Genomic DNA, 114,500 nt, shown 5'->3' with positions numbered 1-114,500 from the left:
TCCGAGGTAGTTGTTTTGATTTCCCGCCGCCTGTTCCTGCTCGGCCTTTCGGCCACTGCCCTTTCGGCCTGTTCCACCACCCGCCAGCCTGTGGTGCAGGAGCCGGTGATCGATCCCTATTACCAGCGCATGTATGGCCCCGTCATGGGCGAGCCCTATATGGTGGCCGCCATGGATCTGCGCCGCGTCGACCCCAAATGGTGGCGTCAGGAAGTGCCCTATTACACCTCTGAGCGACCCGGCACGCTGGTGGTGGATACCCCGGCGCATTACCTCTACCTCGTGATGGAAAACAACCGCGCCCTGCGCTACGGCATCGGTGTGGGCAAGGACGAGGCCCTGGTGTTCCGCGGCGAGGCCACGATTGGCCGCAAGGCGCAATGGCCGCGCTGGACGCCGACCAAATCGATGATTGCCCGTGAACCCGACCGCTACGGGCCCTATGCCAATGGCATGGAGCCCGGCCCGGAAAACCCGCTGGGGCCGCGTGCGCTTTATCTGTACAAGAATGGCCGCGACACCTTGTTCCGTATCCACGGCACCACCGAGCCCTATACCATCGGCACCAATGTCTCCTCGGGCTGCATCCGGCTGATGAACCAGGACATTATCGATCTCTACGCGCGTGTGCCGGTCGGCGCCCGCGTGACCGTGATCAATGCGCCAGCCGGCGCTGGCCCGGTCGCCACGCCGGGTTTCATCCCCGTGGTGTGACCGACCCCAGTTTCAGGAATTGCCGGCGGCGGACCCCCACCGTAGTCACCCGCTTCCGGCAACACCAAGGCCCGCTCTCCAGTAATGGAGGCGGGCCTTTTGCTTGCCGCAAAGACGGCTAGGCTGAGTTTGACATCGGGCGTGGGGGAAAGCGTGTTCGTTCTGCTCAACGGGTCCTTCGGGATCGGCAAGACCACGACGGCCAAGGCGCTGGTACGGGCACTCCAGGGTGCTGCGATCTCTGATCCGGAGGATGTCGGCTATGTGCTGCGCCGCCTACCGGCCTGGATGCTTGGCCTGCGCCAGCAGCCGGACGACTATCAGGATTTGGCCCTGTGGCGGCGGCTGATGGTCTATCAGGCGCGATTGGTTCATTTGCGCGCCAGAACCGTCATCGTGCCGATGACCTTCACCAATCTCGACTATCTCGATGGCTTTGCAAGCGCGCTGGGTCAGACGGCGCCGGTCAAGCGTATCTGCCTGGTGGCGCCGTTGGAGGTGATCCACGCCCGGCTCGAGCATCGCGCCAGTGCCGAGGGCAGAGCGGGCCTGACCGCGTTCGAACGGCGGCGCTCGGCTGAGTGCAGTTCAGCCCATGCCGACCCGGCCTTTGGCGCGAGGGCGGATGCAACAGGGTCGCGGAAGCAGATCATTGCCGACGTTCTGGCACTTATCGGTCGATAGAGGGTGCATCATCGACGGCCTGGCCAGCGCAACAAAAAGGGCGCGGATTGCTCCGCGCCCCTGTCAATTTCCCGACTGACGAAAAGTCTACAGCGTGCGCTGGACGGTCTCGACGCGGAAGCATTCGATGACGTCGCCCTGGCGGATGTCTTCGTAGTTCTCGAAGGCCATGCCGCATTCCTGGCCGGTCTGGACCTCCTTGACCTCATCCTTGAAGCGCTTGAGCGTCTTGAGCTTGCCTTCGTGGATGACCACGTCGTCGCGCAGCAGACGCACACCGGCGCCACGCTCGACGATGCCTTCGGTGACCTGACAGCCGGCGACCTTGCCCACCTTGGTGATCTGGAAGACCTCCAGGATCTTGGCATAGCCGATGAAGGTTTCGCGGCGTTCGGGCGAAAGCAGACCGCTCATCGCGCTCTTCACGTCATCCACCAGGTCGTAGATGATGTTGTAATAGCGGATTTCGATGCCTTCACGGGTCGCCAGTTCCTGGGCCTGCTTATTGGCACGCACGTTGAACGCAATAATGACCGCCTTGGAGGCCGTGGCCAAGGTCACGTCGGATTCGGTGATGCCGCCCACGCCCTGATGCAGGATCTGCGCCGACACTTCATCGGTGCCCAGCTTGTCCAGGCTTGCCACGATGGCTTCGACCGAGCCCTGCACGTCACCCTTGATGATGAGCGGGAACTTGGCGATGCCCGAGGCCTTGAGCTGGTTCATCATCTGCTCGAGGCTGGTAGCGCCGCCGCCAGCGGTCTTTTCGCGAATGGCACGCTGGCGATATTCGGTGACCTCGCGGGCACGGGCTTCGCTCTCGACCACCGAGAAGCGGTCGCCGGCGCTGGGCACCCCGTTGAAGCCGAGCACTTCCACCGGCACGGAGGGGCCAGCTTCCTTGACCTGCTCGCCCTTGTCGTTGATCAGCGCGCGGACACGGGCCATTTCTGTGCCGGCCACAACAATGTCGCCAACCTTGAGCATGCCGCGCTGGATCAGCACGGTGGCCACGGCGCCACGGCCGCGATCGAGCTTGGCTTCAATGACCAGACCTTCGGCGCGGCCATCATGAGGCGCCTTGAGCTCCAGCACTTCGGCCTGCAGCAGGATGGTTTCGAGCAGCTTGTCGAGACCCTCGCCGGATTTGGCCGAGACTTCCACGTCCAGCACATCGCCGCCCATGGATTCAACGAACACTTCGTGCTGCAGCAGTTCGGTGCGGACCCGCTGCGGATTGGCTTCGGGCTTGTCCATCTTGTTGATGGCCACGATGATCGGAACCCCGGCCGCCTTGGCGTGCTTGATGGATTCAATGGTCTGGGGCATGACGCCGTCATCGGCGGCCACCACCAGAACCGCAATATCGGTCGCCTGGGCACCGCGGGCACGCATGGCGGTGAACGCCTCGTGGCCCGGGGTGTCGAGGAAAGTGACCTTGTTGCCGTTCTTGTCGACCTGATAGGCGCCGATATGCTGGGTGATGCCACCGGCCTCGCCCGAAACCACATTGGCTTCGCGGATGGCGTCGAGCAGGCTGGTCTTGCCGTGGTCGACGTGACCCATGATGGTGACGACCGGAGCACGGTTGGCCAGGTCCTCGGCCTTGTCGTCGGAGGGCAGGTCGAACAGACCTTCCTCGACGTCGGCCTCGGACACGCGCTTGACGGTGTGGCCCAGTTCGGTGGCGATCAACTCGGCGGTATCAGCGTCGATCACATCGGTGATCTTGGCCATTTCACCCTGCTGCATCAGCATCTTGATGACAGTGACGGAGCGTTCGGCCATGCGGTTGGCGAGTTCGCCAACGGTGATGGCCTCGGGGATGATGACCTCGCGGCTGAGCTTGGGCGCATCCTGCTGGTTGCGGCCCATCTTCTTGTCGCGGCGCCGACGCATGGCGGCCAGCGAAGGACCGCGATCCCGATCACTCTCGGTGGTGGCGCTGGCAACCGTCAGGCGGCCACGCGAAGAATTGTCACCTGCCCCCCGGCGCGACGGACGCTCGGGCTGGGCGCGCGAAGCGCGGCGGGCATTCTCGATTTCGGCCTGGGTGGTGGGACGCTGCTGGGGCGCACCGGTGCGGGTGCGGCGGCCATCCGCCTCGCTGGGCGGCGCCGGGGGCACATTGCCGATGGGCGCCATGCCGGCACCAGCCGGACGCGCCCCACCTGGGCGGGCCGCGCCAGTCCCTGCGGGGCGGCGTTCACCTGCCGGACGGGCACCACGTTCACCGTCAGCCGGCCGGCCGGCCGGGCGTTCGGTGCGCTGCGGACGCGGCGGCTGGCCGGGACGGCCGGCCACGGTACGGACCGTGGAGGGGCCAGGATTGCGCTGGCTGGCCGGCACGAATTCCTCGCGCGGCTGCTCGGGCTCCGGACGCGTCGAGGCGGCGGCCTCTTCGGCGCGGCGCGCCTCTTCGGCCTGGCGGCGCTCTTCTTCGGCGCGCGCGGCTTCCTCACGAATCTGCCGGCGGCGATTGTCCTCTTCAATGCGGCGCGCTTCTTCGGCAGCGAAACGCTCCTTGTCCTCGGCCTGACGGGCACCGGCCATGGCCAGCGCCTGGCGGCGGGCTTCGGCCTCGGCCGCGCTCAGGCCAAGAGGGGCGCGATTCTGCTGCTGCATCGGCCGGCCCTGGGGGCGACCGCCCTGGCCGCCGGGCGCACCGGATCGGCCGCCGCCGCCCATGCCAGGCTGCCCGCCGGGCTTGGGCACCACGCGGGTGCGTTTTTCCACGACCACGGTCGAGCGCGAAGGCCCACGCGACGTCCCGCCGGGGCGATTGCCCAGCCCGGCGCCGCCCTTGAGGGTCAGAGTCTTCTTGGCGCCAGTGTCGTCGGAACGCTTGTCGTCGTTATCAGCCATACTACCTATCGTCTTTCGTCCTGTTCCGCGGGCAAAAGCACACCGGACGACGCGATGCGGTCGGTGTGTTCTTCCAGCGTTGGGGCGATGTAGCGGGCCAGTCTATTGGCCTTGTCCACCGCCGATTGGGCTGCCGCCCCTCTTGTGAGGGCAGCATGTATCACATTTTCGAGCCCAAGTGCCAAACCCATTTGCGCACTTGAGAGCGATTCGAAATGCGGCACGTCCGGACCGGTCAGTCCGGCCTCGCGCTTCGCATGGTTGAGGGCCCTGAGGGTCCCCAGCATCTTGTTGCGGCCATCCTCGGCGGCGTCGCTGGCGGTCAGCAGCGCAATGGCCTCGCCCGATTGCAGGACGCCCTTGACCTTGGTTGCTCCCGTGACGAACTGGCCGGCCTTGCGGGCCATGCCCAGAGCCGAAAGCAAACGCTGTTCGAGCCGCAGCCGGGTCAGATCGGCCAGATCGTCGGCCACGCTGACCTGCGCCTTGAGGCTGCGTGAGAAGGCCTTTTTTCTGACGGCTTCGGCCACTGCCGCATGCGACAGCGTGATCCACACACCACGACCTTCGGCGCGCGCCTCGACATCGGGCACGATCTCCCCGTCGGGGCTGAGAACAAAACGCACCAGCGCCTCGACCGGCATTTCTGCCCGGGTCAAGGCACAGGTTCTAACCATTTCTGCGCTCCGGGCCAAGGCCGGGTGCTCCCAAAGGGGCGGTCGTCAGACCGCCGCCTCCTCGGAATAGCCTTCGCCGTCACCTTCGACAGCGAGGTCTTCTTCAGTGATCCAGCCGGCCTTGACGCGGGCCTGCATGATCATGTCCTCGGCTTCCTCCCGCGATACGGGGAAGTCCTTGAAGGTGCCTTCAAAGCGCTTGGTTTCACCATCCTTGCGTTCGGTCCAGCCGATCAGGTCGTCGGCGGCACAGCCGGCGAAGTCCTCGATCGTCTTGATCTCTTCCTGACCCAAGGCCACCAGCATGGCAGCATTGAGACCGGCGATCTCGTAAAGTTCGTCCTCGACACCCAGCGCCTTGCGCTCGGCATCGAATTTCGCCTCGATCTCGGCCAGATATTCGGCGGCGCGGTTCTGGATCTCGGAGGCGGTTTCCTCGTCAAACCCCTCAATCGAGGCGATTTCCTCGGGTTCGATATAGGCCAGTTCCTCAACGGAGGAGAAGCCTTCGGAAGCCAGAAGTTGGGCAACCATCTCGTCAACGTCAAGGGCCTGCATGAACAGGGTCGAGCGTTCGGTAAATTCCTTCTGGCGCCGTTCGCTTTCTTCCTGCTCGGTCAGGATGTCGATATCCCAGCCGATGAGCTGGGAGGCCAGGCGCACATTCTGGCCGCGCCGGCCGATGGCCAGCGAGAGCTGTTCGTCAGGCACCACAACTTCGATGCGCTCGGCCTGCTCGTCCAGCACCACCTTGGCCACTTCAGCCGGCTGCAGCGCGGACACCACCAGATCGGCAATCGAATCGGTCCAGGGGATGATGTCGATCTTTTCGCCCTGCAGTTCGGCGACAACCGCCTGCACGCGGGAGCCGCGCATACCCACGCAAGCGCCGACCGGATCAATCGAGCTGTCATTGGAGGTCACGGCAATCTTGGCGCGCGAACCCGGGTCACGGGCAATCGAGCGGATGGTGATGACACCATCATAGATTTCCGGCACTTCCTGCATGAACAGCTTGGCCATGAACTGGGGATGGGTGCGCGAGAGGAAAATCTGCGGGCCGCGCTGTTCGCGGCGGACGTCGTAAATATAGGCGCGCACGCGGTCGCCATAGCGGAACATTTCGCGCGGGATCAATTCGTCGCGACGGATGATGGCTTCGCCGCGCCCAAGGTCGACGATCACATTGCCGTATTCGACGCGCTTGACCGAGCCATTGACCACTTCGCCGACGCGATTGGTATATTCCTCGAACATCCGGTCGCGCTCGGCGTCGCGCACTTTCTGCACGATGACCTGCTTGGCCGACTGGGCGGCGATACGCCCGAATTCCATGGGCGGGAGCGGTTCGGTGAGGAAATCGCCAACCTTGGCGGTCGGATTTTTCACCTGGGCGAATTTGAGCGTGACCTGGCGGGACGGCTCCTCGACCTCATCGACGATTTCGAGCAGGCGCCACATGCGGGTCTCGCCCGAGCGCGGATTGATCTCGACCTTGATTTCGGTCTCGGCGCCATAGCGGCCCTTGGCGGCCTTTTCCATGGCATCCTGCATCGCCTCGATCACCACCATGCGGTCGATGGATTTTTCGCGGGCAACCGCATCGGCAATCTGCAACAGCTCAAGGCGATTCGCGCTAACGGCCATTTCAGTTCTTCTCCTCAGAGACTTCTTCAGTGTCGGCGTACTCGACCGTCTCGGTCTCGTCGTCGTCGATAGGGTGCAGCTCCTGGTCGGCGCGGGCCATATCCATGAGCTTGTCTGTCATCACCAGCTTGGCTTCGGCAATGGTCGAGAATGCCAGCTTGTGGTTGGGGTCGGTGCCCCCTGGCGCATCGGGCAGAATGATGGTGACGCCATCATCATCGACCGGGCCGATTTCCCCGCGGAAGCGCTTGCGGCCATTGATCATGTCCATGAGTTCGACCTTGGCTTCGTGGCCGATGAAGCGCTCATAATCGCGCTTACGCACCAGCGGCCGGTCGATCCCGGGCGAGGACACTTCGAGGTGATATTCGCGGTCGATCGGGTCTTCCACGTCCAGCACCGGCGAGAGGTCCCTGGAGAGCGCCTCGCAGTCATTGATGTTGAAGCGCCCGTTCTCGTCCTCGGCCATGATCTGCAGCGTGCAGCCGTTTTCCGGGGTGATCTTCACCCGGACCAGTGCAAAGCCCAGATCATTGGCGACCGGCTCGACAATGCGGGAGACACGGGCTTCCAGGCCCGTTTCCTTGATGTAGCGCTTTTCGGTCAGATCGAAAGCCAATTGGGTATCAGTCCAGTCTGGGTGGCCGTGCATGCAAGGGCACACCGCCCGCAGATAAACAAAAAGAGCGGGGGCCGGTCAGGGCACCCACCCTCGAACAGAGAGCAATGATGTTGGCTCTCCTATAGACCTCAAGAAGCCGAAAGGCAAGGCGCCGGGCGCATTACTTCTCCCAGGTGACATTGCCGACATCGGCGCCGGCTTCGTCGAGCAGGCCGCGCAGATCCTTGACCATGGGATCCGGCCCGCAGAGGTAGAAATTCTGGTTGAGGTGCGGGACATGGCTTTTGAGGAAGCCGGCATCGATCCGCTCCTGCATAAGGGACGATTTGGGATCGTCGGTCAGCGTCCAGAGCACTTCAAGCCCCTCCATGGCCTCGAACTCTTCGCGCAGGATGATGTCCTGTTCGGTGCGGTAAGACGCGATCAGGCGGTTGCCGGCGAGCTTTCCTGTGGCATTCAGGTGCCGCAGGATGGCGATGAAGGGGGTGACGCCAGCACCGCCAGCAATGAATGTGCCTGGCCCCTTATATTGAATGGTGCCCCAGACATCGCGCAGGATCAGATGGTCGCCCGCTCCCAATGACCAGAGTTCATTGGTCACTCCGGTATGGTCGAAATAGCTCTTGATGGTCAATTCAAGCGTGTCCGCGTCGGGCAGGCTGGTGAAGGTGAACGGACGCTTCCTGTCACGCCAATCATCGCGGTCAATGCTGACCTCGGTCGCCTGGCCAGGCGTGAAACCATAGCCTTTGGGCCGTTCGAGACGATAGTGCCGGACATTGTGGGTAACGGGGATGGCATCGAGGATGCGGACGCTGGTTTCCATTTCCGGGGTCTCCTTTACCTTCACAATTGCCGGGCGCGTCAGAGGTTGCATCAGCGGGTATCAGGGCGGGAACCCGGTTTCCCCCTGGATACCGGGTTTCCCTCAAAGCCCTTGATTTCCCTTGCTAAACCGTCGGATGGCGGGCGGCAAATTCAAGTGCAAAAAACCTGCAATCGGCTGCTTGTGGGGGCCGGGCCGGGTGCGCATTTCCTGTTCGTTCACAACAGAAAGGAACATCCTGTCATGATCAAGAACAGTGTAATTGCCCTGGTTACCGCCGCCGCCCTTGCCGGCATCGCCGCCCCCGCCATGGCCGGCACCTCGTTGACCGATACCTCGGACAACGACTTCGATGCAGCCTATGTGCTGACCCAGGTGCAGGACAAGGGCATCAATGCCAGCACCGTCGAGGAATGGGGCGACTATATCGTCGCCTCGGTAACCGATGCAAACGGCAAGCAGACCCTGGTCTATCTGACCCCGGTCACCCTCGATGTGGTCAATCTCTAATTGATCGCAAAGCCCGGCGCCGCCAATCTCTGGCGGCGCCCGTAGGCCTTGGCCCTCAAAGAGGTGCGCGGTCATCGGCGGCGTCAAACAGGCGCCGCGCCCGTTCCACCGCATCACGATTGCGCTGGGCAAACCGCTTGAAATCATCGGCCAGGTGCAGCAATTCGCGCCCGAGATCGGTGAGATCATATTCCACCCGCGGCGGAATGGTCGCATAGGCCTTGCGGGTGATGAAGCCGTCCCGCTCGAGTTCGCGCAGGGTGACGCTGAGCGATTTTTGCGGCACGCCGCCCATATTGCGGCGCAACTCATTGAACCGCTTCGTTCCCTCACGCAGTTGCACGATCACCACAAGGGTCCACTTGCCCGGCCGCACGACCAATAGGTCCGCATCGGCAGTAGCGGGATCTTGGGGATCGGACATGGTTCAACTCCGTGACGCTTGCGCACCCGATATGGGTTGTGACGCGCCAAGGTCCAGAGCCGGCAGGCCATAAAGCCGATCAGGGTTGCCGACCGGTTACACCGCCTGGCGCGGAAAACTGAAATAGAACGAGAGCATGCGCCCCTCGCGCCTGGCTTTTCTCTCGTAGCGCGTCGGCTGCCAGCCGGGATAGGGCGTGTGCCAGCTTCCCGGGGCCTGGGGGGCAAAGATGAACGAAGGCTGGCGCAGGATATGGGCCAGGGTCCAATCGGCATAGTCCTCGATATCGGTGGCGAAATTGAACACACCGCCAGGGCGGATCACCCGCGCCAGTTGATCGAGCGTGGTGGGCGAAACAAAGCGGCGCTTGTGGTGCCGGGTCTTGGGCCAGGGATCGGGATAGAGCAGATAGACCTCGTCGACCGAGGCCTCGGGCAGGGTCATCAGCAGCTTGAGCGCGTCGTCGGTATAGAGGCGCACATTTTCGAGGTCATTGGCTTCGATGGCCTGCACCATCTTGCCGATGCCGCCGGTGAAGACCTCGCAGCCGATAAAGCCGGTGCCGGGCTGCTCGGCGGCCTTGCGGGCCAGATGCTCGCCGCCGCCATAGCCGATCTCGATGACGATCCGATCCGCTTCCGGGAACAGGGCCCGCGGATCGAGCTGTTCGGCCAGCGCGATTTCAAAGCGGGGCAATATCTCGGCGACCTGCGCCTTCTGGCCGCCGTGCAGTTTCTTGCCTGAGCGGCGGCCAAAAAAGGCGCGCGGTTCGCCGGAGCGGGTCTTGGGCAGTTCGTGTTCGGTCAACGTAATGTAACAATCTGTTGGCCCGCCTCGATCGCCTTGACGATTGCGGGGAGTCGATCTTCGATGGTTGCCGCGATTGCGGCTCGCCTCATATTGCCCAGCCGCACCCAAACCAGCGGTACCTTGAGAGCACCTGTTCGGACCAGTTGCGCAAAATCCGCGTCGCGGCTGACCACAACGGCACCTGTTTCATTCGCAATTCGGGAAATTGTTGTGTCCGCAGCGTAGCGTGGCATCAGCGATTCCATATGCACACATTCATACCCGGCCGAAATGAACACGCCGACCAGTTTCCCCGGAAGATTGGCGTCGAGGAGAAACTTCATTATTCGGCGGCGACGCCCTTGTGGTCGAGGTGGTCGGCCGCATAGCGAAGCACGGCAGCGAAATCTTCCCGTTCGAGATAGGGGAAATCTTCGAGCAATTCATCAATCGTGTCGCCGGCCGCAAGGGCGCCAAGGATGTCCTGAACCGTTATGCGCGTCCCCAACAAGCGAGGCCGCCCACCGACAATACCCGGGGTCGAGACAATCTTTGGCTCGCGTGGTTCTTCCGACATGTCAGGCTCCAATCCTTGCCGGATTGTACCGCGACCATCTGTGGAGGTAAATCGGCCCGGCGCAGAGCCGGGCCATTTGCTCCTTACGCCACTGCGGCCTTGAGCGCCTTGACCAGGTCGGTCTTCTCCCAGGAGAAGCTGCCGTCTCGGCCGGCCTTGCGGCCGAAATGGCCATAGGCGGCGGTCTTGGCATAGATGGGCTTGTTGAGATCGAGATGGGTGCGGATGCCGCGCGGGGTCAGGTCCATCACCTCGGCCAGCGCCTTTTCCAGCACCGCCTCGTCCACCTTGCCGGTGCCATGCAGGTCGACATAGATCGAGAGCGGCTTGGCCACACCGATGGCATAGGAGAGCTGGATGGTGGCACGATCGGCCAGGCCCGCAGCCACCACGTTCTTGGCGAGATAGCGCGCCGCATAGGCCGCGGACCGATCCACCTTGGTGGGATCCTTGCCCGAGAAGGCACCGCCACCATGGGGGGCAGCGCCGCCATAGGTATCGACAATGATCTTGCGGCCGGTCAGGCCCGCATCGCCATCGGGACCGCCAACAACGAACTTGCCGGTCGGATTGACGTGCCAGACCGTCTCGTCGCTGATCCAGCCTTCGGGCAGGGCGGCGCGGACAATCGGCTCGACGATGTTGCGCACATCCTCGGAGGTCAGGGTCTCGTCCAGGTGCTGGGTCGAAAGCACGATCTGGGTGACGCCGACCGGCTTGCCGTCGCGATACTGCACCGTCACCTGGCTCTTGGCGTCGGGACCAAGCTTGCCGGCAGGACCGTGATTGGCCTTGCGGGCCTCGGTGAGCGAGGACAGGATCTTGTGCGCATAATAGATCGGGGCGGGCAGCAGCTCGGGGGTTTCACGCGCCGCATAGCCGAACATGATGCCCTGGTCGCCGGCGCCAACATCCTTGTTGCCGGCCTCGTCCACGCCGACGGCGATGTCGGCGGACTGGCCATGGAGCAGCACATCGATGCGGCAGGTCTTCCAGTGGAAGCCGGACTGCTCATAGCCAATGGCGCGGATGGCCTTGCGGGCGGCCGACTTGAAGCGGGACGGATTGACCACCGGGGCGCCGGATGCATCGGTAACGATCTGGCCGTCCTTGCCCTTTTTCAGCAGGGTTTGCGGGACGCGCACTTCACCGGCGATAACCACGCGGTTGGTGGTGGCCAGGGTTTCGCAGGCAATGCGGACCTGGGAAGGGTCCATGCCGGCCTTTTTGGCCTCCCTGAACACCAGATCGACGATTTCGTCGGAAATACGGTCGCATACCTTGTCAGGATGCCCCTCGGAAACGGATTCCGAGGTGAAAAGATAGTTGGAACGGGCCACGTTAAACCTCTTTGCAAGTGGCGAGGGCGCACGCGGGAGTGCGCGTGTCCGGCCGTTATGCCGGACACTTTCAGCCTCGTTCTTCGCAGGTCCGGGCCGGGAAAGCAAGAGCCATATAAAGAAAGCTTTATATGGAAGGACTGCTCCGGGCAGCAATTCTTGCCTTGCGACGGGCAAGCCTTCCCAGCGTGATGCCTTTTCTTGGCCACCGCTCTGTGCCAAGGAAGGATTGGTTACAGACAAGCGGATGACAATATGGCCATCAGAGTGCATCGCGGCGATTTGCCCAATCTTTCCAATTATGGCCGCGAAGTTGCGATCGATACCGAGACCATGGGGCTCAACCCGCATCGCGACCGGCTCTGTGTGGTGCAGCTCTCCCCGGGCGATGGCAGCGCCGATGTGGTGCAGATTCCGCAGGATGCGAGCGAAGCGCCGAACCTGGTCAAGCTGTTGTCCGACCCCGGCGTGACCAAGATCTTCCACTATGCGCGGTTCGACGTGGCGGTGCTGCAGAACCGTTTCGGGGTGGTGACCGGGCCGGTCTATTGCACCAAGATCGCCTCCAAGCTGGTGCGCACCTATACCGACCGGCACGGGCTGAAGGATCTGGTGCGTGAATTGTTGAGCGTGGACCTTTCCAAGCAGCAGCAAAGCTCGGACTGGGGCGGGGAGAAGCTGAGCGACGCCCAGCTCGATTATGCAGCCTCGGACGTGCTCTATCTGCACGACCTGAAACGGCATCTGGATCGCATGCTGGCGCGCGAGGGCCGCAGCGAGATCGCCAAATCCTGCTTCGAGTTCCTGCCCACGCGCTGTGCCCTAGATCTGCTGGGGTGGGAAGAAACCGACATTTTTGCCCATAGCTGAGGCCGGGTCGGGAGCCATGCCTGCCGCAACTGCGCCACGCCGGATGTATGATCGCCTGGGGCGGCGCAACCGCATCGTGGCGATCCTGCGCCTGGGCGTGCCGCTGTTGGGCGGCATCGTGCTGGCCGGGCTGCTGGTGCAGATCTATGTTTCGAGTTTTACCGGGCGGTTCAACATCGAGCAGATCAGCGTGACCCCCGATGCCGTGGTCATCGATGCGCCCGAATATGTGGGCACGCTGACCGACGGATCGTCCTATCGGGTCCGGGCGGAAACGGCGCGAGCGCGGGTGGAACAGAGCAATCTGGTGGATCTGAGCAATGCCAGGCTGGTGCTGAACCGGATCGATGGGGTGCAATTGACCATGGAAGCGGCAGTGGCGCAGCTCGATACCGCCGCCCAGTTGACCCTGGTGCCGGGGCAGGCCGATGTTGCCGACAGCACGGGAACCACCGGCACGCTCAACGATTCGGTGTTTGACTGGCAGAACCAGATGCTGACCAGCCGGGGCGCCGTGGCCATCGACTATGCGGATGGCTCGACCATAAGGGCCGATGGCCTGGTCTATGATGCGAGCACCATTATCTGGACGTTCACCGGGTCGACCGTCACCCTGCCCTCGACGCCCGGCGAGGCCGATTCCGGAGCCAGTGGAGAATGAAGGCCATGAAGCAGGCCCGCCTGATTGCCCTGACCACATTACTGCTGGCGTCGCCGGCGCTGGCGCTGGCGCAGAACCGTGTCGAAATCACCGCCGACCAGACGGTGATGAATGACAGCGCGCGCGAGGTGACCTTTACCGGCGATGTGATCGTGATCCATCCCAATGTGACGGTCTGGGCGCCCAAGGTGGTGGCCAGTTATGGCGAGGGCGGCACCACCGATATCAAGACCTTCGTAGCCACGGGCGGCAATGTACGGCTCAAGACAGACGAACAAGACGCCACGGGCGAACATGCCGTCTATACGCCGGGCGACCAATTGCTGCGCCTGACCGGCAATGTGGTGGTCAACAATGCCAGCGGCACGGTCAATGCCACCGAACTGGTGGTGAACCTGGCCACCAATGTATCGACCTTTACCAGCGGCGGCGGCGGGCGCGTGACCGGGGTGTTCACCTCGCAATGAGTGCGCCGTCCCGCCCCCGCATCGACCAGACCGGCTGGCTGGTGGCCCATGGCCTGGCCAAGAGCTTTGGCAAGCGCGAAGTGGTGCGCGACGTTTCGCTGGCGGTGCGCCGGGGCGAGGCGGTCGGACTGCTGGGCCCCAATGGGGCGGGCAAGACCACGGTTTTCACCATGATCATGGGGCTGGTCAAACCCAATGCGGGCAAGATCCTGCTCGACGGGCTGGACATTACCCGGCTGCCCCTGTTCCAGCGCGGCCAGCTCGGCATCGGCTATCTGCCCCAGGAACCCTCGATCTTTCGCGGACTGACGGTGACCGGCAATATCATGGCGGTGCTGGAAAACACGGTGCGCGACAAGGCCGAGCGCAAGCGCCGGCTGGAGGCGCTGCTGGACGAGTTCTCCATCACCCATATCGCCAAGTCCAATGCGCTGGCGCTGTCGGGCGGCGAACGGCGGCGCGTGGAGATTGCCCGGGCCCTGGCCGCAGACCCCGGCTTCATGCTGCTCGACGAGCCCTTTGCCGGGGTCGACCCCATTGCGGTGGCCGAAGTCAAAGGGCTGGTGCGGCAATTGACGCAGCGCGGCATTGGCGTGTTGATTACCGACCATGCGGTGCGCGAAACGCTGGGGCTGGTCGACCGGGCCTATCTTATTCACGGTGGCAAGGTGATGATCCAGGGCAAGCCGGAAACCATTTCGGCCGACCCCGAAGCGCGGCGGGTCTATCTGGGCGAGAGTTTCTCGATCTAGCGGCTCACGAAAGCGTCACAGAGCCGGCATCTGGCACGAAACTTGCCGAGATGACAGATTTGAGTCATGGTCCGGGCGGGAAGCAGCCGCAAGCGGCTGGAGAATTTTTGCACGCAAGGGCCCGTAACGCATGGCGCTTTCGCCACGGCTGGAGTTTCGTCAGTCTCAAAGCCTGACCCTGACGCCACAATTGATGCAGTCGATCAGGCTGCTGCAATTGAGCCATCTCGAACTCAATGACTTCATCGATGCCGAACTTTTGCGCAATCCGATCCTGGAGCGCGAAGAGGGCGGGGACGATGCCGAGCCGGCCGAGGCACCCGAAAAGCGCACCGAGATGAGTGCCTATGAGGACACGGTGGCCCAGGGCGACCGCATCAAGGACGCCGACCAGATTGCCGAGGGCTATGACACCTCGGTGGACAATGTGTTTCCCGATGCCGGACAGGACCTGGGCCGGATTGCCGGGCCAGACCGCAATGGCAGCTTCGAAGGCGGCGAGGCGCCTGACCTAGACCAATATGTGGCCAGTCGGCCGCGCCTGTCCGACCATCTCGAGGCCCAGGCGAATATGGTGCTGCGCACCCCGGCCGACCGGCTGATCGCCCAGCATCTGATCGACGGGATCAACGAGGCCGGCTATCTGGTGGTGGAGCTCGATGCCATTGCCGACTTGCTGGGGGCCGAGCTGGCGGATGTGGAAGCGGTGCTTGAGGCGCTGCAGGGCTGCGACCCGGTGGGGGTGTTTGCCCGCGATGTCGCCGAATGCCTCTCGATCCAGTTGCGCGAACGCGACCGGCTCGACCCGATTATGCAAAAGCTGATCGACAACCTGCCGCTGCTGGCCGAACACAACATGGCCGGCCTGCTCAAAGCAGTGGGGTGCGACCGTGAAGACCTGGCCGACATGCTGGCCGAGATCAGGCTGCTTGATCCCAGACCCGGGCTGGCCTTTGACAGCGGGCCGGTCGAAACGGTGGTGCCCGATGTGTTCGTGCGTCCCGGACCCGATGGGGGCTGGCAGATCGAGCTCAACAGCGAGGTGTTGCCGCGCGTGCTGGTCAACCGGGTCTATTATGCCACGGTCTCGAAAAAGACCCGCGATGCGGCCGAAAAGACCTTCCTGGCCGATTGCCTGAGCACAGCCAACTGGCTGACCAAGAGCCTGGACCAGCGGGCGCAGACCATTACCAAGGTGGCAGCGGAAATCGTGCGCCAGCAGGACGGGTTCCTGACCCATGGGGTGGCGCATCTCAAACCCATGACACTCAAGATGGTGGCCGAAACCATCGACATGCATGAATCCACGGTCAGCCGGGTAACCTCCAACAAATATATGGCCACGCCACGGGGCCTCTATGAAATGAAATATTTCTTCACCACGGCGATTGCCTCGGCCGACGGTGGGGGCGACCATTCCGCCGAGGCCGTGCGTCACCGGATCAAACAGCTCATTGATGCCGAGCCAGCCAGCGCCATTCTCTCTGACGATACAATTGCCGAGATGCTGCGCAAGGAACAGGGGATCGACGTGGCGCGCCGCACGGTCGCCAAATATCGCGAGGGGATGAACATTCCCTCCTCGGTGATCCGGCGCCGGCAGAAAAAGGAACTGGCGCGCATCGCCTGACCGGCGCCTCAAATCATTCGAGCGGAACGGTAAGTGGCAGGTTCATGGCTGTCACGCCTTTTGTTGCCATTTGTGCCGGTTGTTGCGCATGGACAGCATGATTGGCCGGGTCTAGCATCCTTGCTGTCGGCACCCCATGTCTGGGAAGTCGGCAGACGCAGGTCCCGTCAAGCCGGGAGCGGCTTTTCGGAACTCTCGTGTCGAGCCAAACGACCGAAAGGAACAAGAGCCATGACCCTACGCGTTTCGGGAAAGAACATGGATGTTGGCGATGCCCTCCGGGGCAAGGCGGAGGAGCATTTCGCCTCTGTCGTCGGAAAGTATTTCGACGGCGGCTATGACGGCCATCTCACCCTCACACCGGACGGTATCGGTTTTCGCGCCGATTGCGTTGTGCACCTGGATTCGGGCGCAACGCTGCAGGCCAGTGCCCAGGCAGGCGACGCCACCAGCGCCTTTGAAGTCATGGCGCTCAATATCGAAAAGCGCCTCAGGCGCTATAACCGCAAGCTCAAGCAGCATCGCCGCGGCAATGGCGCCAATGGCATTGACGGGCTCACCGCGCAATACACCGTGTTCGGCTCGACCGACGAATATGACGAGCTCGACGAGGATTTCGCCCCCGCCGTCATCGCGGAAGCCACCAAGAATTTGCGCGAAATGAGCGTGGAGGAAGCGGTGATGGAGCTCGATTTCTCTGGACAACAGGTCGTGATGTTCCGCCATGCTGGACATGGCGGGCTGAATGTGGTTTACCGCCGCGCAGATGGCAATATTGGCTGGGTCGATCCGGCCCTGAGCGCAAATTGACTGGCGCTCCCAAAGCCCGAACGCTTGGTAGATCCTAAGGCAGATTTATGGAATTGGCCGATATTCTGGCAAAGCACGCCGTGCTGACTTGCACCGGCGTGTCTGACAAGCGCCAGATCTTTGATATTCTTGCACAAAAGGCCGCAGAACTGACTGCTTTCCCTGCCAGCCAGATCCTTTCGACCCTGGTGGGCCGGGAGGAGCTTGGCTCGACGGGCCTGGGCAATGGCATTGCCATTCCCCATGGCAAGATCCAGGGCCTGAAAGGCGTGACCGCGGTTTTTGCGCGGCTCGACCAACCGATCGATTTCGATTCGGTGGATGACGAGCCGGTGGATCTGGTGGTGATGCTGCTGGCCCCGGTCGGCGCCGGTGCGGATCATCTGAAGGCCCTGTCGCGCTTTGCCCGCCTGCTGCGGACCGAAAGCGTCACCGATCAATTGCGCCGCGAAACCGATCCGGCGCAGTTGCATGCGATCCTGACGGCGCCGCTGGAAGACACCTACGCGGCCTGAGCCGGGCGCAGAAAAGACAATAAAACCCCCAACAGCCTGGCTGTGGGGGTTTTGCTTTGTCCGGACGGGTGTTGGTCCGCCGGCTAGTGCAGGGTGGCGACGCCGATATTCTGGTCGCCGAGCCATTCGGCGACGGCTTCTGTGGTGTCAGCCACCATCAGCGGTGTGCCATCGGCTGACATCACCAATTGATATTGGGTCGCACCATCGAACTCGGCGTCCTCGATCAGGCCCGCAAGCAAGAGGCCGGAAACCGGTTTGACATAAGCGACGGCATCCCCGCCCAGCGCAGCGAATTGCGCGCGCGTCAGGTCCTTGAGCGGGTTGGCGGCATCCATGGCCGCTTCGGAATTGCGCTTGTCCATCATTGTGTCGGCCCTTTCTTCTGTTTCCTCAAACTGAGCGAATGTCGATCTGTCGGGCGATCTTGGGCGCCGGTGGGCGCTCAAGCATAATAACGAGCATACCATGCCCCAGAGTTGCATCCTTCACATTCATGCCATCGGCAAGAAGAAAGGTGCGCTGGAACTGGCGGGTCGCGATCCCGCGATGCAGGAAATCACGGCCGGGTTCGTCCTTCTGGCGGCCGCGCACCTGCAACTGGTTGTCCTCCACGCTCACCTCGAGGTCGGATTGAGCAAATCCGGCCACGGCGATGGAGATGTGGAACCTTTCGGCGCCATCCTCGCCCGTGGTGCGTTCGATATTATAGGGAGGATAGCCCTCCGCTGACCGGGCCAGCCGGTCGATACGCTCCTCGAAACTGTCGAAGCCGAGGAGAAAGGGGGCGGAAAACACCGAGATACGCGACATCAAAAGCGTCCTTGAGCATCAAGCAACGTCTGGTGCGCGACCCGTAAACTCTGGCATCGCGAACCTGCCAGAGATATGGGTCAGACGAGCAAAAGGTTCAAGTCATGTCCCAGACCGTCGCCATCATCACGCCGGCCTACAAGGCGCAGTCCACCCTGACCACCACGGTCAGGAGTGTCATCGAGCAAACCCATGCCGACTGGCAACACTGGATCGTGGCCGATGACGGTTTCGATTATGGCGCGTTTCTCGATGAACAGGGGCTGAATGATCCCCGCCAGGTGTTTCTGACGAGCGGCGGGGTGAGCCGAGGCGCATCGGTGACCCGCAATGTAGCGCTTGAGAAGATCGACACCCCGTTTGCCGCTATTCTGGACGCCGATGACCGGCTGAAGCCGGGCAAGCTCGAACAGGCGATGGAAATGCTCGACCGGCATGGCATCGTCACCACGGCGCTTGACGTGATGAGCGAGGATTTCCGGCATTTGCGCCATGTCGGCGCGGGGCCCGACCGGGTGCTGAGCCCCGGCGAGCACAAATGGGTGAGCCTTTCGATGGACGCCATGGTGGTGTGGGACCGGCGGCGCGGCGACGGGCGGTTCGACCCGGAGATGAGCAATATGACCGATCTCGAATTCTTGCTGCAGCTCTATTCGACCACTCCGCAGAGTTATCATCTGGGCACGCCGCTGCATGACTATATCAAGCGCGATGGCTCGATGAGCAATGCCAGGGACGTTACCGCGGGGATGATCGCGTCCAAGCGCGAAATCATCACCCGGCTGGAGGCGGGGCGCTATGGCTTGAGCGAAGCGGATGTTGCCGGACTGGTCGGGTTTCTCAATATCTCGATCCTGGCCGAGGCCACCTATGGTGCGGCCATGGCGGCGCGGCCGGGGCTGCTGTTTGAGGATCACATCGAGCCAATGCTGAGCGCAGCACGGGGCTGACAACCAGGCCGAACAAAGAGCAACCGTGTCGAAGCCGGTAATGCTCCTTCGTCGATGAACGGACAGCAAGGGAGATACGGATGGATACGCAGACCGATATTCTCAGGACCGATGGCATCATCTGGCATACGGCAATCAGCCTTGATGGCTTTGCCGCCGATGCGAATGACAGCCTGATGTTCATGATGGGTGAAGGCGAAGAGGCCGGCCCGCCGCCGGACAATCCACTGGTCGACATGGTCATGGCCAATGTTGGTTGTACGCTGGGCGGGCGGCGTGGCTATGATCTCTGCCAGGGCTGGGACGAGATTCCCAAGGCTTATGGGCTTGACGACATTCCCGAATATGTGGTGACGCGACGACCCTTTCCGGACGATCCGCGCTTCTTCTGGGCCGATGGCCATGACCTGCCGGGCGCCGTGGCCAAGGCGAAGGCAAAGGCCAATGGCAGAATGGTGGTCATACTCGGGCCGACCTTGGGATCAGCCATGCTGCGGGCGGGCCTGGTCGACCAGATCTTCCTGCAGGTTGCTCCGGTGATGGTCGGCGCGGGCGTAAAGATCTTTGCCGACACTGGCGAGCGGCCGGTCGATCTGACGCTCATTCATTCCGGTCGAGTGGGTCAGGGTATCAACCTGGTTTATGAGCCGAAGCGGAAATAGCGCAGAGGCCTTGCCACTCCCGCCTTTTCCCCTTATGAAGCGCCATCTCCGGACCGCCCGGCCAAAAGGCATGCCGTGGCGGTCTTTGAATGCGATGGGCCTCAAATCCATCCAAAATACTCTAAAGGACCAAGCAAAATGCCCAAAATGAAGACCAAGTCCGGCGCCAAGAAGCGGTTCAGCTTCACCGCCACGGGCAAGGTGAAGTCCGGCGTTGCCGGCAAGCGCCACCGCCTGATCAGCCACAACGCAAAGTACATCCGCACCAACCGCGGCACCAAGATCCTGTCCAAGGGCGACGAGGGTCTGGTGAAGTGGTACATGCCGTACAACCGCTAAGCTGGAAGGACACTAGAAAATGGCACGCGTAAAAAGGGGCGTAACCGCCCACGCTCGTCACAAGAAGGTCTTGAAGGCCGCCGAGGGCTATTATGGCCGTCGTAAATCCACGATCCGTATTGCCAAGCAGGCCGTCGAAAAGGCCGGCCAGTACGCCTATCGCGATCGTCGCGTCAAAAAGCGCAACTTCCGGGCTCTCTGGATCCAGCGCATCAACGCCGCTGTGCGCGATCACGGCCTGACCTATGGCCGATTTATCGACGGCCTCAGCAAGGCCGAGATTGCTGTTGACCGCAAGGTGCTGTCCGATCTCGCGATCACCCAGCCCGAAGCGTTCGCAGCCCTGGTCGTCAAGGCCAAGGAAGCGCTGGCATATCTGGAAAGCGTGGACTCCGTGACCCACGCCCGCGTCACCGCTTAAATTCTCCCAGCTCTGCTGAGGCTGAAAATTGCGCCTTGCGCCGCCCGGAAGGGCTGGCGCAGGGCGTTTTGTTTTGGTCTAACCACCACTGATTTTTCATAGACCTCATGGTGGGCCCGTCGAGCCACGAGGTCGCGGGCACCCCGGTTACCGACCTCCCCCTTCGACAGGCTCAGGATGAGGTCTTGCGAGAGTTCAGCATGTCCCTGCAAACACAAATCGAAACCCTGCGCAGCGAATTGTCCAGCGCCATAGCCGGCGCGGACAGTGAGGCAGCGCTCGAGACTGTGCGCGTTTCGGCGCTGGGCAAGAAAGGCAGTGTGTCGGCCCTGCTTGCGACACTGGGATCAATGGCACCCGACGAGCGCAAGACCGCCGGGCCGGCGATCAATGGGCTCAAGGGCGAGATTGCCGGGCTGATTGAAACGCGCAGCGCCGAGCTCAAGGCCGCCGCCCTGGAAGCGCGCCTGGCGGCCGAGACGGTCGATGTCACCCTGCCGCTCAAGCCCGCACCCACCGCGCGCGGCCGGATACATCCGATTTCCCAGACCATTGACGAGATCACCGCGATCTTTTCGGACATGGGTTTTTCCATTGCCGAAGGGCCCGATATCGAGACCGACTATTTCAATTTCACGGCGCTGAACTTCCCCGAAGGCCACCCGGCGCGCGAAATGCACGACACTTTCTTCATGAAGCCGGGGCCCGACGGGGTGAAGAAGGTGCTGCGCACCCACACCTCGCCGGTGCAGATGCGCGTGATGCAGAAAACCAATGAAAAGCCGGCGGCGAGCTATATCACCCCCGCCATGGACCCGCCGATCCGCGTGGTTATGCCCGGCCGCACCTATCGCAACGATAGTGACCAGACGCACACGCCGATGTTCCACCAGGTGGAGGGCCTTGTCATCGACAAGTCGAGCCATATCGGCCAGTTGCGCTGGGTGCTGAAAGAATTCCTGAAGGCCTTTTTCGAAGTGCCCAGTGTCACGCTGCGCTTCCGCCCGAGCTTTTTCCCGTTCACCGAACCCTCGATGGAGGTCGACGTGCAGTGCGACCGCTCGGGGTCCGAGGTGAAGATCGGCGAGGGCAATGACTGGCTCGAAATCCTCGGCTGCGGCATGGTGCACCCGAACGTCATCCGCAATGCCGGGCTCGATCCCGATGTCTATCAGGGCTTCGCCTGGGGCATCGGTATCGACCGCATCGCCATGCTGAAATATGGCATGCCGGACCTGCGGGCGTTCTTCGACGCCGACCAGCGCTGGCTCGAGCATTACGGGTTCCGGCCGCTGGACCTGCCGACGCTGTTCGGGGGGCTTTCGAGCTAAGCACCGATGGCCAACGCCCTCACCACACGAGAGCCGATCCGGTTCAGCTTTGGCGACACGCCGGAGTTGGCTGACGATTTGCTCGCTTTGGTGCTGGCGGGAAAAAAGACCGCGACCTGCGGGGCGTTGCGCGACTATGGCCAGGGCGGCGAGCCCATGCCGGAGGTCGGCCGCCGCGACGTGGTGCTTAATGGCAAAGGCGAAGAGGCCTGCGTCATCGAGACCATCTCCGTCGAGACCAAGCGCTTCGACGATATTGACCCCAGCTTCACCGATCTTGAAGGCGAAGGCCCTTATGCCGAATGGCGGGCGGGGCACGAGGCCTTCTTTGCCCGCAATGGCGGGTTTTCGCCTGACATGCAGGTTGTCTGTGAGACCTTCCGGCTCGTGACCGTGCTGCCGGCGGGGCGCGCAGTCTATCATCGCGTGGCGACGCCGATCTTCATTGTGACCGATATCGAGAGCGACGGGCCGACGCCGCTGCACAATTCCATGCTGAGCTTTGCCTCGGTGGCGGTGACAGCAGATGGCGCGCGCCATGGTGAATTCGAAGCCGTGCTGACCCCGCGCCCGGACCGGAAGCAGAACGAAACCACCATGGCGTGGTGGGCGACCCAGCCCGAAGCCTGGGCGGCGGCGACGTACAATGCCGAGGACCCGGCAATTGTCATGCCGCGCTATGCCGACTGGGTGGAGAGCCTGCCCGGCCCGAAAGTGTTCGTGGCCGCGCCGATGATCTTTGATGGCCTCTGGATGGACCATTATCTGGATGAATATGCCGGCACGCGGGCGCTTTCGGGCCCGTTCAAGGGGCGGCAGATTTTCCGCGGCGGCGGCATCTGCCTTTACACCATGGCCGGCACGCTGCGCGGCGCGCCCTATCTCGACTGGGGCATGAGCAAGCTGCCGGCCGAGTTCTACGGCCATATTCCGCACACCCACAGGGCAATCGATGATGCCCGCGGCTTTGCCAATGTGCTGGTCGAACTCTTGCAACTTTCTTCGGCGCTGCCCCCGATCACCGGCAGCGTCAGCGACTTCCGCTAAGGACCTGAAAAGATGAAATTCACCCTCGACTGGCTCAAGGAACATCTGGACACCGAGGCCTCCGCCGACGAGATCGGCAAGGCGCTGACCATGATCGGTCTCGAGGTGGAGGCGATTGAAAGCCAGGGCAAGGCGCTGGAAGCCTTCGTGACCGCCCATATCGTTTCGGCCGAGCAACACCCAAACGCCGACAAGCTGCGTGTATGTAAAGTTGACGCGGGCACCGGCGAGCTGATCGACGTGGTCTGTGGCGCACCCAATGCCCGCACGGGCCTCAAATCCGTCTTCGCTTTCCCCGGCACCTATATCCCAGGCAAGGACATGACCATCGGCAAGGGCAATATTCGCGGGCAGGTGTCCAACGGCATGCTGTGCTCCAATGCCGAACTGGAACTGAGCGAGGACCATGACGGCATTATCGAACTGCCTGAGGATGCGCCGGTGGGCGTGAAATATGTCGATTATGCCGGCATGGATGGCGTGGTCTTCGACATTTCCATCACCCCCAATCGGGGCGATGCGACCGGCGTTTATGGCGTGGCGCGGGATCTCGCCGCCTTTGGCCTGGGCACGTTGAAAGCCAATGATTTCACACCCATCCCTTCCACAGGCCCGAGCCCGATTGCGCCGCTGCCGCACCAGTTCGATGCGGATGAGCCCAAGGCGATCCGAAAGTTTGCCGGGCGGTACCTGAAGAACATCAAGAACGGCCCTTCGCCCGACTGGCTGCAGCAGCGGTTGCGAGCCGTTGGGTTGCGGCCCATCAACGCGGTGGTCGACATCACCAATCTGGTCTCGCTCGGCTGGGGCCGGCCGCTGCACGCCTATGACGCCGACAAGGTTGAAGGCACGATGGTGCTGCGCAATGCGCGTGGCGAGGCGTTCGACGCGCTCGACAACAAGGTCTATACGCTCGACGAGAGCATGACCGTCATCGCCGACGACAAGGGCCCGCTCTGCCTGGGCGGGATCATGGGCGGGATCCGCTCGGGCGTCACCGAGGAGACCACGAATGTGTTCATGGAATGCGCGAGCTGGGACCCTGATCTGATCGCCCAGTCCGGCCGCAAGACCGGCATAGTCTCAGACGCGCGCTATCGGCTTGAGCGCAGTGTCGATCCGGCGCTGACCGAACCGGGCATGGAGCTGGCGACGCGGCTGGTGCTGGAGCTGTGTGGCGGCGAGCCGATGGAGCCGGCGATATCGGGCGAGGATGTGTTTCCTGATACGCGCGTCGACTTCCCGCTGGCCGAGGTCAACCGCCTGACCGGTCTTGATGTTTCGGCAGACGAGATCGAGGCGATCCTGGGCAGGCTCGGCTTTGCCATGGAGGGCACTGGCCCGGTGCGCAACGTCAAGGTGCCGAGCTGGCGCCCGGACGTGACGCAGAAGGCGGACCTGGTCGAGGAAGTGATGCGCATGGTGGGCGTGGACAATGTGCCGGTCGAACCGCTGCCGCGGCTGACCCATGTCGCGCCACGCATGCTGACCACCATCCAGAACCGCCGTCGTATCGCCCGCAGAGCGCTGGCGGCACGCGGGCTGGACGAGGCGGTGACCTGGAGCTTCATCAGTCACGACGAGGCGGCCCGCTTCGGCGGGGGCACCGAAGACCGGCAATTGGCCAATGCCATTGCCTCGGACATGACCGATATGCGCCCCTCGCTGTTGCCGGGCTTGATCGCCGGGGCGCGCCGCAATGCCAATCGCGGCTTTGCCGATGTGGCGCTGTTCGAGGTCGGGCAGATTTTCCTGTCGGACCAGCCCGAAGGCCAGCACACCTATGCGTCCGGTATTCGCACCGGCACGGCAACGCTGGACGGCGCCGGCCGCCACTGGTCGGGCAAAGCCGAAGCGGTTGGCGTGTGGGATGCCAAGGCGGACCTGGCCGCCGTGCTTGATGCGCTGGGGGTCGATATCGAGAAGGTGCAGGTGCTGCCCGAAGCGGCGGACTGGAGCCATCCGGGGCGCGGCGGGCGCATTGCCCTTGGTCCCAAGGTGACCTTGGGCTGGTTTGGTGAACTGCATCCGGCGCTGAGTGCCGAGCTCGACATAGAGGGCCCCGTGGCGGCGTTCGAGATCGATCTCGATGCCATTCCAGAACCGCGCAAGAAGGCCACCAGGACCAAGCCGGCGCTTGCGCTCAGCCCGTTCCAGCCGGTCTCCAGGGACTTTGCATTCGTGATGGATCGTGGCGTGACTGCTGCCGCCATCCTCAAGGCCGCCCGGGGCGCCGACAAGGCGCTGATCAAGGACGTGGGCATTTTCGACGTCTTCGAGGGCAGCCATGTGGGTGAGGGCAAGAAATCGGTGGCTATCGAGGTGACGCTGCAACCGCGCGAGCGGACGCTGACCGATGAGGAAATCGACAAGGTTTCCTCGGCCGTGGTGGCGGCGGTGACCAAGACGACGGGCGGCGAATTGAGGAAGTAGCTCTTCTCGCCCCTCCCCCTTGCGGGGCGGGAGGCGGCGCCAGGCCGAAGGCCATAGCAACGCTGGGGAGGAGGTTGTCTGGCGCCATGCGCTTGAAGCACCCCCTCCCAGCCTCCCCCGTCAAGGGGGAGGTGCCGGGCCGGTGGCATGACCGGCATTGTGTCCAAATTCGGAGACTCTCTTGTCCCGCACCGACGCCATTCTCGCCCGCTTGAGCAAGCTGCATCCCAGGCTGATCGATCTCAGCCTGGATCGCATGATCCCGCTATTGGAAAAGCTGGGCAATCCGCAGGACCACCTGCCGCCCACGATTCATGTTGCGGGCACCAATGCCAAGGGGTCGACCATTGCCTATCTGCGCGCCTTTCTCGAGGCGGCCGGCAAGACGGTGCATGTCTATAATTCTCCGCATCTGGTGCGGTTCAACGAGCGTATCCGCCTTGCCGGCACGCTGGTGGGCACGCGAAAACTCAATGCGGCGCTCGAAGAGGTCGAGCAGGTCAACAATGGGGATCCGATCACCTTTTTCGAGGTGACGACGGTGACCGCCTTCAAGCTGTTTGCCGACACGCCGGCCGATTTCCTGCTGCTCGAAACGGGCATGGGCGGGACTTATGACACGACCAATGTGGTGCGCCATCCGCTCGGCACGATCATCACGCCGATCGATTATGACCATCAGGGGTTCCTGGGCAATTCGCTGGCTGAAATTGCCTCGAACAAGGCCGGTATCCTCAAGCGCGGATCAAAGGCGGTGATGGGGATCCAGCACGAAGAGGCCCGTGCGGTGCTTGAGCGGGCCGCGCGACGGCTGGGCGTGACGCCGGTCTGGCAGAATGAGGATTTCCACGGCACCGAACAGGATGGGCGGCTGGTCTATTCCGACGAGGACGGGTTGCTCGACCTGCCGCCTCCGGCCCTGCCCGGCCCGCACCAGTTCGACAATGCCGGGCTGGCCATTGCCGCGGCCCGCCAGTTTGGCCTGCCGATTGACGCGGCCGGTTTTGCCGAGGGGCTGCGGCGGGTCACCTGGCCGGCGCGCATGCAACCGATTCGCGCAGGCAAGCTGCGCGACCTGCTGCCGGAAGGCCATGAATTGTGGCTCGATGGCGGGCACAATCCACATGGCGCAGCGGCTCTGGCCCGCACCATTGCCGGCATGCCGGAAAAGCCGCTGGTGCTGATCATGGGGATGATGAACAATCGCGCGCCGGAAGATTTTCTCGAGGTGTTTCGCGACCTGCATCCGGCCCAGGTGCTGACCCTGACCATTCCGGGCGAGGAGAACGCCCACAAGTCCGAAGAGATTGCCGCCCGGGCGCGGGCGCAGCGCTTCCCCGCCAAGGCCATGCGCTCGATCACCAGCGCACTCAAGGCGGCCGCAGGCTTCGAAGGCGCAAGAGTGCTGATTTGTGGCTCGCTTTATCTGGCGGGCGATGTGCTGGCCAAGAACGGCACCATCCCAGACTGAGCGGACATCCCCGCGCTATGGCGTGAGCTGGAAGCGCTCAAAACGGCCCAGCTCTGTGTCGATGGCCGCCTTGGCCTCGGCACCGACATCCTCCAGCCAGGTCCATTGCTGCACCAAGAGGGACTGGTTTGCCCTATCAGTCTTGAGATCGATGGCGGCCACAACGCGGTCATCAACCAGTACCGGCAAGGCAAAATAGCCATATTGCCGCTTGGCCGCCGGCACATAGGCCTCGAAGATATGGTCATAGCCGAACATCAGCTTGAGTCGCTTGCGCTGGATAATCAGCGGATCGAAGGGCGAAAGAACATGCACCCGATTGGCCGGTGGCGGGGCCACCTGTTCCAGCGCCTGGCTGGTGGTCCAGTGCGGGTTCTTTTCGGCGCCTTCGATGCTGACCGGCACAAGCAGGCGCCTGCGCACGCGGCTCTCGATCAGCTCGCGCACCGCCTTTTTGGCCGGGGCGTTGAGGTGGCAGATCGAATCCAGGCTCACAATGCCCTGGCTGCGCAGGGCCCGATCGAGCAGATAGGCGGTGACCTGCCGCTCGGTGGCGGGGCGCGGGGCCTTTTCCCAGCCGAAATGGCGCCCGATCAGATCATAGGTCTTGAGCATGCCCTGGCGTTCGGCAATGGCGACGAGGCCCTGGTAGAACATCAATTGCAGCACGCGCTTGGAGGGCTTGCGGCTGGCCCAGGGATGGGTCTTGTCGACCAGTTCGTCATCATCGATGTCGCGGATCGACAGCGGCCCCTCATTTTTCAGGCGCCGGGTCATGGCGCTGACTTCGGCCCTGGTCACCGAGCCGAACCAGGCGCTGGGGTTATCGCGATAGGCCTTCATGGCGGGTATGAAAAAGGGCAGGTCGGCGGTGGGGACGTAGCTCAGGGCGTGCGTCCAATACTCAAAGACCGACTTTTCTGCCGATTGCTGGCTGGCGAGGTCGCTGCGCTGATAGGCCGGAATGCGGGCATAAAGAATATGATGGTGGCAGCGTTCGATGACATTGATGGTGTCGATCTGCACATAGCCCAGATGTTCGATCGCGGCACGCGTCGCCGCCGGCCCGGCACCGAAGGGTTCGGTTTCATCGAGCCTTTGCGCCCTCATCCAGATGGCGCGGGCCTGGGCGGGGGTGAGGGTAACAGGCTTTTTGGGCACAAGTGATTCCTGATTGGGACGGAAACGATGTCAGATCAGGTCAGCGTGTCAAATGAAGGCAGGAGGGAGGTGTTTGGACGCCCTTGAGCTCTCAGAGTCGCTTCCTGGAGAAGGCCGCCCTGAGGCAGATTTGAGGTATTTTTCGAATGCGAGGGCCCGCTCCCTGTCATTGAAGCCAAGATAAGTCTGAATCTGCCATGGTCCATACTTTGCGGTATGACTAACAAGCCCAGAATTGTGCCGAGCCAGACGCGCGCCAAGGTCATGCGTTGTGCCGACATAATGTCGGCCCGGTTCACTTTGACTGCGCAGGATGTAGACATATTGCATGGTCATCCCCCAAATCAGGAATGACCAAACTCTAGCTCTCTTGGGCGGGCAAGACAGCAGGAAGTTCAGATCGTTTGGAATACGGGTCAGGGACGGGTCCGTCTTCGTCGCCTGCGGCAACTACGACGCGACAGCCTTCGCAGTGTTCAGCAAAAAAAACTTCGTGCAGGCCTCACGGGCCTGCCAAGCCGAAGCTGCATAGCAGCGAAGGCTGGTGGAGCCTAGCGGGATCGAACCGCTGACCTCTTGCATGCCATGCAAGCGCTCTCCCAGCTGAGCTAAGGCCCCATCCGAACAAGCGGCGCGTGGCGCGCCCTTGCGGTAGAATTGGGTTCGTCGGGGCGTTGCCCGTCCGAAGCGAGGCGGAACCTATTGGAACAATCCGCCACATGCAAGTGCCTAAATGACACTTTTTTATCCCGCCGGGGAAAACCCGACCCCGGCGGAAAAAGATAAATTAAATCAACGGTCTTCGTCGTCGCCAACGTCGAAACCGAGGCTGTCGTCTTCGTCCTCGTCTTCTTCGAGGAAGGTGTCTTCATCGTCATCGCCCAGGTCTTCGTCGACCTCGACATCTTCGACATCAGGGATATCGTCGCCGCTTTCCTCGGCGTCGGCCTCTTCAAGGCTGACGATCTCGGGCGCTGCAGTATCCTCGACTTCTTCTTCTTCGATCTGCTCTTCGTCATCCACCTTGCGGGCGGTGACCGGGCTGGGCTTGCCGGGCAGGGTTTCGAAGAAGGACCGCGGATAGCTCTTGCCGGTATAAGGCGAGACGATCGGGTCCTGGTTCAGGTCGTAGAACTTCTTGCCGGTATCGGGGTCGGTCCGCTTGGTACCGCGTTCAGTGGCCATCTCTCATGCCTCGTCGAATAAGGAGAATTGCGGGCGCTTCAGTAGCCGCGAACGCCCATTTCGGTTCGTCCGGTTATGGGCAAAGCCCTGCCCTGTCAAACGCAAAATGCGCGATTGCCGGACTCCCCCGCGCTTCGAGCAGGCTCCGAACAGTGTCCGGACCGCCTCTTGCCCTTCGCCACCGGCACCGTTATCGGCTTGAATCAGCCGATCACTTCTGGGGGACAGGACATGATTATTGCCGTGGATGGACCTGCCGCCTCGGGCAAGGGGACGCTGGCCGCGGGCCTCGCGCGCCACTACGGACTGCCTCATCTGGACACCGGCCTGCTCTATCGCGCGGTGGGCCTGGCGGTGGCCGACAAGGTGGATGGCCCGGCCTTTGAAAGCGCGGCCATTGCGGCGGCACAGGCGCTCGATGCCGGACATCTGGATGATCTGGCGGCGCTGACGGCGGCCGAAGCCGGGGTGCTGGCCTCCAAGGTCGCGGTGATCGCCGGGGTGCGCGCGGCGCTGTTCGACTTCCAGCGCAATTTTGCCACCGGGCCCGATGGCGCCGTGCTGGACGGGCGTGATATCGGAACACGAATCTGCCCCGATGCCGATGTGAAACTGTTCATCCAGGCCGACAGCAAGGCGCGCATGGAGCGCCGCGCCCGGCAATTGGAAGCGCGGGGCGTGGCGGTTGATCGCTATGCCCTGTTCCACCAGATCGAGGAGCGCGACGCGCGCGACATGCTCAATCCGCATGGAGGCTTTTACCAGGCGGACGACGCGCACTTGCTCGATACGACACAACTCGATATAGAAGCCGCACTCCGCGCTGCCATCGCGATTGTCGAGAAGGCCATGGCGCTCAAGGCAGGGGGGCAAAAGCCCTCCTAATTTCCTCCTTGGGCCCGTTCCTTTCGAGCGATCACCCAGGCGCTGGCCCGGATCCATGAAATACCCAATCAACCTGTTCCTTGAAGCGGTGCTCCGTGCGCCGGCTTTGGCATTTGCCGAAGCGGACCCGTCTTCGGGCTCAGGTTTGCAACCCTCAACGACCGGCGCACCGGAGAAAAGATTTGGCACAGCAGACTGTGACGAAAGAAGATTTTGAATCGATGCTGCTCGATTCCTTTGTCGACAACGATGCCGCTGAAGGCACCGTCGTCAAAGGTCGGGTCGTGGCGATCGAAAAGGACCTGGCCATTGTTGACGTTGGTCTGAAGACCGAAGGCCGCGTCCCGCTGAAGGAATTCGGCCAGGCCGGCCGTGACGGCACCATCACCGTGGGTTCGGAAGTCGAGGTCTATGTCGACCGCGTCGAGAACGCCGTCGGCGAAGCCGTGCTGAGCCGCGAAAAGGCCCGCCGCGAAGAGAGCTGGGTCAAGCTCGAAGAGAAGTACAACGCCAATGAGCGCGTTGAAGGCACCATCTTCAACCAGGTCAAGGGTGGCTTCACCGTTGATCTCGAAGGCGCCGTGGCCTTCCTGCCGCGTTCGCAGGTCGACATCCGTCCGATCCGCGACATCGCGCCGCTGATGAACGTGCCGCAGCCCTTCCAGATCCTCAAGATGGACAAGCGCCGCGGCAATATCGTGGTGTCGCGCCGCGCCATTCTCGAAGAATCGCGCGCTGAACAGCGTTCGGAAATCGTCCAGCAGCTCGAAGAGGGCCAGGTGGTCGATGGCGTGGTCAAGAACATCACCGATTACGGTGCGTTCGTGGACCTGGGCGGCATTGACGGCCTGCTGCATGTCACCGACATTGCATGGCGCCGCGTCAACCACCCGTCCGAAGTGCTCACCATCGGCGAGACCATCAAGGTCCAGATCGTGCGCATCAACCACGAGAGCCACCGCATCTCGCTGGGCATGAAGCAGCTTCAGGCCGATCCTTGGGAAGGCATCGAGGCGAAGTATCCGATCCAGGCCAAGTTCACTGGCCGCGTGACCAACATCACCGACTACGGTGCCTTTGTTGAGCTCGAGCCGGGCATTGAAGGCCTGATCCACGTCTCGGAGATGAGCTGGACCAAGAAGAACGTGCACCCCGGCAAGATCGTCTCGACCTCCCAGGAAGTCGAAGTGGTCGTGCTCGAGGTCGATCCGGACAAGCGCCGCATCTCGCTGGGTCTCAAGCAGACCCTGCAGAACCCGTGGGAAGCTTTCGCCGAAAAGAACCCGGTTGGTTCCACCATCGAAGGCGAAGTCAAGAACAAGACCGAATTCGGCCTGTTCATCGGCCTCGAAGGCGATGTGGACGGCATGGTTCACCTCTCGGACCTGGATTGGCAGAAGTCGGGCGAAATCGCGCTTGACGACTACAACCGTGGCGACATGGTGCAGGCCAAGGTGCTCGACGTCGATGTCGACAAGGAACGCATCTCGCTCGGCATCAAGCAGCTTGCTGCTGACGGCCTGGCCGATAGCGGCGCCTCCGATGGCACCGGCCTGCGCAAGAATGCCGTGGTCACCACCGAGGTTATCGAAGTCAACGACGGGGGCATTGAAGTCCGTATCGCTGACAGCGAAGTGACGGCCTTTATCCGCCGCGCCGACCTCAGCCGTGACCGCAACGACCAGCGTCCGGAGCGTTTCTCCAAGGGCGAAAAGGTCGATGCGCGCATCACCCAGTACGACCGCAAGACCGGCCGCATCCAGCTCTCGATCAAGGCGCTCGAAATCGCTGAAGAACGTGAAGCCGTTGCGAACTTCGGTTCCTCGGATTCGGGCGCTTCGCTCGGTGACATCCTGGGCGCAGCCCTCAAGGGCCGCGACGACAAGTAAGCGCTATCGCTTTGCATTAAAGCTTTCGACCCGCGCCAAACGGTGCGGGTCGTTTCGTGTAAAGGGTTTGGACGATGATCCAGTTTCGTGACGTCGCCTGGCGTGCCCTGACGGGCTATGATTTCGCGGCCGTGTTCGAGATCGCCAACCGGGTGCACCCCGGTTTTTTTGAAGCTGAAGCCGTACTGGCGGAGAAGTTCGACCTCTATCGCAATGGCTGCTATCTGCTCGAAGTCTCGGAAAAGCCGGCCGGCTATGTCCTGAGCCACCCCTGGAAACGAGGAGACCTGCCAGCGCTGGACACCTTTCTGGGGGAAATTCCGGCCGATGCCGACAGCTATTACATTCACGACCTGGCGCTGCTGCCGCTGACGCGCGGGCTGGGCGCGGCCAGGCAGATCGTGAATGCACTGACCAAGCATGCCCATGCCATGGGCTTTGAGACTATGAGCCTGGTCGCGGTCAATGGCTCGGTACCGTTCTGGGAAAAGCAGGGTTTCGGGGTCGAAGAGCGCCCGGATCTCAAAGAAAAACTCGCCGCCTATGAAGAGACGGCGCGCTATATGGTCAAGGTGCTGGCCTAAGAGGGCCGCTTGCCATCCTGGCGTTGTCCCGCTACCTGCTAGGCCAGATTGGAGAGCTGCCCGTGTCCGACCAGATGCATCACGATGTTCTTGCTGCCGATCGTTTTCGCCGCTCGCGCGGGCTCTGGCGCCTGCTGGCCCTTTTGGCGGCCGTCATCGCCGTGCTGGCCGTGGCCGGGCGCTTTGCACTGCCGCAATTCGCTGCGGGCGAGCGGATCGCGCGCATTGTCGTCAGCGGCACGATTGCCACCGATGCCTCCCGGTCCCGCGCCATTGACGATTTGATCGAGGACGATGCTGTCCGGGCGGTCATCGTGGCGATCAATTCGCCCGGCGGCACCACGGCGGGTGGCGAAGAGCTCTATGAGGACCTGCGGCGGCTGTCGGCGGCCAAGCCGGTGGTCTCGACCATCGACGAGCTGGGCGCCTCGGCGGCCTATATGACAGCGATCGGTACCGATCGCATTTTTGCCCGGCGGCTGTCCATCGTGGGATCGATTGGCGTGCTCTATCAGCACGTCAATGCCGGAAAATTGCTCGACACCATCGGGGTGGATCTCGACAAGGTGGCCTCGGGGCCCTTGAAAGCCGAACCGGACTTTGACGAACCGCTGAGCGGTGCGCCGCGGGCCTCGATTGCCGAACTGGTCGAGGACAGCTTTGCCTGGTTCGTCGACATTGTCGCCGAACGGCGGGGCTTGAGCCGCGCCGAAACGCTGGCCTTGGCCGATGGACGCATCGTCACCGGGCGGGTCGGGGTCGAGGCCGGGCTGATTGATGCCATTGGCGCGCAGCACGAGGCGCTCGACTGGCTCGAGGCCGAACATGGGATCGATCCGGAGACCCCGATCGTTACGGTCTGGCCGACCGAGCAGAACGAGCTGTCCTGGATCAGCGACCTGCTGGGCAATTCGGCCCGCAGCCTGTTCGGACTTTCGAGCGAAACTCCTGTGATGCTTGACGGTTTGGTCTCGCTTTGGCAGGTTGAATAGACCCCCAGCGAGGGGCAGGGGTGGACACCGGAGCCTTTGATGATCAAGTCTGAACTTGTCGAGAAGCTCGCCGCGGAGAACCCGCATCTGTTTCAGCGTGACATTGAGAACATCGTCAATGCGATCCTCGATGAAATCGGGGATGCGATGGCCCGGGGCGACCGGGTGGAGCTGCGCGGCTTCGGGGCCTTTTCGGTCAAGAACCGGCCGGCCCGGGTGGGACGCAATCCGCGCACTGGCGAACAGGTCGATGTGGGCGAAAAATATGTGCCGCAGTTCAAGGCCGGCAAGGAAATCCGCGAGCGGCTGAACCGCTCCTGATTTTTCCGAAACGGCGCAAGAAAGGATCGGAGCCTGCTGGCTCCAGTGGAAGCCAATAATGGTCAACAAAATTGTCGGCTGGCTCGTCCTGGTCCCCCTTTGCGCCGTACTGATTGCCTTTGCGCTGGCTAATCGCCAGCTTGTGGCGGTCAATCTCAATCCTTTTGCCGCCCCCGCCGATGCGAGCGCAGCCGGCTACGGCATTCCGCTTTTCGTGGTTCTCTATGTCGTTCTGCTGATCGGCGTGCTGCTGGGCGGCACGGCGAGCTGGTTCGCGCAAGGGGCGCATCGCCGCCGCGAACGGCACTGGCGCCGAGAGGCCCAGCATCTGAGCCAGGAGCTCGATGCCATGCGCAAAGGCAGTGGCGAGAGCCGCAAGGGCCCCATGGCCGAAGTCGATGACCTGCTGGAACTGCGATGAAGGACGGCGCAGTGCGGCTTAACCTTTTAGTCCCGTCCCTTTGAGCCACCACCGACTATGGCCGATCCACTGATCGTCAAAATCTGCGGCATCAAGACACATGACCTGCTCGACGCGACTATCGCGGCCGGTGCGGACATGGTGGGCTTCATGCATTTTCCGCGTTCGCCGCGTCACGTTTCCATCGATGAGCTGGGCGGACTGATCTCGGCCGCGCGCGGCCGCATCGAAAGCTGCGTTGTGCTGGTCAATCCGGATAATTCCAGCGTGGCCGAAGTGGCCGCCTTGGGCCCGGACTGGATCCAGCTCCATGGCCCGGAAACGCCGCATCGCGTCGAAGCCATCCGCGCCGAGGCCGGGGTCGAGATCATCAAGGCGCTGCCCATCGGCTCGGCCGAGGATATTGCCCAGGTGGCCGCTTTTGCCGAGGTTGCCGACCGCATATTGCTCGATGCCAAGCCGCCCAAAGGCGCCGATCGGCCCGGTGGGCTGGGCGAAAGCTTTGACTGGCGCCTGCTCGAAGCGCTTGACCCGTCCATCCCCTTCATGCTTTCCGGGGGCCTGACGCCGGAAAATGTGGCTGAGGCGGTGCGCCAGGTCGGGCCGATGGGGATCGATGCCTCGTCTGGTCTGGAGACCGCACCGGGCGTTAAGAACACAAAGCTGATCGAAGCGTTCATCCGCAACGCCAGGGCAGCCGTATAGTACCAGGAAGCCGGGTTGTTCTCGGCACTGGCCGAGAGGATCCAATGGACCGCACCAATTCCCTGCGCAATGGCCCGGACGAGCATGGGCGTTTCGGCATTTACGGCGGACGTTTCGTCGCCGAAACGCTGATGCCGCTGATCCTGGACCTGGAACATGAATACCGGGCCGCCAAGCAGGACCCGGCCTATGCCGCCCAGCTCAAGCACCTTGCGACGCATTATACCGGCCGCCCCAGCCCGCTCTATTTTGCCGAGCGGCTGACCGAACATCTGGGCGGCGCCAAGGTGTGGTTCAAGCGCGAAGAGCTGAACCACACCGGCAGCCACAAGATCAATAATTGCCTGGGGCAGATCCTGCTCGCCAAGCGCATGGGCAAGACACGGGTGATCGCCGAGACGGGAGCCGGCCAGCATGGCGTGGCCACGGCCACGGTCTGCGCCAAGTTCGACCTGCCCTGCACCATCTTCATGGGCGCGACCGATGTTGAGCGGCAAATGCCCAATGTGCTGCGCATGAGGATGCTGGGTGCCGAGGTCCGACCGGTTACCGCCGGTGCCGGCACCTTGAAAGACGCCATGAACGAGGCGCTGCGCGACTGGGTCACCAATGTGGATTCGACATATTACCTGATCGGCACCGCCGCCGGTCCGCACCCCTATCCGGAAATGGTGCGGGACTTCCAGTCGGTGATCGGAACCGAACTCAAGGAACAGTTCCGCGAGGCCGAGGGCAAATTGCCCGATGCGGTGGTGGCCTGCGTGGGTGGTGGCTCCAATGCAATCGGCACGTTCCACGCCTTCCTGGATGACCCGGACGTCGCCCTTTATGGCGCCGAAGCGGGTGGGCATGGCATCGAGACCGAGAATGGCCATGCTGCCTCGATGACCGGCGGCCGCCCTGGCGTACTGCATGGCAATCGTACCTATCTGCTGCAGGATCGCGACGGACAAATCATCGAGGGACACTCGATTTCGGCCGGGCTCGATTATCCGGGTGTTGGTCCCGAGCACTCGTTCCTGCACGACACCAGGCGCGTCATCTATGCGCCAATCACCGACAATGAGGCGCTTGAAGCCTTCCAGCTCTGCACCAGAATGGAAGGCATTATCCCGGCGCTCGAAAGCGCGCATGGTCTGGCCCAGGTGATGAAGCTCGCGCCCTCCATGGACAAGGATCAATCGGTGGTGCTGTGCCTTTCGGGTCGTGGCGACAAGGACGTAGAAAGCGTCGGCAAGTATCTGGGGCTGCTGAAATAATGGACACTCGCATCGACCGGCGCTTTGCCGAACTCAAGGCGCAGAACCGACCGGCCCTGGCCGCCTATGTGATGAGTGGGGACCCGGACCTGGCCACCAGCCAGGCTATCCTGAACGCCCTGCCCGAGGCCGGCGCCGACATCATCGAACTGGGCCTGCCCTTTTCCGACCCGATGGCCGATGGCGTGGCGATCCAGATGGGGGCGCAGCGGGCGTTGCAGGCCGGGCAGACCCTGCCGGGTGTGCTCGGCATGGTCGAGGAATTCCGCCGCAAGGACGACACGACGCCAATCGTTCTGATGGGTTACTACAACCCCATCTATATTTTCGGCGTGGAACGCTTCATCGCCGCCGCCAAGCAGGCGGGCATTGACGGGCTGATCATTGTTGATCTGCCGGCCGAGGAAGATGACGAGCTTTGCATTCCGGCGCTCGAGGCGGGGCTCAATTTCATTCGCCTGACCACCCCGACCACCGATGACAAGCGCCTGCCGACCGTGTTGGCCAATACGTCGGGCTTTGTCTATTACGTCTCGATGACCGGGATTACCGGCGGCGCGATCAAGTCGCGCGGCGCGGTGGGCGAGGCGGTGCAGCGCATCAAGGCACATACCGAACTGCCGGTGATTGTCGGGTTCGGCATCAAGACAGCCGACGACGCCGCCGAAATCGGCAAGCACGCCGACGGCATTGCCGTGGGCACGGTGCTGGTGAATGCCGTGGCCACCTCTCTTGAGGACGGCAAGGCCACCGACAAGACCGTTGGCGCCGTGCGGGACCTGGTGGCCGAGCTGGCCGGCGGGCTGAAGCGGGCCCGGGTCTAGGGGCCACTCGCAAGCAACGGGCCGGACGTCTCCCTGACGGGAATTGCCATCCGGCCCGCTCCTAAACACTGGGCATCTATTGTGCGGTCGTCGTCTCGGCCAGGGGCGCGGCTGTTTCTGCCACCGGGGAGGCTTGAGGCAGGGTCGTCGCATCGACCTCGGCCAACTGCCGGGCGCAAAGGTTCGCGGCGCCATCGATGGGATTTTCGCGGCCTGCGAAGGTGACCCAGCCGCCATCCTCAAGCACGCCACTGCGGCGGAAGCTGCTTTCCTCGGTCAGCGCGACCAGGCTGGCGCGGGCATCGGGCGCGGCAAGATAGCGGCTGAAACAGATATCAGCGGCCAGTTGCGCCACAGCCTGCACGGACGCGGCCTCGGCCCGTTCCTGGGCGGCGCCGCCGGTGACCCAGCCACCCCAGGTGAAACCCACCACCATGGTGGCTACCACACAGGCCGCGCAGGACCAGAACAACACCGCCTTGCTCGCCTGAAAATTGCTGAACTTTTCTGAGATCGACATGCGGCACGTCTCCAATATTTTGCAACGCGTCGGTGATCGCGCGATGAACTGTGTCTAAATGGTGTCACGTCGGCGCATGAAACGCGACCGATTTAATTGTTACAAAATATAAATGCGAATTGGCGGCCGGATTTATTTTTGATTTGTCCAAGTCAGTATTCAGAAAATCTCTGGACATCGCCGCTGGAGCGATGCAGGGCGCGTTCCTTATGATTTCTTTGGCCGCACGATTGCGTGAGAAGCGCCGAGAGAAAATTATGCACAGCCCAACGCATTGGCGGCTGGCAGCTTTGCCTCCCCGTCCCCACCTGATAAGAAATGCCACAATTGACGACTACGTGATCCCACAAATGGATCACCGCGAAAGGCCGCGCCATGAACTGGATCGACAATTTCGTCCGCCCCAAAATCCGCTCCTTCCTCTCGAACAAGCGGGAGACGCCGGAAAATCTTTGGGTAAAAGACCCGGAATCGGGCGAGATGGTGTTTTATCGCGATCTCGAAGCCAATCAGTGGGTGGTGCCCAATTCGGGCTACCACATGAAGATCAAGCCGGCCGACCGGCTGGCAACCTTTCTTGACGAGGGCAAGTACGATCTGGTGCCGGTGGCATCGGTGCCGGTCGATCCGCTGAAATTCCGCGACCAGAAGCGCTATACTGACCGCCTCAAGGAAAACCGGGCCAAGACCGGGCATGAGGACAGCGTGCTGGTAGCCACCGGCAAGCTCTATGAGCGCGCCGTGACCGTGGCCATCCAGGACTTCGACTTCATGGGCGGTTCGCTTGGCATGGCGGCCGGTCAGGGGATCATCACCGGCATTGAGACCGCTGCGCGGCTCAAGACCCCGTTCATCCTGTTCGTGTCCTCTGGCGGCGCCCGCATGCAGGAAGGCATTCTGAGCCTGATGCAGATGGCCCGCACCACCGTGGCCGTGCTGCGCCTGCGCGAGGCCGGGCTGCCGTTCTTCGTGGTGCTGACCAATCCGACCACCGGCGGCGTCACCGCCTCCTACGCCATGATCGGCGATGTGCATATTGCCGAGCCGGGGGCCCTGATCGGCTTTGCTGGCCAGCGGGTAATCGAGCAGACCATTCGCGAAAAGCTGCCCAAGGGCTTCCAGCGCTCGGAATATCTCTATAGCCACGGCATGGTCGACATGGTGGTGCATCGCCACAATCTGCGTTCCACCATCGGGTCGCTGGCGGCGATCCTGACCAATGCGCCGCCCAATGAGGCGATCACGGCGAACAGCCCCAAGGCGCTGACCGACCAGTCCAGCCTGCGCGATGCGGCGGTGGCCGCCGAGGGCGACGACGACCTCGATCCGCCAGCCGCCGCGGCCCACGCCGAATAACGGTCGAGCGCAGTTGCAGGCTGGACAGGTCCCGCCTGCAACTGTTCTATCCGGGGCATGAGTGCTGATGCCCGATTCCCCGATGTGATGCTGCTCGCCGCCGGGCTGGGCACGCGCCTGAAGCCCCTGACCGATACGCTGCCCAAGCCGCTGGTGCCGGTGGGCGGCGTACCGCTGATCGAGCGCATCATGGCCAATGCGCGGGCCGAGGGGGCCAAGCGGTTCGCAGCCAATGCGCATTATCGTGCCGACCAGTTGCTGGCCCATTTCGGCGGGCTGTTGAAGGTCAATTTCGAAGAGGTGCTGCTCGACACCGGAGGCGGGGTCAAGGCGGCACTGCCGATGCTCGCCTCAGACCCGTTTTTCGTGATGAACACTGACGCTTTCTGGCCGGCGGGGAGCGATGCGCCACTGGCGCGGATGCGCGCGCGCCTAGAAGATCCGGCGGACATCGTGCTGCTGTGTGCCCAGCCCGCACGCGCCAGCGGCTTTGCCCGCAGCCATGATTTCTGCCTCGACCCGATGGGCCGGGTCACGCGTGATTATGGCGCGCCGGTGATTTATGCCGGGGTGGCGCTGATGGGCAAATCCCTGTTCGCCGACACGCCCGATGGCCCGTTTTCGCTCAATCTGCTGTTCGAGGCGGCGCTGGAGGACGAGCGGCTCAAGGGCGTGGTGCTCGACGCGCCCTGGTTCCATGTGGGCGATGCCGAGGGGTTGGCGGCCGCGGAACGGGCGCTTATCCGATGAACCTGTTCACCATCGCCCCGCATACGCCCTTCCTGCCCTGTCTGGTTGATGCGGTGATGGATGGGCGGCTGCTGAATGGCTGGGACAAGTCAGGGCCGTTCTGGCTATCGGACGTGACCATCATCCTGCCGACCCGACGGGCGCAGGATGAACTGGCCGAGGCCTTTGCCCGCCACCCCGCATTTGGCGGCCTGCTGCCGGATATGCGCACCTTTGGCGGCGAGGTGAAGGATGAAGAGCCTTTCCTGCCGCCCTTTGACACAGAGAAGGCCCCCAAGCCTGCCAGCGCGCTGCGCAGGCGGCTGGTTCTCTCCGAGCTCGTTGCTGCATGGGCGAAGACTGACGAGGGGCGCGAGGCTTTTTCAACCCCGCCGACCGCCGCGGAAATCTTCTCGATGGCCGAATCGCTGGGGCGGCTGATCGACGACTTGCATATCGAGGAGCGCAACGCGGCCGATATTCGCGCGCTGGGCGATGATTTGGCGCTGGAGCTGGGCAATTACTGGCAGCAGACGCTGAAATTTCTCGACATTGCGCTCAAAGCCTGGCCGGCCATGCTGGCAAGTCAGGACCTGGCAGACCCGGCAGCTCTCCGGCGCAAAAGGCTGGACCGGCAAGCCAGGGCCGCGCCGTTCCTGTTTGCGGACCGACCGGTGATTGCAGCGGGGTCCACCGGCTCGATCCCGGCCACGGCAAGGCTGCTCAAGACCATTGCGGAACTGCCACGTGGCGCGGTAGTGCTACCGGGGCTCGACAAGGCAATGCGCCCGGAAATGCTGGCCGGTTTTGCCGATCCGGACAGCAATCCGCATGGGCATCCGCAATATGGGCTGGCCCAGTTGCTGGTCAGCTTCAGCGCTGATCTTGGGCAGGTGCGAGAATTGTGCGCGGCCGAGCATCCGCGCACCGAGCTGGTCAATCTGGCGCTGGCGCCGACCGCCCAGACCGCCCTTTGGCCTGAGCAGCGTTTCCCGCAGTCCGCGCTGGAGGCTGCGCTTGACGGGGTGTCGATCCTGCGTGCCCGCAATGAAGACGAAGAGGCCAGAGCCATTGCGCTGGCTGCCCGTGATGCCCTCGACAGGGACAAGAGCGTGGGGATCGTGACGCCGGACAGCAATCTGGCGCGGCGCATTGCGGCCGAGCTCAAACGCTTTGATATCGTGGTCGATGATGCGGCAGGGACACCGCTTTATCATGCCTCGGCGGGGCGGCTGGCGCGGCAATTGCTCAATCTGGTGCAGAACAATTGCGCCGCGGTGGATTTGTTGGCGCTGCTGCGCAATCGGGCCACGACGCTCGGGCTGGAGCGCGGCGCCGTGGTGGCGCTGGCGGATGATGTCGATCTGGGGCTGTTGCGCGGGCAGCGCCCCGGGCCGGGCATTGCCGGAATCCGGGCGATGCTGGCGGCGCATCTGGGCGGCAAGCTCAAATACCCGGCCCGCACGCTATCACCACAGCGCGGTGACGACATTGCCGGTCTGCTGGACCGGCTCGAAACGGCACTGGCGCCACTTTTTGCCCTGATGGGCGCGCATGAGCTGCCCGCATCGGCCCTGGCCGAAGCCCTGGGGCAGGCGATGGCAGCGGTTAGCGCGGATGCGCCCCTGCCCGGCCGGTCTGAATTCGAGACCTGGGTTGCCGACATGCAAAGCTTGACCGGCCAAGGGCATCGTTTTGCGCCGCGCGGGCTGGAGGACGTGCTGGCGGCGCTGATGACCGGGATCGAGGTGCGCCAGGCCGGGCTTGAGGAGCGACGCAACGATATCGCGATCTGGGGGCAGCTCGAGGCGCGGCTGATGAGCCCGGATGTGCTGATTCTGGGCGCGCTCAATGAAGACAAATGGCCGGCCACGGCTGATCCCGGCCCCTGGCTGAGCCGCGGCATGCGGCTGGCTGCGGGCCTCGAACCGCCCGAGCGGCAACAGGGCCTGGCCGCGCATGACTTTGCCCAGGCCATGGGCAATGCGCAGGTCGTTCTGGCCTATGCCGAGCGCGTCGGGGCGAGCCCGGCGCTGGCCTCGCGCCTGATCCAGCGGCTCGACGCCTTTATCGGCGAGGGCATGGCGGCGCAGTTGCGGGCCCGTGGCGATGTCTGGACCGGCCAGGCCCGGCGGCTCGACGCCGTATCGCAAGTGGCGCCGGCCCGGCGCCCGGCGCCCAACCCGCCCATTGGCGAAAGGCCGCGCAAGCTATCGGTCACCGAGATCGAGACGCTGATGCGATCGCCCTATGATCTTTATGCCAAGCACGTGTTGCGGCTGAAGCCGCTCGACGCGCTGGGCGAAGACCCCGATGCGCGCGAGCGTGGCACGATCATTCACGCCATTTTCGCCCGCTTCGTCTTCGAGGAGCGCGATCCGGCGGCGCCCGATGCGCTGGCACGGCTGATGGAGATTGCCACCGAGGAGTTTGCCGGGCTCGAAGCCATTGGCGAGCGGCGCGACATCTGGTTGCGGCGCTTTGCGACGGCGGCCGAACAATTTCTCGATTATGAGCGCGGACGCTCGGCGCTGGTGGCCAGGCGGCATGCCGAGATTTCGGGGCGCTGGGAGCTGAAGCTGGCCGAGCCCTTCGCCATTACCGGACAGGCCGATCGCGTCGATCTGCTCAGGGATGGCACGCTGGAAATCCTCGATTTCAAGACCGGTTCGCCCCCCAGCAGCGCCAGCATGAAAGCGTTCGAGGCACCGCAATTGCCGGTCGAGGCGATGATGGCGCTCAATGCGGGCCTGAAGAACATTCCACCCGCCGATACCAGCGCGCTGACCTATATCAAGATCGGGCTGGGGCCCGATGCCTTCAAGCCGAGCGCCTTTGCCACGGCCGAGGGGATGAGCGTGATGGAGGCCGCCGAAGAGGTGTTCGCGCGCGTGCAACGCCATATCGAACACTTCCTGTTTCACCAGACCGCCCTGCCCGCGCGGCTCCTGCCGCTCAAGAGCCAGCGCTTTGCCGGCGCCTATGACCATCTGGCGCGGGTCGATGAATGGACGGCCGTTGACGGGGAGGACGAGGCATGAGCGATCGCGGCGATCTGGTCGTGCCCAGCGATACCAGCGCCAGCCAGGCCTTGGCCGGCAACCCGGATTACTCGATCTGGGTGGAGGCCAATGCCGGGTCTGGCAAGACCTTCGTGCTCACCACCCGCGTGTTGCGCCTGCTACTGGCCGGGGTGACCCCGCAATCGATCCTGTGCCTCACCTATACCAAGGCGGCGGCGGCGGAAATGCGCAAGCGCGTCGGCGCCAGGCTGGCCGCCTGGGCCGTCGCGGATAAAGCGGCATTGCGCGAGGAGCTGACAAAGCTGACCGGGCGGGAACCGACAGCGCGGTTGCTCGAAGATGCCCGGACGCTGTTTGCCAAGGCGCTGGAAACGCCGGGGGGCCTGCGCATCCTGACCATTCACGCCTTTTGCGAGGCAGTGCTGCATCGCTTTCCGATCGAAGCGGGGGTGCCGTTCGATTTTGCCGTGATCGAGGATGATCGCCGGGCGCAGATGCTGCTGGCGGCGCGCGAAAGCGTGCTGGCCGAGGGGCTGCGGGGCGGCGAACATGCGCAGGCGGTGGAGACCCTGTTCACCCTGCTCAGCGACAGCGCCATTACCGAAGCCATCGGGGCGGCGCTGGCAGAAGGGGCCAAGCTCAAGCCGGTGCTGGCGGACCTGGCCGGGGCCAAGGCGCGGTTGCGCAATGTGGTGGGCGTGACGGGCACGGCGTCGGACATTGCCGAAGAGATCGTTGCAGACAGCGCACTGACCAAACCGGTCTGGCAGGAGATCATGTCGAGCTTTGATGCCGACCCGGCGGGACGGCGCTTTATTGACATGGTGGCGCGGCTCGACCCGGACCGGATGAGCGCCCACCAGCTTTGCGGGCTCTTCGTCACCGAGGACAAGGACAAGGTCAAGCAGCCCCGCGCGCGCCTGCTCAATGCGGCCCAGGCGAAGGCCAAGCCGGCCTTGCAGGCCCTGCTGGAAGACGAGCGGGAGCGGGTCTTTGCGCTCGAGAGCCAGTTGTCCGGGGCGCTGCTGGTGGAGCGCAGCGAAGCCGTGCTCGATGTGGTGGCGGCGATTGCGGCGCGCTACGAGACCGAGAAGCGCCGCCATGCGTTGCTCGATTTCGACGATCTGGTGGAAAAGCTGGGGGACCTGTTTTCCAATCAGGCGCTGGGGCCCTGGGTGCAATACAAGCTCGACGCCGGGATCGACCATATTCTGGTCGATGAGAGCCAGGACACCAATGAGCAGCAATGGCGCGTGGTCAATGCGCTGGCCGAGGAGTTCTTCTCCGGCGCCGGGGCGGTGACCCGACCGCGCTCGGTGTTCGCCGTGGGCGACCAGAAGCAGTCGATCTATTCCTTCCAGGGCGCACAGCCGGTGCTGTTCGGACAAACCGGGCGGCAGATGGCCCGCCGGGCCGGTGAGGCAGAAAAGCCATTCCGGCAGGTGCGCCTGCATACCAGTTTCCGCACGCTCAAGGGCATTCTGGAGGCGGTGGACCGGGTCTGTGACCGCGCCGATATTCAGGAAGCCTTGCTTTCGGATGAGAAAATCATTCACCAGCCGGCGCGGAGCCAGCCTGGCGGCCAGGTGGTGTTGTGGCCGCCGGTGCAGGAAGAAAAGGCGGAACGCGACACCAGCGCCTGGCCGCGCGTGGCGGTGGAGGCCGAACAGAGCGCCAACCGACAGGTGGCACTGCGCATTGCCGGAGAAATCCGGGGCTGGATCGAAAAGGGCCGGGTGCTGGGCGAACGGAGCCGCACCATCCGCGCCGATGATGTCCTGATCCTGGTGCAGAAGCGCGGCCCGCTGTTCAAGGAAATCATCCGCGCCCTGCGCAGCGAGGGCCTGCCCACGCCGGGCGCCGACAGGCTGGCGGTGACCGTGCATATTGCGGTGTTCGATTTGCTGGCGCTGATCGATGTGCTGCTCAATCCGGCCGACGATCTGCAACTGGCGGCCCTGCTCCGCTCGCCCCTGTTCGACCTCACCGAAGACGATCTCTATGCCGTCGCCGGGCCGCGCGCGGCGGGCCAGACCTTGTGGTCGGCCCTGTTTGCAGCCGAGGGCGAAGTGGCCCGGCTTGCGGCGGGGCGACTTGGCCGCTGGCGGGCTGCGCTCGACATGGAGCGGCCCTTCGAGTTCCTGGCCGGCGTGCTCTATGCCCAAGGGGGGCTCAAGCGCTTCCATGCCCGGCTGGGCACGGAAGTGGACGATGTGCTCTCCGAACTGCTCGAACTTGCATTGGCCCACGAGCAGGGGCCGCAGCCCTCGCTGCAGGGCTTTGCTGCCGAAATGCGGCGCCGGGCCGTGACCATCAAGCGCGAGCTGGCCGAAAGCGGCGGTGGCGTGCGGGTGATGACGGTGCATGGCGCCAAGGGGCTGGAAGCTCCCATCGTCATTCTGGCCGATGCCACCGGCAAACCCAGCGGCAGCCAGACCGGACAGGCCGTCTATGCCATCGACAAGGCCCCCGGCCCGCTGCTTTTGCATGCAGCCTCGAAAAGCCAGCATGTTCCTCCGACCGCACAACTGCGCCAGGAGATCGACGCCGTGCGTGAGCGGGAATATTGGCGTCTGCTCTATGTGGGCATGACCCGGGCCGAGGACGAACTCTATGTCACCGGGCCGCTGGGGCTGAAGGGCAGCCTGGCAGGCTCATGGTATGACGCCATAGAAATGGGCCTGGGCGAGGCGTTGCAGCCAGTGGTGGACGCAAATGGCGAGACTGTGGCGCAAGTCTTTCCAGCGGTTGCTGCGCCGATCTTCCAACCGGCCTTGCGCAAAGCGATCAGCCCGGCGCCTGAACTGGCGCTGTCCGCCGTGCCGGCACCAACGAAAACCCCCGTCGTGGCGCCGAGCTATGCCGCCATAACAAATGGCGGCACCTCTGTGCTGGCCACCAAGGCCGACGCATTGCGCGACGCAGAGGCGGCCCGCAAGGAAGGCCTGGCGCTGCATGCCCTGTTGCAGCATCTGGGCCGGGTGCCAACCGCCGAGAGGGACAGCGTGGCACCCAGGGCGCTCGAAACCCTGCTGCCTGATATGGCCGAGCATTATCCGCGGATCGTTAGCAAGGCGCTCAGTATTCTGGGCAATGGGGCCTTTGCCAACCTGTTCGGACCGCACAGCCGCGCCGAGCTGCCGTTCCGCGTGGCGGCCCTGCGGGCGGGGCAGGAGATCTGGCTGAGCGGCCGGATCGATCGAGTAGTGGTTGACGACTCAGGGGTGCTGGTGGTGGACTACAAATCCGACGCGTCGGTTCCCAAAGGAGCGGACGGCGTGCCGGGGAACTATCTCACCCAGCTAGGATTGTATGCGTTGGTTGCAGGTCAGCTTTTCCCCGGACGACCGGTGCGTGCGGCAATCCTGTGGACAGAGTTGGAATCATTGATGAAATTGCCGAACGAGCGGCTTGTTGCCGCTTGTGCGGACTTCACCCTGCGGTGATCGGGCTTGTTGCAAGGCTGGACTCTCACCAGCTTTGGGGGCAAACAGACCGCCGCTTCCGGACCGGTGCCCAAGGTGCCCCTCCGGATTGGACATACGAAAGCGCGTCGCAAAGTCCCGGTCTGGGGCCTGCGTGTCAGCCGCCAAAGTACAAAAGGCATGAAAACCATGACCAAAGCCGTTTCCGAAGCCACTTTTGGCCAGGAAGTCCTGAGCTCGACTGAACCGGTCCTTGTCGATTTCTGGGCCGAGTGGTGCGGTCCGTGCCGGGCCATTGCCCCGGTGCTGGACGAGCTTTCCTCCGAGCTCGAAGGCAAGGTGAAGATCGTCAAGCTCAATGTTGACGAAAATCCTGGCATTGCCGCCCAGTACGGCGTGCGTTCGATCCCGACCATGATCCTGTTCAAGGCCGGTGAGGCCGCCGACATGAAAATTGGCGCCGGCACGCCCAAGGCAGGCCTGACCAAATGGCTGGAAGGCCACGCCGCCTGAGACGCGACGTCCAACGCACAAGACAACACCGCTGGAGCGATCCGGCGGTGTTTTTTGTTGGGGCGGTCCGGCCGACCAGAGCGCGCAACACAATCGCGCTGATGCAGCTTGCTCCAATCTGTTCAGGGCCCGCCGCGGCTGCTAAGCCAGTGGGAACGATAATCAGAACAAGTCGGGGAGCCCCAATTGGCAGCCATCGATCTTTCCGCTGCGCCGTTCAACCTAGACGAGGCGGCGACCGCCTGGGTTCACGCCACGCGGGATAGCCTGTCCCCGCGTGACAAGCTGGCGCAGCTTTTCGTGCTGCTGTCGCGCGGCGCACCGGAGGAAGCGCTGGAGGCCATCCGGACTTTCAAGCCCGGCGGCATCACCCGTATCTTCACGCCCGAGCTGGCTGACGAAATCGCGCTGATGCGGCAGATCGACAGCGCCGGCCCGGTGCCGATGACGGTCAGCGCCGATCTCGAGGGCAGCCGGATGAGCCTGCCCTTCGGAACCGAGGTGCCCAATCCGTTGGGGTTGGCGGCGATCGACGATGTGCAGACCACCACCGCCATATCGACATTGATGGCCGAGGAAGCCCATGCCGTGGGGCTCAATTGGAGCTTTACCCCGGTCATCGACATCAACAAGGCGTTCCAGAGCGCCATTGTGGGCACGCGCTCCTATGGCGACGATGTCGAGCGTATCGAGCGCCACGCCCTGGCGCAGATTGCCGCCTTCCAGAAGCATGGTGTCGCTGCCACGGTGAAGCATTGGCCCGGCGAAGGCTTTGACGACCGCGACCAGCATCTGGTGACCACGGTCAATCCGCTGAGCCTTGCCGAATGGGAACAAACCTTCGGGCGGCTCTATCGTGCAGCCATCGAGGCCGGGGTGATGAGCGTGATGTCCGCCCATATCGCCTTTCCAGCCTTTGTGCGCGAACTCGACCCCGATGCCGGCGCCGAGGCCTACCGGCCGGCAACCCAGAGCACAGTGCTCAACCAGACGCTGTTGCGCGAAAGGCTTGGCTTTAATGGCCTGATCGTTTCGGACGCCACGCCCATGGCCGGGTTTGGCGATTGGGGCCCACGCGAAGAGACAATTCCGCAATGCGTGATCGCGGGTTGCGACGTGATCCTGTTCTCAGACGATCCAAATGCGGACCTGATGTATCTGGTCAAGGCGGTGGCCGATGGGCGGTTGAGCCAGGAGCGGGTGGACGAGGCGGTGACGCGCGTGCTGGGGCTCAAGGCGGCGCTGGGCCTGCATAAGGCCGATCGGCCCGAGCCAGCGCTGAACACCGCCGAAATGATCATGGCGCGCTCGACCAGCAAGCAGATTGCCGGCGCGGCGACCGCCAAGGTGCCGACCCTGGTCAAGGATACAGCAAAGCTGTTGCCGCTGACCCCGGCCCGCCACAAGCGCGTGCTGATTTTCTCGACCGGGGCGGTGCAGCCCTTTGCGCCGGTGCCCTTGCCGCTGTCGCTGCCGGACCTGCTGCGGCAGGAGGGATTTGACGTTACCGAGTACAGCGAGGACATGCAGGTCAACCCCAAGGATTTCGACCTGGTGCTCTATCTGCTGGCCGAGGAAACACTGCTCACGCGGCAGCGTATCTTCCTCAACTGGCGGGCCCTGACCGGCAATGTGTTTGGCGCCATGAAGCGCTATTGGCACGATGTGCCCACGCTCATGGTTTCGCTGGGCTTTCCCTATTATCTGCACGATGCGCCGCGCGTGCCCACCTATGTCAACGCCTATGGTTCGAACGAGGACATGCAGGCGGCGGTGGTCGAATGCCTGATGGGCCGCACGCCATTTGCCGGCAAGAACCCGGTCGACCCGTTCTGCGGCAGCGATCAGGGGAAGTACTAGGCCTCGTCACGTAGCGAACGGTTTCCGACGCACCGCCATTCGCACATGGCGCTCATGGCCTTCTTGCCTAAATTCGCTCCACTGGAGCGAATTTGCCTTCGGCCCGGCGCGAAGCTACAAAGCGCGGCGCGTTTTGGGGACACTGATGGCCACCTATACCGATATTGCCCGCCGGGTTTACAACCACACCTTCAAGCTCGACCCGATCGTGCGGAGCCTGCTGGACACCGATTTCTACAAGCTTTTGATGTTGCAGATGGTGTGGGGACTCTACCCCAAGGTCGAGGCGACATTCAGCCTGATCAACCGCACCACTTCGGTGCGGCTGGCCGATGAGATCGACATCGACGAATTGCGCGCGCAACTGGACCATTGCCGCAGCCTGCGCTTTTCGAAAAAGGAGATGATCTGGCTGGCGGGTAACACGTTTTACGGTTCACGCCAGATCTTCCAGCCGGGCTTTCTGCGCTGGCTGGAAAATTTCCAGCTTCCCGAATATCGGCTGGAAAAGCGCGACGGCCAGTTCGTGCTGGAGTTTCCGGGGCTGTGGGTTGAAACCACCATGTGGGAAATTCCGGCTTTGGCGATCATCAATGAATTGCGCGGGCGGGCTGCCATGAAGCGCTATGGGCCGTTCACGCTGGACGTGCTCTATGCCCGCGCCAAGGCCAAGATGTGGGAGAAGGTGGAGCGGCTGCAAAAGCTCCCCGACCTCAAGATTTCCGATTTTGGCACGCGGCGGCGGCACTCCTTCCTCTGGCAGCGCTGGTGCGTCGAGGCGCTCAAGGAAGGGATCGGCGCCAATATGACCGGCACCTCCAATGTGAAGCTGGCCATGGACAATGATCTTGAGGCGCTGGGCACCAATGCCCATGAACTGCCCATGGTGCTGGCGGCGCTGGCCCGGTCGGACGAGGAACTGCGCGAAGCCCCCTATCGGGTGTTGCAGGACTGGAAGAGCTATTATGGCGGCAATCTTCTTATTGTCCTCCCGGATGCTTTCGGAACCGACGCGTTTCTCCGCGATGCTCCGGACTGGGTGGCCGACTGGACTGGCTTCCGGCCCGACAGCGCCCCTGCCATCTCGGGTGGCGAAAAGATCATCGATTTCTGGAAGGCGCGGGGCCGCGATCCGCAAGAGAAGCTGCTGATCTTTTCCGATGGGCTCGATGTCGACATGATCGAGGAAGCCTATCTGCATTTTGATGGCAAGGTGCGCATGAGCTTTGGCTGGGGCACCAACCTGACCAATGATTTCGAGGGCTGCGCGCCCGATCCCAATCCGGGCCTGACGCCAATTTCCATTGTCGCCAAGGTGAGCCAGGCCAATGGACGGCCTGCCGTGAAGCTTTCGGACAATCCGGCAAAGGCGACGGGTGACAGCCAGGAGATTGCACGCTATTTGCGGGTCTTCGGTGATGCGGGCCGAGTCGAACACGCCGTCCGCGTCTAGAACCTGATCCATTTCGATTGAATGGAAATGGATCAGACCCCACGTCCTGGCAATGTCGCGTAATCGAACCGCAACAGTCTGCAACTTTTGCTGATCACGCTCCAGCCGGCCCCCGCCGGTCCACCGCCACCACAAATATAGCTGTCCTTGTGGAGAACTCCATGGGGGACAGCCGCGTTAAGGCTCGATGAACCATCGGCGGCCAGTCTGGCCACTGGGGGCTCTACGGAGCCAGACATGAGTCTTGAATTGATCGATATTGCCCTGGCCGAACGCCAGCCCCACCCAACCCTGGCTGAACGCATGACCGGAAAGGTCCGGGCCGTCTTGACCGAAACGATCGGCGAAAGGGAAATCCGCCACGAAATCATGGTGCCGGTTTGGCTCGATGTGCAGGCAGGCATGAGCGATGAGGACATCGAACTGGGCCTGATGGTCAAGGCGGCCGATATTGTGGGCCGCCTCAAGCAGCATATGGGGGTCGTGCCCGGCTAGCAGCCTAGCGCGGGGTTACTGCCGCTGGCGCTGCATTTCCTCGAGGAACTTGCGCTGGATCTCTGTCTGGCGTTGCGGGTCGCGCGGCGTGACCGGCGCGGGCGCAGCCGGCCGGGTCTGGTGCCAGGCCGGGGTCGTCGCGAGGGCGCGGGCGCGCGCGTTCAATTTCTGGCGCTGCTCTTTGCGCTCATCGTGAAAAAACCAGACAAAGGCCGCCGCGACGACGGCCCAGATGGCCAACAGTTCCCAAACCATGGCTTCCTCCTGCTCGGTGCGGAGATTTCATAGCTAACAGGAGGTTAATCAGGGAAGCGGGAACCGGTGTTAGGCTTAACCGGTAAAATTGCGCCCAATCAGCCCGGCGCCGGCAGATCCCCGCCACGATTGAGCGCCACCAGCATGGCGCGCACCTGGTTTTCGGCCGCCTTGGTGACGGCTTTGCGGTCATCGTCCTGGCTGAGCGACAGGGGTGCGCCAAAGGCCACCGTGACATCCTTGACCGGGCCGGAGAGGATTTCGGCGATGTTCTGCTTGACCGATTTGGACTTGATCCAGGCAATCAGGGACCGCTCATTGCGGCTGACCGGCAGGCCCTGAAGTTTGGTATAGGCAATGGTCAGGGGCTGGATCAGCACATCACTGGCGCCGGCCTCCAGCATAGCGTGCTGGGCCGCCCCGATCAGCGCCGAGCGGAAGGGCAGCACATGGGTGCCGATATCGGACTGACCCTCGGCAAACAGCAGCACGGCATTGCCGCCAGCCATATGCCGGCCCATGGCCCGGGCCGTCCGCCCGGCATCGGAGCGCCTTGTGCGGTCGACATAGATGGTGCGCTGGAGATTGGCCATCATGCCCACAAATGGCCAGTTCCCCACCTCGCGTTTGGCGACGAAAGTGACATCGGCCACCGAGCCGATGGCGATGATATCGGTCCAGGAGATGTGGTTGGAAACCAGCAGGGTCGGACGGCCATGCGAAGGGGCGCCGATGACATTGACCCGAAGGCCGAGAAAGATGCAGCCCAGGCGGTGAAACAGGCGCGGCAGCACGTTCCAGAAGGGCAGCTTGAGCCACAGGATCAGGGCCTGGAGTGGAATGACCACCAGCATGAACGGCACGAAGACAAACAGGAAAAAAACAATCCTGAAGATCATTTGGCAGGCTCGTCCTTTTTTGTCTTGTCGGTGAGCGGAACGGCATAGAGTTCGAGGCGATGGTCGACCAGCTTGTAGCCCAGGCGCTTGGCGATGACCTCCTGAATGGCCTCGATTTCCTCATTGCGGAATTCGATCACCGTGCCCGAGCGGATATCGATGAGATGGTCGTGGTGCTCGTCCGGGATCAGCTCGAAGCGGGCGCGACCGTCCTTGAAGTCGTGCTTGGTGACCAGGCCCGCCTCTTCGAACAGGTTCACAGTACGATAGACCGTGGAGAGCGAAATGCGCGGATCCAGCGCCGAGGCGCGGCGGTAAAGCTCTTCAACATCGGGGTGATCGGAAGCGTCCTCGATGACCCGGGCAATGGTGCGCCGCTGGTCGGTCATGCGCATGCCGCGCGCAACGCAGGCCTCTTCAAGGGTGGGGTCGGTCGGGTTTCTGCTCAAGCCGTTGCTCCCTGCCCTTGGTTCGTGAAGGTTCGGTTACCCAAGATCGCGTGCCATGACAAGCGCGGTGGCTGCACTGCCATCAGGGCGGGGATAATATCCCTTGCGCGTCGAAATGGCTTCAAAGCCCAGCCTCTTGTAGAGCCGGATGGCGGGCACATTCTGCTCATCGACTTCGAGGAACATGCGCCGGGCCGGCGACAGCATGAGATCGGCGAAGGCCGCATCCATCAAGGCCCGCCCGACGCGCTTGCCGCGCCATTTGGGATCCACAGCAATGGTGAGCAGCTCGGCCTCGTCGGCGGCGATCCGGATGAGCGCAAAGCCGGCCATCCTGCGCCGCGCATCACAGGCCACATAGGTGAGACAGGCCCGATCGGCCAGAAAGCTCTCGAACTCGGCGCTCGGCCAGCCGCGATAAAAGCTCAGCGCGTGAATGCGCGCCATGTCCCGCGCATCGCGGGGTTCGGCGGGTTCGATGTGCAGCCCCCCAGGGGCCATCCAGAATTTGAGCATCAGGCCAGCCTCGGAATACGCGCCGCGTCCTGAGGCTTGGCGTCGGCATCGCGCACATAGGTGGCGTGGGGCGGGAAGGCCGTTGGATCGGCCGCAGCGGCAAAGCGGGCCATGGCGGCGATGTCGACAAAAGGGGACTGGATCAGTTCCGCGCCCGCAGGCACGGCGGCCACGGCCTGTTCCATGGGCAGGAGACGCGGTCCATTCAGACTGATGCCGAGGGTTTCAAACAGCTCGAAATACGCCTCGCCGCGCCGCGCATCGAGCAGGACGGCCACCGGGCCAGCACTGGCCGAAAGGGACAGGGCAAGCAGATTGGGAATGCCCAGAACGGGTATCTTGCGCGCGACACCCAGGCCACGCGCGGCCGAAAGACCGATCCTGAGGCCGGTGAAGGAGCCCGGACCGGTGGTGACGGCGATGCGGGCAATGTCCGGGTAACCCAGATCATTTCGTGCCAACAGAGTTTCGAGCCGGCCAAACAGGATTTCGGCATGGCCCTTGGCGATATCGACCAGTTCCACGTCCACCTGCCCGTCGGCGCGCAACAGGGCCAGTTGCAGGCGCGGCGCAGCGGTGTCGATGGCAAGGGTGATCGGCTTGGTCATGATGGCTCCCGCTCCTGATGGTGGAGCGCACTTTTGGGAGTAGCGCCAGAGACGGACCAAGTCCACCACCAAGCGCCCGCTTGACGCCTCGGGTGGCGGCGACCACCTTGCCCCCATGCCTAGTGATTCGCCCCAATTGCACCCATGACCTGGCTGGCCGAAACCACCATGCTCAGCCATGGCTGGCGCCGCTTTGTGTTGCTGGTGCTGGCCGGGGCCATTGCGGGTCTTTCGGTGCCGCCACTCTTTTTTCTGCCGGCGCTGTTCTTGGCCATGCCGATCTGGGTCTGGGCACTGGATGGCGCTGAACGCCTGCGTGGCTGGCGTCGGCTGTTCGGCCCGGCCTTTTCCATCGGCTTTGCCTTTGGCCTGGGCTATTTTCTGGTGGCGTTCCATTGGCTCGGCGCGGCCTTTTTTATTGATGGCGGCTGGGTGCTGGCGGCCATGCCTTTTGCCATCCTGGGACTTGCGGCGCTGATTGCGCTGTTCTGGGGACTGGCCAGCGCGCTGGCGCATTTGAGCTGGAGCCATGGCTGGGTGCGCATCCTGACCCTGGCCGCCTGGCTGACCGCAGCAGAGTTCGCCCGCGGGCATGTGTTCACCGGCTTCCCATTCGACCTTCTGGGCTACAGCCTGACCGGCACGGACGAGATGATGCAACTGGCCTCGGTGGTCGGGGTCTATGGGCTGACCTTTCTGGCGCCGCTGCTGGCGATGACCCCGTCCCTGGTCTGGCCGGCCGATAATCGCGGCTGGTCGCAGCGTCTGGCGCCGGTTTTCCTGGCGCTGCTGGTGATTGCTGGCCAGCTTGGCTTTGGTTGGAACCGGCTGAGCGGCACGGTGTCGACCGAACGGCAGGACATGGCGCTGCGCCTGGTGCAGCCGCTGGTCTATGAGCATGCCGATTTCGGCAATGTCGACCCGGTGGCGCTGATCGACCGGCTGCTGATGCTTTCCGACATGCGGATGAACCCCAATGACCAGGGGCTCGAGGATATCACCCATCTGGTCTGGCCCGAATCGAGCCTGCCATTCTTCCTTGAAACCTATCCCGAGGCGTTGGCGCGCATTGCCCGCCTGCTGCCCGAACAGGCGAGCCTGCTGGCCGGGGTGCCGCGCCGTCCCTTTGCGACCAGCCTGCAGGACAACTCGGCGCCGCCGCATAATTCGGTGGTGGCAATCGACACCGAGGGCGAGGTGGTGGCGAGTTATGACAAGTCCCATCTGGTGCCGTTCGGCGAATATCTGCCCTTTGGCGAATTCTTCGCGCTACTGGGCATCAGGCAGTTCGTGCCCGGCGCCGATGGCTGGTCGCCCGGCGATGGGAAACGACGCCTGTTGAACCTGCCCGCAGCGCCGGCGCCGCTGGTGCTGGTCTGCTACGAGATCATTTTTTCGGGCGATCTGGGCGATACGGCAGGCGCACAGTTCCTGCTCAACCTGACCAATGACGCCTGGTTCGATGGCTCGGTTGGTCCGGCCCAGCATGCCCATCATGCGCGGCTCCGTGCTGTCGAAGAGGGCATGAGCCTGGTGCGGGCGGCCAATACGGGCCTGACCTTTGCCACCGACCCGCTGGGGCGGGTGAGCGCTGAACTGGTACCGGGAGAAATGGCCGTGCTCGATGTGCGCCCGCATGAGCGGCTGGCGGGAACCGTATTCCAGTCGGTGCGGCACTGGCCGGTGCTGATCGCGGTATTGGCCGGCATCCTGGCCGGATTCGTCGCCTCGTGGCGCGGCCGCAGGCGGCAGCCAGAATAGCAAAACCCCGACTGCATTGCTGCAATCGGGGTTTTGAGAAATTGGTGCCCAGAAAAGGACTCGAACCTTCACGCCTTGCGGCACACGGACCTGAACCGTGCGCGTCTACCAATTCCGCCATCTGGGCGACGGCGGTGTGTCTATGGCGATGCCGGGGCATTGTCAATGCGCATTCACATAGATTGTCAGAAGTTTGCACCGTCGCGGGTTTTGGGCCTGCGGCAGGCAGTGCACATTCCAGCCCCGAACGGGCTTTGCAACGTGCAGCAAGGCTCGACAGGGGCGGCCGGGCTGGGCTAGAAGCGGACCAATATCGTCTCGCCTGATCTCGGAGCCCCACCATGGATCGCAATACCCCCAAGCTCGTCACCATATTCGGCGGGTCGGGCTTTGTCGGCAATCATCTGGTGCAAGTGCTGGCCCGCCAGGGCTATCGCATTCGCGTCGCGGTGCGCCGTCCGGATCTGGCCGGCGACGTGCGCATGTTCGGCGGTGTCGGGCAGGTGGTGCCGATCCAGGCCAATCTGCGCAATGAAGCCTCCGTGCAGCGGGCTGCGGCGGGTTCGGACATCGTCATCAATCTGGTTGGCATTGGTCATCAGGCCGGCAAGCAGAGCTTTCAGGCGGTGCATGTCGAGGGCGCGGCGGCGGTGGCCCGCGCGGCCAAGGCGGCCGGGGCGACTGCACTGGTGCATCTGTCGGCCCTGGGGGTCGACAAGGCTGCCGAAGTCAGCGCCTACGCCGCCTCCAAGCTTCAGGGCGAAGAGGCCGTGCTCGCGGCCTTCCCGCAGGCGGTTATCATCCGTCCCTCGCTGATGTTCGGCCAGGGCGACGGGTTTTTTAACCTGATGGGGTCGCTGGTCCGCATCCTGCCGGTAATGCCGCTGATTTCTGGCAAGACCTTGTTTCAGCCGGTCTTTGTGGGCGATGTCGCCGACGCCATCGCCAAAGCCGCCCAGGGCGCGGTCAAGACCGGCCGGGTCTACGAGCTGGGCGGGCCAGACGTGGAGAGCCACAAGGTGCTCATGCAGCGCATTCTGCGCGAGGCCGGCCGCAATCCTATGCTGGTTTCCGTACCTTCTGGTCTGATGAAATTCATGGCCTCGCTGATGGGCATTCTGCCGATCAAGCCGCTGATCACGCCCGATCAGGTGGAACTGCTGGGCGTCGACAATGTCGTATCCGAGGCCGCGCAGAAGGAAAAGCGCACCCTGGCTGCCTTTGACATTGTGCCCACCAGCATGGACGAAATCCTGCCCACCTATATGTGGCGCTTCCGCCGCCACGGCGAGTTTGACCGCGAAGGCGGCTCGCCGGTGATCCCGACCTGATCTCTGGCGCAAGGCGCAGCAGCAAGTTTATCGCCCCGGGTCCAAGGCCCGGGGTTTTTGTTTACCCGCAGGGCTTTCCGGCGCGGTGCGCATGCTAGCAGGAGTCCATCGCGTGAAATAATCTCAAGATATATCTTGAATGCATGCCTAATGGAGCCAATCTGCTGGGTTGAAGGGCTATGTGATATATCTGGAGATAGATTATGAGCTATTGGAAGAATGGTGAGCCGAACTGGCGCCAGATCGAGCGCATGGCGCGGCGCGGCTGGGGCCGGATGGCCCGGATGGCGGACGAAGAGTTCGGCCAGGTCGGCGGCAATTTTCGTGTCGGCCGCATGCTGGCTTCGGGCGATCTGCGGCTGGTGGCGCTCTATTTTATCGAGCATCAGCCCCGGCATGGCTATGACCTGATAAAGGCGGTCGAGGAGCGCTCCAATGGCGTTTATTCGCCCAGCCCGGGCATTGTCTACCCGGCGCTGACCTATCTTGAAGAGGCTGGCTTTGTGACCTCGGCCGTCGACGGCAACAAGAAGCTTTATACGATTACCCAAGAGGGCAAGAGCCATCTCGAGGACAATCGCGAGGCTGTTGCCGGTACGCTGGATTTTCTGGCAAGGACCGGCGAGCAGATGAGCCGGTTCCGCGAATTCGTGAAGGCCGACTGGCCGTTTACGGGTGATCCGGAAGAGGGCAATGTGCCGCCCCATTGGGCTGAACGGGAATCGTCGACTGATCGACCGATGAAGGACGCCATTCCCGAACTCGAGGCAGCCCGCAAGACGCTAAAAGAGGCTATCAAACGGGTTCGACGCGGGGACAAGGAGCAGCAACGCAAGGCGGCCGCCGTGCTGCAACATGCGGCCACGGCCCTTTATGCCCTGGGCGATGACGAGGTGGACATCTAGGCCACGGACTTGCCTTCCCCCACGGCGGGAGAAGGTGGCCCCACGCGGGTCAAGCGCCCGGCTTGGTCCGCAGGAAATCGAGCACCATCTGCACGGCATGGGCTTCGCGTTCCTGCACCATGTTGACGCTGGTCAGGTCGCGCTCGAAGATGACCGAAAGCGTGGCGGTGTTGGAGACATAGAAAAAGCCCAGCGCCGCCACCGAAATATAGAGCTGCACCGGATCGACATCGCGGCGGAACACACCGGTGGCGGCGCCGCGCTCGATGATGGCGGCGATCTGTCCGACCAGGGGCGAGTGCAGCGCCTTGATATCGGGCATGGTCTTCAAGAATCGCGCGTTTTCGATGTTTTCCGTGCCCAACAGGCGCGGAAACCAGGGATTGGCCAGGAAGTGCCGGAAGGTGAAGCGCACCAGGCGGTCCATGGCCTGCACCGGGTCGTACTGATCAAGGCTCAGCGCGCGCTCGCCCTTGCGGATCTCCTGATAGGCATCGAGCAGCACCGCCCGATACAGCTCCTCCTTATTGCCGAAATAGTGATAGAGCAGGCGCTTATTGGCCCCCGCCCGGTCGGCAATCGCGTCCACCCGCGCCCCTTCAAAGCCCCGATCAGCGAACTCCACCCTGGCCGCTGCGAGGATGGAAGCCTTGGTCTTGGCCGAATTGCGGGGCCGCTTTGGCGCCTCAGCCTTGCGCCGAGGCGTCTCCACGACCGCGGGTGAAGATGGATCGGACACGAGTGGACACCGCCGGAATGGACATGAGAATGGTCAGGATGATGATGACGCAGATAACAGCAGAGATGGGCCGGGTAAAGAACGGGCTCGGATCGCCATTGGTCAGCAGCAATCCGCGCCGCAGGTTGAGATCGAGCAAATCCCCCAGAATAATGCCCAGCACCAGAGGGGCCATTGGGTATTTCATCTCGCGCAGGATGAAACCGATAATGCCGAAACCGACCATGACGTAGACGTCGAACATGCGCTGGGTGATGGCAAAGCTGCCGACCACGCAGAGCACATAGACCACCGCCATCAGCCGCTCGCGCGGCACCTGCAGTACTGTGAGGAGCGGCCGGGTCAGGGTCAGACCGAAGATCAGCATGGCGATGGTGGAGAACAGCAGGATCGCCACGATCTGATAGAGAAATTCGGGGTTCTCGGTCATCAGCAGCGGGCCGGGGCGGATACCATGAATGAACATGGCCGCAATCAACACGGCCGCTGCTGCCGAGCCGGGCAGGGCCAGGGTGAGGGTGGGGATCATGGCGCCGGGAATGACGGCGGAATTGCCGGTTTCGGCGGCGATCAGCCCTTCCTGGCTGCCCTTGCCGAACATGTGCTTTTCCTTGCTGACCCGCTTGGCGGCCGCATAGCTGGCCCAGGCGCCCACATCTTCGCCCACGCCGGGCACGATGCCGACGAAAGTGCCGATCAGGCCCGAGCGAATGGTGGTCCACTTGTACTGGAAGACCTCGGAAAAGCGCGGAATCACCCGATCGCCCGATGAGATGATGCGGGCCTGGGCAGTACGTTTCATCACGCCGAGAATTTCGGCGAAACCGAAGGCGCCGACCATGGCCGGAATCAGATCAACGCCGCCGCCCAGCGCCGATATGCCAAAGGTGAAGCGCTGGTGGGCATGCAGGGTCTCCATGCCCACCATGGCCACGAGCAGCCCCAATATGCCGGCAATATAGCCCTTGAGCGGATCGTCGATGGCGGTCAACTGGCCGGATATGATGACGCCGAACAGCGCCAGCCAGAAAAATTCATAGGTGCCGAATTTCAGCGCGGCTTCCGCCAGCAGCGGGGCGATCAGCGCCAGGGCGATGATGCCGACAATGGTGCCCAAGGCCGAAGAGGTGGTGGCCAGGCCCATGGCGGTGCCGGCCTTGCCTTGCAGGGCCAGCGGATGCCCGTCGAGCGTGGTGGCGGCGCTGGCCGGGGTGCCGGGAATGGAGAGCAGGATAGCGGTGCGGCTGCCGCCATAGATAGCGCCGCAATACAGGCACATCAGGCACAAAATGGCCTGGTCGGGCGCCATCTTGTAGGTGAGGGTCACCAGCAGGGCGACGCCCATGGTGGCGGTGAGCCCGGGCAGGGCACCAATGACAATGCCGAGCAGGGTGGCCCAGGCGATGTTGAACAGGGAGACCGGGGTGAAGAAATGGGCGAGCCCGCCGCCCAGCATCAGAAGTCCGTCAAACATGGTCTCGCCCTCCTATGGCAGCCGCACGAGGAAGGCGCGTTCGAATACCAGCGTCACCACGGTTGCCGTCGCCACGGCCAGACCCGAGGCCCAGAGCAGGGATTTGAGCCAGGGCTTGCGCGGTTCGGACAGCCAGCATTCAAAGACCATGATGAAGGCAAAGACGAACAGACCCGTGGCCGCCCAGAAAGGCAGGGTGCCGACAAGGCCAAGCGTATAGATCAGCGCCAGCAGCATGACCGTGGCGGCGCGCGCCGCAGCACTCGACAGCACGGCGCCGGACAAATGCTGCCAGCCCCCGGCAGCCGGGGTGCGGAGCGAGCGGAAAGACAGAATGGTCCCGCACAGGGTCAGCGCGATAGCCAGCATGCCCGGCACCAGCCCCGGCACCGTCATGGGGTGGATGCGGCGTACTTCGAGCCGATCCATGGTCCAGGCGCCATAGAAAACCGCCAGGCCGAGCAGAATGAAGAACAGACCAGCCAGCAGGTCGGCCTTGATCATACCGGGTTCGGGGGCGGTTTCGGACGGGGCGGGCGTGTCGGTGGTCATGCGGAAATACCGGACGGATCAAGGAATGGGTTGGCGCCAAAATATTGAACGCCCACCCTTGATCCCTCCCCACAAGGGGGAGGGAGACGATGGGCACCTGCGCCGCGGTCCTTGGCACCCCTCCCCTCGATGGGGAGGGACCGCGGGTGGGGTGACGCCTTTCGGGCAACCCCAACCGTTTGATGGTTTACATGCCCACTTCGGTGCGGGTTTCGCAGTCGATGCCGATGGTGGAGGGGTCATTGACCGCTTCACCACGTTCGACCGAGGAACAGGCCTCAAGAATGACGACCGGCATGGCCAGGGCCCTGGCCTCGGCGCCATAGGAGGGAGCAAAGACCGCGCCAAAGGTTTCGGCATAGGTCTGGATCGCTTCGGAGTTCATCACCTGTTCGGCCCAGATCTTGTCCATGGTGGCGATCACCTCATCGGGCACGCCGGCCGGAATGAAGATGCCGAAATAGTCCGGCGCCAACGGCATGTCGGGCAGCCAATTGGTGATCGGCGGGATCGGATCGACGCCGTCGAGCTCAAGCGGCTTGTCCGAAAGCACCGCCAGGGCCCTGAGGCGATCGCCGCGGATCAGTTCGGTCTGCTCCACTGCGAGCTGGGTGGTGACCATGGCTTCGCCAGAGGCCGTCGCAATGGCCGCAGGGCCGCCGCCATCATAGGTGATCATGTTGTAGTCAAAGCCGTCGGCCGCGTCGGACAGGGCCGCGATGGCCGTACCGCCGGACGAGGTGACGCCGGCGGTGGCGACGGTGATCTCGCTGCCACGGGTCTGCAGCGCTTCGAGCAATTGACCGAAATCGGTGAACTCGCTGTCGGCCGGAACCGAAACCACCGGGACGTTGGCGACCGAGAGGTAGATATGCCAGTCATCGATATTGGTGCCTTCGAGCAGGCCCGTCACCGAATAGGTGGCATTGTTGGCAATGGCGTTGGCGGTCCAGGTATAGCCGTCGCGCGGGGCGTTGAGCACTTCCTGGGTGCCAATGGCGCCTGAAGCGCCCGGCTGGTTGACCACAACAACTTCGACACCCAGGGCCTCGGCCAGAATGGGTGCGGTGACGCGGGTGACCTGATCGGTCGAACCGCCGGCGCCCCAGGGCACGATCAGGTTGATCGGCCGATCGGGTTGCCATTCCTGCGCAAAAGCCGTGGCCGTTCCCAGCGTTATCAGGGCACAGCCCGACGCCAGGACGATTCGCAAGCACTGCTTCATCGTCTTCTCCTCCCAATGTGATTGGAACCGGTTTTTTTTGGTTCTCATGGCCGAGCTTGCGACCGTTGTCAGGGCGAGTCAAGCCATATGTAACCAAATGGTGAGCTGAAACGATTGCGATCCGGACGCAGAAAATGCGTTGCATCAAGACGTTCGGGTGATAACACAAGCCTATGCCGGTTGATCCGAACCGGGTCGTTCTGCCGGGGCTGACGCATGGAATTCGATCTTGGGCGATTGGCGATCATGGCACTGGCGCTGGGCGCCGGAGCCATCGTCAAAGGGGCAACCGGGATGGGCCTGCCGCTGGTGGCGCTACCGGTGCTGACCACGGTTTTCGGTCTGCAGCATGCGGTTGGCCTGATGTGCGTGCCACTGATCTTCACCAATGCCTGGCAAGTCTGGCGGTTTCGCAAAGCGGCCCGGGACGACCGCATGGCCTTTCTGCCGCTGTTCCTGGCGGGCGGTGCGATCGGGATTGGGTTGGGTACCTGGGCACTGACCAGCCTGCCGGAGCGGGCGCTGGTGCTGACGCTGGGAATCATTTTGCTGTGCTATGTGGCGCTCCGGCTGGCCGCACCACATTTCGTGGTCGGGCCGCTGCTGGCGCGCCGGGCCGGGCCATTGTTCGGCATGGGCGGCGGCGTGCTGCAAGGAGCCACCGGCATTTCCGCGCCGATCGGGGTGACCTTCATTCATGCCATGGCAATGGAGCGGGACGCGCATGTGTTCGCCGTCTCGGCCATGTTCCTGCTCTATTCGGTGGTGCAATTGCCGGCGCTCGCCGTGGCCGGGGTGATGCAGGGGCAGTGGCTGCTCGAGGGCCTGCTCGCCCTTGTTCCGATTCTTGTTTTCATGCCGCTCGGCCAGGCCATTGCCGGCAAGCTCAGCCGCAAGGCGTTTGACCGCATGATCCTGATTTTCCTAGGGCTGATCGGGCTCAAGATGGTGCTGGGCCTCTAGCACCCGCCCCTCGCCCAGAGACATTGGACCACCATCTCGCATCGTTGTGCTTGACGCGCCCTAGCGGCCTCATATAGGTAAGTAACTAATCAGTTACACCAAGTGCTGCGGCGTGGGAGGAATTAGAATGGCAGAGCAACGGCTTGGCATCATCATGCATGGGGTCACTGGGCGCATGGGCTACAACCAGCACCTGGTGCGCTCTATCCTGGCGATCCGCGACCAGGGCGGCATCATGCTGAAAAATGGCGACCGGCTGGTGGTCGACCCGATCATTGTCGGGCGCAATGCCGACAAGATGGAAGCGCTCGCCAAGAAGCATAATATCGCGCGCTGGAGCGACGATCTGGATGCAGCTCTGGCCAATCCCGACGACGCCATCTTCTTTGATGCCGGCACGACGCTGATGCGTGCGGGCCTGCTGGAAAAGGCCCTGGCTGCCGGCAAGCATGTCTATTGCGAAAAGCCCACCTCGGACGACCTCGAGGTCGCCGTCAATCTGGCCAAGACCGCCCGCGCCTCGGGCCTTAAGCATGGCGTGGTGCAGGACAAGCTGTTCCTGCCGGGCCTGATGAAGATCAAGATGCTCAAGGACAGCGGGTTCTTCGGCGATATCCTGTCGGTGCGCGGCGAATTCGGCTATTGGGTGTTCGAGGGCGACTGGCAGAAGTCCCAGCGGCCGAGCTGGAACTATCGCAAGAATGATGGCGGCGGCATTATCCTGGATATGCTGTGCCACTGGCGCTATGTGCTCGACAATCTGTTTGGCGAAGTGCAGGCCGTCTCGTGCCTGGGCGCCACCCATATCCCGCAGCGCGTGGATGAGCAGGGCAAGACCTTCAAATGCGACACCGATGACGCGGCCTATGCCACGTTCGAGCTCGAGGGCGGGGTGATTGCCCAGATCAATTCAAGCTGGACCACCCGGGTGCGCCGCGACGATCTGGTGACCTTCCATGTCGATGGCACTCATGGATCGGCCGTGGCGGGCCTGCACAAGTGCTGGACCCAGCATCGGGTCAACACGCCCAAGCCGGTGTGGAACCCCGATCAGCCGCAGACCATGAATTTCTTCAATGACTGGGAAGAGGTTCCGGACAACTGGCCGGCGGATAATGGCTTCAAGGTGCAGTGGGAAATGTTCCTGCGTCACGTGGCCGAGGATGCGCCCTGGGAATATGGTCTGGAAGCCGGCGCCAAGGGCGTGCAGCTTGCCGAGCTGGGCCTCAAGAGCTGGGAAGAACGCCGTTGGCTGGACGTGCCGAAGCTGGCGTTTTGATCCTGCGCTAGACGGGGAAGCCCCCTCACCCGTCTCGGCCTGAGGGCCGATCCACCCTCTCCCCGAGCGGAAGAGGAATGGGGGCACCGAGTTGCAACGGGCGCCGTGCCATTCTTCTCCCTCTCGGGGAGAAGGTGGCGCGCAGCGCCGGATGAGGGGGAAACCCATGCCGACCATCAACCTGCCCAATCCTGATCGCTCCATCAGCCCCTATACGCTGAGCGGCGATCCGATCCCCTTCGTGAAGTTCAAGGCGACCGAGTTTCCGCGCATCGCCTATTCGGCGGCCCATGTGGTGGCTGACCCGCTGGCCAGCAATGATCCCTGGCTGACCCCGGCCATCGACTGGAATACGACGCTGAAATTCCGTCACCGCATGTGGGATCTGGGCCTGGGCGTCGCCGAAGCCATGGATACCGCCCAGCGCGGCATGGGCCTGACCTGGGCTGAAGCGCAGGAGCTGATCCGGCGCTCGCAGGCCGAGGCCCGAACCCGCGATGACAGCCTGATCGCCTATGGCGCCGGTACCGACCATCTGGCGCCCGGTCCCGATGTGACCATTGATGACATCATCAAGGCCTATGACGAGCAGGTCGGTTTTGTCGAAGCCCAGGGCGGCCGCGTCATCCTGATGGCATCGAGGGCGCTGGCCGCCGCCGCCAAATCACCCGACGATTATGCCCGCGTCTATGGCCATGTGCTTTCGAACGTCAAGCAGCCGGTGATCATGCACTGGCTGGGCGAGATGTTCGACCCGGCGCTGCAGGGCTATTGGGGTGATATCGACCACGACCGGGCCATGGATGTCTGTCTCGACGTCATCGCGGCCAATGCCGACAAAGTTGACGGCATCAAGATTTCGCTGCTTTCGGCAGAAAAGGAAATCGCCATGCGCCGTCGCTTGCCGGCAACTGTGAAGATGTATACGGGCGATGATTTCAACTATGCCGAGCTGATTGCCGGCGACGACCAGGGCTATTCGCATGCGCTCCTGGGCATTTTCGACGCCATTGCGCCGGCAGCCTCGGCGGGCCTGGCGGCGCTCGGGCGCGGCAATACCAATGAATTCTTCGATATTCTCGAACCCACCGTGCCGCTGAGCCGGCATATCTTCGCCGCCCCCACCCGCTTTTACAAGACGGGCGTGGTGTTCCTGGCCTATCTCAACGGCCTGCAGGACCATTTCGCCATGATCGGCGGGCAGCAATCGACCCGCTCGTTGCAGCACTTAAGCGAACTCTTTCGCCTCGCCGACAAGGCCCGTGTCCTGGCCGATCCCGAGCTGGCCACCGCCCGCATGAAGCAGGTCCTCGCTGTCCATGGAGTTTCCGCATGAGCGCCGATACCGCTATTTCGCTGAACCTGGCGACCACGCGTCCGCAATGGGGCTTTGCCGAGGCCGTTGAGGGGTGCCTGAAGGCCGGCATCACCGCCATTTCCCCCTGGCGCGACCAGATCGAGGCGATCGGGCTCGATGAGGCCGCACGCATCGTGCGCGAGAACAAGATCCGCGTGACCGGCGTGTGCCGCGGCGGCATGTTCCCCGGCGTCGATGCCGCCGACCGGCAGAAGCGGATTGATGATAATCTGCGCGCTATTGACCAGGCCGCGGCGCTCAATGCGGATTGCCTGGTGCTGGTGGTGGGCGGCCTGCCTGGATCTTCAAAAGATCTGCCCGGCGCCCGCGCGCAAGTCACCGACGGCATTGCCGCCATGCTGCCCCATGCCAACGCATCCGGTGTGAAGATCGCCATTGAGCCGCTGCACCCGATGTATGCGGCTGACCGGGCCTGCGTGAACACCACCGACCAGGCGCTCGATATCTGCGAGCAGCTGGGCGAGACGGTCGGCGTGGCGCTCGATGTCTATCACATCTGGTGGGACCCAAATCTTGCCAATGCCATCGCGCGGGCGGGCCGGATGAAGCGCATCTTTGCCCATCATATCTGCGACTGGCTGGTGCCGACGCGGGACATGCTCAATGATCGTGGCATGATGGGCGATGGGGTCATCGACCTCAAGAGCATCCGGAAGATGATCGAGGAGGCCGGATTCCATGGCCCGCAGGAGGTGGAGATCTTTTCGACCGAGAACTGGTGGAAACGGCCCGGCGACGAAGTGCTGCAGGTGATCAAGGAACGGGTCGCCACGGTGTGCTGAAATGCGTCTGCCTTGGCCAGAATGCAAAAAGCCCCGGACTGTAATCCGGGGCTTCTTCAATCTGAGCGGCGCTTAAGATACGCGCTGATATTCAATGCTCGAGCAGAGGAGCTGGCAGCCGGTGAGCTTGATCGTGTCCGGACCGGTCAACTCGACAATGGCCTTGGCGTTGCCGCCATTGAGCGCAATCTGACCTTCCCAGGTGCCGGGGCCGGTCTGTTCGGCCTGCACCACCTGCTGGTCCACATAGGCCAGGTTTTCCTGGGTACGGCTATCGCCCTGGATATCGTTGAGCGTGCCGCAAAGCTGGGTGCCATCACCGCAAAGCTGGAAGGTGAAGGTGGTGCCCCAGCGGTCCTGCCAGACACCGCCGGGATCGGCAGCAGACTGCGCAAGAGCCGGCATAGCCAGAGCGGCCACGACACTGGTCGCGGCAATAATAGTCTTCAGCATCGTCACAATGCTCCATATATTGTCGCGCCCGGCCAGGGAGGTGGCCATGCGCGCACTGTTACAATTTTAACAAGCCCTTGGGGGGCCAACGCCGGAGCGCGCAGATCGTTGCGCAAATGTTACCGGCGGAAGGTCGCGGCCAGTTCGATGTGAACGGACCAGGCGAACTGATCGACTGCTACTAGGTCGCTCAACATGAACCCGGCCTGAACAAGCAGGGCGGCGTCCCGCGCGAAGCTTTTGGGGTCGCAAGCGATCATCACCACATGCCGCGCCTTGGACGCAGCAATCTCCTTGACCTGAGCCTGCGCTCCAGCACGCGGAGGATCGAGCACTATCGTGTCGAAATTGAGTTCGAAGCGGGTGAGTGGGTCCCGGAACAGATCGCGCGCCTTGGCGGTAACCGTCTTGAGGCCCTTGGTGTACCGCACTGCCTTGTCGAGCGCGCCAATGCCGGCACGGTCGCTGTCGGCAGCATAGACCGGCGCGATTTCGGCCAGCCGCAGGGCAAAGGGGCCGATGCCACAGAACAGGTCGGCAATGGATTTTGGCTTGCCGATCGCCGCGAGCACATAGTCGGCCAGAACCTGTTCGGCTTGGGCCGTGGCCTGCAAGAAGCTGCCAATGGGCAGATCGACTTCCGAGCGCCCCATGGTCACCGTCGGCTGCTGGCGCAACAGGATCATTTCCTTGTCCAGCGAGAGCCGCGCCAGGCCCAGATCATTGCCCAGCGGCACCAGCTTTTCAGCCCGCACGCCCTTGCCGGCCTTGCGGATGCCGACATCGAGGCCGGCATTGGTGGCGGTGAAACTGATATCACACTCGCCGATGGCCGCACCCAGCGCCCGGGCAATGTCCGGGGCCCGCTTGAGGGCCGGCACCAGAATAGGGCAGGCATCGAGATCAAGCAGGTCGTGACTGCGGAGCTGCATATAGCCGGCACGGTCCTTGCGGGCATGCAGCGTGGCGCGGCGGCGACCGGCGCCATGGGCAGAGATGAAGCGCTCCACGCTTGCCTCGAGCCCGGCCTGACGGAGTGCTGCTTCGACCAGTTCGGTCTTGAATGCCGCATAGCTCTGCGCCTCCATGTGCTGGAGCTGGCAGCCGCCACAGGTGCCGAAATGCGGGCAAACCGGCTTGATGCGATTTGGCGCTGGTGACAACAGCTCGGCCAGCGCGCCGCGATTGCCATCCACCGAGATCGCCACCTGTTCGCCCGGCAAGGTGAACGGCACGAAGACGCGCTGTCCCTCGATAATAGCAACGCCTTCGCCCTTATGGCCGAGCGATTCGATGGTGGTGGTGATGCTCATGCGTGATCCTGACAGACAGAAGCCCGATCATTTCTGATCGGGCTCCCGGCTTGCTGCGTAACTTTTCTAGCGGCCTGTGGGCCGCGGCCACTCAAGCATGGCTTTCGTGGCTTTGAGCCCTAAAATCGCTCCATCGGAGCGATTTTACCTATGAGCCAGCCTCAGACCTGCTGCACGCCCTCGACGCCTGGGACGAAGTGGCGGAGCAGGTTTTCGATGCCGTTCTTGAGCGTGGCGGTCGAGGAGGGGCAGCCCGAGCAGGCGCCCTGCATATGCAGGAACACGGTGCCTTCCTTGAAGCCCTTGAAGATGATGTCGCCGCCATCCATGGCCACGGCCGGGCGCACACGGGTGGCCAGCAGTTCCTTGATGACTTCGACCATTTCCTTGTCTTCTTCCTCGAAGAACTCCTCGACCTCATCGAAATCAACCGGAGCAGTGCTGCCCTCGGTGATGACCGGCTTGCCGGAGAGGAAGTGGTCCATGATGACGCCAAGAATGGCCGGCTTGATATGGGCCCAATTGGTATCGTCCTTGGTGACCGAGATGAAATCGGACCCCAGAAACACGCCATTGACGCCGGAGATGGCGAACAGGCCGGTGGCCAGCGGCGAGACGGCGGCAGCTTCAGGCGAACGGAAATCGCGCGGCTCGCCAACCAGCACGTCGCGGCCCGGCAGGAACTTCAGGGTCGCCGGGTTGGGCGTGGCTTCGGTCTGGATAAACATGGCGGCTCCCCGCTGAGCGGTACAATTAGAATGTTTCTAAAATAGACTTTTGCGCTGCAAGTGCAAGGGCAATAATGCTAGCCATGCCTGATCGTCAGCGAGATGGTGTATCCTATGTCCATCGAACTCTGGACCCTGCTGGGTGCCATGTTTCTGGGTCTGGTGCATCTCAGCGTCGCCTCCTTTGCCTTCAAGGCGCAGGTGGGCAACGCCTATACCGTGGGCGCCAGGGATGCCAATCTGCAACCCGCAGGCGTTGCGGCCCGGCTGGATCGCGCGCAACGCAATTTCCTTGAAACCTTCCCGATCTTCGTGGCGGCCGTGCTGACGCTGGAAGTGCTCGACGGCAGCGGGGGCTGGCTGAGCGTGAGCGGCTGCCTGGTTTATCTCGTCTGCCGCTGCCTTTACCTGCCGCTTTACGCTCTCGGCCTGCCCTGGGCGCGCACCTTTAGCTGGAATGCGGCCACAGCCGGACTGGCACTGGTGATGGCCGCGATTGCCCTCGAGGCGCTTGGTGGAGCGTGAGGCGTGCAGGCCATTCGAGCGGAGCTCTCATGGCCTGCTGACCCAAAATCGGTCCACTGAACCGATTTTGCCCGCACAAGCGGGCCGGTCAGCAGATCGCGATGACTTCGTCGTCGCTCATGCGGCCGGGCACAATGGTCAGGGGGATGGGCAGCACATTGGCGCGGGCGGCAAAATGGGTCACCAGCGGACCCGGACCATCGGGCGACTTGGAGGCGGCCAGCACCAGGATGGCAATGTCGTGATCCTTGTCGATGACGCGCTCGATCTGTTCGGCGCCATTGCCCTCACGGATCACCGATTCGGCCCGGACCTCGCCGATCTCCTTGATCCGGGCCATGCGCCGGTCAAGATTGCGTTCGGCCTCCTCGACGGCCTCGGCCCGCAAGACGTCCTCGACACCCAGGCCAATGAATTCAGGCTTGGGAATGACCGTCATCAGCACCACCGTGCCGCCCGTGCGCTTGACGCGCCAGGCAGCAAAGGTCAGGGCACGATCGCATTCTTCGGTCTCATCAATAACGACGAGAAACTTGCGCTTGTATTCGACCTGCGAAACCAAGGGCGCCTCCGTTGCTGAACCGCGCTAGCGGATGAAACCGATGATGGAGCGTACCTCGGCCATTGTCTTTTCGGCAATGGCGCCGGCCCGCTCGCCACCATCGCGCAACACCGCATTGATGGTTTCGGGGTCATCGAGCAGGCGCTGCATCTCCCCGGCCATCGGCGCGAGAACGGCAACGGCCAGATCGGCGAGCGCCGGTTTGAACTTGCCCCAGCCCTGGCCGCCGAACTCTGCCAGCACCTCGGCCTTGGTCCTGTCGGAAAGCGCGGCATAGATACCAACCAGATTGTCAGCTTCCGGCCGGTCCTTGAGACCGTCGACCTCTAAGGGCAGTTCAGCGGGATCGGTGGTTGCCTTCTTGATCTTCCTGGCGATGGCGTCCGCATCATCGAGCAGGGAAATGCGGGACTGCTCGGAGGGGTCGGACTTGCTCATCTTCTTGGTGCCGTCGCGCAGGCTCATGATGCGCGTGGCCGGGCCGGCGATCAGCGGCTCGGTGATGGGGAAGAACTGACCATCCGGCGCCGTCACCCCTTCAGCAGCAATCGAGGCGGCATAGTCATTGTTAAACTTGGCGGCGATATCGCGGGTCAGTTCGAGATGCTGCTTCTGGTCGTCGCCCACCGGCACATGGGTGGCCTTGTAGAGCAGGATGTCAGCGGCCATCAGCGAGGGATAGGCGAACAGGCCGAGCGAGACATTCTCGGAGTTCTTGCCGGCCTTGTCCTTGAACTGGGTCATGCGGGCCATCCAGCCCATGCGCGCGACACAGTTGAACACCCAGGCCAGCTCAGCATGCTGGACCACCTGGGACTGGTTGAAGACGATGGAGCGCTTGGGGTCGACCCCGGCGGCAATGAAGGCGGCAGCGACTTCGCGGGTGGCACGACGCAGTGCCGCGGGCTCCTGCCAGACGGTGATGGCATGCATGTCGACCACGCAGTAAATGGTCTCATGCGTGTCCTGGAGCGGCACGAAACGGCGGATGGCGCCGAGATAATTGCCGAGGTGCAGGTCGCCGGATGGCTGGATGCCGGAAAAGACGCGGGGGCTGAACGTCATGGTGCCCTTCGAGAACAGAAACGAAAACAGGCGCCCCTTCTATACGGGCAAGACGAAGAATGGAACCGTCACGCGCGGCGGTGCAGACGGCGCGCCAGCAAGCGCAGATCATGAGTGCCGCTGACATGGACAAGGGTGAAATAGACCGCGACGCCAAAGGCGATCAGCGCGGCCAGCACACCCGCCTGGCGCCAGAGCGCGACACCGCTTGCCAGATGGATTGCGCCCTGTTCGGCCAATAGCCAGAGCGCCGCGCCCATGATCAGGCTGATCGCGAGAATGGCCAGTTGCGCCCGCCATTGCGGCCAGGTCAGCGCGAAATGGCCGCGCACGGCCAGCGTGGCCACAAGCAGCACGACATTGAGCCAGGAGGAGGCAGCGGTGGCAATGGCAATGCCGACATGAAGCAGGCTGGGAAAGAGCGTGAGCGATATGGCGATGTTGGCCACCACGCTGACCCCGGCAAATATCGTCGGGGTCAGCGTGTCCTCGCGGGCAAAAAAGCCCGGCTGCAATACGCGGATCAGCACATAGGCGGGCAGGCCCGTGGCGAAGGCTATCAAGGCTTCAGCGGTCTGGGTGGTGGCCAGCGCATCAAAAGCGCCACGTTCGAACAGCACCCGCACGATCGGCTCGGCCAGCGCCACCAGCGCCACGGCCGCGGGCATGGTGAGCAGCATGGAAACGAACAGCGCCTGGTCCTGGCTCTGGCGTGCTTCGAGCGCGCGACCGCCCTTGAGGTGACGGCTGAGTTCGGGGAGCAGCACCGTGCCGATGGCAATGCCGATAATGCCGAGCGGAAGCTGGTAGAGCCTGTCGGCATAAGAGAGCACGGAGATGGCGTTGTCGGCGCCCGAGGCAATGATGGTGCCCACGAAAATATTGATCTGGGTGATACCGCCAGCCAGGATGGCCGGCACCGCCAGCATCCAGAAGCGGCGCACCTCCGGGTCCAGCCGTGGCATGCGAAAGGCGGGGCGGAAGCCGGCCCGCTCGATGGCCACCCAGACCAGCACCAATTGCGCCACCCCGCCGGTCATGGTGGCGATGGCGACCCAGATCGTGGCGTCGGCCGGGGTCTGGATGAACCAGACGGCCAGGGGGATCAGCGCGGCAATGGTGACCAGGTTGAGCAGTACAGGCGCGAAGGCGGCAGCGAAGAACCGCCCCAGCGTGTTGAGGATAGCGCCATAGGCGGCCATCAGCGACATACAGCCCAGATAGGGGAACATGATCCGCGTCAGCAGCACGGTCAGGTCAAACTTTTCTGCGTCGTCCACGAAGCCGGGCACGAAGACGGCCATGATCTGGGGCATGAAGAGCTCGGCCAGGAGGGTGACGATGAACAGCATCACCACCAGCCAGCTCATGATGCGCGCGGCGAGTAATTTTGCGCCCTCTTGTCCCTCACGCTCCAGGGCGCCGGAGAACATGGGGACAAAGGCGGTGTTGAACGCGCCTTCGGCAAACAGCCGCCGGAACAGATTGGGAAAGCGGAAGGCCGCGAAAAACGCGTCGGCCGCCGGGCCGGTGCCCAGCACTGCCGCCATCAGCGCGTCGCGGGCAAAGCCGGCAATGCGGCTTACGAGGGTCAGCGAGCCGACCGAGACGAAATTGCGGAACAGGGTCATGGGCCCGCGTGCGCCTCACCCATTGACCACCTTCTTTTCCGGTGCCTTGTCCTCGCTGGGCCGCTTGAAGACGTTCATCAACACGTCGTGGATCTTCTTCTGGCGGGATTTGACATGGATCTTCTGGCCCGTCAGGTCGGTGACATAAAAGACGTCGACGGCCTTTTCGCCATAGGTGCCGATATGGGCCGAGCCGATGGTGAGGTTGAGATCGGAAATCTCGCGGGTCAGTGCATAGAGCAGGCCGATGCGGTCGAGGCCCGACACCTCGATGACGGTGAATTTTTCCGAAATGGCATTGCTGACCGAGACCTGCGCGGGCAGGGAGAAGGGCCTGAGGCGCCTGTTGTGGCGCGATTCCTTGCCCAGATCGATCAGCACCTGGCGCTTGCCTTGCAGGAGCTGCTTGACGGTGTCGATGATGCGGGTGGCGCGGACCTTTTCGTCTTCGTCGGAGGTGAAGGAGCGCTTGAGCCGGAAGGTGTCGATGGCGCGCCCGTCGCGGGTAGAAAAGATCTGCGCGCCAATGATGGAGGCATCCTGCATGGTGCAGGCGCCGGCGATCAGCGAGAGCAGGCGCGGGTGATCGGGGGTATAGAAGCTGACCTCGGTGATGCCTTCGAACGCCTTGACCCGGATCGAGCCGGCAAAGGGCTGATCGGTGCTGTCGGCATTGCGGATCATCCTGGCGTGTTCGAGCTGTAATTCAGGCTCGGCGCGCAGCCAGTAATGGTCGTAATGGCGGGCCGCATAGGCCTCGATATCGGCGGGCGCCCAGCCGGACAGCGCCTCGGTCAGGGCCGAACGGGCCTGATTGACGCGGTCGGACTGGCTGACCTGGCTATGCCCGCCAGACAACAATGGCTCGGTGGCGAAATACAACGCGCGCAGCAGCGAGCCCTTCCAGCCGGTCCAGGTGCCCGGGCCAACGGCGCGGATATCGCAGGCGGTCAGGATCATCAGCAGGGCCAGGCGCTGGGGCGATTGCACCACATCGGCAAAGGACTTGGCGGTTTCGGGGTCCTGGATGTCGCGGGCCTGGGCAATCTCGCTCATCAGCAAATGATATTCGATCAGCCAGGAGACGGTGTCGGTTTCGGCGGCATTGAGGCCAAAGCGCGGGCAGAGCTTCTTGGCGATCTTTGCCCCGGCGATGGAATGATCCTCGGGCCGGCCCTTGGCAATGTCGTGCAGGAACAGTGCCACATAGAGCAGGCGCGTATCGTTGAGCTGCGGCAGCAGCTCGTGGGTCAGGGGCAGCTCGTCGCGCAATCCGCCATTGGCGATCTGGGCCATGACGCCGACCGAGCGGATCAGATGCTCGTCCACGGTATAGTGGTGATACATGTTGAACTGCATCAGCGCGACGATCTTGCCGAAATCGGGCACGAACTTGCCGAGCACGCCACTCTCGTTCATCTGACGCAGGATGCGCTCGACATAGTTGGCGCTGGTCAGAATGGTCAGGAAATGGGCATTGGCCCTGGGGTCGGCGCGCAGGGTCTTGTCGATCAGCCGCAGGCTGTTGCGGATATGCATGATCGCATCGGGATGAAACAGCAATTCCTCGCGGCCGGCCACCATGAAGGCGCGGATGAGATTGACCGGGTCCTTTTCGAAGACGTCGGGCCCGGCGATGTTGAGGCGTCCGGTATCGACGATGAAGGCCGTTTCGCCCTTGATCTTGGACTTGCCGGAGCGGAACGGCGCCAGGACGCGCCCGACCAGGTCGAGATCCTTGGCGTGGTGGAATTCGAGGCCGGCGCAGATGATGCGGGTCAGATCACCGACATCCTTGGCGACCAGGAAATAGCGCTTCATGAAGCGCTCGACGCCCAGCATGCCCAGGCGCTGCGCATAGCCCATGCGCTGGGCCAGTTCAGGCTGCATGTCGAAGCTGAGCTTTTCATCGGCCCGTCCGGTGACGAAATGCAGGTGACAGCGCACCGCCCAGAGAAAATCCTCGGCCCGGGTGAACAGGCGGTATTCGGCGGCTGACAGTACGCCCTTGCCGACCAGCTCATGGCTGGTCTTGACCTGGTAGAAATACTTCCCGATCCAGAACAGCGTATTGAGGTCGCGCAAGCCCCCCTTGCCGTCCTTGATATTGGGCTCGACCACATAGCGGGTATTGCCCATCTGCTTGTGGCGCTCATCCCGCTCGGCCATCTTGGCGGCGATGAATTCCGGGCCCGTTCTGGGCATGATCTCGTTTTCAAAGCGATGGGTGAGCTGGTCGTAAAGCGCCTTGTCGCCGGTGAGGAAGCGCGCTTCGAGCGTGGCGGTGCGCACGGTCATGTCGGCGCGGGCCATGCGGATGCACTCATCCACCGAGCGGACCGCGTGGCCCACCTTCTGCCCCAGATCCCAGAGCATATAGAGAATGTATTCGGTGACCTGCTCGCCCCAGGGGGTTTGCTTGTAGGGCAGGATGAAGAGCAGATCGATGTCCGAGCCTGGGGCCAGGGTGCCACGGCCATAGCCGCCGACGGCGGACAGCGCGATGGCTTCGGCGCCAGACGGATTGTCGACCGGATAGACCCGCGTGGTGGCAAAGCGATGCACGGCGGTGATGATTTCGTCCTGCGCCGCGCACAGGTTCTGGGCACAGCGCGTGCCCTTGTTGTTGGCCAGCAGTTCGGCCTCGGCGCTTTTGCGCGCATCGGCCAGGGCCTGGCGGATATGGGCCAGGACCGCCATGCGCGCCTTGGGCGAGCGGGCGGGTTCGTCGCCCAGCAGCGCGTCAAACTCGGCCACCAGCGTATCGGCGGTCTTCAGCGCGAACTGTGCCTTTTTGGGTCTGGCCTCAGCTTCGGCTAGCGTCATCGCGGAGTTTCTTCAATTGATAGAGCGCATCAATGGCCTGGCGTGGCGTCATTTCGTCGGGGCGGACCGCATCGAGCGCTTCGTGAACGGGATCCTTGCCCTTTGGCGCCGGGGGCGGCTGGTGGGCAAAGAGCGGCAAATCGTCTAGCACTCTGGCCTTCTGGCTGGAAGAGGCGGTGCCGGCCGAGCGCTGCTCGAGCACGTCGAGCACCTGTTTGGCGCGGGCAATGACCGGTGCCGGCAGGCCGGCCAGCCGCGCCACCTGGATGCCATAGGAGCGGTCCGCGGCGCCGGGCCCCACTTCGTGCAGGAACACCACCTCGCCTTCCCACTCGCGCACCTTCATGGTGACATTGGCGACGCGGGTGAGGGTCTTGGCCAGAGAGGTCAATTCATGGAAATGGGTGGCGAACAGTGCCCGGCAACCGGTGGTCTCATGCAGCGCCTCGACCGCCGCCCAGGCAATGGAGAGCCCGTCGAACGTGGCGGTTCCGCGACCGATTTCGTCGAGCACCACCAGGCTCTTGCGAGTGGCGCGATTGAGAATGGCGGCGGTTTCGACCATTTCGACCATGAAGGTCGAGCGGCCATGGGCAATATCGTCAGATGCGCCGACACGCGAGAACAGGCGATCCACCACGCCAATATGGGCGCTGTCAGCCGGCACATAGCACCCCATCTGCGCCAGAACGGCGATCAGCGCGTTTTGCCTGAGGAAGGTCGATTTACCACCCATATTGGGGCCGGTGACCAGCCAGAGCGACCCGCCGCCGGCTTCCTCGCTGCCCGAGAGATCGGCATCATTGGCGACAAAGCTCTGGCCTTCCGATTTCACCATCAATTCCACAACGGGATGGCGCCCGCCGGAAATGGCGAAAGCAAGGCTGTCATCGACCATCGGGCGGCAATAGCCCCTTGTGGCAGACACTTCTGCGAGAGCGGCGGTGACGTCGAGTTCGGCCAGCGCGTCGGCCAACCCCTGCAACTGGCGCGTTGCAGCCAGTGTTTCATCCCGAAGGCGGGCGAATATGGCCTGTTCGATCTCCAGCGCCGCACCCTGTGCCTGGGCGATCCGGCCTTCGAGATCGGCCAGTTCGGTGGTGGTAAAGCGCATGGCATTGGCCAGCGTCTGGCGATGGATGAAGGTTTCGCGGTGCGGGGCTTCGAGCAGTTTCTGGCCATGCGCGGCGGGCACTTCGACAAAAAAGCCGAGGACGCCATTGTGCTTGATCTTTAAGGACCGCACATCGGTCTCGTCCATCAGCCGGGCCTGCAGCGCGGCGACCACGGCGCGGGTCTCGCGGCCCAGCGCGCGCTCTTCATCGAGCCTCGCGTCATAGCCGGGCCGGACGAAACCGCCATCGCGGCTGAGCAGCGGCAATTCATCATCCAGCGCCGCCGCCAGTTCACTGGCCAGCGCACCTGGCGCGGCGCCAAGGGTTTGCGTCAGGCGTTCCAATATGGTGGGCAAGTCGGGCTGTGCGCGCAGATGCTGCGCCAGTTCCAGCGCTGCGCCGACGGCCTTGCCGATGGCGGCCAGATCGCGCGGACCGCCACGCTCCAGAGCCAGGCGCGAAAGGGCGCGGGCCAGATCGGGCGCGGATTTGAGGTCCTGGCGCAGGCGGCCGCGCAACAGTGTGTCCTCGACCAGGCGGCTGACTGCATCGAGCCGTTCGTTGATCGCATCGGCACGGCGCAATGGCGCGGCCAGGCGGGTTGCCAGAAGCCGCGCACCGGGCGCGGTCACGGTCAGGTCGATGGCCTGGCGCAGCGAGCCCTTGGCCTGGCCGCGTTGGGTGATCAGCAATTCCAGACTTGAGCGGGTGGCCGCGTCGATCGCCATGCTGGCCGCGGCCGCATTGGTGAGCGGTGGCCGCAGCGGGGCACTGCGCCCCCTCTGGCTTTCCCCGACATAGCCGACCAATGCGCCGAGCGCTGCCCGGCCAGCCCGGCTGAGGGCGCTGGGGTCGAAGGCCTCGGACGGAAAACTGCTGCGCAGGAGCGGCATGGCCGCTTCGCTGTCGGCAAGGTCCGGGGCGATGGTGGAGGCAATCCCGCTCCAGGCCGGGGCGAACAGATGCCTTTCGACCAGCGCGGCCCGGGTCGCATCGGTCAGCAGCAGTTCGGCGGGGGCAATGCGGGCCATTTCATCACCGAGCTGGTCGGCGGCCAGATCGGACACAAAGGTTTCGCCAGTGGAGATATCGGCCCAGGCCAGGGCAAAATCGGTTTCGCCATGCCGCACCATGGCCAGGGCTGCCAGATAATTGGCGGAGCGTGCATCGAGGTGATCGTCTTCGGTCAGCGTGCCGGGGGTGACCAGCCGCACCACATCGCGCCGCACCACCGATTTGGAGCCGCGCTTCTTGGCTTCGGCCGGATCTTCCATCTGCTCGCAGATGGCCACCCGATGGCCCAGACGGATCAGCTTGTTGAGATAGTCATTGGCGGCGTGAATGGGCACACCGCACATCTGGATATCTTCGCCCAAATGCTTGCCGCGCTTGGTGAGCACGATGCCGAGGGCCGCGCTGGCGATTTCGGCGTCCTCGAAGAACAGCTCGTAGAAATCGCCCATGCGATAGAACAGCAGATAGCCCGGATTGACCGCCTTGATCTCGAAGAACTGCGCCATCATGGGCGTCAGTCCCGCAGGCGCGGGGCCGGGGGCAGCCTCGAAAGGGGATTGATCCATGGGCGCGGGCAGTCAGGGCTTGAAAATTGATCCCGGACCTTAGGCGGTTCGGGATCAAAATCCAACCGGGCCGAACAAATTTGCCCCGTTCGTTTTGCAGCCGAAATCAGGCGTCGCGGATGAGCGAAACGGGCTCGATCAGCTTGCGATAGAGATGCCAGGTGGCATGGCCCAGAATGGGCAGGACAACGGCCAGCCCGACAAACAGCGGAATGGAGCCCAGGAAAATCGCGGCGCCGACAATGACACCCCAGGCAAAGAGCGGCACGCGATTGTGCATGACCGCCCGGAACGAGGTTTCGACGGCCACATAGGCCCCCACATCGCGGTCGAGCAGCAGGGGGAAGGCAATCACCGTGGTGCACAGCACCACCAGGGCGAACAGGGCGCCGAGTGCCGTGCCAACCGCCAGCAGGGTCAGGCCGGCCGGCTCAGTCAGGATCTGGGCAAGCAGGGCATCGAGCGTGCGCGGCGGCGAGGCCCCGAACAGGGTCTCGTAAAGCGCCTGGGCGCTGGTGAGCCAGAGCGTGAACAGCACGAACAGCATGGCGCCGACGGCCAGAATGGAGCCCAGGGCGGGGGATTTCAACACGCTCATGGCGTCGCGCCAGCTTGGGTTCTCGCCCATTTCGAGCCGCCGCGACACCTCATAGAGCGGCAGGGCAGCGATCGGGCCGAGCAGGGCGAAACCGCCGATCAGCGGATAGAGCAGGGTCCAGGCATGCCAGCCATTCATCCACACGGTGAGCACGATGCCGATGACCGGATAGATCAGCATCAGGAGCACATAATGGCTGGGCTTGGCCCAGAAATCGGCCGCGCCGCGCCGCAGCACGTCGCCAAGATCGGCCAGTGAAATCTGGTGAATGACCGGCATGTCGAGCTTGTCGCCGACACCGGAAATGACGTGCATTTTGGCCATGGGCATCACTCCTCCTCAATGGAGGCCGCAGCACTTGCGAGGGGCGCATGACGGGCGCGAGACGCAATAGGGTGCGACCGCTATGCCGTCATACTAAGCCGCGAACCGGGGGCTGTCGCCCCCGGTTCCGAGAAATGTGATCAGGCCTTGGCCAGGGCCTGGTCGATATCGGCGATGATGTCGTCGACATGCTCGATGCCCACCGAAATGCGCACCAGATCCTCGGACACGCCGGCGCGCTTGAGCTCCTCGGGGGAGAGCTGGCGGTGGGTGGTGGTGGCCGGATGGCAGGCCAGAGACTTGGCGTCGCCGATATTGACCAGGCGCAGGATCATCTGCAGCGCATCGATGAACCGGGCGCCCGCTTCCTTGCCGCCCTTGATGCCGAAGGAGAGGATGCCCGATCCCGAGCCCTTGGAGATCCGGGTGGCCACTGCGTGGTAGGGGCTGTCGGGCAGGCCGGCATAGTTGACCCATTCCACCTTGGGGTGACTCTGAAGATGCCGGGCGACCTTGAGCGCGTTTTCGCAATGGCGTTCCATGCGCAGGCCCAGCGTTTCGAGCCCCTGCAGGATCATGAAGGCATTCATGGGCGAGAGCGCGGCGCCGGTATTGCGCAAGGGCACGACGCGCGCCCGGCCGATATAGGCTGCCGGCCCCAGCGCCTCGGTATAGACCACACCGTGATAGGAGGGGTCGGGCTCGTTCAGCACCGGGAAGCGCTTGGCATTGGCCTTCCAGTCGAACTTGCCGCTATCGACAATGACGCCGCCGATGGAGGTGCCGTGGCCGCCGATATATTTGGTCAGCGAGTGCACCACGATATCGGCGCCGAAATCGAAGGCCCGGGTCAAATAGGGCGTGGCCACCGTATTGTCGACGATCACCGGCACGCCGTGGCGATGGGCGATCTCGGCGATCTTTTCGATGTCCACGACATTACCGGCCGGATTGCCGATGGATTCAAGGAAGACCGCCCTGGTGTTCTCGTCGATGGCCTTTTCGAAGCCTTCATAATCGTCATGGCTGACCAGCCGCGCCTCGATGCCCTGGCGCGGGAAGCTGTGCACGAACAGATTGTAGGTGCCGCCATAGAGCTGGGAGATCGAAACGATGTTGTCGCCGACCCCGGCAATGGTCTGGATGGCATAGGTTATGGCAGCCATGCCCGAGGCCAGGCCCAGCGCCCCGATGCCGCCTTCCATCTCGGCAATACGTGCTTCGAGCACGGCCGTGGTGGGGTTCATGATGCGCGTATAGATATTGCCCGCGACCTTGAGATCGAACAGGTCCGCGCCGTGCTGGGTATCGTCGAAGGTGTAGGAGGTGGTCTGGTAGATGGGCACGGCGGCCGCCTTGGTGGTGGCTTCCGATTCATACCCATGGTGCAGGGCGATGGATTCAAGTTTCATTATTGGCTCCCTTTGGCTCGCAGGCGCCAAACTTGCCGGTTCCCCCGGAAATGACAAGGCGCAGGAGAGGCAGTTTGTCCTCTCCCGCGCCAAGTCGTTGAAATAGATGTGCTTAGCTCAGCGCGTCGACTTCGTAGCGGTCGGAGGGGTCACGCACCGGCCGATAGGCAAAATAGTCGAAATGGGCCGGGCTCGCGGTGCCGTTGAGATCGTTCGCGGCCACGCCGACAAAAGCGCCGGTGAAGCTGCCATGGGCCTGGTGGCCACCGCATTCGTCCGACAGGATCGACGCATCGAGGACCGGGCCGATGGGCTGCAAGTCCTGGCCTTCCAGCGCATAGAAGAATTGCAGCGCCCTGCCGCGAATGGAAAGCGCCAGCTTCACCTTGCCGGTGTTGGGGATCTGTACCGGCTCGGCGGGGAAATTGAGATCGCCATCCGGCCAGGAAATTTCCGAGCTCATCAGCAAGAGTTCGCGCTGGCCATCCGAATGGGCGGTGACAGCGAGATAGAAGAAATTGTAGCGGCTGTAATAGGCGGTCAGGCCCGCCATGGTGCGCTCGTCGGTGGCGGCAAAGTCAACCACGGTCTCGGCATCATAGGAGAAATGCTGCTGCCGGCGGGCCACCAGCGCCTGTTCGAACCACGACCCGATGCTCTCACGCCCGAACAGCGTCAGCTTGCCGCCCTCGGTCTTGAAGATGCGGTCGGTGTCCGGCGTGCGCAGCCATTGGAAGTCGATCGGCAGGCCGTTCTCGAAGGTGGAGGGCTGCTCCGCCCAGTATTTGGCCTCGTCGCGGGTGCCGGGCACTTCGACATGCAGCGAGGGCACCGGACCGTTCTTGACATGAAGCCAGTCGTCCTCGCCCCAATAGGCTTCCTGGATGGCGGTCTCACGCCCGAGAACGCAGCGGCGCTCCTGGGTGGTCGGACGGCCGGTCAAATGCACCAGATAGGTCTTGCCATCGGGCGTCTCGACAATGTCGCCATGGCCGGAGCGCTGCAGGGCGGCCAGCGGCGCATCCTTGGATGTCAGGATATGTTTTTGCGGATGGGTTTCGTAGGGCCCGTCGATATTGCGCGAACGGGCAAAGGTGCAGGCGTGGTCATAGGCCGTGCCGCCTTCGGCCGTCAGCAGATAGTACCAGCCGTTTCGCTTATAGAGGTGCGGGCCTTCGACCAGCTTGAGATCGGTGCCCTTGTAGATGTTCTTGACCGGACCGACGAGCTTGCCGGCCTGGGGGTCGAACTCCTGCAGGGCGATACCGGCGAATTTCAGCGGCCGCGTGCGGTGGTCCCACAGCATGTTGACGAACCACTTCCTGCCATCGTCGTCGTGGAACAGGGACGGGTCAAAGCCCGAGGAATTGACATAGATCGGATCGGACCAGGGCCCTTCGATCGTGTCGGCCCAGACGATGTAGTTATGCGCGTCCTTGAACGAGCCGTCCTTGCGCTTGACGTCGGTATAGACCAGCCAGAATTTTTCGCCGTCATGGGTGAGGCATGGCGCCCAGACACCACAAGAATCCGGATCGCCGCGCATATCGAGCTGGCTCTTGCGCGTCAGGGGCCGGGTGAGCAGCTCCCAATTGGCCAAGTCTTTGGAGTGATGGATCTGCACGCCGGGGAACCACTCGAAGGTGGAGGTGGCGATGTAGTAGTCCTCACCGACGCGAAGGATAGACGGGTCCGGATTGAAGCCGGGAAGAATGGGATTTGTCAGTTGGGGCAAGATATCCTCCTCGTGCGACCAAAAAGCCGCTTAATGCGTTGTATGACGAAAATTGAAGCCCGATCCGCTTGCGTTCAGGCAGTTCGCCTGAAACTTAGCGATCGATACGAAAACCGGGCCGCCACGACCTGACCGGGCGGCAAACTGAAGCGAGACGCCTTGGACCATCAAATCCGCGAAATATCCTACTGGAAGAACGTCAAATCCAAGATGCGGCTGCAGCCCTTCGTGCACGCCGTAGAATCCAGCGCTGTTCCTATTGCCATTGCAGATCCATATGAGGCCGATTGCCCGCTGGTATTTGTCAATGACGCCTTCCTTAAGCTCACCGGTTATGAAGAGCATGAGGTGCTGGGGCGCAATTGCCGGTTCCTGCAGGGCCCCGAGACACGTGACGCAGACCGCCAGGCGCTCAAGGATGCTGTCCGTGACAAGGCCACGATCAGCCGCGAGATCCTCAACTACCGCAAGGATGGCAGCAGCTTCTGGAACGAGCTGCACATGGCGCCCATGCTCGACGACCATGGCGACCTGCTCTATTTCATTGCTACCCAGGTCGATGTCACCGAGCGCATGACGCGAACTGAAAATCTGCGGCAGGAACTGGACGAAAAGACCACCGCCCTGCGCGACCAGGCCGAGCGGACCCATCACATGGCCCGCGAAATGACGCATCGTGTCCGCAATTCCCTTGCCCTGATCCAAGCCATGCTGCGCATGCAATTGTCCAGCCTGTCCGATGACACGGCGCGAAACGCGCTGGTGGGGGCACTCAGCCGCATCCAGGCCATTGTCGAAATCCAACGCATCATCGAACATGGCGACCTCGACGCCAAGATCGAGATCGGCCAGATCATCAGTTCGATCTGCGAAAAACTCGACCATATCAGCCGGGCACAGGTGGTCTCTTCTGCCGACCGCATAGAGATCGGCGAAGAACTGGTCACCCCCATCGCGCTGATCGTCTCGGAACTGGTCACCAATGCACAAAAGCATGCCTATGGGCAGGAGGATGGCGGAATCATCGCCGTGACAGCCCGACGAAACGGGGAGGGCATCGCGCTGATTGTGCGCGATGACGGCAGAGGCCTGCCTGCCGACTTCGATCCGCGTGCCGTCAGCGGCTTCGGCATGAAAATGCTGTTGCACGAAATCGATCACCTCAAGGCCGAGCTGCGGGTTGAGCGTGGTGAGAAGGGCACGGCTTTCATCGTCGAGATTCCCATGCAGCCGGAAGCCTGACATAGGGTCCGGCACCCCCACCGGGGGCGCCGGAAGATTGCCATTCGAGCAGCAGAGCTCTCATGGCCCGCTCGAGGTCAGACGAACCGATTGACCAGGTTTTCGAGATATTCCTGGCGGCCGGAGCGCGGCTGGGGATTGATGCCATCGGCATCGACCTTGGCGGCGATATCGGCCAGGCTCAGCTTGCCGGACAGAATATCCTTGCCCAAGCCATTGTCCCAACCGGCATAGCGGTCATCGAGCAGCTTGTCGAATTCGCCGTCTTCGATCATCGCCACTGCACCCTTGAGGCCGCGGGCCAGCGTATCGAGACCCAGGATATGGCCATGCAGCAGGTCGGCGGGATCGAGCGACTGGCGGCGCACCTTGGCGTCGAAGTTGAAGCCGCCCTTGCCGAGACCGCCCTGCTTGAGGATGTAATAGAAGGCCAGGGCCATCTCGCCCGCATTGTTGGGGAAATGATCGGTGTCCCAGCCGGACTGGAGATCATTGCGATTGGCGTCGACCGAGCCGAGCATGCCCAGCGAGGAGGCGACGGCCAGTTCATGCTCGAAGGAATGGCCGGCGAGGAAGGCATGGCCAACCTCGATATTGCACTTCACCTTCTTTTCGAGACCATATTTCTGCAAGAAGCCATAAACCGTGGCGACGTCGTAGTCATACTGATGCTTGGACGGTTCCTGCGGCTTGGGCTCGATCAGAATCTGGCCCTTGAAGCCGATCTCGTCGGCATGCTCGATGACCAGGGTCAGGAAGCGGGCCATCTGGTCCTGTTCCTGGCCGATCTTGGTGTTGAGCAGGGTTTCGTAGCCCTCGCGGCCGCCCCAGAGCACATAGTTCTCGCCGCCCAGCTCATTGGTCAGCTCAAGCACGGCCTTCACCTGGCCGGCGGCATAGGCGAAGACTTCCGGGTCGGGATTGGTGGCGGCGCCGGCCATATAGCGGCGATTGGAGAACAGATTGGCCGTGCCCCAGAGCAGCTTCTTGCCGGTTTCCTGCATCTTGGCGGCAAGGATATCGCCGATGACGCGGAGGTTCTTGTTGCTCTCGGCCAGCGTCGCGCCCTCGGGAGAGACGTCCACATCGTGGAAGGCGTAGTAGGGCACATCGATCAGGTTGAAGAATTCAAAGGCCACATCGGCCTTGAGCTTGGCGCCCTCCATGCCCTTGTCGAACCAGGGACGGTCGAAGGTACGGCCACCAAAGGGGTCGCCCCCCTCCTGGGCAAAGGTGTGCCAATAGGCGATGGCTGGGCGGATATGGTCTTCCATCCGCTTGCCGGCAATCACTTCGTCCTTGTTGTAGTGGCGATAGGCCAGCGGATTCCTGGATGTCGGGCCTTCATATTTGACCTGGCTCAGGCCCTTGAAAAAATCGGTCACGAACTTGCCTCCTCAATGGCGGGATAAAGGGCGCGATAGCGCGCATATTGATCGGAATAGGCGGCCGACAGGGATGTGTCGGGCGCGATGGTGGTCTTGATCGGCGGCATGGACATGACATCCATCGGATTGGCGCCGGTGGCGGCGCAGAGACCCAGCCGGGCCGCCCCGAGGGCACCGCCGAAATCGCCGTCTTCGGGCAGGGCAATTTCCATATCGAGATTGGTGGCCAGCATTTTGAGCCAGAGCGCGGACTTGCTGCCCCCGCCGACCGCCAGCAGGCGGTTGATCGCGGTGCCGGCATCGGCCAGCACCCGCTGGCAATCGCGCATGGCAAAGCTGACGCCTTCCATCACGGCCTGCGCCAACTGGGCAGGATCGGTGGATTGGGAAAGACCGGTGAACGAGCCGCGCGCAGCCGCGTTATTGTGCGGGGTCCGCTCGCCCGAGAGATAGGGCAGGAAGATGGTTTCGCCCGGTCCCTTGAACTGGGCCTCGGCCTCACCCGAGAGTTCGGCCTGTTTCCTGCCGGTGATGCGGGACAGCCAGTTCAGGCTATCCGTCGCCGAGAGGATGACACCCATCTGGTGCCAGGTATCGGGGATGGCATGGCAGAAGGCGTGCACCGCCCCTTCGGTATTGGGGCTGAATGTTTCGTTGGAGACAAACAGCACGCCCGAGGTGCCCAGCGACACGAATCCCTCGCCGGGCCGGACCGCGCCAATGCCACAGGCCGCTGCCGCATTGTCACCCGCGCCGCCGGCCACCACGACAGGGCCCGACATGCCCCAGCGCGCCATCAGGTCGGGCTTCAACTGTGCCGAGACGGCCGAGCCTTCGACCAGAGACGGCATGTGTTCGCGGCCAAGGCTGGTGACGCCCAGCAGATCGTCGGACCAGTCACGTTTTGCAACATCCAGCCAGAGCGTGCCGGCGGCGTCGGACATCTCCTCGACATGTTCGCCGGTCAGCAGGAGGCGCACATAGGCCTTGGGCAGCAGCACCTTTCTGATGCGGGCATAGATTTCGGGCTCGTGCTTGCGGACCCAGGCGATCTTGGGGGCGGTGAAGCCGGGCATGGCGATATTGCCGGCCAGATCCCGCAAAGTGGGCAATGCCGCTTCCATCTCGGCACATTCGGCCGCCGAGCGCCCGTCATTCCACAGAATACAGGGGCGCAGCACCGCGTCATTCTCGCCCAGAAGCGTCGCGCCATGCATGTGACCGGACAGTCCAACGCCCTTGACCGCGGCCAGCGCCGCGCCATGGCTCTGCTTGAGCGCGTCGATGGCGCCCAGGGTTGCCGTCCACCAATCGGCGGGGTTCTGCTCGGACCAGCCGGGCTGGGGCCGCACCGGCTCGACAGCAGGCGCCGAGGCCTCGCCCAGCGCCTTGCCGTTCTCGTCGATCAGGAGCGCCTTGACCCCCGATGTGCCGATATCAATGCCGAGAAATGTCATGAGGCACGTACCTCATGCACAATTGCAAAAATCATTCGAACGTCCTCCCGCCCGTTTCGGGCCACGCCGATTTGGTGATTGGCGCCGTGTTTAGCGCAGATTGTCGCGCAGGAAAATCCCATTTTCAACTTCGAACCGTGCCGAAGGCAAAATCTCCCCGGTGGGGAGATTTTAGGTGAGAAGGCCAGGAAGGCCATGCCTGAGTGGCGGGGAGCGGCCCTGTACGGGTCACTTCACCGCAAATTGTCCCGCAGGAAAATGCCGATCTCGATTGGATCCGTTACCGCAACGCGACTGGCATCCAGCGCCAGCGCGCGGGCGGCGGCAATGGCCTCGCGGATTTCGCCATCCGGATTCTGGTCGAGCACCACATCAATGGCGCCGCTAGCCAGCCCGGCCCGGGTAGGCGCGGTCAGCTCATGGGCAATCACGCGCAGATTGCCGCTGCGCCCCGACGCCTCGAGGGCCGACACCAGGCCGGCATTGCCGGCGCCCAGATTATAGAGGCCGCCGAGATCGGCATGCTCGGCCAGAAGGGCCGTAATGATCTCTGCGGTCTCGGTGCGTTCGTCATGGCCTTCGAGCGGGCCGATGATCTCCAGCGCGGGAAATTCTGCGCCCAGCGCCGCGCGAAAGCCATCGAGCCGCTCGGCATGATCGCGCAAATGCAGCGAGCCGGCCACCACGGCCACCTTGCCGCCCTGGGGCAAAAACCGGCCCATCAGGGAGGCGGCGGTGCGGCCGGCGGCCACATTGTCGATGCCGATGAAATTGCGGCGTGCCGAGGCGGGCAGGTCCGACACCAGGGTCATCACCGCAATGCCGCGGCGCTGTGCAGCGTCGATGGCGGCGAGCACTTCGGGCTCATCGCTCGAAACGATCACCGCACAATCGCATTCACGCGGCGCGAGCTGGCTGAGGCTTTCGGCCAGCCCGGCGGCGTCAAGCGCCCTGACCCGGCGCAGATCGAGATGGATATGGTCAGCCAGGGCCAGAGGCGAGCGCCGATGCACGGCTTCGGCCAGGCTGTCCATGAACTCATTGGAGCCATCAGGAATAAAGAAGACCACGCTGAGATCGCGGGCCCGAGCCATCAGGGACGCGTTGAGATCGCGGGCAAAGCCCAATTCGGCAATGGCCTGTTCGACCTTTTCGGCGGTCGCGGCCCGGACGCCAGGCCGGCCATTGAGCACCCGGTCGACCGTGGCCAGCGAGACCCCTGCAGCCCGGGCCACATCATGCACCGTTGCCCGTCGCCTGATCGTCTCTTCGTTCAAATCCGCTCCCCCGCGAACAGCGCGCAAATGGCGTTCCGCCATGCGCTTTGATGCCAGCACACTTCCCCACGCCTTGCGCAAAGGTCAAGTGCAGCGTTGCAGCAGAGGGGCGAATAGCGCTACAGCTCCGCGCCGAACAGATGGGAAGGGGGCCACCGTCATGGCAGTCGCAGTTTCAGGTTTCGGGGAGCACAATGGACAACGGGTGGATCAATTCCGCCTGACCAGCGATACCGGGGTCAGTGTCGACATTATCGGCTATGGCGTGGTGGTGCGTGACTGGCGCGTCCCGGTGGCCGGGGGTGAGCGCTCTGTCGTGCTGGGCTTTGACCAGTTTGACGCCTATCCCGCCCATAGCCCGCATTTCGGGTCGCTGGCCGGACGCGTGGCCAATCGCATCAAGAATGCCAGCTTCGAGCTCGATGGGGTGACCTATCAATTGCCGCCCAATGCGGGCGAGCTGCAATTGCATGGTGGCGATGAGGGGCTGGGACGGCAGGTCTGGCAGGGTCAGGTCGACAGCGCCAATAATGCGGTGCGCTTCACCCATTTTTCGCCCGACGGCGCCATGGGCTATCCCGGCAATGTCAATTTTGCCGCCACCTATACCCTTAGTGGCAATCGCCTGCGGCTCGAATTGAGCGCGACAACCGACCGGGCCACCCCGATCAGCCTCGTGCAGCATCAATATTTCAATCTGGGCACAACTGAGGATGTGCTCGACCACACCATCCAGGTCAATTCCTCGGCCTATACCGAGCTGGGTGACGATCTGGCGCCGACCGGGGCCATCCTGCCCTCCAAAAGCACCGTCTATGATCTGCGCCAGCCACGGACCATGCGCGACGCCAACGGGGCGCCGGTTGATTATGATATCGGCATGGTGCTCGATACCGGCCGCAGGCTTGCCGACCCGATTGCCAGCGTTGTCTCACCCGACAAGGCGCTGACGCTCAAGCTCTGGAGCGACCGGCCGGGGGTGCAGGTCTATAACGGAGTGTGGACCGAGGTGCCGGTGCCGGGCCTTGGTGGCAAGCGCTATGGCAAGCATTCGGGCTTCTGCCTGGAAGACCAGGCCTTTGCCGATGCGGTGCACAATCCGCATTTCCCCAATGTCATCTATTCGCCCGACCGGCCCTATAGCCATTGGTGCGAATTCGAGATCGCCTGACGCCAAATCCTTGGTGATGCTGACGCGGTCTGTCAGCCCAAATGCCCATGGTCCTGCCGTTGACGCTGGCAGGAGGCCGCGATGGAGGGACGTCTATGGACAAGACCGAAAGGCTGTTTTCGATCATGGACGCGCTCCGGCGGCATCGGCGGCCGATCACGGCTGCGGCACTGGCCGAAGAGCAGAACGTGTCGGTGCGCACGCTGTATCGCGATATCCAGACCCTTATCGGGCTGGGCGCCCCGATCGATGGGGAAGCGGGGGTCGGCTATATGCTGAAGCCTGGCTTCTTCCTGCCGCCGCTGATGTTTTCGCCAGAAGAGCTGGAGGCGCTCGTTCTCGGTGCGCGCTGGGTGGAGACCCAGCCCGATGATGGCTTGAGCGCGGCGGCGCGCAATGCACTGGCCAAGATTGCCACGGCTTCGCCGGAGGATCTGCGCGACCGGATCAGCGATACCGCGCTCTGGCCGGTGGCGTTGTGGGGGCAGCGCAAGCCCATTCCGGTGCTGGGCGATATCCGCCTTGCCATGCGCCAGGAAAAGGCCGTCACCATCGACTATGAAGACGAGCAGGGCCGCCCCACCAGCCGCACCATCTGGCCGGTTGGCCTGGCCTTTTACGAGGGCAAGCAGACCATCGCCGCCTGGTGCCTGTTGCGCCAGGATTTTCGCAATTTCCGCACCGACCGGATTGTCTGCCTGACCATAACCGAAGAGCGCTATGGCAAGCGCCGCGCCGTTCTGGAGCGCGAGTGGCGCCAGAGCTGGGACCAGGACCGGCGCAATCACGAGCGCGAAGGCTAGGCCCAAACCCTAGCTCATGCGCGCGTAAAGGCTTTCGGGGCGGATATTGTCGTCCAGCCGGAAGCGGTGATCGGCGGGGGGATGCGCCCTTTGCCCGCATTCGAGGCGCGGACAGATGCGGCACCCGACGCCGATCGGCACGGTCTGCAGGTCCGAGGACAGGTCCACGCCGTCCGAATAGATCATTTCCCTGGCGTGATGTATGGCGCAGCCCAGCCCGATCGAGAGATAGCGGCGGGGCGCATTGTAGCGGTAATCGCCCTTGGTGATGGTGCGGGCAATGCAGAAATAGCGCTGGCCATCGGGCATCTGGCTCAATTGCACATTGATGCGCTCGGGGGCGAGAAACGCTGCATAGACATTCCAGCGCGGGCAGGCGCCCGAATGGCGCGGAATGTGGATGCCCGAAAGGGAAAAGCGCTTGGAGATATTGCCGGCAATGTCGGTGCGCACAAGGTGGAGCGGAATGCCCGAGGCGCCCTTGCGCTGCAGCGTGGTCATGCGGTGGCAGACCTGTTCGAAAGAGGCGCCAAAGCGCCGGCCGAGCCGGTCGATATCGTAGCGATAGTCGCGGCAGGCCTTGAGAAAGGGCGCATAGGGCATGATCAGCGCGGCGGCGAAATAGGCCGAGAGGACATTGCGCGCCAGCAGGGGCGCATCGCCCTCGGGCAGATCGGACTGGGCGATGATGCCGCCGATCTCGGCTTCGGCCGCCACCTGGCCCAGATGCTGGGCGAGCAGGAAATTGGCGGTTTCGGGCGGCAGCAGGTCCGAGACCAGCACCTGGCGGCGCGCCGGATCGAGCTGGCGGGCAATGCCATGGGGCAGGGAGGCCAGCCGCACCTCGAGCCCGAAGACGTTGAACAGATAGGCGCGGATGGCCGCGTCGAAACTGTCGCCGGCATTGTCGATATCGGCGCGGACGCGTTCGGCCGCGTCCTCCAGGGCCGGGAAATGGTTGGTGTTGACCTGCAGAAAGTCCGAAATCGCATCGGTGGCGAGATGGAAGGGTTCCGCCTCGCCTTGGTCCCGCGACATTGGCGTCCCGGCCGTTGCCAGCCGATAGCGATCATAGAGCTTGAGCACGGCCCGGGCCGCGGCCGGATTGGCCTGGGCCAGATCGCGTATTTCGAGATTGGTTACATCGCTATCGGCAAAGATGTCATCGCCAAAGGCCTCCATCAGATCGCCAACCAGCCGCCCTTCATCACCATCGACCAGTTCGCCCGGCTCGACACCGAAATAGCCGGCAATTGAGAAGAGCAGCGGCACGGTGAGCTTGCGCCGATTGTGCTCGATCAGGTTGAGATAGCTCGAGGATATGCCCAGCGCCTGGGCCAGATCGGCCTGATTGAGATGACGCTGCCGCCGCAGGCGCTTGATGCGGCCGCCGACCTGGCTTTCGGCTGTTTCAACCATGTTCTCCTCCGCCCGGATTTTACAGAGTTTACAAATCTGCATCCGGAAATTGACCAGCGATTTACAGGTTTACTGGCGCTTCTGCGGTTATTTCTTGCATGTCTGCGGCATTTGTCAAATCTTTACAGACACAGAGCGAGGAGAATTCGAGATGACCCCAATCACCGAGCAACGCGACGAATACATCACCATCATCGCCCCCACCGCCAATGAGGCCATGGCCCAGTTCAAGGCTCGCGGCCTGGCCGCGCAGGGCTATTCCATCGCGGGCCGCATTGGCCGGCACCAGTTCACCCTGGTGGGTGGCGAGGATACCCAGGAGCTGTTTTCCGGCGCCGGCATGATCGCGGCCACGTTCTGCCGGAAGGTCGCCATCTAGCGCAGCCCTTCCCTTCTCCCCTTGTGGGAGAAGGTGCCTGAAGGGCGGATGAGGGGTCCTAGGTACCCGCAAGCACAAAGTTCTGGCTCCGAACCCCTCACCCGTCCCGGTCCTTGGGTCGATCCACTCTCTCCCGCGAGGGGAGAGGGACGACCTTTTGCTTCACGTGAATCATTGCCACCTGCTTTGCGGCGGGCCGGCAAAGCCATGTCAAAATTTGAGGAGAAACGACATGCTCGACAAACCAGCCCATACCGAACAGTTCCCGACGCCGGACTATGCGCCGAACCGCTGGGACCATATTGCCCGCAACTACACTCCCGCCGATGTGGCCCGCCTCGCCGGATCGCTGCCGATCCACCATTCGCTGGCCGAAAATGGCGCCAAAAAACTCTGGCAGTTGCTGCACAGCGAGGATTTCGTGCCCACCTTGGGGACCTTTACCGGCAATCAGGCGGTGCAGCAGGTCAAGGCGGGGCTGAAGGCGATCTATCTTTCCGGCTGGCAGGTGGCCGCCGACGCCAATTCCTCGGGCAATATGTATCCCGACCAATCGCTTTATCCGGTCGACAGCGTGCCCGCGGTGGTCAAGCGGATCAACAAGGCGCTGCAGCGCGCCGACCAGATCCAGACCATGGAAAAGGCCGACGGCGTGGCCACGACGGATCATGATTTTTTCGTGCCGATCATCGCCGATGCCGAGGCCGGCTTTGGCGGGGCGCTCAATGTGTTCGAATTGATGAAGGCGATGATCGAGGCCGGCGCGGCTGCGGTGCATTTCGAGGACCAGCTCGCAAGCGAAAAGAAATGCGGGCATCTGGGCGGCAAGGTGCTCGTGCCGACCAGCCAGTTCGTGCGCACGCTCAATGCGGCGCGGCTGGCCGCCGACGTCATGGGGGTGCCCACGCTGATCATGGCGCGCACCGATGCGGAAGCGGCGCGGCTGATCACCTCGGATATCGATGATTACGACAAGCCTTTCGTTACCGGCGAACGCACCGCCGAGGGCTTTTACCGGCTCAAGGGTGGGCTGGATTGCGCCATTGCCCGGGGCCTCGCCTATGCGCCTTATGCGGACCTGATCTGGTGCGAAACCTCCAAGCCGGATCTGGGCGAGGCGCGCAAATTTGCCGAGGCCATCCGCAAGGACTATCCTGACCAGATGCTGGCCTATAATTGTTCGCCCAGCTTTAACTGGGCCAAGCATATGGGCGAGGCGGAAATGGCGGCATTCCAGCGTGAAATTGCCGCCATGGGCTACAAATACCAGTTCATCACCCTGGCCGGCTTCCACAATCTGAGCCTTAGCACCTTCGAGTTGGCGCGCAGCTACAAGCAGGACGGCATGGCCGGTTATTCGCGGCTGCAACAGGCCGAATTTGCCGCTGAGCCGCATGGCTTTTCGGCGGTCCGGCATCAGCGCGAAGTGGGCACCAGCTATTTCGACGCGGTTTCCCTGACCGTGACCCAGGGCCAGAGCGCCACCACGGCGATGGCTGAATCGACCGAGACGGCGCAGTTCCACTAAGCCAAGTCCGGCTTGATCGGCAAAGCACGATGGGTCTAGGATTTATCCCGTGCTCATCGTGCCTTGCTGTCCATGTCGCTTGCTGCCAAACGCTTCGTTCTGGACCAGATTGCCCGGGCCGGCATTGTCGCCGGGCCTGGCCCGGATGCTGATGTCACCATCCATGACGAGCGCCTATTTGGGCGCCTTTTGCGGGACGGCACGCTGGGGCTGGGCGAAAGCTATATGGATGGCTGGTGGGATGCCGAGCCACTGGACGCGCTGTTGTTCAAGCTTGCCGCGGCGCGGGTCCAGGATGCCTTTCCCCGCGACCTGCCGCTGATTACCAGCACGCTCAAGGCGCGCCTGCTCAACATGCAGCGGCTGCGGGTGCGCGAGGTCGCCGAAAAGCACTATGACCTCGACAATGACCTCTACGCCGCCATGCTGGACAGGCGCATGATCTATTCCTGCGCCTATTGGGCACAAGCCGACACGCTGGAGGCAGCGCAGGACGCCAAGCTCGACCTGATCTGCCGCAAGCTGGGACTGAAGCCGGGCATGGCTGTGCTCGATATCGGCTCGGGCTGGGGCGGGTTTCTGCATTTTGCCGCCGAGCGCTATGGCGTTTCCGGGCTCGGCGTCACCGTCAGCCAGGAACAGGCCGACTATGCCAATGCCCACGGCCAGGGCCTGCCGGTCGAAACCCGGCTGATGGACTATATGGCGCTTGAGGGCCAGTTCGACCGGATCGTTTCAATCGGCATGTTCGAACATGTCGGCTACAAGAATTACCGCGCCTATTTCGACAAGGCCCGGTCGCTGCTCAAGCCGGACGGCCTGTTCCTGCTGCACACCATTGGTGGCAATATATCGACCACGCATGGCGACCCTTGGGCGGAGAAATACATCTTCCCCAATGGCATGCTGCCCTCGATTGCCCAGATCGGTCAGGCGGTGGAGGGCCTGTTCGTCATGGAAGACTGGCACAATTTCGGCGCCGATTATGACAAGACGCTGCTGGCCTGGCGCGACCGGTTCGACGCGGCCTGGCCTGAGCTTTCGCAACGCTATGACGAACGTTTCCGCCGCATGTGGCGCTATTATCTCTCGGTCTTTGCCGCCCTGTTCCGCGCCCGGCAGATCAATCTCTGGCAGATCGTGCTCTCGCCCGAAGGCGTCTCAGGTGGTTATCGCCGGGTGAGTTGAGCCGGCCATAGGCGGATTCACGTGAAACACTTATCCACAGGCTTATGCACAGACCTCAAAAGATCGACTGCCTCAGCGGCAGCTTGATCGGCGCGGGGAAGCCGGCAGCCAATTCGGCCCAGAAACGGTCGCGCAGCACTTCGGGAAAGACATGGCCCTGGGGCAGCGCCTCGCGCGCAAACCAGCCCGCCTCGCTGATGGATTCGCCCTCGGCGGGGTTGGCGGAAACATCGATCTCGCCCGAGACATAGTCGGCGAGAAACCAGAACTTGACGATACGGCCCCAATCATCGACCAGCTCGTCGATATAGGCCATGGACCGCGCCCTGACGCGAATGCCGGCCTCTTCAAAGGCCTCGCGTTCGGCCGCTTCGTGCAGCTCCTCGGCCCCTTCGGCACCGCCACCCGGGCCAGCCCAGAAATCGTGTTCGCCGGGCCGAAAATGGCGCACCAGCAGGATGCGATCATCGCGCAGCGCCAGCACGCCGGCGGAAATGCGGTGTTTCATCGTGTCCTCGCGCGCTCAGCCGGCCCCAAAGCTCAGCCGGTAGCTCAGCGCTTCGGCAATATGGGGCCGGGCGACCTTATCGGAGCCCGCCAGATCGGCAAGGGTGCGCGCCACCTTGAGCACGCGATGATAGGCGCGGGCCGACAGATTGAACCGCTCGGCGGCCTGGAGCAGCAAAGACTGGCTTTCGCGATCGGGCTCGACCAGTTGCTCGATGAGGGCCGCCGGAGCCGTCGCATTGGTGAGGATATGGCCATGGCCTGCATCGGCAAAGCGCCGATGTTGCCGCTCGCGCGCGGCGGCAACACGTTTGGCAACCTCGGCCGAGCTTTCCGTCACGCCGGCAGATCCGATCATGTCGACGGCGCTCACCGCCGGTACATCGATGCGGATGTCGATGCGGTCGAGAAAGGGACCGGAAACCCGCGCCTGATAATCCCCGGCACAGGCCGCGCCGCGCTTGCAGCTATGGCCTGGCGTGCCAGCCATGCCGCATTTGCAGGGGTTCATGGCCGCAATGAGCTGGAAGCGGGAGGGATAGGCCACGCGTGCATTGGCCCGGGCAATCACCGTCTCGCCGCTTTCGAGCGGCTGGCGCAGGCTGTCGAGCACATTGGGCGCAAATTCAGGCAATTCGTCGAGAAACAGCACGCCATTATGCGCCAGGCTGGCTTCGCCCGGCCGCACTTTCAGGCCCCCGCCGACCAAGGCGGCCATGGAGGCGGAGTGGTGGGGCGCGCGAAACGGCCGCCGGTCCGAGAGGGCGCCACCAGCCAGTTCCCCGGCGATGGACTGGATCATCGAAATATCGAGCAATTCGCGGGCCGAAAGGGGCGGCAGAATGGAGGGCAGGCGCGCGGCCAGCATGGACTTTCCCGCGCCGGGCGGGCCGACCATGAGCCTGTTATATTGACTATTGTCCATTACTTGTTCAGGCTCACCTTATGACCAAGGCCTATAGCTACATTCGGTTTTCTACCGTGGAACAGGCGCGAGGAGATTCCCTGCGTCGGCAGCTTGAGGCCGCGCGCAAATGGTCTTCTGACCGAGGATTCGAACTGGACGATACGCTGCGCGATCTGGGACGCTCAGCATACAAAGGTGGCCATGCCCAGCTTGGCGCACTACGCACCTTCCTCGACCTCGTTGAATCAGGTGAGGTCGAGCAGGGCTCATATCTCATCATTGAAAGCCTCGACCGACTTTCGCGTGAGGCAGTACTGGACGCTGCAGCCCGCCTGTTCGATCTGATCCGCGCCGGGGTCACAGTTGTCACGCTTTCGGACGGCCAGGAATATTCACGGGAGCGACTGCAGGAGGACTGGACTCCGCTCGTCGTCTCCATAGCTGTTATGGCCCGTGCCCATGACGAAAGCCGTGTCAAAGGTCTCCGAGTAGGTAAGGCCTGGGAAGAGAAGCGACGCCTCGCCAAGGAGGAAGGGCAGGCCATGACCGCCATCTGCCCAGGCTGGATACGGCTCGTGGGCGATCCAAAGTCAGGACGTTATGAGCTGATCCCGGAACGCGCCATGATCGTCAGGAGGATTTTCGAGGACACCATCGCAGGGCTTGGACGAAGGACGATCGCAGGTCGCCTCAATCGAAATAGTACACCGACCTGGGGAGAAGGGCGAAAGGCCGGTTCTCGTTGGCACGACTCATACATTCAGAAGATATTGAACAATCCAGCCGTTTTTGGACGTTTCGAGCCACTTGGGTTGTTGGCCGGTGGCGATGGAAATCCAGGCATGGTGATTGACCGCTACTTCCCCGCCGCGATCGACGAGCAGATATATTATGCCGCACAGGCCGCAATCTCTACACGCAGAGTAGGGATAGGCAGACCATCCACAAAACATCAAAACCTCTTGCGTGGTCTCGCAAAGTGCGGCGGATGCGGCTCTAACCTGGTCTTCGTCAACAAGGGGAAACGATCGGCAGGGCCGAAGCTGATTTGCGGTTCAGCTCATGCGTCATCAGGATGCGACCGGCGCACCTACTACCCATACCGATTCGTCGAACCTAGTGTCATTTTCGCGGTCTCGAAGAAGCAATGGCCGAACTTGATTGGCTCTATCAAGACCCAGACATCGGCCAAGCAAAGCGAATATGACGCCCTCCAAGCTCGCCGGACCGTTGCCATGTCGCGCCTCACCAACCTTATTGAGATGGTCGCAGCCGGAGGTGGGGGCGCCACGGTCGCAGCTCAGGTGCGTAAGCTTGAAGAGGAAATAGAAGAGATCGGCGCCGCCATGAAGACCGTCGAGCAAGAGATTAAGGCCGCGCAGGCTTTGACGCCCAGCATAGACGGACATGCGCTTGAGGAAATATATCAGCAATTCAGGAATCTCGACGATGAGGACCTAGCGCGGCGTCGCGCAACGGTCGCGCAGAAACTTCGCTCCATGATCGACCGCATAGTCTTCGATGACCAATCGGTCACCGTCCATATGATAGGCGGCGGGACCGGCCGCCTCTATATCGGTGGGCCATGATTTCATGGGCACCACCAGCGTCCTTTGGGAGGAAATATCTTCGCTGTGACGGTATGCGGCGCTGCCCTCAACGGATGAGATGCGCTAGGTTTCGTAAATCGTTATCTGGTTAATTTTTTCTGAGCCAGGCATGGTATCTAGACGCTGGCGCCTCCATCTTCCATCTGGTCAGGGAGAAAATCTCCCGTGAACCCTAACCTTCCAGGGGGGACCGGATGAGCGTAAGTCAGCGTCGCCGCCTGTCGGCACAAATCAATGTAGGCCTTACCGAAACAGAGGCGTCAGCCATTGACCAAGCGGCCCGCCGTACAGGCGTCAGCCGGGCGGCCTTCGTGCGCCGGCAAACTCTTTCGGCGGTGGACATTCCCGACACGACAAAGCCTCGGCGGCATCGGTCGATTCGTTCGGCTGATCTTGAGGCGGTCGCCGTTCTGGTCGCGGAACTTGGACGCACCACAGGCTCGGTGGTGCAACTCTCGAAGGCGCTTCGCCAATCTGGGCCGCGTCGCCATCACGATGCTGTTGAAACCATCCTGTCCGATCTCCGCATCCAGGCACAAGCAACCGCCCACCTTGTTGAGCGTATCGGTGCTGAGCGGTGAGACCCGTGGCAGAGGCGGAAACGCGCTCGCTCGGCACCTGCTGTCGGGGGCGGCGGGCCAGCGCGTCCGCGTGTTGGAAGCGCGCTTCCTGGCCGGACAGAGCCTCCATACCCAACTCCGTGAGCTGGTCGCCGGTGCGGCTGGGGCGCGCACAGACCGGCCGGTGCTGCATGTCCATATCGACCCGCCGCCCGGTTGGGACAGGCCGGATGTCATCGGGCATTGGCTCAAGATCTATGAAGCCGAATTCGGGTTGGAAGAACAGTCACGCATGGGCGTTCTCCACCAGGGGAAAGGTGGCAGCGAGCGACTGCACGCCCATGTTCTTTACAGTCTGGTTCGGCAGGACGGCCGGATTGTCGATCTCAAAAATTCCTATCGCCGCCGAGAGAAAATCTCGACAATCACCGCTTTCGAGCTTGGGCTGCCCATGCCGCCTATCCCGCGACCCCGCTCTGTTCACCGCGCTCTTCTCCGGGACGGGCGTGTCGATGTTGCTGACTGGATGCTCCAGCATTGCTCTGGGCTTCATGCACCCATGCGCGTGGCCGAGGTTTCGCCGAGCGAGCGACATATCGCCGAGCGTACCGGCCAGCATGCCAACGACGTGCCGACTATCCTTGCCCGGCTTTGGCCTGCATCGGGACCATATCGGTTTCGCCGTGCCCTCCAGGATGACGGTCTCGTTCTGGCGAAGGGCACGGCCGGCCCAGTCATCATCGATGGCGCCAATGTGGCTCATTCCCTTTCTCGGGAACTGCGGAAGGCTTGCCGAAAGATTGGGAAGCCTCCCCCACGGGCCGTCGAGGTCAAGGCCTTCCTGGGCAATATGCCCTTGCCGACTGTAGCTGAAGTGAGAAGAGCGAGAGCAAAGATGAAAACCCGGAGAAACCCCAAGGCCCAGATTCTGGGCGGCATCACCGGCGAGCAGATCGTCGACGAATTCGGGAACCGCACCCAATTCGTTCGGAAAGGTCCGCCCCACCGCATCTTCATGCGGGATGGTGGCTGGGTTCTGGTCGATCCTATAGGGCGGCGTCTGGTCGTTTCTGGTCCTGCCGGCGATGCCGATACACTGGCCGAGAAGCTTGCCACGCTGGAACCCTTCGACGTCGAGCGGCAGGAATCTCGGCGGCCCGAAAACAACGTTTTTCGACTGAAGGCGGTGCGGCCTGGTCGGGGTCGGTTCCAGGATCGAATCGAGTGGTGGACTGACCATGGCCAGCGTCCTGAACTCCAGGATGATGGAATCTCGATCATTGTCGGCGGCACGGTGCTTTTCGATCGCGGCAACGAGATCGAAACCTCCCTGCCGCCCAGCACAGAGGCGCTGGACCTGATCGCGGCCTACGCCGCCGAACATTGGAACGGTGGATTGGAACTGTCGGGACCGCCTGGCGCGCGAGACTGGCCAGAGGCTGACAAAGCCAGGTTGTGGTGGGCGTGCATGAAGGCCGGCGTCGTGTTCCATGGTTACAACCCGCCCCCATCCCTGGTCCGACGCTGGGAGGCGGAAAATGCCGGCCAGCCGACCGGCGCGGCCGCTGCTGTCCTGAAACCGTCCGCTGGGGGTCACAAGACGAAAGAAAAAGAAGATACCGCGAACAGGGCGTCGGCGATCGAGGGGGAGGTCGTGGACATTCAGCACCGGATCGACGCCATCAAATCCGAATGGAAGTCGCACGGACGAGACCAAGACTGGATCGAGCGGATGCGGGCGGAAATTGATCGGCTAGAGGACCTCAAAACCGACCTACTGGGTTCGCTATCGCCGCAGGATCGGCAACAGCGAATCGATTATCCAAGGTTGGGTATGTAGCCTTCTGCGCTGCATTTCTCTGGCTTGTGGAGGCCATCGCATTGATGATCGTGATGGTTCTCACCGATTGGTAGCGTTACCCCGCAGCGAAGAAAGCAGCAGGCATTGATGTAACCGATTATTCGGTTATGCCAATTATGAGGAATTGATGCGGACAGTTGACCTTTTCTGCGGCGCTGGCGGTATGTCACTAGGCTTCCAGCGGGCGGGCTACGACTTGGTACAGGCCTATGATGCCTGGGAGCCAGCCGTTGCGACGTATAGACGAAATGTCGGCAGCCATGTCTGGCACCACGATCTAAAGGACGTTTTCACCGTTGGGCCGATGATCGCTGCGCTTCGTCCAGAAATCATCATCGGGGGACCACCGTGCCAAGACTATAGCGCCGCAGGAAAGAGGATCGAAGGCGATAACGCCGGCATGACCCGGGCCTTTGCGATGTATGTGAGCATCGCTCGGCCAAATTGGTTCGTTATGGAGAATGTTAGGCAGGCACAGAAGTCGCGCGCTTGGGCGGACGCCACTGAGATGTTGAAGGCCGCGGGGTACGGCTTGACGGAAAGCATCCTCGACGCAAGTTGGTATGGAGTGCCGCAGCGCCGAAAGCGACTGATTGTTGTTGGCCGGCTTGGGGAGCGTCACGGCTTCTTGGCATCGGCACTGGCGGCGGTGCGTTCAAATCGGCAAACGGTTGTTGGTGATGTGCTGGATGTGCCTCAAGGCCACTTCTACATGCGTCCCTTTGGCGGTGGGCGGGGGGTGAGGTCAGTGGCAGAGCCAGCGCCTGCTATCATTCGCACATCGAGGGAGCGCCCCTGGCCCAAATATCGGAATAATCCTCACCCACACGACCCTGTGCCACTGCAAGAAGCTGCCATTTTAACTCAGGATCAGATCGCCAGAGTCCAAGGTTTCCCCGAGGGCTGGAATTGGGGAAATGCGACCTCGAGGGACATTGACCAGATGATCGCAAATGCGCTGCCTTCGCCGCTCGCGGAGGCGATCGGCGCGGTGATCCTGGCAAGGCAGGCAGGAGAAACGATCCCCATCGTCGAAGGTAGTTTTGCACAATGGCTTCAGCGGCGCGGTCGGTCAGCGCAGTCTGCTCGGAACGTAAAGTCTCAGTGCAACCGGGCAAGACGGCTTCTGGGTGGACGGACGCTCACAAGTCACGCGCTTGAGGTCGAGGCTTTGGAGGCCACGGAGGATTTCCAGAGGCTGGAAACGCGGACGCAGTCGAATCTCCGGGCAGCCTTGCGGCTGCATTTCGAATTTCTCACGGAGAAGGCAGAGCGACGGGGAGAAGGCAGAAGGCGACGATCTGGAGCGCAGCTAGCGGCAAACGAGCTAGACATAGCCTTGGCATAACCTTGGATCACATGCCCCACAAAGAACTCAGCCAATTCCACACCAGAACCAAGGCGAGGACCAGTAGCATCTGCCGCCAATATTGAATTATGAGCAGAACGATGAATTCCATGCCTGGCCTGGCGGTTCGAGCAAGTTCATTCTCTGGCGACTACGGTATCGTAGAGGCCGTAATGGGTCAGCCCTTCATGGCTTTCAATGCCAGTGTAACGGAGCGAGGCGTCTTCATAGCGGCGGAACGCGAAGACAGCCTCGTTCATCCGTTCCGTGTTGAACACCTTGAGGCGCACAAGCAGGTGGAAGTCGGCAACGGTCAGGCCGGTCACGGTTAGGAACAGGTCCGGCTCCAGCTTGGTGATGACATCCTGAAGCGTGTTCTCCCGGAAGTCCGTGAGATACATGAAGGCCGGGATGCGGGTCGCAAACTTGATGAGCTTCTCCTGAACGAGCTTGCGCTTGGACTTGTATTCCTTCTCCTCGTCGCTCAGCTCCTTCTTTTCGCTCGCCGTCAGTTCGCTACCCTTTGCCTTGTTCTTGAGTTCCTTGACCTTCTCACTCTTGTTGATGATCGTCTCGATGATGTTGTCGCCCAACGCGCGCCAGCCCTCGATGCGCTCGACGGCGGCCATCGCCTCGGGACTGTCGAGTACGCGGCGCAAGGTGTCGTTGTCGACATTGACCAGCATCGCGGATTCCCACTTGCGGGCGAGCAGCGTGGCCGAAGTCCCCGCCATCGCAATATCGAGAATGCCGCCCGCATCGATCTGGGTCATGTTCGCGCCGTCATAGGCCAGCACGGGCAGGAACGAGACCAGCTCCCGCACCGCATTTTCTGGGTTCGCCTCGCCTGGCGAAAGCCCGATGCCGTATTCGGAGAGCTGCCGCAGCGCGCGGGTGGGTGCAAAATCGAACACGAAGCAGACCGGCTTGAGGACTTCCTCCTCATTCGGATTGTCGCCATTGGGATTCTTGATCGACCAGGGCGACTGCACCCGAAACGCCGCCTGAAAGTAGGTTTCCGGCGACTTGAGGTTTCGCAACATCAGGATCGACGACCATTGCGCCACCGTCACCCCGGTTGTCAGCTTGCCGCAGGACAACGTGATGGTTTTCGTGTCGAAGCCGCTGCCGACCGCTTGCCGAACCGGGGGCAAGGCCTCAAGGCCGATCCCCGCCGACGTGCCCGCCGCCACGATCACCTTGTAGTCGTGCCAGAAGGTGTTCTGCCTCTCTGCCAAAAGGTTCGCCATCGCGTGACATGCGGAGACGTTGGGCAGAAACCAGAATGAATGTTGCAGGTAGGGAAGCAACCGCACATCCGAATAGGGAAATGGCGGGCGCGTCCCCGATTTCAGACTTTCCACCGCCTGCGGCGCATAACCGCCCCGGATGATGTCGAGCCACTTCTGCACATCGGTCTTGTGCTTAAACTCAGCCTTGTCGCCCGTGCCGCTGGCGGTAAAAAAGGTGTTCAGGTCGAATTCGTCGAACTCCCCGGCACTGGCGATGGCGAGCAGCTCATCGGGCATCTGATAGGTGAGCAGTCGCATCTGCGGCAGTGCGCCGTAGGGATTGCGCTGGCCAGGATGCTGGGCGGCGAACTGGGCCTTGGCGCGCTGCTCGTCGGTGTAGGTCCAGTTGAAAATCTGTTCCTCGATGAACTCGCCGGTCGCCAGCGCCTTGAACGGCGTGCCAGATAGATAAAGATAGGCGCGTGTGGTGATAGGCAGGAACTCTGCCTCGGCCTCCGACAGCACGCCAAGGTCTTCGTTCACATCCTCCAGATCATCGGCATATTCGATCTTGGCTTCCTTCTTGGCGACGACCGCATCCTCGCCCTCGAAAAGCTCCTTCGCTGTCTCCCGCCAGGCGCCGAAATGATATTCGTCGAACACCACGAGGTCCCAATGGGTCGTATGGAGCCACTCGTTCTTGGCCTTGATGTTGCCGGCCTTGTCGCGCCCGAGCAAATCCTGGAACGAACCGAAATAGACGACCGGCCTGTCGCCATCGACCTGGCCGGGATCGCGCCCCGAATTGCTGGAGAGATATTGCCATCCGTCGAAATCGACATGGGATTCAAGATCGGTTTGCCAGGCGTCTTCAACGGCGGGCTTGAAGGTCAGCACCAGCACGCGCTTCGCCCCCAGCTTCTTGGCGAGCTGATAGCTGGTGAAGGTCTTGCCGAAGCGCATCTTGGCGTTCCAGAGGAATCGCGGAACGGCATTGGGGTCCTGCTCCCAGCGGGAATGGTAATAGGCGTAGGTCTGCTCCACCGCCTCCGCCTGCTCCCGGCGCGGCGGGAAGGTTTCGTGATGGGTGCCGGTGAATTGCTGGCCCGTGCGTAGCTCGGCCAGCACGGTTTTCACATCGGCAACCGTGCAGCGCATCCATTCGAGCTGGGGGTTGGCGAAGCCCTTGCGGTTCAACGCTTCGCGCACGGCATGATCGGTGATGATGCTACCGTCGTCCCGTTCGGCACCCTCGTCCAATTCGATGGTGAAGTTGGTGATGGCGGCCGTCTTGAGCTGCTCGCCGATGCGCTGCTTCACATTGCGGGTAGTCTGGCCGACCTTGAGCAGCCCTGCATGGGCCGTGTCGGCGATAGCATAGGCATAGATGCGCGGCCGCGCCTCTGGTCTCGGAGTGAGGATTTCTGCAATGGTGGGTTTAATCACCACCAATCTCCATCGGGCGCACTACCTTCTCAATAAAGGCTATCTCTTCGTCGGCCAGGCCATACCGATCATAGAGTTCAGTATCGCTCCACGTCTTCGTCCAGTCTTGGATGGGAACAAAAGTATAAACTCTGCGCGTGACGTGCTGCGAAGACTTATGTAGCAAAATCAGAAGGCGGGTCAGACGGCATGACAGGTACGACAGTACGCTTTCGGCTTCCACCTGCGTATCGAAGGGACCGATACACAGATAAGTCTCCGAAGAAATCGTGCCGGGTCCCGCCACAAACGGGGTGCTGATGATCCGATGAGGATAGGTGTCCTTATTTCCCGTTCCAGGCGCAGCATACCCAGTAAATAGCTTCCAACTGTCTATCAAATGCTGGCTTGTAGTGACCTCGTTCCGCGCGACATAACCAAGTCCGCCGTTCTGATAAATGGTTACGTCTCCGGGCTCCTCCTGCTTCCTACCCTTGAAGAAAGTCCTAAAACCGAATGCTCGCGCAGAACTGACCAGCCGATCGAATCGCCTCTCCTCTGGCAATGACAAAATATCGGCCTGCCCTGTTTCACGGGCAATGACCTTTCGAAGTATCGAAACACCTTCGTTGAATCGAATGAAGACTTCTGCGCCCTTCTCAAGAAGGGGGCGCTCGGTTTGTGAATCAGGCCAGTCTTTAAAATGGGTCGTAACGCGACAGTCACCAGGCCTGTCCCGATCCCACAAAAAATAGCAAATCCCGCCTTTCAGTCCTACACCTGGGAAAACATCGGAAGCACTGAGGTAGTCGTCAATCGAGTACAATCGATTGTCGGAAAGCATCGCCCCTCGAAATTCGTCAAGCCCTTTGCCGCCGGCGAACCATCTAGATGGGATAACCATCGTCAAGTATCGGGGTTCGAGTTTTTTTGCTTGCTCTACAAACAATTGATAAATTGGCGCCGCGCTTGTGCCATATCCACCATCGTCGAGTTGATACGGTGGGTTGCCAATGATTACATCGAACTGCATGTCGCCTCCAAAAAGCTCGGCGATGCGAGTCTTGATGTTGTCGGTATGAATGAACTCGTAAGCGTGAGTTTCTAGCTCGCCGTCGCGACTGAAAGCTTCCCTGCTAGCACCGCAGAAAACACACTTGTCACCAGCCCAAGTATGGTTGGTGCGTTCGAACCAGATATTACCGCCACTGGTCTCAAAGTGCGTTGCCACTGAATGCTCGCTATTGGCGAACTTCGAGCAGTAAACGCTGCGCCGTGCCAGCAGGCTGGTCAACGTGGTAATGCCGATGCCGAACACCTGCCGGGTGAGGATGTGATCGACCCGCTGTTGTAGATCGGGGATTTCCCCCGCCAGCCCGGCGATCAACCGCGTGGTGATTTCACGCAGAAACACGCCGGACTTGGTGCAAGGGTCAAGAAACGTCACCGTGCTATCCGCCCAGATGTCCGCGCCATTATTGCTTGCGGCCCAGGCCTCGGCCAGGGTGTCGAGCATCCGGTTGGCGAACTCGGGCGGCGTGAACACCTCGTCGTTGGACAGGTTGGCGATACAGGTCAAGACATCGGGGTTGCGGCCCCGGAGCGTAAACCCTGCCTGTTCGTTCATACGGCCTCCCCCGAAGCATTGCCGCTGGCACCATCGGCCAGATCGCGCACAGTCATCGGGGAATATGCGTTGGTAGGCTTAAAGATTTCGTGCTTGCCCAGATGGGCGAAGAGCGAGTCTTCCGCGCTGAAGCCCGCCATGCTGGTCAGCACATCGAGACGGAAATCACGCCGCTGGAACTTGCCCTTGCCAAGATAACCCCATTCCACCACGCGGATTGGTGCCCCATCTTCGTCGCGCATGGTCATGGCGTCGCCATGAACGAGATTGAGCGACAGCACGAAGAAGGCAGCGCGGTACAGCTCGTCCGCTTCATCCAGCTTCAGGTACTCGGCGAACACCTCCAGCATATTCGCACGGCACTCGGCGATATTGTCGGCCAGCAATTCGATCCCGTAGCAGCACATGAGTCCCAGTAGGGCGTAGTGCCGCCTCTCGAAATCGGACTTGCCGAACTTGACCTCAACGGCCGCCAGCTTGCGTTGCAGGATCGGGATGAGAAAGTTCCCGCTGCCGCAGGCCGGCTCCAGGAAGCGCGCATCAATCCGGTCGGTCTCGCCTTTTACCAGATCGAGCATCTTTTCGACCAGCCACGGGGGGGTGAACACCTCCCCATGATCGGCAACACGCTTTTTGGACTTGATCAGGTTCATACCGGACCCATGACATGATGTTGCGGCATTTCGCAAGCTGACCTTTGCCTCTCCGGCTTTGACCCCGCGATGCGCCCTTCTGGCTTTTGTCCTGGCAGGAGCTGTCTCGCCGAGCAACGGCCTTGCCGTCTTGCGCTTTGCCCGCCCTTCGGGTGCCGGCGCGCCGGATCCTGCCTCTTCGGACGCCATCAGGCCGCAATCGCGGTCGGCGGCAAGGGAGAAGGCCAGTGGCCAGCACGAAATTCGACGTTCATCAGGAGATCACCGACCGCATCATCGCCGCAATCGAGAGCGCTGGTGCCTTCCAGCTTCCCTGGTCGAGGAGCGGCACCGGCAATATCGCCCGCCCGGTCAATGTCGCCTCGGGCAAGCCCTATAATGGGGTCAATGTCCTTGGACTTTGGTCCTCGGCGATGGTGAGCGGATTTTCGTCCAGCCTCTGGGGCACATATCGCCAGTGGCAGCAGGCCGGTGGTCAGGTCCGCAAGGGCGAGAAAGCGTCTCCTGTGGTCTTCTACAAGACCATTGAGGTGTCCAGTTCCGACGAGGATGACGAGCCGGGCGAGCGACTCTTTGCCCGCGCAAGCTTCGTCTTCAACCGCGCCCAGGTTGATGAGCTTGCCGAGGAGCTGGAAGCCGGCCAGGCGTGTTTCGATCCTATCGAGCATGCTGACCGTTTCGTGGCCGCCGTGGGCGCCCATATCGAGGAAGGTGGCGACAGGGCTTGCTACATCCCCTCTCTCGACAAGATCGTGATGCCCGAACGGTCCCGTTTCATCAGGACCGATACGGCCAGTGCTGCTCACGGATACTACGCGACGCTCCTGCATGAATTGGTCCATTGGACTTCTCCCAAGTCCCGGCTCGACCGCAGCCTTTCCGGGCGGTTCGGCTCGGAAGCCTATGCGATCGAAGAATTGATCGCCGAACTCGGAGCGGCCTTCCTTTGCGCCGATCTCGCCATTGCCGCAGAGCCGAGGGCTGATCACGCCGCCTATATCAAGTCCTGGCTGACCGTGCTTAAGGCCGACAAGAAGGCAATCTTTACCGCCGCATCGAAGGCATCCGAAGCGGCCAACTGGCTGATGACAAAAGGATCGACCGCCTGATCCTGCACCATTCTCCTCGATCGTCCATTTCTCACCCGCGCTGTCATCTGGGAGGCTTGGCGGATAGGGCGGACCCTGTTGCATGTCCGCTCCGCTGTTCGTTTTCACGCCGGCCCTTGGCCTGGCCCCATCGAGGGTCAATTCCCTGCCCGCACCACCCGCGAGCGGCCGAGTTGGGTTGACCCTGCGATCGTGTTCGCCAGGCCCATGGAGGGGCGTCACGAACGAAGGAGCTTCCGATGACACAGAAGAAACCCGCCACCATCGCCAAGACCCCCGACTTCATCGCCTGGTCCGTCGTTAAAAATGGCGAAAAATCCCATTGGAACCGGATTGGCGCCGCCTGGAGCCACGGTGACCAGAAGGGCTTCAACGTTACCCTCGAAACCCTGCCGATCGACGGCAAGATCGTTCTACGTCTCGCTTCTGAAAGCAAGGAACAGGGCGCGTAAGCGCCCTGTTCAGTCTCTGGGGGTGGCCTTTTCAGGCCACCCCCTGCGGCTCAGCAATCCGCTGGAATTCCGACAGAAGATCAGGATAGTCCTGGGCCAGAAAGCGCACTACCCGAGCGTTGGCGAGCAGGCGTCCGACATAGCCGGTGGCGACGACCAGATCGAGATTGTCGGCCCCATAGCTTTCCTCGATCAGGCGGAACTCCCGATCGAGGGTCGCCGATTCCTGTTCCATGAGCGCAATCTGGGCGTCCGTCAGGTCGCCGACCCTTTTGTCCTGCTGGGCATTGACGAGCTGCGAGGGCTGCGTGGCAGCGACCAGCGACTTCGCATAGGATGTGGAGAACTTGTTCATGGCTACCATGAGCTGGGCAGCCTCGACCTGACGCACCGCCAGCATCTTGCGGAGTTCCGTAAAGGTGCCCGTCGGCACCGAATGGTCTTTAAGAAGCTCAATGGCTTCGGGGCAAATGCCCTTGAGGAGCCCTTTCTTCACCCTGATGAGGTCGATATTGACATGGAGCGTACGGGCGATCGCTTCTTCGGAAACGCCGCGCTCAATGGCTTTGAGGATCATATAGTGCTCCTGGACAGTCGCCAGCCGGCTGATCCTTTTGTTGTAGGTGTAGGCTTCATCATCGGTGGCGATGAGGCAATCGACGGCCTCGATGCCCAATTCCTTTAGGACTTCGATCCGCACATGGCCGTCGAGCAAAAGGTATTTGCCTGACGTTTCCTTATCGCGCGCCACGATCGGGGATTCGACAAGGCCGATTTCGCGGACCGAGGAGAGAACCTTGAGGTATCTCTGACTCTTCTTGCTCTCTTCGGGCACGACATGCAGCGGAATGAGGTCGCTCAAGCGGATCGACCTGATCTCTTTCTCGAAAGCGCTGAACACTGAGCCATCAGTATGGCTGGCCATCATGCGATCTCCCCTTTCCTGATCCTGCCCGAAAGGTTCTTGGGCAGGGTCGAAAGACCTTCTTTTTCCAGTATGTCGTGGAATCTCTCGTCGGAGAGAAGCTCCCGCAGGGCGTGGGTGATGAAGAGAAGTCGGTTCTTGGCGGCTTCGGCCTTGCGGATCAGGATGCGCTTGCGGTCCGTATCCTGCTGATAGGCCCGCAGGAGCGATGCCGCCGAGGTGGCCCTTGGAGTGATCGGCACTCTAATTCCTTTGCCCCGGCGCCTGCGGTTCTCGACAAGCCGTTTGGCGATGAGCAGCTTGCGGCCGCGCAGCTCGTTTCGTTCATAGGCTTGCTGAAGGGCATCCTGAACGGCCTCATCGGGAACGGTTGCGATGTCGACCGCAACCGAGAGCGGCACTTGCTCGGCTTCGACGGCTCTTAGAAGTCTTTGTTCGTTCTGGGCCAGGAGCCGGGAAATCCCGCGCACATATTCGACCGACAGGTTGGTCTTCCTGGCGATCTCGGCGTCCGTATAGTGGCGCTCCTTCATCCCGCCGATGTCGCGCAGAAGATCGAGAGCATTGTGCTGGCGGCGCGCACAGTTTTCGACGAGGCTCTTGATCATCACCTCTTCCTCGCTCGCCTCGATCACGACAGACGGGATTTCCGATTGCCCCAGCGTTTTATAGGCTTCGAGCCGACCCTGCCCACAGACGAGGTTATAGGCCGGCCCATCACCGGCTCGGCGGTTAGGCGCCACCGTGATGGGGCGTTTGAGGCCGATCTTTTCAATGCTTTCGACCAGTTCGCGGAACGACTTCTTGTTGCGGGTGCGCGGATTGATCACACGGATGTCCGCGATTGGCAGGATGGTTACGGTATTTGTTGTCACGTCCATGACATGGCCTCCTTCAGCTTCGCCCGCTCCGCCAAACCGAAGAGTGGATCAAGCGTATCGAACAGATAGGCGTCTATGGCGATGCCGTTCGCCTCGGCGGTGCGAACGATGTCATCGGTGATTTCCGCGGTGGGGACGATGAGGTAATCCCGGATCGAATGATTGTCGTGGTTCATGCGGACCGCGACGGTAAGGTCGGGGTCACGCCCGCGATCGAAGCGGATTTTCCAACGCAGCGAACCGGCTGGCGTCGTCGAGCAGCGGACGATCACGATCGAGATCGTGAACTCATCATTGACGCGCACCAATCCCGACAGGGGATCGGCGACAACCGTGGCCGCTTCCAAGACGGCAATCCGATCTATGGTCTGCTTGACGATTTCTGGGTGCATTGCCCGCAGGCGCCTATTGGTCTCGATATAGCGATAGTCCCGGTCTGGTGTGTACCCGACCAGGGAATAGGCGCGGATCAGGCTGCCGAAGCGGCCCGCATAGGCGCTGCTCGACGGACATCCCGGCGCCTCGTCGATGATGAGCCCGGAAAGCGAACCCCGGCGCTTGAAGAGCTTGTTGAGGATGTCCAGCATCTGCTCGTCGCTCATGCGGGCCGAGCGTTCCTGAATGATCACCTGTGCGCGCTCGAACATGGCTCGATCGACGATCGCCTCGAACGCCCCATCCGCCCGGACATAGATGGACGGATCATTCTTCACATGCTTTTTCTTGAGCTTGCAGGAGTGCCGGTTCCAGACGTTGTTGCCGATATATTTCTCGTTGATCAGAACCTGATGGACGGTGCCGCGCGTCCAGGGCCGGTCCAGATCGGTCAGCACGCCCAGTCTGTTGAGGTCCAGCGCAATCTCGACTTCGTTGCGCTCTTCTTCGACGAAGCGCCGATAGATCGTCCGCACGATCTCGACCTCTTCGGGCGGCCCCGGCACCAGGATGACACGATCGGTCTGAAGGCTCTTCTGGTCATTGCGATTGAGCAATGTCTTGGGATTGCCCTCACGGTCGATGAGCATCCGCCGCAGGCCGAACCCAGCAGGGCCACCCTGCCGGAAACCCATGCCGATCAGGCGGGTCTGGCCGGCGAAAACCTTGACGGACAGAACCCGGCTATGCTCAGCCGCCATCGAGCGCTTGAGGGTCTTGAGGACATCCGAGCCGATGCTGCCGTCATTGACGAATTGCTCGGCACAGTATTCGACGCGCACGCCGGCGACATGGCAGCGGAATTCGTACGAGGCGCTTTCGTCGATATTCTGGAAGCGTCCCCAGCGGGAAACATCATAGACCAGCACCACGTCGAAACCGGCCTGACCACCTTCCACATCGGCCAGCAATTGCTGAAGCCCCGGCCGACCTTCGATATTGAGGCCGCTGCGGCCGGCATCCTCATAGGTCTTGACGATCTCATAGCCGACCATATCGGCAAACTGGAGGATCGCGTCTTTCTGATTGTCCGTCGAATATTCCTGGTGGTCGGTGGACATGCGCACATACTGCGCCGCTCTGGTTCTCACCGGCGGATCGTCGCCTATCGGACCTGTGCCAAACTCAGACCCCATCGCCACAACCACATTAGACAATGCGCAGGAAGCGAGCCCTCGTACCTCCGACGAGGGTTGATCCAAGAGGTTACTTTAATGGATGGTGGCGGGTCGAACAATAGTCCCTCGTCCTGGGCCACGACGCCGACACTCCCGTCATGGCGCCGAACCCGAGCCTTATTGGCCGAGGTCGTCGAGCCAGTCGGCCGGATCCATCTGCTGGGGAACGCGCCGGGCGACGAACAGGCCATAGACTGCCGCATCCGGCCAGAGTTCATGGATCATTGCCTTGCAAACGCTGAAGCTGCATCCCGTTGTCAGAACGTCGTCGAGCAGGATGACTCGGGAAGGTGCTGGATCGCGCTGGCCACTAGGATGGAAGCCAAGGCTCTTTCGCAATTCCTCGGGGTCACGACGTTCTTGGATCGTATGCCGCGCTTCGCGCTCAGCTACAGCGACCAGCATATCGCGCACGTCGACACCTTGTCCAATGGAGCGGGCAACCTGCAGCATCCTGTCGTCATAGTCGGGTGCATCCGGCAATTTGGACGGCGGAAGCGGAACTATGGTGGCATGTGAACCGGCGTTAAGGTTTCGTCGGATCGCAGTCGCCACGGTGGCGATGGCGCGTTCCTTATATTTCCATTGCGGCGTACCGCGCGTGTTGATCGGTTTTTTGAGGTTGTTGATCAAACCGTTCGTCTGGCTATGAGCATAACCCGCGCGAGGCGTGTATTCGCCGAAGAACCAGCACGTATCCTCGGCGGTCAGGAACGTATGATCCGGCCGTTCGAGGTCGCCGATGAGGCGTAGCTTACCCGACCAACTGTCGTCTGATGTCGTCATAGTCGCGCACCCGAACCGCGCCTTCGTCCTCGAATCGACGCGGCCATGTTAGGTCGGAGCGCTCAAAGCAGCTATTAAGAATGAAGAGCCGGCGTTTTTGCTTGAGGGCTTCGCGCGCCTGCACCAGCGTCCCCGAGGTTTCTCCGGCCTCGATGATGACGGTGGCCTCGGTAAGAGCGGCCATCGTCTTGTTGCGCTCGGGGAAGAAGAGCCGGTTGATGCGATAGTCCTGGGCTTCATACCGCTCCAGGGGAACCTGGCTGATCAGCAGGAATTCGCGCGCAATGCGGTCCTGCAAATCCCGGTTCGATTTTGGATAGGTGTGGCCAAGGGGCGTACCGATAACGGCGATGGTTTCGCCGCCGGCCTCAATGGCCGTGGTATGCGCCACGGTGTCCACGCCTTCGGCAAGCCCGGAAACGATGGTGAACCCGTCCTGGACGAGTTTTTTGGTGAGCTGGCGGGTGCGCGCTACGCCTTCCGGCGACGGCTTGCGCGTGCCCACGACAGCGACCGAACGATTGGCGATCAGTTCCCACTGCCCCTGGAAATAGAGGAGTTCGATAGGATGGGTCGCGTTGCGCAGCCTGGCCGGGTAATCGACTTCGCCATGGATACGAACATCGAACCGGGCACCAGACTTCTCCCGAAGTTGCTTCAGCACGCGGATTCCGGCCGCGCGCGCAACTTCTTCTGGAACGAAATCCGAAGGGCGGGCAGAGGGCGATTCGGCGAATTTTTCAGCGATAGTCTTGAACGTGGCGTTCCGTTCCGCCCACAGCGTCTCATAAGCGCCAATTTCGAGTGCCGCGTCGATCGGCTGCGAAATCGGGCCGTTATCGGCCCGCGATGCCCAGAGCGTAGCTTGCGTCATAGTCTCACCCCTGATTCGGCCATTAGACTCTTTAACGCCCTATGGCTGTCAAGGGTATGAGCCGATGGAATAACAATCCGTTGTATTGAGAACAAAAGAAGAACATATAGGTTTGGCCAAGAGGGTGCAATGGGGTCGAAGCGGCCCGGCACCACATGCCAAGGTACTCAAATTGGTGGTCAAACCGTTCCTGGGCAGGCAGGATGTCTGGCAAGATCGGGCAGGGAGATGCTCATTATGGTGAGGGTTCCAAATGCCGGCCAGACCGAACGGGAACGGCAGGATTTGATCCGAAGGCTCGGGATGAGCCTGGCCCGTTTCCAGCGTATTCCAATATCGCGGCGCGAGGCCGAATGCGCCGACGAGGGTGAGGCAACGTGTCGGAGATTGCTCGGCGAACTTGGCGCACCAGGATATGAAAAGCCACCTCAAACCGGCGAAATCGAGGCCCTCTCCATCGACGAATTCTTATCGAAGCATGGGCAGCGCTGACGCTGCTCATAAGGACAACCTTTCTTCCCAGGGCCGCCGAGGCTGCTATCAGCGATCGCTCGGTATATGGGCGTACAGGAGATAACTAATGATCAAGGCGGAGACGCTCATCGACGCCATCGAGTGTATCGTCAAGCAGGAAACCAAGCTGGTCGATGCCTATATTGCCGCCGTTAGGACAGGCGATGACCGTGCGGCAGATGTGACGTTCTACAAGGAGGTCTTACACGACCTGATCGACGTCCGCTCTCACATCTACGATCTTCTGCTCGGGATCAACGCCCCCTCGAAGTTCATGGAAAACATGACCAGAATGGAGCTGGTGACGTATTTCGGCGAGGAAGAGCCGGAATCGAAGAGCTAGCACTGTGGGCTGATGCTATTGCCCGATAGGCATCGCGCCATAAGGCCATAGCGCCGGGCAACTCCGCCAACGGATTCTGGGATCGCGCGGGAATCCTTCCAACCGAAGTTCCACTATCGTCGGAACATCTCCTCCCGACGATAACCTAACGTCAGGATTTTTGAATTTATCCTCGCCCTGGTTCGGTAGGGGACAAACGTTTTGACGGAAAATCGTACGGAAGATAACGGCCTCGACGGTCCCCTGACGACGGCCGAGAGGAAAGCCCTTACTGCCTATCTGATCGAGACCATTGGAGGCTGGGAAGGTGAAACCCCGTTCCAGAGGGCGCCGGACCGCGATGGGGACGAACTCAAATATCCGCCTGACCTGAAGGCCAATCGGCTCTTTCCGCACATAGGCTATCGGGAGGCCAGTAGAATTGGGAAGCATTTCGAGGGTGCCTATGCCGTCAAGTCCCGCGCGCATGGCAGGCAACGTGGCCCCAAACTTCATCTTGTAACCCTGCGTCTCAATGCACCACCACCATCCCCAGATGCTCTTGATGAACATCTCGGCCGGCTATCAAAAGTAGTCTCGCAGGTCTTCGATGACATCCAGCACAGTACGTCCGTCCCGGCGGGGACCGTCCCGCTGCTGACGGCGTTGCACATTAGGATGTCCGATGTTGAGCCTGGACGCTTTGATCCTCATGCACACGCGATACTGGAGATTCCGGGCGATACCGTATCGTCGGTTCGTGACTACCTTGCCAGCGCATCCTCTCGTGAGGGCGATCGGTATTTCGGCGCCGTGTGGGTGGACGTGGAACCCGTCAAGAGGCTGCGAAATGCAGCCTTCTATGTTGCCGCTGGGGTAGTTGACTACCGGCGCCTCCGGGAATGGCCGCAGACCGCCCTTATGGCAGTGTGGAGACTTTCCCGGCGCAAAATGCTCCGGCGGGCAGGATGGTTCGGGGCTTCACCCGTCGAGGATGGCGTTGAGACGAACAAGGACGCCCTGGGAAGCCCCTCGCCAGCCTTTGGCCAGTCCCACACCACCACATCCTACCAAGGCCCTCCAGGAGGCATTATGGACGACCATGCTGATCGAGCCGTCAGCGACTGGCGCGCCAGTCTCTTCCCCATGCTGAACCCATACCTGCCGGCCGAGTATGCTCGCCTCACCAAATCCACTGTTCGGACAGTATCGGCGGGAAATCGGAATCTACTGGCCTATCCGACCATCGGAGAAACCTTAGCCAGTGCCATCTTCGTGATCGAAGCCGAGCAGCGAGATCATGATCGCAAATATACCGAAGTCCTGGACGCCTATTGCTTCGAGCAGAAGCAGTTCGAGGAGAGTCAACGCCGGGTGGAATCGTTCTTCCACATCCGGCTCTTCCATCCTGGAATTGGCTACATGCCAACACCGGAAGGCGTCATCTGGGCCAAGACAGTCATGTCGGCCCTTGAACCGATTATCAAGCTGGCCGAGGAAGGACGGGGAAGGCTCGTCGACTCCTACGGAAACAAAGATCGCCTAGGGCAAGACCTCATTCGGGATGGTTAGTCCTCCAAATTGTCGCTGCCGTGGCTTCGGGATGAATTCGGAATGATCACATGAACGTTGTCCGCTTCGATCCCCGGAAGGGCAGGGTACCGGCACCAGCTCCCAGGCGCGATAACGTCACGCCCATCATCGCCGTCGTCGCCCTGGGGGCAGTATGTGCGCTGGGATGGGTGCTGGCCGACCGTTTCCTGCCGGGAGCAGCCGTCGCCGTTCCGGGCCTCGCCTCAACCGGAGAGGTCACGGCCCACTTCGCCATGTGCGGACGCGATCGTTTCACCTGTATCATCGACGGCGATACCGTCTGGTGGCGCGGGCTGAACCGCCCCGGGTTTGCCGGAGGCTGTTTGGTTTAAGTTATGCGGCCATGGCCTGTTGTTCCAGTGCGGCGTAGAATTTTGCCTCAGCTTCCGCCGGTGGGATGTTTCCGATGGTTTCGAGGAG

108 protein-coding genes, 2 tRNA genes and 1 pseudogene are annotated in these 114,500 nt (G+C 62.4%); 59 read left to right on the top strand and 52 right to left on the bottom strand.

Annotated features, from left to right (window positions below):
* The first annotated feature begins 15 nt into the window (after window positions 1-15).
* The gene (locus tag DDE76_RS12945) at window positions 16-714 is read left to right on the top strand and encodes a L,D-transpeptidase (RefSeq protein WP_104892555.1); all 699 of its coding nucleotides are present in this window, start codon (window positions 16-18) and stop codon (window positions 712-714) included.
* A gap of 153 nt (window positions 715-867) precedes the next feature.
* Complete coding sequence (locus tag DDE76_RS12940) at window positions 868-1,398, top strand: AAA family ATPase (protein ID WP_157955792.1); 531 nt, start codon at window positions 868-870, stop codon at window positions 1,396-1,398.
* 87 nt (window positions 1,399-1,485) lie between these two features.
* Here the strand turns inward: DDE76_RS12940 and infB are convergent, their stop codons facing one another.
* From infB to DDE76_RS12915, 5 genes are all read right to left on the bottom strand, one after another.
* Window positions 1,486-4,086 (bottom strand): translation initiation factor IF-2, encoded by a 2,601-nt coding sequence (infB, locus tag DDE76_RS12935; RefSeq protein ID WP_425430629.1) that lies wholly within the window; start codon window positions 4,084-4,086, stop codon window positions 1,486-1,488.
* Window positions 4,087-4,268: 182 nt separating this feature from the next.
* Window positions 4,269-4,940, bottom strand: a complete 672-nt coding sequence (locus DDE76_RS12930) for an RNA-binding protein (protein ID WP_104892558.1) — start codon at window positions 4,938-4,940, stop codon at window positions 4,269-4,271.
* A gap of 45 nt (window positions 4,941-4,985) precedes the next feature.
* A complete protein-coding gene (gene nusA, locus DDE76_RS12925; RefSeq protein ID WP_104892559.1) occupies window positions 4,986-6,587 on the bottom strand; it encodes a transcription termination factor NusA in 1,602 nt (533 codons plus the stop codon).
* Between the two features lies 1 nt (window position 6,588).
* Window positions 6,589-7,239 (bottom strand): ribosome maturation factor RimP, encoded by a 651-nt coding sequence (gene rimP, locus DDE76_RS12920; protein ID WP_104892560.1) that lies wholly within the window; start codon window positions 7,237-7,239, stop codon window positions 6,589-6,591.
* 130 nt (window positions 7,240-7,369) lie between these two features.
* Entirely contained in the window at window positions 7,370-8,035 is a 666-nt protein-coding gene (locus tag DDE76_RS12915) for a ferredoxin reductase domain-containing protein (RefSeq protein WP_104892561.1), read from the bottom strand.
* Window positions 8,036-8,278: 243 nt separating this feature from the next.
* Between DDE76_RS12915 and DDE76_RS12910 the strand changes: the two genes are divergently transcribed.
* A complete protein-coding gene (locus DDE76_RS12910; protein WP_157955791.1) occupies window positions 8,279-8,545 on the top strand; it encodes a PepSY domain-containing protein in 267 nt (88 codons plus the stop codon).
* 55 nt (window positions 8,546-8,600) lie between these two features.
* Here the strand turns inward: DDE76_RS12910 and DDE76_RS12905 are convergent, their stop codons facing one another.
* From DDE76_RS12905 to metK, 5 genes are all read right to left on the bottom strand, one after another.
* Complete coding sequence (locus DDE76_RS12905) at window positions 8,601-8,969, bottom strand: winged helix-turn-helix transcriptional regulator (protein ID WP_104892563.1); 369 nt, start codon at window positions 8,967-8,969, stop codon at window positions 8,601-8,603.
* Window positions 8,970-9,065: 96 nt separating this feature from the next.
* Complete coding sequence (trmB, locus tag DDE76_RS12900) at window positions 9,066-9,776, bottom strand: tRNA (guanosine(46)-N7)-methyltransferase TrmB (protein ID WP_425430627.1); 711 nt, start codon at window positions 9,774-9,776, stop codon at window positions 9,066-9,068.
* Window positions 9,773-10,102, bottom strand: coding sequence for a DUF5615 family PIN-like protein (locus tag DDE76_RS19565; protein WP_157955790.1), 330 nt, complete (start codon window positions 10,100-10,102; stop codon window positions 9,773-9,775). The genes trmB and DDE76_RS19565 overlap by 4 nt, the downstream gene beginning before the upstream one ends.
* Entirely contained in the window at window positions 10,102-10,335 is a 234-nt protein-coding gene (locus DDE76_RS12895) for a DUF433 domain-containing protein (RefSeq protein ID WP_104892564.1), read from the bottom strand. Before DDE76_RS12895 ends, DDE76_RS19565 begins: the two co-directional genes overlap by 1 nt.
* An 83-nt stretch (window positions 10,336-10,418) precedes the next feature.
* Window positions 10,419-11,675: a methionine adenosyltransferase gene (gene metK / locus DDE76_RS12890; protein ID WP_104892565.1), complete on the bottom strand. Its 1,257-nt coding sequence runs from the start codon at window positions 11,673-11,675 to the stop codon at window positions 10,419-10,421.
* Between the two features lie 255 nt (window positions 11,676-11,930).
* On the opposite strand from metK, the gene DDE76_RS12885 reads away from it, so the two are divergent.
* From DDE76_RS12885 to DDE76_RS12855, 7 genes are all read left to right on the top strand, one after another.
* A complete protein-coding gene (locus DDE76_RS12885; RefSeq protein ID WP_104892566.1) occupies window positions 11,931-12,545 on the top strand; it encodes a ribonuclease D in 615 nt (204 codons plus the stop codon).
* A 16-nt stretch (window positions 12,546-12,561) separates the two neighbouring features.
* Window positions 12,562-13,206, top strand: coding sequence for a hypothetical protein (locus tag DDE76_RS12880; RefSeq protein WP_157955789.1), 645 nt, complete (start codon window positions 12,562-12,564; stop codon window positions 13,204-13,206).
* A gap of 5 nt (window positions 13,207-13,211) precedes the next feature.
* Window positions 13,212-13,673 (top strand): LptA/OstA family protein, encoded by a 462-nt coding sequence (locus tag DDE76_RS12875; protein WP_157955788.1) that lies wholly within the window; start codon window positions 13,212-13,214, stop codon window positions 13,671-13,673.
* A complete protein-coding gene (lptB, locus tag DDE76_RS12870) occupies window positions 13,616-14,425 on the top strand; it encodes an LPS export ABC transporter ATP-binding protein (RefSeq protein ID WP_245891909.1) in 810 nt (269 codons plus the stop codon). The genes DDE76_RS12875 and lptB overlap by 58 nt, the downstream gene beginning before the upstream one ends.
* Window positions 14,426-14,555: 130 nt before the next feature.
* Window positions 14,556-16,055, top strand: a complete 1,500-nt coding sequence (gene rpoN / locus DDE76_RS12865; RefSeq protein ID WP_104892570.1) for an RNA polymerase factor sigma-54 — start codon at window positions 14,556-14,558, stop codon at window positions 16,053-16,055.
* A gap of 231 nt (window positions 16,056-16,286) precedes the next feature.
* Complete coding sequence (hpf, locus tag DDE76_RS12860) at window positions 16,287-16,865, top strand: ribosome hibernation-promoting factor, HPF/YfiA family (RefSeq protein WP_104892571.1); 579 nt, start codon at window positions 16,287-16,289, stop codon at window positions 16,863-16,865.
* A gap of 47 nt (window positions 16,866-16,912) precedes the next feature.
* Window positions 16,913-17,380 (top strand): PTS sugar transporter subunit IIA, encoded by a 468-nt coding sequence (locus tag DDE76_RS12855; RefSeq protein ID WP_104892572.1) that lies wholly within the window; start codon window positions 16,913-16,915, stop codon window positions 17,378-17,380.
* A gap of 83 nt (window positions 17,381-17,463) precedes the next feature.
* On the opposite strand, the gene DDE76_RS12850 is transcribed toward DDE76_RS12855, so the two are convergent.
* Both DDE76_RS12850 and DDE76_RS12845 read right to left on the bottom strand, forming a co-directional pair.
* A complete protein-coding gene (locus DDE76_RS12850; protein ID WP_157955787.1) occupies window positions 17,464-17,745 on the bottom strand; it encodes a DUF1150 family protein in 282 nt (93 codons plus the stop codon).
* Window positions 17,746-17,773: 28 nt separating this feature from the next.
* The gene (locus tag DDE76_RS12845; RefSeq protein WP_104892574.1) at window positions 17,774-18,193 is read right to left on the bottom strand and encodes an Hsp20 family protein; all 420 of its coding nucleotides are present in this window, start codon (window positions 18,191-18,193) and stop codon (window positions 17,774-17,776) included.
* A gap of 104 nt (window positions 18,194-18,297) precedes the next feature.
* Between DDE76_RS12845 and DDE76_RS12840 the strand changes: the two genes are divergently transcribed.
* The 8 genes from DDE76_RS12840 to DDE76_RS12805 all read left to right on the top strand — a co-directional run bounded on the left by DDE76_RS12840 (window position 18,298) and on the right by DDE76_RS12805 (window position 26,847).
* Window positions 18,298-19,143: a glycosyltransferase family 2 protein gene (locus tag DDE76_RS12840; RefSeq protein ID WP_104892575.1), complete on the top strand. Its 846-nt coding sequence runs from the start codon at window positions 18,298-18,300 to the stop codon at window positions 19,141-19,143.
* A gap of 80 nt (window positions 19,144-19,223) precedes the next feature.
* Window positions 19,224-19,805 (top strand): dihydrofolate reductase family protein, encoded by a 582-nt coding sequence (locus DDE76_RS12835; protein ID WP_104892576.1) that lies wholly within the window; start codon window positions 19,224-19,226, stop codon window positions 19,803-19,805.
* A 138-nt stretch (window positions 19,806-19,943) separates the two neighbouring features.
* Complete coding sequence (gene rpmI, locus DDE76_RS12830) at window positions 19,944-20,144, top strand: 50S ribosomal protein L35 (protein WP_104892577.1); 201 nt, start codon at window positions 19,944-19,946, stop codon at window positions 20,142-20,144.
* Between the two features lie 19 nt (window positions 20,145-20,163).
* Window positions 20,164-20,565 (top strand): 50S ribosomal protein L20, encoded by a 402-nt coding sequence (gene rplT / locus DDE76_RS12825; RefSeq protein ID WP_104892578.1) that lies wholly within the window; start codon window positions 20,164-20,166, stop codon window positions 20,563-20,565.
* A 200-nt stretch (window positions 20,566-20,765) separates the two neighbouring features.
* Window positions 20,766-21,896 carry a phenylalanine--tRNA ligase subunit alpha gene (pheS, locus tag DDE76_RS12820; RefSeq protein WP_104894817.1) on the top strand — a complete coding sequence of 377 codons (1,131 nt, stop codon included), beginning with the start codon at window positions 20,766-20,768 and terminating at the stop codon, window positions 21,894-21,896.
* A gap of 6 nt (window positions 21,897-21,902) precedes the next feature.
* Window positions 21,903-22,943, top strand: a complete 1,041-nt coding sequence (locus DDE76_RS20085) for an ASCH domain-containing protein (RefSeq protein WP_104892579.1) — start codon at window positions 21,903-21,905, stop codon at window positions 22,941-22,943.
* A 12-nt stretch (window positions 22,944-22,955) separates the two neighbouring features.
* Complete coding sequence (gene pheT / locus DDE76_RS12810) at window positions 22,956-25,376, top strand: phenylalanine--tRNA ligase subunit beta (RefSeq protein ID WP_104892580.1); 2,421 nt, start codon at window positions 22,956-22,958, stop codon at window positions 25,374-25,376.
* Between the two features lie 181 nt (window positions 25,377-25,557).
* On the top strand, window positions 25,558-26,847 hold the full coding sequence (locus DDE76_RS12805; protein ID WP_198650907.1) for a bifunctional folylpolyglutamate synthase/dihydrofolate synthase: 1,290 nt from the start codon (window positions 25,558-25,560) through the stop codon (window positions 26,845-26,847).
* A gap of 15 nt (window positions 26,848-26,862) precedes the next feature.
* Here the strand turns inward: DDE76_RS12805 and DDE76_RS12800 are convergent, their stop codons facing one another.
* The 4 genes from DDE76_RS12800 to DDE76_RS12780 all read right to left on the bottom strand — a co-directional run bounded on the left by DDE76_RS12800 (window position 26,863) and on the right by DDE76_RS12780 (window position 29,193).
* Window positions 26,863-27,957 (bottom strand): winged helix-turn-helix domain-containing protein, encoded by a 1,095-nt coding sequence (locus DDE76_RS12800; RefSeq protein ID WP_104894819.1) that lies wholly within the window; start codon window positions 27,955-27,957, stop codon window positions 26,863-26,865.
* Window positions 27,958-28,056: 99 nt separating this feature from the next.
* Window positions 28,057-28,338 (bottom strand): GIY-YIG nuclease family protein, encoded by a 282-nt coding sequence (locus DDE76_RS12795; RefSeq protein WP_425430626.1) that lies wholly within the window; start codon window positions 28,336-28,338, stop codon window positions 28,057-28,059.
* Window positions 28,339-28,550: 212 nt separating this feature from the next.
* Window positions 28,551-28,626, bottom strand: a tRNA-Ala gene (locus DDE76_RS12785).
* A gap of 174 nt (window positions 28,627-28,800) precedes the next feature.
* Window positions 28,801-29,193 carry a TIGR02300 family protein gene (locus tag DDE76_RS12780; protein WP_104892582.1) on the bottom strand — a complete coding sequence of 131 codons (393 nt, stop codon included), beginning with the start codon at window positions 29,191-29,193 and terminating at the stop codon, window positions 28,801-28,803.
* A gap of 231 nt (window positions 29,194-29,424) precedes the next feature.
* On the opposite strand from DDE76_RS12780, the gene DDE76_RS12775 reads away from it, so the two are divergent.
* The 9 genes from DDE76_RS12775 (at window position 29,425) to trpA (ending at window position 37,073) form a co-directional block, all read left to right on the top strand.
* The gene (locus DDE76_RS12775) at window positions 29,425-30,078 is read left to right on the top strand and encodes a (d)CMP kinase (protein WP_104894820.1); all 654 of its coding nucleotides are present in this window, start codon (window positions 29,425-29,427) and stop codon (window positions 30,076-30,078) included.
* Between the two features lie 182 nt (window positions 30,079-30,260).
* Window positions 30,261-31,967, top strand: coding sequence for a 30S ribosomal protein S1 (gene rpsA, locus DDE76_RS12770; RefSeq protein WP_104892583.1), 1,707 nt, complete (start codon window positions 30,261-30,263; stop codon window positions 31,965-31,967).
* A 74-nt stretch (window positions 31,968-32,041) separates the two neighbouring features.
* Entirely contained in the window at window positions 32,042-32,551 is a 510-nt protein-coding gene (locus DDE76_RS12765) for a GNAT family N-acetyltransferase (protein ID WP_104892584.1), read from the top strand.
* A gap of 62 nt (window positions 32,552-32,613) precedes the next feature.
* Window positions 32,614-33,543 (top strand): signal peptide peptidase SppA, encoded by a 930-nt coding sequence (gene sppA, locus DDE76_RS12760; RefSeq protein WP_157955786.1) that lies wholly within the window; start codon window positions 32,614-32,616, stop codon window positions 33,541-33,543.
* Between the two features lie 39 nt (window positions 33,544-33,582).
* A complete protein-coding gene (locus tag DDE76_RS12755) occupies window positions 33,583-33,864 on the top strand; it encodes an integration host factor subunit beta (protein ID WP_035099264.1) in 282 nt (93 codons plus the stop codon).
* Window positions 33,865-33,922: 58 nt separating this feature from the next.
* Window positions 33,923-34,285: a lipopolysaccharide assembly protein LapA domain-containing protein gene (locus tag DDE76_RS12750; protein WP_104892586.1), complete on the top strand. Its 363-nt coding sequence runs from the start codon at window positions 33,923-33,925 to the stop codon at window positions 34,283-34,285.
* A gap of 57 nt (window positions 34,286-34,342) precedes the next feature.
* Window positions 34,343-34,990, top strand: a complete 648-nt coding sequence (locus tag DDE76_RS12745) for a phosphoribosylanthranilate isomerase (RefSeq protein WP_104892587.1) — start codon at window positions 34,343-34,345, stop codon at window positions 34,988-34,990.
* Between the two features lie 44 nt (window positions 34,991-35,034).
* The gene (trpB, locus tag DDE76_RS12740; RefSeq protein WP_104892588.1) at window positions 35,035-36,249 is read left to right on the top strand and encodes a tryptophan synthase subunit beta; all 1,215 of its coding nucleotides are present in this window, start codon (window positions 35,035-35,037) and stop codon (window positions 36,247-36,249) included.
* Window positions 36,249-37,073 carry a tryptophan synthase subunit alpha gene (gene trpA / locus DDE76_RS12735; RefSeq protein ID WP_104892589.1) on the top strand — a complete coding sequence of 275 codons (825 nt, stop codon included), beginning with the start codon at window positions 36,249-36,251 and terminating at the stop codon, window positions 37,071-37,073. Before trpB ends, trpA begins: the two co-directional genes overlap by 1 nt.
* A 76-nt stretch (window positions 37,074-37,149) precedes the next feature.
* On the opposite strand, the gene DDE76_RS12730 is transcribed toward trpA, so the two are convergent.
* Window positions 37,150-37,593 (bottom strand): hypothetical protein, encoded by a 444-nt coding sequence (locus DDE76_RS12730; RefSeq protein ID WP_104892590.1) that lies wholly within the window; start codon window positions 37,591-37,593, stop codon window positions 37,150-37,152.
* 375 nt (window positions 37,594-37,968) lie between these two features.
* Between DDE76_RS12730 and accD the strand changes: the two genes are divergently transcribed.
* The 8 genes from accD to DDE76_RS12690 all read left to right on the top strand — a co-directional run bounded on the left by accD (window position 37,969) and on the right by DDE76_RS12690 (window position 50,447).
* On the top strand, window positions 37,969-38,949 hold the full coding sequence (accD, locus tag DDE76_RS12725; protein ID WP_104892591.1) for an acetyl-CoA carboxylase, carboxyltransferase subunit beta: 981 nt from the start codon (window positions 37,969-37,971) through the stop codon (window positions 38,947-38,949).
* Window positions 38,950-39,006: 57 nt separating this feature from the next.
* Window positions 39,007-39,699, top strand: a complete 693-nt coding sequence (locus tag DDE76_RS12720) for a nucleotidyltransferase family protein (RefSeq protein ID WP_104892592.1) — start codon at window positions 39,007-39,009, stop codon at window positions 39,697-39,699.
* Window positions 39,696-42,719: a double-strand break repair protein AddB gene (gene addB / locus DDE76_RS12715; protein WP_104892593.1), complete on the top strand. Its 3,024-nt coding sequence runs from the start codon at window positions 39,696-39,698 to the stop codon at window positions 42,717-42,719. The genes DDE76_RS12720 and addB overlap by 4 nt, the downstream gene beginning before the upstream one ends.
* Window positions 42,716-46,147 carry a double-strand break repair helicase AddA gene (gene addA / locus DDE76_RS12710; protein WP_104892594.1) on the top strand — a complete coding sequence of 1,144 codons (3,432 nt, stop codon included), beginning with the start codon at window positions 42,716-42,718 and terminating at the stop codon, window positions 46,145-46,147. The genes addB and addA overlap by 4 nt, the downstream gene beginning before the upstream one ends.
* Before the next feature lie 168 nt (window positions 46,148-46,315).
* Window positions 46,316-46,639: a thioredoxin gene (gene trxA, locus DDE76_RS12705; RefSeq protein WP_104894821.1), complete on the top strand. Its 324-nt coding sequence runs from the start codon at window positions 46,316-46,318 to the stop codon at window positions 46,637-46,639.
* Between the two features lie 186 nt (window positions 46,640-46,825).
* Entirely contained in the window at window positions 46,826-48,499 is a 1,674-nt protein-coding gene (locus DDE76_RS12700; RefSeq protein ID WP_104892595.1) for a glycoside hydrolase family 3 protein, read from the top strand.
* Between the two features lie 145 nt (window positions 48,500-48,644).
* Entirely contained in the window at window positions 48,645-49,952 is a 1,308-nt protein-coding gene (pncB, locus tag DDE76_RS12695; RefSeq protein WP_104892596.1) for a nicotinate phosphoribosyltransferase, read from the top strand.
* Window positions 49,953-50,189: 237 nt separating this feature from the next.
* Window positions 50,190-50,447 carry a hypothetical protein gene (locus DDE76_RS12690; protein ID WP_104892597.1) on the top strand — a complete coding sequence of 86 codons (258 nt, stop codon included), beginning with the start codon at window positions 50,190-50,192 and terminating at the stop codon, window positions 50,445-50,447.
* 15 nt (window positions 50,448-50,462) lie between these two features.
* On the opposite strand, the gene DDE76_RS12685 is transcribed toward DDE76_RS12690, so the two are convergent.
* From DDE76_RS12685 to tsaB, 5 genes are all read right to left on the bottom strand, one after another.
* The gene (locus tag DDE76_RS12685; RefSeq protein ID WP_104892598.1) at window positions 50,463-50,702 is read right to left on the bottom strand and encodes a hypothetical protein; all 240 of its coding nucleotides are present in this window, start codon (window positions 50,700-50,702) and stop codon (window positions 50,463-50,465) included.
* A gap of 98 nt (window positions 50,703-50,800) precedes the next feature.
* Complete coding sequence (locus DDE76_RS12680; RefSeq protein ID WP_104892599.1) at window positions 50,801-51,601, bottom strand: lysophospholipid acyltransferase family protein; 801 nt, start codon at window positions 51,599-51,601, stop codon at window positions 50,801-50,803.
* Window positions 51,598-51,996: a Fur family transcriptional regulator gene (locus DDE76_RS12675; RefSeq protein ID WP_104892600.1), complete on the bottom strand. Its 399-nt coding sequence runs from the start codon at window positions 51,994-51,996 to the stop codon at window positions 51,598-51,600. Before DDE76_RS12675 ends, DDE76_RS12680 begins: the two co-directional genes overlap by 4 nt.
* 90 nt (window positions 51,997-52,086) lie before the next feature.
* Complete coding sequence (rimI, locus tag DDE76_RS12670) at window positions 52,087-52,566, bottom strand: ribosomal protein S18-alanine N-acetyltransferase (protein ID WP_104892601.1); 480 nt, start codon at window positions 52,564-52,566, stop codon at window positions 52,087-52,089.
* Window positions 52,566-53,174, bottom strand: coding sequence for a tRNA (adenosine(37)-N6)-threonylcarbamoyltransferase complex dimerization subunit type 1 TsaB (gene tsaB, locus DDE76_RS12665; RefSeq protein ID WP_157955785.1), 609 nt, complete (start codon window positions 53,172-53,174; stop codon window positions 52,566-52,568). The genes rimI and tsaB overlap by 1 nt, the downstream gene beginning before the upstream one ends.
* 144 nt (window positions 53,175-53,318) lie before the next feature.
* On the opposite strand from tsaB, the gene lnt reads away from it, so the two are divergent.
* Window positions 53,319-54,935: an apolipoprotein N-acyltransferase gene (lnt, locus tag DDE76_RS12660; protein ID WP_104892602.1), complete on the top strand. Its 1,617-nt coding sequence runs from the start codon at window positions 53,319-53,321 to the stop codon at window positions 54,933-54,935.
* A 42-nt stretch (window positions 54,936-54,977) separates the two neighbouring features.
* Here lnt and DDE76_RS12655 read toward each other — a convergent pair.
* Window positions 54,978-55,062: transfer RNA gene (locus DDE76_RS12655), tRNA-Leu, on the bottom strand.
* 214 nt (window positions 55,063-55,276) lie between these two features.
* Between DDE76_RS12655 and DDE76_RS12650 the strand changes: the two genes are divergently transcribed.
* Both DDE76_RS12650 and DDE76_RS12645 read left to right on the top strand, forming a co-directional pair.
* Window positions 55,277-56,266, top strand: a complete 990-nt coding sequence (locus DDE76_RS12650) for a complex I NDUFA9 subunit family protein (RefSeq protein ID WP_104892603.1) — start codon at window positions 55,277-55,279, stop codon at window positions 56,264-56,266.
* A 203-nt stretch (window positions 56,267-56,469) separates the two neighbouring features.
* The gene (locus DDE76_RS12645; RefSeq protein WP_198650906.1) at window positions 56,470-57,171 is read left to right on the top strand and encodes a PadR family transcriptional regulator; all 702 of its coding nucleotides are present in this window, start codon (window positions 56,470-56,472) and stop codon (window positions 57,169-57,171) included.
* 49 nt (window positions 57,172-57,220) lie between these two features.
* On the opposite strand, the gene DDE76_RS12640 is transcribed toward DDE76_RS12645, so the two are convergent.
* The 4 genes from DDE76_RS12640 to DDE76_RS12625 form a co-directional block, all read right to left on the bottom strand.
* Window positions 57,221-57,910: a TetR/AcrR family transcriptional regulator gene (locus DDE76_RS12640; RefSeq protein ID WP_104892604.1), complete on the bottom strand. Its 690-nt coding sequence runs from the start codon at window positions 57,908-57,910 to the stop codon at window positions 57,221-57,223.
* Window positions 57,858-59,384: a tripartite tricarboxylate transporter permease gene (locus DDE76_RS12635; RefSeq protein WP_104892605.1), complete on the bottom strand. Its 1,527-nt coding sequence runs from the start codon at window positions 59,382-59,384 to the stop codon at window positions 57,858-57,860. The genes DDE76_RS12640 and DDE76_RS12635 overlap by 53 nt, the downstream gene beginning before the upstream one ends.
* A 12-nt stretch (window positions 59,385-59,396) precedes the next feature.
* Entirely contained in the window at window positions 59,397-59,936 is a 540-nt protein-coding gene (locus DDE76_RS12630) for a tripartite tricarboxylate transporter TctB family protein (protein WP_114341094.1), read from the bottom strand.
* 187 nt (window positions 59,937-60,123) lie between these two features.
* Window positions 60,124-61,161, bottom strand: a complete 1,038-nt coding sequence (locus tag DDE76_RS12625; protein WP_104892606.1) for a Bug family tripartite tricarboxylate transporter substrate binding protein — start codon at window positions 61,159-61,161, stop codon at window positions 60,124-60,126.
* A 216-nt stretch (window positions 61,162-61,377) separates the two neighbouring features.
* Here DDE76_RS12625 and DDE76_RS12620 point away from each other — a divergent pair, with 216 nt between their 5' ends.
* From DDE76_RS12620 to DDE76_RS12605, 4 genes are all read left to right on the top strand, one after another.
* The gene (locus DDE76_RS12620) at window positions 61,378-62,124 is read left to right on the top strand and encodes a sulfite exporter TauE/SafE family protein (RefSeq protein ID WP_104892607.1); all 747 of its coding nucleotides are present in this window, start codon (window positions 61,378-61,380) and stop codon (window positions 62,122-62,124) included.
* A gap of 127 nt (window positions 62,125-62,251) precedes the next feature.
* Window positions 62,252-63,403, top strand: a complete 1,152-nt coding sequence (locus DDE76_RS12615) for a Gfo/Idh/MocA family protein (protein ID WP_104892608.1) — start codon at window positions 62,252-62,254, stop codon at window positions 63,401-63,403.
* A 166-nt stretch (window positions 63,404-63,569) separates the two neighbouring features.
* On the top strand, window positions 63,570-64,739 hold the full coding sequence (locus tag DDE76_RS12610; RefSeq protein WP_104892609.1) for a dihydrodipicolinate synthase family protein: 1,170 nt from the start codon (window positions 63,570-63,572) through the stop codon (window positions 64,737-64,739).
* Window positions 64,736-65,563 carry a sugar phosphate isomerase/epimerase family protein gene (locus DDE76_RS12605; RefSeq protein ID WP_104892610.1) on the top strand — a complete coding sequence of 276 codons (828 nt, stop codon included), beginning with the start codon at window positions 64,736-64,738 and terminating at the stop codon, window positions 65,561-65,563. Before DDE76_RS12610 ends, DDE76_RS12605 begins: the two co-directional genes overlap by 4 nt.
* A 72-nt stretch (window positions 65,564-65,635) precedes the next feature.
* On the opposite strand, the gene DDE76_RS12600 is transcribed toward DDE76_RS12605, so the two are convergent.
* From DDE76_RS12600 to DDE76_RS12590, 3 genes are all read right to left on the bottom strand, one after another.
* Window positions 65,636-66,016, bottom strand: coding sequence for a hypothetical protein (locus DDE76_RS12600; protein ID WP_157955784.1), 381 nt, complete (start codon window positions 66,014-66,016; stop codon window positions 65,636-65,638).
* A 119-nt stretch (window positions 66,017-66,135) separates the two neighbouring features.
* Complete coding sequence (locus DDE76_RS12595) at window positions 66,136-67,329, bottom strand: class I SAM-dependent RNA methyltransferase (protein WP_104892612.1); 1,194 nt, start codon at window positions 67,327-67,329, stop codon at window positions 66,136-66,138.
* Between the two features lie 161 nt (window positions 67,330-67,490).
* The gene (locus DDE76_RS12590; protein WP_104892613.1) at window positions 67,491-68,057 is read right to left on the bottom strand and encodes a NifU family protein; all 567 of its coding nucleotides are present in this window, start codon (window positions 68,055-68,057) and stop codon (window positions 67,491-67,493) included.
* A 114-nt stretch (window positions 68,058-68,171) separates the two neighbouring features.
* Here DDE76_RS12590 and DDE76_RS12585 point away from each other — a divergent pair, with 114 nt between their 5' ends.
* Window positions 68,172-68,582, top strand: coding sequence for an MAPEG family protein (locus DDE76_RS12585; RefSeq protein WP_157955783.1), 411 nt, complete (start codon window positions 68,172-68,174; stop codon window positions 68,580-68,582).
* 88 nt (window positions 68,583-68,670) lie between these two features.
* Here DDE76_RS12585 and DDE76_RS12580 read toward each other — a convergent pair whose 3' ends face one another.
* The 8 genes from DDE76_RS12580 to DDE76_RS12545 all read right to left on the bottom strand — a co-directional run bounded on the left by DDE76_RS12580 (window position 68,671) and on the right by DDE76_RS12545 (window position 81,433).
* On the bottom strand, window positions 68,671-69,144 hold the full coding sequence (locus DDE76_RS12580) for a universal stress protein (RefSeq protein WP_104892615.1): 474 nt from the start codon (window positions 69,142-69,144) through the stop codon (window positions 68,671-68,673).
* A gap of 24 nt (window positions 69,145-69,168) precedes the next feature.
* Window positions 69,169-70,209 carry a tryptophan--tRNA ligase gene (gene trpS / locus DDE76_RS12575; protein ID WP_104892616.1) on the bottom strand — a complete coding sequence of 347 codons (1,041 nt, stop codon included), beginning with the start codon at window positions 70,207-70,209 and terminating at the stop codon, window positions 69,169-69,171.
* Between the two features lie 68 nt (window positions 70,210-70,277).
* Entirely contained in the window at window positions 70,278-71,840 is a 1,563-nt protein-coding gene (gene murJ, locus DDE76_RS12570; RefSeq protein ID WP_104892617.1) for a murein biosynthesis integral membrane protein MurJ, read from the bottom strand.
* A gap of 15 nt (window positions 71,841-71,855) precedes the next feature.
* Entirely contained in the window at window positions 71,856-74,666 is a 2,811-nt protein-coding gene (locus tag DDE76_RS12565; RefSeq protein WP_104892618.1) for a [protein-PII] uridylyltransferase, read from the bottom strand.
* A complete protein-coding gene (gene mutS / locus DDE76_RS12560; RefSeq protein ID WP_104892619.1) occupies window positions 74,647-77,361 on the bottom strand; it encodes a DNA mismatch repair protein MutS in 2,715 nt (904 codons plus the stop codon). The genes DDE76_RS12565 and mutS overlap by 20 nt, the downstream gene beginning before the upstream one ends.
* A 106-nt stretch (window positions 77,362-77,467) precedes the next feature.
* Entirely contained in the window at window positions 77,468-78,283 is an 816-nt protein-coding gene (locus DDE76_RS12555) for a DUF2189 domain-containing protein (RefSeq protein ID WP_104894825.1), read from the bottom strand.
* A gap of 140 nt (window positions 78,284-78,423) precedes the next feature.
* Complete coding sequence (locus tag DDE76_RS12550) at window positions 78,424-79,695, bottom strand: O-acetylhomoserine aminocarboxypropyltransferase/cysteine synthase family protein (protein ID WP_104892620.1); 1,272 nt, start codon at window positions 79,693-79,695, stop codon at window positions 78,424-78,426.
* A gap of 112 nt (window positions 79,696-79,807) precedes the next feature.
* Window positions 79,808-81,433, bottom strand: coding sequence for a glycoside hydrolase family 43 protein (locus DDE76_RS12545; RefSeq protein WP_425430628.1), 1,626 nt, complete (start codon window positions 81,431-81,433; stop codon window positions 79,808-79,810).
* A 156-nt stretch (window positions 81,434-81,589) separates the two neighbouring features.
* Between DDE76_RS12545 and DDE76_RS12540 the strand changes: the two genes are divergently transcribed.
* Window positions 81,590-82,672, top strand: a complete 1,083-nt coding sequence (locus tag DDE76_RS12540; protein ID WP_157955782.1) for a PAS domain-containing protein — start codon at window positions 81,590-81,592, stop codon at window positions 82,670-82,672.
* A 77-nt stretch (window positions 82,673-82,749) separates the two neighbouring features.
* On the opposite strand, the gene xylA is transcribed toward DDE76_RS12540, so the two are convergent.
* From xylA to DDE76_RS12525, 3 genes are all read right to left on the bottom strand, one after another.
* Entirely contained in the window at window positions 82,750-84,057 is a 1,308-nt protein-coding gene (xylA, locus tag DDE76_RS12535; RefSeq protein ID WP_104892623.1) for a xylose isomerase, read from the bottom strand.
* Window positions 84,054-85,517, bottom strand: coding sequence for a xylulokinase (xylB, locus tag DDE76_RS12530; protein ID WP_104892624.1), 1,464 nt, complete (start codon window positions 85,515-85,517; stop codon window positions 84,054-84,056). Before xylB ends, xylA begins: the two co-directional genes overlap by 4 nt.
* A 233-nt stretch (window positions 85,518-85,750) precedes the next feature.
* The gene (locus DDE76_RS12525) at window positions 85,751-86,794 is read right to left on the bottom strand and encodes a LacI family DNA-binding transcriptional regulator (RefSeq protein ID WP_245891904.1); all 1,044 of its coding nucleotides are present in this window, start codon (window positions 86,792-86,794) and stop codon (window positions 85,751-85,753) included.
* Between the two features lie 160 nt (window positions 86,795-86,954).
* Between DDE76_RS12525 and DDE76_RS12520 the strand changes: the two genes are divergently transcribed.
* Both DDE76_RS12520 and DDE76_RS12515 read left to right on the top strand, forming a co-directional pair.
* A complete protein-coding gene (locus tag DDE76_RS12520; protein WP_104892625.1) occupies window positions 86,955-87,965 on the top strand; it encodes an aldose epimerase family protein in 1,011 nt (336 codons plus the stop codon).
* Between the two features lie 95 nt (window positions 87,966-88,060).
* Window positions 88,061-88,768, top strand: a complete 708-nt coding sequence (locus tag DDE76_RS12515; RefSeq protein WP_104892626.1) for a helix-turn-helix transcriptional regulator — start codon at window positions 88,061-88,063, stop codon at window positions 88,766-88,768.
* 9 nt (window positions 88,769-88,777) lie between these two features.
* Here the strand turns inward: DDE76_RS12515 and DDE76_RS12510 are convergent, their stop codons facing one another.
* Entirely contained in the window at window positions 88,778-90,187 is a 1,410-nt protein-coding gene (locus DDE76_RS12510; RefSeq protein WP_104892627.1) for a helix-turn-helix domain-containing protein, read from the bottom strand.
* A gap of 151 nt (window positions 90,188-90,338) precedes the next feature.
* Here DDE76_RS12510 and DDE76_RS12505 point away from each other — a divergent pair, with 151 nt between their 5' ends.
* The 3 genes from DDE76_RS12505 (at window position 90,339) to cfa (ending at window position 93,282) form a co-directional block, all read left to right on the top strand.
* Window positions 90,339-90,566, top strand: a complete 228-nt coding sequence (locus tag DDE76_RS12505) for a hypothetical protein (RefSeq protein ID WP_104892628.1) — start codon at window positions 90,339-90,341, stop codon at window positions 90,564-90,566.
* A 232-nt stretch (window positions 90,567-90,798) separates the two neighbouring features.
* Complete coding sequence (aceA, locus tag DDE76_RS12500; RefSeq protein WP_104892629.1) at window positions 90,799-92,094, top strand: isocitrate lyase; 1,296 nt, start codon at window positions 90,799-90,801, stop codon at window positions 92,092-92,094.
* A 72-nt stretch (window positions 92,095-92,166) separates the two neighbouring features.
* Window positions 92,167-93,282, top strand: a complete 1,116-nt coding sequence (gene cfa / locus DDE76_RS12495; RefSeq protein ID WP_104892630.1) for a cyclopropane fatty acyl phospholipid synthase — start codon at window positions 92,167-92,169, stop codon at window positions 93,280-93,282.
* A gap of 55 nt (window positions 93,283-93,337) precedes the next feature.
* On the opposite strand, the gene DDE76_RS12490 is transcribed toward cfa, so the two are convergent.
* Entirely contained in the window at window positions 93,338-93,790 is a 453-nt protein-coding gene (locus tag DDE76_RS12490) for an NUDIX domain-containing protein (protein WP_104892631.1), read from the bottom strand.
* A 15-nt stretch (window positions 93,791-93,805) separates the two neighbouring features.
* A pseudogene (locus tag DDE76_RS12485) lies at window positions 93,806-94,699 on the bottom strand (YifB family Mg chelatase-like AAA ATPase); the annotation flags it as partial.
* A gap of 35 nt (window positions 94,700-94,734) precedes the next feature.
* On the opposite strand from DDE76_RS12485, the gene DDE76_RS12480 reads away from it, so the two are divergent.
* From DDE76_RS12480 to DDE76_RS12465, 4 genes are all read left to right on the top strand, one after another.
* Window positions 94,735-96,285, top strand: coding sequence for a recombinase family protein (locus DDE76_RS12480; RefSeq protein ID WP_104892633.1), 1,551 nt, complete (start codon window positions 94,735-94,737; stop codon window positions 96,283-96,285).
* Window positions 96,286-96,500: 215 nt separating this feature from the next.
* Window positions 96,501-96,887 carry a plasmid mobilization protein gene (locus DDE76_RS12475; RefSeq protein ID WP_104892634.1) on the top strand — a complete coding sequence of 129 codons (387 nt, stop codon included), beginning with the start codon at window positions 96,501-96,503 and terminating at the stop codon, window positions 96,885-96,887.
* Window positions 96,859-98,706, top strand: coding sequence for a hypothetical protein (locus DDE76_RS12470; RefSeq protein ID WP_198650905.1), 1,848 nt, complete (start codon window positions 96,859-96,861; stop codon window positions 98,704-98,706). Before DDE76_RS12475 ends, DDE76_RS12470 begins: the two co-directional genes overlap by 29 nt.
* Window positions 98,707-98,854: 148 nt before the next feature.
* The gene (locus DDE76_RS12465) at window positions 98,855-100,075 is read left to right on the top strand and encodes a DNA cytosine methyltransferase (RefSeq protein WP_104892636.1); all 1,221 of its coding nucleotides are present in this window, start codon (window positions 98,855-98,857) and stop codon (window positions 100,073-100,075) included.
* 137 nt (window positions 100,076-100,212) lie between these two features.
* Here the strand turns inward: DDE76_RS12465 and DDE76_RS12460 are convergent, their stop codons facing one another.
* The 3 genes from DDE76_RS12460 to DDE76_RS12450 are packed head-to-tail and all read right to left on the bottom strand — an operon-like array spanning window position 100,213 to window position 105,012.
* Window positions 100,213-102,753, bottom strand: coding sequence for a GIY-YIG nuclease family protein (locus DDE76_RS12460; protein WP_104894827.1), 2,541 nt, complete (start codon window positions 102,751-102,753; stop codon window positions 100,213-100,215).
* Window positions 102,746-104,359 carry an Eco57I restriction-modification methylase domain-containing protein gene (locus DDE76_RS12455; protein WP_104892637.1) on the bottom strand — a complete coding sequence of 538 codons (1,614 nt, stop codon included), beginning with the start codon at window positions 104,357-104,359 and terminating at the stop codon, window positions 102,746-102,748. Before DDE76_RS12455 ends, DDE76_RS12460 begins: the two co-directional genes overlap by 8 nt.
* Window positions 104,356-105,012, bottom strand: coding sequence for an N-6 DNA methylase (locus tag DDE76_RS12450; protein WP_104892638.1), 657 nt, complete (start codon window positions 105,010-105,012; stop codon window positions 104,356-104,358). Before DDE76_RS12450 ends, DDE76_RS12455 begins: the two co-directional genes overlap by 4 nt.
* 227 nt (window positions 105,013-105,239) lie before the next feature.
* On the opposite strand from DDE76_RS12450, the gene DDE76_RS12445 reads away from it, so the two are divergent.
* On the top strand, window positions 105,240-106,121 hold the full coding sequence (locus DDE76_RS12445) for an ArdC family protein (protein ID WP_104892639.1): 882 nt from the start codon (window positions 105,240-105,242) through the stop codon (window positions 106,119-106,121).
* A 239-nt stretch (window positions 106,122-106,360) separates the two neighbouring features.
* On the top strand, window positions 106,361-106,573 hold the full coding sequence (locus DDE76_RS12440; RefSeq protein ID WP_104892640.1) for a hypothetical protein: 213 nt from the start codon (window positions 106,361-106,363) through the stop codon (window positions 106,571-106,573).
* 31 nt (window positions 106,574-106,604) lie between these two features.
* On the opposite strand, the gene DDE76_RS12435 is transcribed toward DDE76_RS12440, so the two are convergent.
* The 5 genes from DDE76_RS12435 to DDE76_RS12415 form a co-directional block, all read right to left on the bottom strand.
* Complete coding sequence (locus tag DDE76_RS12435; protein ID WP_104894828.1) at window positions 106,605-107,498, bottom strand: plasmid partitioning protein RepB C-terminal domain-containing protein; 894 nt, start codon at window positions 107,496-107,498, stop codon at window positions 106,605-106,607.
* Entirely contained in the window at window positions 107,498-108,379 is an 882-nt protein-coding gene (locus tag DDE76_RS12430; RefSeq protein ID WP_104892641.1) for a plasmid partitioning protein RepB C-terminal domain-containing protein, read from the bottom strand. The genes DDE76_RS12435 and DDE76_RS12430 overlap by 1 nt, the downstream gene beginning before the upstream one ends.
* The gene (locus DDE76_RS12425; RefSeq protein ID WP_104892642.1) at window positions 108,370-109,950 is read right to left on the bottom strand and encodes a recombinase family protein; all 1,581 of its coding nucleotides are present in this window, start codon (window positions 109,948-109,950) and stop codon (window positions 108,370-108,372) included. The genes DDE76_RS12430 and DDE76_RS12425 overlap by 10 nt, the downstream gene beginning before the upstream one ends.
* A 159-nt stretch (window positions 109,951-110,109) precedes the next feature.
* The gene (locus DDE76_RS12420; protein ID WP_104892643.1) at window positions 110,110-110,778 is read right to left on the bottom strand and encodes a hypothetical protein; all 669 of its coding nucleotides are present in this window, start codon (window positions 110,776-110,778) and stop codon (window positions 110,110-110,112) included.
* A complete protein-coding gene (locus DDE76_RS12415; protein ID WP_104892644.1) occupies window positions 110,747-111,652 on the bottom strand; it encodes a DNA-processing protein DprA in 906 nt (301 codons plus the stop codon). Before DDE76_RS12415 ends, DDE76_RS12420 begins: the two co-directional genes overlap by 32 nt.
* Before the next feature lie 228 nt (window positions 111,653-111,880).
* Between DDE76_RS12415 and DDE76_RS12410 the strand changes: the two genes are divergently transcribed.
* From DDE76_RS12410 to DDE76_RS19560, 4 genes are all read left to right on the top strand, one after another.
* Complete coding sequence (locus DDE76_RS12410) at window positions 111,881-112,144, top strand: hypothetical protein (RefSeq protein ID WP_104892645.1); 264 nt, start codon at window positions 111,881-111,883, stop codon at window positions 112,142-112,144.
* A gap of 88 nt (window positions 112,145-112,232) precedes the next feature.
* Entirely contained in the window at window positions 112,233-112,508 is a 276-nt protein-coding gene (locus DDE76_RS12405) for a hypothetical protein (RefSeq protein WP_104892646.1), read from the top strand.
* Window positions 112,509-112,709: 201 nt separating this feature from the next.
* Window positions 112,710-114,059, top strand: a complete 1,350-nt coding sequence (locus tag DDE76_RS12400) for a hypothetical protein (RefSeq protein ID WP_104892647.1) — start codon at window positions 112,710-112,712, stop codon at window positions 114,057-114,059.
* 50 nt (window positions 114,060-114,109) lie between these two features.
* Window positions 114,110-114,412, top strand: coding sequence for a hypothetical protein (locus DDE76_RS19560; protein ID WP_157955781.1), 303 nt, complete (start codon window positions 114,110-114,112; stop codon window positions 114,410-114,412).
* Window positions 114,413-114,500 lie beyond the last annotated feature (88 nt).

The organism is Devosia indica (assembly GCF_003056405.1).
GTDB classification, from domain to species: Bacteria; Pseudomonadota; Alphaproteobacteria; order Rhizobiales; family Devosiaceae; genus Devosia; species Devosia indica.
The sequence above is the reverse complement of the archived record's forward strand: the minus strand, read 5'-3'. Positions and strand labels throughout refer to the sequence as shown.

Coding starts and splice junctions, on each gene's coding strand:
- infB (WP_425430629.1), bottom strand. CDS start 4,086: ATGGGCGGCGGCGGCCGATCCGGTGCGCCCGGCGGCCAGGGCGGTCGC.
- DDE76_RS12930 (WP_104892558.1), bottom strand. CDS start 4,940: ATGGTTAGAACCTGTGCCTTGACCCGGGCAGAAATGCCGGTCGAGGCG.
- nusA (WP_104892559.1), bottom strand. CDS start 6,587: ATGGCCGTTAGCGCGAATCGCCTTGAGCTGTTGCAGATTGCCGATGCG.
- rimP (WP_104892560.1), bottom strand. CDS start 7,239: ATGCACGGCCACCCAGACTGGACTGATACCCAATTGGCTTTCGATCTG.
- DDE76_RS12915 (WP_104892561.1), bottom strand. CDS start 8,035: ATGGAAACCAGCGTCCGCATCCTCGATGCCATCCCCGTTACCCACAAT.
- DDE76_RS12910 (WP_157955791.1), top strand. CDS start 8,279: ATGATCAAGAACAGTGTAATTGCCCTGGTTACCGCCGCCGCCCTTGCC.
- DDE76_RS12905 (WP_104892563.1), bottom strand. CDS start 8,969: ATGTCCGATCCCCAAGATCCCGCTACTGCCGATGCGGACCTATTGGTC.
- DDE76_RS19565 (WP_157955790.1), bottom strand. CDS start 10,102: ATGAAGTTTCTCCTCGACGCCAATCTTCCGGGGAAACTGGTCGGCGTG.
- DDE76_RS12895 (WP_104892564.1), bottom strand. CDS start 10,335: ATGTCGGAAGAACCACGCGAGCCAAAGATTGTCTCGACCCCGGGTATT.
- DDE76_RS12885 (WP_104892566.1), top strand. CDS start 11,931: ATGGCCATCAGAGTGCATCGCGGCGATTTGCCCAATCTTTCCAATTAT.
- DDE76_RS12880 (WP_157955789.1), top strand. CDS start 12,562: ATGCCTGCCGCAACTGCGCCACGCCGGATGTATGATCGCCTGGGGCGG.
- DDE76_RS12875 (WP_157955788.1), top strand. CDS start 13,212: ATGAAGCAGGCCCGCCTGATTGCCCTGACCACATTACTGCTGGCGTCG.
- rpoN (WP_104892570.1), top strand. CDS start 14,556: ATGGCGCTTTCGCCACGGCTGGAGTTTCGTCAGTCTCAAAGCCTGACC.
- hpf (WP_104892571.1), top strand. CDS start 16,287: ATGACCCTACGCGTTTCGGGAAAGAACATGGATGTTGGCGATGCCCTC.
- DDE76_RS12855 (WP_104892572.1), top strand. CDS start 16,913: ATGGAATTGGCCGATATTCTGGCAAAGCACGCCGTGCTGACTTGCACC.
- DDE76_RS12850 (WP_157955787.1), bottom strand. CDS start 17,745: ATGGACAAGCGCAATTCCGAAGCGGCCATGGATGCCGCCAACCCGCTC.
- DDE76_RS12845 (WP_104892574.1), bottom strand. CDS start 18,193: ATGTCGCGTATCTCGGTGTTTTCCGCCCCCTTTCTCCTCGGCTTCGAC.
- DDE76_RS12840 (WP_104892575.1), top strand. CDS start 18,298: ATGTCCCAGACCGTCGCCATCATCACGCCGGCCTACAAGGCGCAGTCC.
- DDE76_RS12835 (WP_104892576.1), top strand. CDS start 19,224: ATGGATACGCAGACCGATATTCTCAGGACCGATGGCATCATCTGGCAT.
- rpmI (WP_104892577.1), top strand. CDS start 19,944: ATGCCCAAAATGAAGACCAAGTCCGGCGCCAAGAAGCGGTTCAGCTTC.
- rplT (WP_104892578.1), top strand. CDS start 20,164: ATGGCACGCGTAAAAAGGGGCGTAACCGCCCACGCTCGTCACAAGAAG.
- pheS (WP_104894817.1), top strand. CDS start 20,766: ATGTCCCTGCAAACACAAATCGAAACCCTGCGCAGCGAATTGTCCAGC.
- DDE76_RS20085 (WP_104892579.1), top strand. CDS start 21,903: ATGGCCAACGCCCTCACCACACGAGAGCCGATCCGGTTCAGCTTTGGC.
- pheT (WP_104892580.1), top strand. CDS start 22,956: ATGAAATTCACCCTCGACTGGCTCAAGGAACATCTGGACACCGAGGCC.
- DDE76_RS12800 (WP_104894819.1), bottom strand. CDS start 27,957: ATGAGGGCGCAAAGGCTCGATGAAACCGAACCCTTCGGTGCCGGGCCG.
- DDE76_RS12795 (WP_425430626.1), bottom strand. CDS start 28,338: ATGCAATATGTCTACATCCTGCGCAGTCAAAGTGAACCGGGCCGACAT.
- DDE76_RS12780 (WP_104892582.1), bottom strand. CDS start 29,193: ATGGCCACTGAACGCGGTACCAAGCGGACCGACCCCGATACCGGCAAG.
- DDE76_RS12775 (WP_104894820.1), top strand. CDS start 29,425: ATGATTATTGCCGTGGATGGACCTGCCGCCTCGGGCAAGGGGACGCTG.
- DDE76_RS12765 (WP_104892584.1), top strand. CDS start 32,042: ATGATCCAGTTTCGTGACGTCGCCTGGCGTGCCCTGACGGGCTATGAT.
- DDE76_RS12755 (WP_035099264.1), top strand. CDS start 33,583: ATGATCAAGTCTGAACTTGTCGAGAAGCTCGCCGCGGAGAACCCGCAT.
- DDE76_RS12750 (WP_104892586.1), top strand. CDS start 33,923: ATGGTCAACAAAATTGTCGGCTGGCTCGTCCTGGTCCCCCTTTGCGCC.
- DDE76_RS12745 (WP_104892587.1), top strand. CDS start 34,343: ATGGCCGATCCACTGATCGTCAAAATCTGCGGCATCAAGACACATGAC.
- trpB (WP_104892588.1), top strand. CDS start 35,035: ATGGACCGCACCAATTCCCTGCGCAATGGCCCGGACGAGCATGGGCGT.
- trpA (WP_104892589.1), top strand. CDS start 36,249: ATGGACACTCGCATCGACCGGCGCTTTGCCGAACTCAAGGCGCAGAAC.
- DDE76_RS12730 (WP_104892590.1), bottom strand. CDS start 37,593: ATGTCGATCTCAGAAAAGTTCAGCAATTTTCAGGCGAGCAAGGCGGTG.
- accD (WP_104892591.1), top strand. CDS start 37,969: ATGAACTGGATCGACAATTTCGTCCGCCCCAAAATCCGCTCCTTCCTC.
- DDE76_RS12720 (WP_104892592.1), top strand. CDS start 39,007: ATGAGTGCTGATGCCCGATTCCCCGATGTGATGCTGCTCGCCGCCGGG.
- addB (WP_104892593.1), top strand. CDS start 39,696: ATGAACCTGTTCACCATCGCCCCGCATACGCCCTTCCTGCCCTGTCTG.
- addA (WP_104892594.1), top strand. CDS start 42,716: ATGAGCGATCGCGGCGATCTGGTCGTGCCCAGCGATACCAGCGCCAGC.
- trxA (WP_104894821.1), top strand. CDS start 46,316: ATGACCAAAGCCGTTTCCGAAGCCACTTTTGGCCAGGAAGTCCTGAGC.
- pncB (WP_104892596.1), top strand. CDS start 48,645: ATGGCCACCTATACCGATATTGCCCGCCGGGTTTACAACCACACCTTC.
- DDE76_RS12690 (WP_104892597.1), top strand. CDS start 50,190: ATGAGTCTTGAATTGATCGATATTGCCCTGGCCGAACGCCAGCCCCAC.
- DDE76_RS12685 (WP_104892598.1), bottom strand. CDS start 50,702: ATGGTTTGGGAACTGTTGGCCATCTGGGCCGTCGTCGCGGCGGCCTTT.
- DDE76_RS12680 (WP_104892599.1), bottom strand. CDS start 51,601: ATGATCTTCAGGATTGTTTTTTTCCTGTTTGTCTTCGTGCCGTTCATG.
- DDE76_RS12675 (WP_104892600.1), bottom strand. CDS start 51,996: ATGCGCATGACCGACCAGCGGCGCACCATTGCCCGGGTCATCGAGGAC.
- rimI (WP_104892601.1), bottom strand. CDS start 52,566: ATGCTCAAATTCTGGATGGCCCCTGGGGGGCTGCACATCGAACCCGCC.
- tsaB (WP_157955785.1), bottom strand. CDS start 53,174: ATGACCAAGCCGATCACCCTTGCCATCGACACCGCTGCGCCGCGCCTG.
- lnt (WP_104892602.1), top strand. CDS start 53,319: ATGACCTGGCTGGCCGAAACCACCATGCTCAGCCATGGCTGGCGCCGC.
- DDE76_RS12650 (WP_104892603.1), top strand. CDS start 55,277: ATGGATCGCAATACCCCCAAGCTCGTCACCATATTCGGCGGGTCGGGC.
- DDE76_RS12645 (WP_198650906.1), top strand. CDS start 56,470: ATGAGCTATTGGAAGAATGGTGAGCCGAACTGGCGCCAGATCGAGCGC.
- DDE76_RS12635 (WP_104892605.1), bottom strand. CDS start 59,384: ATGTTTGACGGACTTCTGATGCTGGGCGGCGGGCTCGCCCATTTCTTC.
- DDE76_RS12630 (WP_114341094.1), bottom strand. CDS start 59,936: ATGACCACCGACACGCCCGCCCCGTCCGAAACCGCCCCCGAACCCGGT.
- DDE76_RS12625 (WP_104892606.1), bottom strand. CDS start 61,161: ATGAAGCAGTGCTTGCGAATCGTCCTGGCGTCGGGCTGTGCCCTGATA.
- DDE76_RS12620 (WP_104892607.1), top strand. CDS start 61,378: ATGGAATTCGATCTTGGGCGATTGGCGATCATGGCACTGGCGCTGGGC.
- DDE76_RS12615 (WP_104892608.1), top strand. CDS start 62,252: ATGGCAGAGCAACGGCTTGGCATCATCATGCATGGGGTCACTGGGCGC.
- DDE76_RS12610 (WP_104892609.1), top strand. CDS start 63,570: ATGCCGACCATCAACCTGCCCAATCCTGATCGCTCCATCAGCCCCTAT.
- DDE76_RS12605 (WP_104892610.1), top strand. CDS start 64,736: ATGAGCGCCGATACCGCTATTTCGCTGAACCTGGCGACCACGCGTCCG.
- DDE76_RS12600 (WP_157955784.1), bottom strand. CDS start 66,016: ATGCTGAAGACTATTATTGCCGCGACCAGTGTCGTGGCCGCTCTGGCT.
- DDE76_RS12595 (WP_104892612.1), bottom strand. CDS start 67,329: ATGAGCATCACCACCACCATCGAATCGCTCGGCCATAAGGGCGAAGGC.
- DDE76_RS12590 (WP_104892613.1), bottom strand. CDS start 68,057: ATGTTTATCCAGACCGAAGCCACGCCCAACCCGGCGACCCTGAAGTTC.
- DDE76_RS12585 (WP_157955783.1), top strand. CDS start 68,172: ATGTCCATCGAACTCTGGACCCTGCTGGGTGCCATGTTTCTGGGTCTG.
- trpS (WP_104892616.1), bottom strand. CDS start 70,209: ATGACGTTCAGCCCCCGCGTCTTTTCCGGCATCCAGCCATCCGGCGAC.
- murJ (WP_104892617.1), bottom strand. CDS start 71,840: ATGACCCTGTTCCGCAATTTCGTCTCGGTCGGCTCGCTGACCCTCGTA.
- DDE76_RS12565 (WP_104892618.1), bottom strand. CDS start 74,666: ATGACGCTAGCCGAAGCTGAGGCCAGACCCAAAAAGGCACAGTTCGCG.
- mutS (WP_104892619.1), bottom strand. CDS start 77,361: ATGGATCAATCCCCTTTCGAGGCTGCCCCCGGCCCCGCGCCTGCGGGA.
- DDE76_RS12555 (WP_104894825.1), bottom strand. CDS start 78,283: ATGGCCAAAATGCACGTCATTTCCGGTGTCGGCGACAAGCTCGACATG.
- DDE76_RS12550 (WP_104892620.1), bottom strand. CDS start 79,695: ATGAAACTTGAATCCATCGCCCTGCACCATGGGTATGAATCGGAAGCC.
- xylB (WP_104892624.1), bottom strand. CDS start 85,517: ATGACATTTCTCGGCATTGATATCGGCACATCGGGGGTCAAGGCGCTC.
- DDE76_RS12520 (WP_104892625.1), top strand. CDS start 86,955: ATGGCAGTCGCAGTTTCAGGTTTCGGGGAGCACAATGGACAACGGGTG.
- DDE76_RS12515 (WP_104892626.1), top strand. CDS start 88,061: ATGGACAAGACCGAAAGGCTGTTTTCGATCATGGACGCGCTCCGGCGG.
- DDE76_RS12510 (WP_104892627.1), bottom strand. CDS start 90,187: ATGGTTGAAACAGCCGAAAGCCAGGTCGGCGGCCGCATCAAGCGCCTG.
- DDE76_RS12505 (WP_104892628.1), top strand. CDS start 90,339: ATGACCCCAATCACCGAGCAACGCGACGAATACATCACCATCATCGCC.
- aceA (WP_104892629.1), top strand. CDS start 90,799: ATGCTCGACAAACCAGCCCATACCGAACAGTTCCCGACGCCGGACTAT.
- cfa (WP_104892630.1), top strand. CDS start 92,167: ATGTCGCTTGCTGCCAAACGCTTCGTTCTGGACCAGATTGCCCGGGCC.
- DDE76_RS12490 (WP_104892631.1), bottom strand. CDS start 93,790: ATGAAACACCGCATTTCCGCCGGCGTGCTGGCGCTGCGCGATGATCGC.
- DDE76_RS12480 (WP_104892633.1), top strand. CDS start 94,735: ATGACCAAGGCCTATAGCTACATTCGGTTTTCTACCGTGGAACAGGCG.
- DDE76_RS12475 (WP_104892634.1), top strand. CDS start 96,501: ATGAGCGTAAGTCAGCGTCGCCGCCTGTCGGCACAAATCAATGTAGGC.
- DDE76_RS12465 (WP_104892636.1), top strand. CDS start 98,855: ATGCGGACAGTTGACCTTTTCTGCGGCGCTGGCGGTATGTCACTAGGC.
- DDE76_RS12455 (WP_104892637.1), bottom strand. CDS start 104,359: ATGAACGAACAGGCAGGGTTTACGCTCCGGGGCCGCAACCCCGATGTC.
- DDE76_RS12450 (WP_104892638.1), bottom strand. CDS start 105,012: ATGAACCTGATCAAGTCCAAAAAGCGTGTTGCCGATCATGGGGAGGTG.
- DDE76_RS12440 (WP_104892640.1), top strand. CDS start 106,361: ATGACACAGAAGAAACCCGCCACCATCGCCAAGACCCCCGACTTCATC.
- DDE76_RS12435 (WP_104894828.1), bottom strand. CDS start 107,498: ATGGCCAGCCATACTGATGGCTCAGTGTTCAGCGCTTTCGAGAAAGAG.
- DDE76_RS12430 (WP_104892641.1), bottom strand. CDS start 108,379: ATGGACGTGACAACAAATACCGTAACCATCCTGCCAATCGCGGACATC.
- DDE76_RS12425 (WP_104892642.1), bottom strand. CDS start 109,950: ATGGGGTCTGAGTTTGGCACAGGTCCGATAGGCGACGATCCGCCGGTG.
- DDE76_RS12420 (WP_104892643.1), bottom strand. CDS start 110,778: ATGACGACATCAGACGACAGTTGGTCGGGTAAGCTACGCCTCATCGGC.
- DDE76_RS12415 (WP_104892644.1), bottom strand. CDS start 111,652: ATGACGCAAGCTACGCTCTGGGCATCGCGGGCCGATAACGGCCCGATT.
- DDE76_RS12410 (WP_104892645.1), top strand. CDS start 111,881: ATGCTCATTATGGTGAGGGTTCCAAATGCCGGCCAGACCGAACGGGAA.
- DDE76_RS12405 (WP_104892646.1), top strand. CDS start 112,233: ATGATCAAGGCGGAGACGCTCATCGACGCCATCGAGTGTATCGTCAAG.
- DDE76_RS19560 (WP_157955781.1), top strand. CDS start 114,110: ATGAACGTTGTCCGCTTCGATCCCCGGAAGGGCAGGGTACCGGCACCA.